At 64.0% G+C, this 115,343-nt stretch carries 97 protein-coding genes, 1 tRNA gene and 2 pseudogenes (2 of these 100 cut by a window edge); 46 read left to right on the plus strand and 54 right to left on the minus strand.

Annotation, left to right across the window (positions count from 1 at the left end; translation table 11 throughout):
- The 3 genes in view from XH88_RS34655 to XH88_RS34665 are tightly spaced (at most 16 nt apart) and all read left to right on the plus strand, a layout consistent with a single transcriptional unit that may run on beyond the window.
- On the plus strand, positions 1–897 hold the 3' portion of the coding sequence (locus XH88_RS34655) for a CpaF family protein (protein WP_271672682.1). Its footprint begins 567 nt before the window's first position; only the last 897 of its 1,464 coding nucleotides appear in the window; its start codon lies beyond the left edge, outside the window; the stop codon is at positions 895–897.
- Positions 898–913: 16 nt separating this feature from the next.
- Positions 914–1,891 (plus strand): type II secretion system F family protein, encoded by a 978-nt coding sequence (locus XH88_RS34660; protein WP_271672683.1) that lies wholly within the window; start codon positions 914–916, stop codon positions 1,889–1,891.
- A 9-nt stretch (positions 1,892–1,900) separates the two neighbouring features.
- Positions 1,901–2,875, plus strand: coding sequence for a type II secretion system F family protein (locus XH88_RS34665; protein WP_271672684.1), 975 nt, complete (start codon positions 1,901–1,903; stop codon positions 2,873–2,875).
- 129 nt (positions 2,876–3,004) lie between these two features.
- Here XH88_RS34665 and XH88_RS34670 read toward each other — a convergent pair whose 3' ends face one another.
- The 3 genes from XH88_RS34670 to XH88_RS34680 form a co-directional block, all read right to left on the minus strand.
- The gene (locus XH88_RS34670; RefSeq protein ID WP_271672685.1) at positions 3,005–3,817 is read right to left on the minus strand and encodes a tetratricopeptide repeat protein; all 813 of its coding nucleotides are present in this window, start codon (positions 3,815–3,817) and stop codon (positions 3,005–3,007) included.
- 71 nt (positions 3,818–3,888) lie between these two features.
- On the minus strand, positions 3,889–5,397 hold the full coding sequence (locus tag XH88_RS34675; protein ID WP_271672686.1) for a metallophosphoesterase family protein: 1,509 nt from the start codon (positions 5,395–5,397) through the stop codon (positions 3,889–3,891).
- Positions 5,398–5,671: 274 nt separating this feature from the next.
- The gene (locus XH88_RS34680) at positions 5,672–5,875 is read right to left on the minus strand and encodes a hypothetical protein (RefSeq protein ID WP_271672687.1); all 204 of its coding nucleotides are present in this window, start codon (positions 5,873–5,875) and stop codon (positions 5,672–5,674) included.
- Positions 5,876–6,065: 190 nt separating this feature from the next.
- On the opposite strand from XH88_RS34680, the gene XH88_RS34685 reads away from it, so the two are divergent.
- Both XH88_RS34685 and XH88_RS34690 read left to right on the plus strand, forming a co-directional pair.
- Entirely contained in the window at positions 6,066–7,439 is a 1,374-nt protein-coding gene (locus tag XH88_RS34685; RefSeq protein ID WP_271672688.1) for a leucyl aminopeptidase family protein, read from the plus strand.
- Positions 7,432–8,286, plus strand: a complete 855-nt coding sequence (locus tag XH88_RS34690) for a C40 family peptidase (RefSeq protein ID WP_271672689.1) — start codon at positions 7,432–7,434, stop codon at positions 8,284–8,286. Before XH88_RS34685 ends, XH88_RS34690 begins: the two co-directional genes overlap by 8 nt.
- A gap of 88 nt (positions 8,287–8,374) precedes the next feature.
- On the opposite strand, the gene XH88_RS34695 is transcribed toward XH88_RS34690, so the two are convergent.
- The 7 genes from XH88_RS34695 to XH88_RS34725 all read right to left on the minus strand — a co-directional run bounded on the left by XH88_RS34695 (position 8,375) and on the right by XH88_RS34725 (position 17,742).
- On the minus strand, positions 8,375–9,028 hold the full coding sequence (locus XH88_RS34695; protein WP_271672690.1) for a CPBP family intramembrane glutamic endopeptidase: 654 nt from the start codon (positions 9,026–9,028) through the stop codon (positions 8,375–8,377).
- A gap of 215 nt (positions 9,029–9,243) precedes the next feature.
- Positions 9,244–10,881, minus strand: a complete 1,638-nt coding sequence (locus XH88_RS34700) for an ABC transporter ATP-binding protein (RefSeq protein ID WP_271672691.1) — start codon at positions 10,879–10,881, stop codon at positions 9,244–9,246.
- A gap of 7 nt (positions 10,882–10,888) precedes the next feature.
- A complete protein-coding gene (locus XH88_RS34705) occupies positions 10,889–12,067 on the minus strand; it encodes an ABC transporter permease (RefSeq protein WP_271672692.1) in 1,179 nt (392 codons plus the stop codon).
- Positions 12,067–13,176, minus strand: a complete 1,110-nt coding sequence (locus XH88_RS34710) for a microcin C ABC transporter permease YejB (protein ID WP_271672693.1) — start codon at positions 13,174–13,176, stop codon at positions 12,067–12,069. Before XH88_RS34710 ends, XH88_RS34705 begins: the two co-directional genes overlap by 1 nt.
- A gap of 2 nt (positions 13,177–13,178) precedes the next feature.
- Positions 13,179–15,050, minus strand: coding sequence for an extracellular solute-binding protein (locus XH88_RS34715; RefSeq protein ID WP_271672694.1), 1,872 nt, complete (start codon positions 15,048–15,050; stop codon positions 13,179–13,181).
- Between the two features lie 14 nt (positions 15,051–15,064).
- Entirely contained in the window at positions 15,065–16,975 is a 1,911-nt protein-coding gene (locus XH88_RS34720) for an extracellular solute-binding protein (RefSeq protein ID WP_271672695.1), read from the minus strand.
- 212 nt (positions 16,976–17,187) lie between these two features.
- Positions 17,188–17,742, minus strand: a complete 555-nt coding sequence (locus XH88_RS34725) for a c-type cytochrome (RefSeq protein WP_271672696.1) — start codon at positions 17,740–17,742, stop codon at positions 17,188–17,190.
- Between the two features lie 218 nt (positions 17,743–17,960).
- On the opposite strand from XH88_RS34725, the gene XH88_RS34730 reads away from it, so the two are divergent.
- Together XH88_RS34730 and XH88_RS34735 are read left to right on the plus strand one after the other, a co-directional pair.
- Complete coding sequence (locus tag XH88_RS34730; RefSeq protein ID WP_271672697.1) at positions 17,961–18,701, plus strand: 3-deoxy-manno-octulosonate cytidylyltransferase; 741 nt, start codon at positions 17,961–17,963, stop codon at positions 18,699–18,701.
- 21 nt (positions 18,702–18,722) lie between these two features.
- A complete protein-coding gene (locus XH88_RS34735; RefSeq protein ID WP_271672698.1) occupies positions 18,723–19,580 on the plus strand; it encodes a prephenate dehydratase in 858 nt (285 codons plus the stop codon).
- A gap of 128 nt (positions 19,581–19,708) precedes the next feature.
- Here XH88_RS34735 and XH88_RS34740 read toward each other — a convergent pair whose 3' ends face one another.
- Positions 19,709–20,722 carry an LLM class flavin-dependent oxidoreductase gene (locus XH88_RS34740; RefSeq protein ID WP_271672699.1) on the minus strand — a complete coding sequence of 338 codons (1,014 nt, stop codon included), beginning with the start codon at positions 20,720–20,722 and terminating at the stop codon, positions 19,709–19,711.
- A gap of 402 nt (positions 20,723–21,124) precedes the next feature.
- Here XH88_RS34740 and metF point away from each other — a divergent pair, with 402 nt between their 5' ends.
- Together metF and metH are read left to right on the plus strand one after the other, a co-directional pair.
- The gene (metF, locus tag XH88_RS34745) at positions 21,125–22,045 is read left to right on the plus strand and encodes a methylenetetrahydrofolate reductase [NAD(P)H] (RefSeq protein ID WP_271672700.1); all 921 of its coding nucleotides are present in this window, start codon (positions 21,125–21,127) and stop codon (positions 22,043–22,045) included.
- A 6-nt stretch (positions 22,046–22,051) separates the two neighbouring features.
- On the plus strand, positions 22,052–25,903 hold the full coding sequence (metH, locus tag XH88_RS34750) for a methionine synthase (RefSeq protein WP_271672701.1): 3,852 nt from the start codon (positions 22,052–22,054) through the stop codon (positions 25,901–25,903).
- Positions 25,904–26,223: 320 nt separating this feature from the next.
- On the opposite strand, the gene XH88_RS34755 is transcribed toward metH, so the two are convergent.
- A complete protein-coding gene (locus XH88_RS34755) occupies positions 26,224–26,853 on the minus strand; it encodes a glutathione S-transferase family protein (RefSeq protein WP_271672702.1) in 630 nt (209 codons plus the stop codon).
- Between the two features lie 155 nt (positions 26,854–27,008).
- On the opposite strand from XH88_RS34755, the gene XH88_RS34760 reads away from it, so the two are divergent.
- On the plus strand, positions 27,009–27,956 hold the full coding sequence (locus XH88_RS34760; protein ID WP_271672703.1) for a threonine/serine dehydratase: 948 nt from the start codon (positions 27,009–27,011) through the stop codon (positions 27,954–27,956).
- A gap of 412 nt (positions 27,957–28,368) precedes the next feature.
- Positions 28,369–28,926 carry a YbhB/YbcL family Raf kinase inhibitor-like protein gene (locus XH88_RS34765; protein ID WP_442868509.1) on the plus strand — a complete coding sequence of 186 codons (558 nt, stop codon included), beginning with the start codon at positions 28,369–28,371 and terminating at the stop codon, positions 28,924–28,926.
- 148 nt (positions 28,927–29,074) lie between these two features.
- Here the strand turns inward: XH88_RS34765 and glpK are convergent, their stop codons facing one another.
- Positions 29,075–30,580, minus strand: coding sequence for a glycerol kinase GlpK (glpK, locus tag XH88_RS34770; protein WP_271672704.1), 1,506 nt, complete (start codon positions 30,578–30,580; stop codon positions 29,075–29,077).
- A gap of 225 nt (positions 30,581–30,805) precedes the next feature.
- On the opposite strand from glpK, the gene XH88_RS34775 reads away from it, so the two are divergent.
- Together XH88_RS34775 and XH88_RS34780 are read left to right on the plus strand one after the other, a co-directional pair.
- Positions 30,806–32,164 carry an MBOAT family O-acyltransferase gene (locus XH88_RS34775; protein ID WP_271672705.1) on the plus strand — a complete coding sequence of 453 codons (1,359 nt, stop codon included), beginning with the start codon at positions 30,806–30,808 and terminating at the stop codon, positions 32,162–32,164.
- A gap of 2 nt (positions 32,165–32,166) precedes the next feature.
- The gene (locus XH88_RS34780) at positions 32,167–33,048 is read left to right on the plus strand and encodes a hypothetical protein (RefSeq protein ID WP_271672706.1); all 882 of its coding nucleotides are present in this window, start codon (positions 32,167–32,169) and stop codon (positions 33,046–33,048) included.
- A 105-nt stretch (positions 33,049–33,153) separates the two neighbouring features.
- Here XH88_RS34780 and XH88_RS34785 read toward each other — a convergent pair whose 3' ends face one another.
- The 6 genes from XH88_RS34785 to XH88_RS34810 form a co-directional block, all read right to left on the minus strand.
- The gene (locus XH88_RS34785) at positions 33,154–33,927 is read right to left on the minus strand and encodes an SDR family NAD(P)-dependent oxidoreductase (RefSeq protein WP_271672707.1); all 774 of its coding nucleotides are present in this window, start codon (positions 33,925–33,927) and stop codon (positions 33,154–33,156) included.
- Between the two features lie 128 nt (positions 33,928–34,055).
- Positions 34,056–35,198: a pimeloyl-CoA dehydrogenase small subunit gene (gene pimD, locus XH88_RS34790; protein WP_271672708.1), complete on the minus strand. Its 1,143-nt coding sequence runs from the start codon at positions 35,196–35,198 to the stop codon at positions 34,056–34,058.
- 182 nt (positions 35,199–35,380) lie between these two features.
- Complete coding sequence (pimC, locus tag XH88_RS34795) at positions 35,381–36,571, minus strand: pimeloyl-CoA dehydrogenase large subunit (protein ID WP_271672709.1); 1,191 nt, start codon at positions 36,569–36,571, stop codon at positions 35,381–35,383.
- Between the two features lie 16 nt (positions 36,572–36,587).
- The gene (locus XH88_RS34800; RefSeq protein WP_271672710.1) at positions 36,588–37,775 is read right to left on the minus strand and encodes an acetyl-CoA C-acyltransferase; all 1,188 of its coding nucleotides are present in this window, start codon (positions 37,773–37,775) and stop codon (positions 36,588–36,590) included.
- On the minus strand, positions 37,772–39,448 hold the full coding sequence (gene pimA / locus XH88_RS34805; RefSeq protein ID WP_271672711.1) for a dicarboxylate--CoA ligase PimA: 1,677 nt from the start codon (positions 39,446–39,448) through the stop codon (positions 37,772–37,774). Before pimA ends, XH88_RS34800 begins: the two co-directional genes overlap by 4 nt.
- A 220-nt stretch (positions 39,449–39,668) precedes the next feature.
- A complete protein-coding gene (locus XH88_RS34810) occupies positions 39,669–41,765 on the minus strand; it encodes a 3-hydroxyacyl-CoA dehydrogenase NAD-binding domain-containing protein (protein ID WP_271672712.1) in 2,097 nt (698 codons plus the stop codon).
- Between the two features lie 131 nt (positions 41,766–41,896).
- Here XH88_RS34810 and XH88_RS34815 point away from each other — a divergent pair, with 131 nt between their 5' ends.
- The 10 genes from XH88_RS34815 to XH88_RS34860 all read left to right on the plus strand — a co-directional run bounded on the left by XH88_RS34815 (position 41,897) and on the right by XH88_RS34860 (position 53,381).
- Positions 41,897–42,763 carry an IclR family transcriptional regulator gene (locus XH88_RS34815; RefSeq protein WP_271672713.1) on the plus strand — a complete coding sequence of 289 codons (867 nt, stop codon included), beginning with the start codon at positions 41,897–41,899 and terminating at the stop codon, positions 42,761–42,763.
- 66 nt (positions 42,764–42,829) lie between these two features.
- Entirely contained in the window at positions 42,830–43,627 is a 798-nt protein-coding gene (locus XH88_RS34820; protein ID WP_271672714.1) for an ABC transporter ATP-binding protein, read from the plus strand.
- Positions 43,624–44,337 carry an ABC transporter ATP-binding protein gene (locus XH88_RS34825; RefSeq protein WP_271672715.1) on the plus strand — a complete coding sequence of 238 codons (714 nt, stop codon included), beginning with the start codon at positions 43,624–43,626 and terminating at the stop codon, positions 44,335–44,337. The genes XH88_RS34820 and XH88_RS34825 overlap by 4 nt, the downstream gene beginning before the upstream one ends.
- A 12-nt stretch (positions 44,338–44,349) precedes the next feature.
- Entirely contained in the window at positions 44,350–45,228 is an 879-nt protein-coding gene (locus tag XH88_RS34830) for a branched-chain amino acid ABC transporter permease (RefSeq protein ID WP_271672716.1), read from the plus strand.
- A 2-nt stretch (positions 45,229–45,230) separates the two neighbouring features.
- Positions 45,231–46,250: a branched-chain amino acid ABC transporter permease gene (locus XH88_RS34835; RefSeq protein ID WP_271672717.1), complete on the plus strand. Its 1,020-nt coding sequence runs from the start codon at positions 45,231–45,233 to the stop codon at positions 46,248–46,250.
- 40 nt (positions 46,251–46,290) lie between these two features.
- Positions 46,291–47,520, plus strand: a complete 1,230-nt coding sequence (locus XH88_RS34840; RefSeq protein ID WP_271672718.1) for an ABC transporter substrate-binding protein — start codon at positions 46,291–46,293, stop codon at positions 47,518–47,520.
- Positions 47,521–47,633: 113 nt separating this feature from the next.
- Entirely contained in the window at positions 47,634–48,860 is a 1,227-nt protein-coding gene (locus XH88_RS34845; protein WP_271672719.1) for an ABC transporter substrate-binding protein, read from the plus strand.
- 370 nt (positions 48,861–49,230) lie between these two features.
- Positions 49,231–50,460 carry an ABC transporter substrate-binding protein gene (locus XH88_RS34850; RefSeq protein WP_442868507.1) on the plus strand — a complete coding sequence of 410 codons (1,230 nt, stop codon included), beginning with the start codon at positions 49,231–49,233 and terminating at the stop codon, positions 50,458–50,460.
- Between the two features lie 207 nt (positions 50,461–50,667).
- Entirely contained in the window at positions 50,668–51,897 is a 1,230-nt protein-coding gene (locus XH88_RS34855; protein WP_271672720.1) for an ABC transporter substrate-binding protein, read from the plus strand.
- Positions 51,898–52,097: 200 nt separating this feature from the next.
- Positions 52,098–53,381: a glycerate kinase type-2 family protein gene (locus XH88_RS34860; RefSeq protein ID WP_271672721.1), complete on the plus strand. Its 1,284-nt coding sequence runs from the start codon at positions 52,098–52,100 to the stop codon at positions 53,379–53,381.
- 90 nt (positions 53,382–53,471) lie between these two features.
- On the opposite strand, the gene XH88_RS34865 is transcribed toward XH88_RS34860, so the two are convergent.
- The 8 genes from XH88_RS34865 to XH88_RS34900 all read right to left on the minus strand — a co-directional run bounded on the left by XH88_RS34865 (position 53,472) and on the right by XH88_RS34900 (position 61,604).
- Complete coding sequence (locus XH88_RS34865) at positions 53,472–53,996, minus strand: NADH-quinone oxidoreductase subunit B family protein (protein ID WP_271672722.1); 525 nt, start codon at positions 53,994–53,996, stop codon at positions 53,472–53,474.
- Between the two features lie 3 nt (positions 53,997–53,999).
- Positions 54,000–55,514: a hydrogenase large subunit gene (locus XH88_RS34870; protein WP_271672723.1), complete on the minus strand. Its 1,515-nt coding sequence runs from the start codon at positions 55,512–55,514 to the stop codon at positions 54,000–54,002.
- 3 nt (positions 55,515–55,517) lie between these two features.
- The gene (locus XH88_RS34875) at positions 55,518–56,957 is read right to left on the minus strand and encodes a hydrogenase 4 subunit F (RefSeq protein ID WP_271672724.1); all 1,440 of its coding nucleotides are present in this window, start codon (positions 56,955–56,957) and stop codon (positions 55,518–55,520) included.
- Positions 56,954–57,616 (minus strand): hydrogenase-4 component E, encoded by a 663-nt coding sequence (locus tag XH88_RS34880; protein WP_271672725.1) that lies wholly within the window; start codon positions 57,614–57,616, stop codon positions 56,954–56,956. The genes XH88_RS34875 and XH88_RS34880 overlap by 4 nt, the downstream gene beginning before the upstream one ends.
- A 3-nt stretch (positions 57,617–57,619) precedes the next feature.
- On the minus strand, positions 57,620–58,576 hold the full coding sequence (locus tag XH88_RS34885) for a respiratory chain complex I subunit 1 family protein (protein WP_271672726.1): 957 nt from the start codon (positions 58,574–58,576) through the stop codon (positions 57,620–57,622).
- On the minus strand, positions 58,573–60,573 hold the full coding sequence (hyfB, locus tag XH88_RS34890; RefSeq protein ID WP_271672727.1) for a hydrogenase 4 subunit B: 2,001 nt from the start codon (positions 60,571–60,573) through the stop codon (positions 58,573–58,575). Before hyfB ends, XH88_RS34885 begins: the two co-directional genes overlap by 4 nt.
- A gap of 40 nt (positions 60,574–60,613) precedes the next feature.
- The gene (locus tag XH88_RS34895; RefSeq protein WP_271672728.1) at positions 60,614–60,883 is read right to left on the minus strand and encodes a transcriptional regulator; all 270 of its coding nucleotides are present in this window, start codon (positions 60,881–60,883) and stop codon (positions 60,614–60,616) included.
- A 199-nt stretch (positions 60,884–61,082) separates the two neighbouring features.
- Positions 61,083–61,604 carry a MarR family winged helix-turn-helix transcriptional regulator gene (locus XH88_RS34900; RefSeq protein ID WP_271672729.1) on the minus strand — a complete coding sequence of 174 codons (522 nt, stop codon included), beginning with the start codon at positions 61,602–61,604 and terminating at the stop codon, positions 61,083–61,085.
- A 178-nt stretch (positions 61,605–61,782) separates the two neighbouring features.
- Between XH88_RS34900 and XH88_RS34905 the strand changes: the two genes are divergently transcribed.
- The 3 genes from XH88_RS34905 to XH88_RS34915 are packed head-to-tail and all read left to right on the plus strand — an operon-like array spanning position 61,783 to position 65,326.
- Positions 61,783–62,823, plus strand: coding sequence for a branched-chain amino acid ABC transporter permease (locus XH88_RS34905; RefSeq protein WP_271672730.1), 1,041 nt, complete (start codon positions 61,783–61,785; stop codon positions 62,821–62,823).
- Between the two features lie 5 nt (positions 62,824–62,828).
- Entirely contained in the window at positions 62,829–64,598 is a 1,770-nt protein-coding gene (locus XH88_RS34910; RefSeq protein WP_271672731.1) for a branched-chain amino acid ABC transporter ATP-binding protein/permease, read from the plus strand.
- Positions 64,595–65,326, plus strand: a complete 732-nt coding sequence (locus XH88_RS34915; RefSeq protein ID WP_271672732.1) for an ABC transporter ATP-binding protein — start codon at positions 64,595–64,597, stop codon at positions 65,324–65,326. The genes XH88_RS34910 and XH88_RS34915 overlap by 4 nt, the downstream gene beginning before the upstream one ends.
- On the opposite strand, the gene XH88_RS34920 is transcribed toward XH88_RS34915, so the two are convergent.
- Positions 65,327–65,869: a disulfide bond formation protein B gene (locus XH88_RS34920; protein WP_271672733.1), complete on the minus strand. Its 543-nt coding sequence runs from the start codon at positions 65,867–65,869 to the stop codon at positions 65,327–65,329.
- A 158-nt stretch (positions 65,870–66,027) separates the two neighbouring features.
- On the opposite strand from XH88_RS34920, the gene XH88_RS34925 reads away from it, so the two are divergent.
- Together XH88_RS34925 and XH88_RS34930 are read left to right on the plus strand one after the other, a co-directional pair.
- A tRNA-Leu gene (locus tag XH88_RS34925) sits at positions 66,028–66,112 on the plus strand.
- Between the two features lie 181 nt (positions 66,113–66,293).
- Positions 66,294–66,485, plus strand: a pseudogene (locus XH88_RS34930) (transposase); the annotation flags it as partial.
- A 248-nt stretch (positions 66,486–66,733) separates the two neighbouring features.
- Here XH88_RS34930 and XH88_RS34935 read toward each other — a convergent pair.
- Positions 66,734–70,705, minus strand: coding sequence for an AAA family ATPase (locus tag XH88_RS34935; protein ID WP_271672734.1), 3,972 nt, complete (start codon positions 70,703–70,705; stop codon positions 66,734–66,736).
- Positions 70,706–71,701: 996 nt separating this feature from the next.
- Here XH88_RS34935 and XH88_RS34940 point away from each other — a divergent pair.
- Entirely contained in the window at positions 71,702–72,994 is a 1,293-nt protein-coding gene (locus XH88_RS34940; protein WP_271672735.1) for a hypothetical protein, read from the plus strand.
- Positions 72,995–73,753: 759 nt separating this feature from the next.
- On the opposite strand, the pseudogene XH88_RS34945 reads toward XH88_RS34940, so the two are convergent.
- Positions 73,754–73,835: pseudogene (locus XH88_RS34945) on the minus strand (transposase domain-containing protein); the annotation flags it as partial.
- 515 nt (positions 73,836–74,350) lie between these two features.
- Positions 74,351–75,823: a hypothetical protein gene (locus XH88_RS34950; protein WP_271672736.1), complete on the minus strand. Its 1,473-nt coding sequence runs from the start codon at positions 75,821–75,823 to the stop codon at positions 74,351–74,353.
- A 119-nt stretch (positions 75,824–75,942) separates the two neighbouring features.
- Here XH88_RS34950 and XH88_RS34955 point away from each other — a divergent pair, with 119 nt between their 5' ends.
- Entirely contained in the window at positions 75,943–76,779 is an 837-nt protein-coding gene (locus tag XH88_RS34955) for an IclR family transcriptional regulator (RefSeq protein ID WP_271672844.1), read from the plus strand.
- Between the two features lie 132 nt (positions 76,780–76,911).
- On the opposite strand, the gene XH88_RS34960 is transcribed toward XH88_RS34955, so the two are convergent.
- Positions 76,912–77,370, minus strand: a complete 459-nt coding sequence (locus XH88_RS34960) for a DUF6314 family protein (protein WP_271672737.1) — start codon at positions 77,368–77,370, stop codon at positions 76,912–76,914.
- Between the two features lie 79 nt (positions 77,371–77,449).
- Here XH88_RS34960 and XH88_RS34965 point away from each other — a divergent pair, with 79 nt between their 5' ends.
- Positions 77,450–77,683, plus strand: coding sequence for a hypothetical protein (locus XH88_RS34965; RefSeq protein WP_271672738.1), 234 nt, complete (start codon positions 77,450–77,452; stop codon positions 77,681–77,683).
- A gap of 6 nt (positions 77,684–77,689) precedes the next feature.
- On the opposite strand, the gene XH88_RS34970 is transcribed toward XH88_RS34965, so the two are convergent.
- Positions 77,690–78,283, minus strand: coding sequence for a helix-turn-helix transcriptional regulator (locus XH88_RS34970; RefSeq protein ID WP_271672739.1), 594 nt, complete (start codon positions 78,281–78,283; stop codon positions 77,690–77,692).
- A gap of 197 nt (positions 78,284–78,480) precedes the next feature.
- Here XH88_RS34970 and XH88_RS34975 point away from each other — a divergent pair, with 197 nt between their 5' ends.
- The 5 genes from XH88_RS34975 (at position 78,481) to XH88_RS34995 (ending at position 84,684) form a co-directional block, all read left to right on the plus strand.
- Positions 78,481–78,723 (plus strand): hypothetical protein, encoded by a 243-nt coding sequence (locus XH88_RS34975; protein WP_271672740.1) that lies wholly within the window; start codon positions 78,481–78,483, stop codon positions 78,721–78,723.
- Between the two features lie 26 nt (positions 78,724–78,749).
- Positions 78,750–79,001 (plus strand): GCG_CRPN prefix-to-repeats domain-containing protein, encoded by a 252-nt coding sequence (locus XH88_RS34980; protein WP_271672741.1) that lies wholly within the window; start codon positions 78,750–78,752, stop codon positions 78,999–79,001.
- A gap of 258 nt (positions 79,002–79,259) precedes the next feature.
- Entirely contained in the window at positions 79,260–81,986 is a 2,727-nt protein-coding gene (locus tag XH88_RS34985) for a DUF2235 domain-containing protein (protein WP_271672742.1), read from the plus strand.
- 113 nt (positions 81,987–82,099) lie between these two features.
- On the plus strand, positions 82,100–82,771 hold the full coding sequence (locus XH88_RS34990; RefSeq protein ID WP_271672743.1) for a response regulator: 672 nt from the start codon (positions 82,100–82,102) through the stop codon (positions 82,769–82,771).
- Positions 82,768–84,684 (plus strand): sensor histidine kinase, encoded by a 1,917-nt coding sequence (locus XH88_RS34995; protein WP_271672744.1) that lies wholly within the window; start codon positions 82,768–82,770, stop codon positions 84,682–84,684. Before XH88_RS34990 ends, XH88_RS34995 begins: the two co-directional genes overlap by 4 nt.
- A 144-nt stretch (positions 84,685–84,828) precedes the next feature.
- On the opposite strand, the gene XH88_RS35000 is transcribed toward XH88_RS34995, so the two are convergent.
- Positions 84,829–85,119, minus strand: coding sequence for a hypothetical protein (locus XH88_RS35000; RefSeq protein WP_271672745.1), 291 nt, complete (start codon positions 85,117–85,119; stop codon positions 84,829–84,831).
- Positions 85,120–85,346: 227 nt separating this feature from the next.
- Here XH88_RS35000 and XH88_RS35005 point away from each other — a divergent pair, with 227 nt between their 5' ends.
- Positions 85,347–85,571 (plus strand): cysteine rich repeat-containing protein, encoded by a 225-nt coding sequence (locus XH88_RS35005; RefSeq protein ID WP_271672746.1) that lies wholly within the window; start codon positions 85,347–85,349, stop codon positions 85,569–85,571.
- Between the two features lie 126 nt (positions 85,572–85,697).
- Here XH88_RS35005 and XH88_RS35010 read toward each other — a convergent pair whose 3' ends face one another.
- The 4 genes from XH88_RS35010 to XH88_RS35025 form a co-directional block, all read right to left on the minus strand.
- The gene (locus XH88_RS35010; RefSeq protein ID WP_271672747.1) at positions 85,698–86,405 is read right to left on the minus strand and encodes a hypothetical protein; all 708 of its coding nucleotides are present in this window, start codon (positions 86,403–86,405) and stop codon (positions 85,698–85,700) included.
- An 86-nt stretch (positions 86,406–86,491) separates the two neighbouring features.
- Positions 86,492–87,199 carry a hypothetical protein gene (locus XH88_RS35015; RefSeq protein WP_271672748.1) on the minus strand — a complete coding sequence of 236 codons (708 nt, stop codon included), beginning with the start codon at positions 87,197–87,199 and terminating at the stop codon, positions 86,492–86,494.
- Between the two features lie 133 nt (positions 87,200–87,332).
- On the minus strand, positions 87,333–87,581 hold the full coding sequence (locus tag XH88_RS35020) for a hypothetical protein (protein ID WP_092292468.1): 249 nt from the start codon (positions 87,579–87,581) through the stop codon (positions 87,333–87,335).
- Positions 87,582–87,702: 121 nt separating this feature from the next.
- Positions 87,703–88,668 (minus strand): NAD(P)H-dependent flavin oxidoreductase, encoded by a 966-nt coding sequence (locus XH88_RS35025; protein ID WP_271672749.1) that lies wholly within the window; start codon positions 88,666–88,668, stop codon positions 87,703–87,705.
- Positions 88,669–88,775: 107 nt separating this feature from the next.
- Here XH88_RS35025 and XH88_RS35030 point away from each other — a divergent pair, with 107 nt between their 5' ends.
- Positions 88,776–90,338 (plus strand): AMP-binding protein, encoded by a 1,563-nt coding sequence (locus tag XH88_RS35030; protein ID WP_271672750.1) that lies wholly within the window; start codon positions 88,776–88,778, stop codon positions 90,336–90,338.
- Positions 90,339–90,732: 394 nt separating this feature from the next.
- Here XH88_RS35030 and XH88_RS35035 read toward each other — a convergent pair whose 3' ends face one another.
- From XH88_RS35035 to XH88_RS35065, 7 genes are all read right to left on the minus strand, one after another.
- Positions 90,733–91,506 carry a thioesterase family protein gene (locus XH88_RS35035; RefSeq protein ID WP_271672751.1) on the minus strand — a complete coding sequence of 258 codons (774 nt, stop codon included), beginning with the start codon at positions 91,504–91,506 and terminating at the stop codon, positions 90,733–90,735.
- A gap of 11 nt (positions 91,507–91,517) precedes the next feature.
- A complete protein-coding gene (locus tag XH88_RS35040) occupies positions 91,518–92,486 on the minus strand; it encodes an NAD(P)H-dependent flavin oxidoreductase (protein ID WP_271672752.1) in 969 nt (322 codons plus the stop codon).
- 273 nt (positions 92,487–92,759) lie between these two features.
- The gene (locus tag XH88_RS35045; RefSeq protein WP_271672753.1) at positions 92,760–94,160 is read right to left on the minus strand and encodes an aspartate ammonia-lyase; all 1,401 of its coding nucleotides are present in this window, start codon (positions 94,158–94,160) and stop codon (positions 92,760–92,762) included.
- A 28-nt stretch (positions 94,161–94,188) separates the two neighbouring features.
- On the minus strand, positions 94,189–94,728 hold the full coding sequence (locus XH88_RS35050; RefSeq protein ID WP_271672754.1) for a hypothetical protein: 540 nt from the start codon (positions 94,726–94,728) through the stop codon (positions 94,189–94,191).
- 46 nt (positions 94,729–94,774) lie between these two features.
- Positions 94,775–95,377: a YqaA family protein gene (locus XH88_RS35055; protein WP_271672755.1), complete on the minus strand. Its 603-nt coding sequence runs from the start codon at positions 95,375–95,377 to the stop codon at positions 94,775–94,777.
- 35 nt (positions 95,378–95,412) lie between these two features.
- Entirely contained in the window at positions 95,413–95,817 is a 405-nt protein-coding gene (hisE, locus tag XH88_RS35060; RefSeq protein WP_271672756.1) for a phosphoribosyl-ATP diphosphatase, read from the minus strand.
- Between the two features lie 116 nt (positions 95,818–95,933).
- The gene (locus XH88_RS35065) at positions 95,934–96,305 is read right to left on the minus strand and encodes a hypothetical protein (RefSeq protein ID WP_271672757.1); all 372 of its coding nucleotides are present in this window, start codon (positions 96,303–96,305) and stop codon (positions 95,934–95,936) included.
- Between the two features lie 305 nt (positions 96,306–96,610).
- On the opposite strand from XH88_RS35065, the gene XH88_RS35070 reads away from it, so the two are divergent.
- From XH88_RS35070 to XH88_RS35085, 4 genes are all read left to right on the plus strand, one after another.
- Positions 96,611–98,419 (plus strand): glucan ABC transporter ATP-binding protein/ permease, encoded by a 1,809-nt coding sequence (locus XH88_RS35070; protein WP_271672758.1) that lies wholly within the window; start codon positions 96,611–96,613, stop codon positions 98,417–98,419.
- A gap of 189 nt (positions 98,420–98,608) precedes the next feature.
- Positions 98,609–100,114: a serine hydrolase gene (locus XH88_RS35075; protein ID WP_271672759.1), complete on the plus strand. Its 1,506-nt coding sequence runs from the start codon at positions 98,609–98,611 to the stop codon at positions 100,112–100,114.
- Positions 100,115–100,309: 195 nt separating this feature from the next.
- Positions 100,310–101,995, plus strand: a complete 1,686-nt coding sequence (locus XH88_RS35080; RefSeq protein ID WP_271672760.1) for a long-chain fatty acid--CoA ligase — start codon at positions 100,310–100,312, stop codon at positions 101,993–101,995.
- A 192-nt stretch (positions 101,996–102,187) separates the two neighbouring features.
- Positions 102,188–102,673, plus strand: coding sequence for a peroxiredoxin (locus XH88_RS35085; RefSeq protein WP_271672761.1), 486 nt, complete (start codon positions 102,188–102,190; stop codon positions 102,671–102,673).
- A gap of 137 nt (positions 102,674–102,810) precedes the next feature.
- Here XH88_RS35085 and rnhA read toward each other — a convergent pair whose 3' ends face one another.
- From rnhA to ispH, 3 genes are read right to left on the minus strand one after another with little or no spacing between them, the layout of a single operon-like run.
- Positions 102,811–103,275 carry a ribonuclease HI gene (gene rnhA / locus XH88_RS35090; RefSeq protein ID WP_271672762.1) on the minus strand — a complete coding sequence of 155 codons (465 nt, stop codon included), beginning with the start codon at positions 103,273–103,275 and terminating at the stop codon, positions 102,811–102,813.
- Positions 103,272–104,255, minus strand: a complete 984-nt coding sequence (locus XH88_RS35095) for a homoserine kinase (protein ID WP_271672763.1) — start codon at positions 104,253–104,255, stop codon at positions 103,272–103,274. The genes rnhA and XH88_RS35095 overlap by 4 nt, the downstream gene beginning before the upstream one ends.
- A 6-nt stretch (positions 104,256–104,261) precedes the next feature.
- The gene (ispH, locus tag XH88_RS35100; protein ID WP_271672764.1) at positions 104,262–105,230 is read right to left on the minus strand and encodes a 4-hydroxy-3-methylbut-2-enyl diphosphate reductase; all 969 of its coding nucleotides are present in this window, start codon (positions 105,228–105,230) and stop codon (positions 104,262–104,264) included.
- A 265-nt stretch (positions 105,231–105,495) separates the two neighbouring features.
- On the opposite strand from ispH, the gene XH88_RS35105 reads away from it, so the two are divergent.
- Positions 105,496–106,191 (plus strand): DUF1013 domain-containing protein, encoded by a 696-nt coding sequence (locus tag XH88_RS35105; RefSeq protein WP_271672765.1) that lies wholly within the window; start codon positions 105,496–105,498, stop codon positions 106,189–106,191.
- Between the two features lie 141 nt (positions 106,192–106,332).
- On the plus strand, positions 106,333–106,518 hold the full coding sequence (locus XH88_RS35110) for a hypothetical protein (RefSeq protein ID WP_271672766.1): 186 nt from the start codon (positions 106,333–106,335) through the stop codon (positions 106,516–106,518).
- A 102-nt stretch (positions 106,519–106,620) separates the two neighbouring features.
- Here the strand turns inward: XH88_RS35110 and XH88_RS35115 are convergent, their stop codons facing one another.
- The 5 genes from XH88_RS35115 to XH88_RS35135 all read right to left on the minus strand — a co-directional run bounded on the left by XH88_RS35115 (position 106,621) and on the right by XH88_RS35135 (position 112,498).
- Complete coding sequence (locus tag XH88_RS35115; protein ID WP_271672767.1) at positions 106,621–107,367, minus strand: OmpW/AlkL family protein; 747 nt, start codon at positions 107,365–107,367, stop codon at positions 106,621–106,623.
- Positions 107,368–107,545: 178 nt separating this feature from the next.
- The gene (locus tag XH88_RS35120) at positions 107,546–107,815 is read right to left on the minus strand and encodes a hypothetical protein (protein ID WP_271672768.1); all 270 of its coding nucleotides are present in this window, start codon (positions 107,813–107,815) and stop codon (positions 107,546–107,548) included.
- Between the two features lie 155 nt (positions 107,816–107,970).
- On the minus strand, positions 107,971–109,881 hold the full coding sequence (locus XH88_RS35125; RefSeq protein WP_271672769.1) for a propionyl-CoA synthetase: 1,911 nt from the start codon (positions 109,879–109,881) through the stop codon (positions 107,971–107,973).
- 369 nt (positions 109,882–110,250) lie between these two features.
- Positions 110,251–111,636, minus strand: coding sequence for a tetratricopeptide repeat protein (locus XH88_RS35130; protein ID WP_271672770.1), 1,386 nt, complete (start codon positions 111,634–111,636; stop codon positions 110,251–110,253).
- Positions 111,637–111,733: 97 nt separating this feature from the next.
- Positions 111,734–112,498, minus strand: a complete 765-nt coding sequence (locus XH88_RS35135; RefSeq protein ID WP_271672771.1) for a tetratricopeptide repeat protein — start codon at positions 112,496–112,498, stop codon at positions 111,734–111,736.
- 103 nt (positions 112,499–112,601) lie between these two features.
- On the opposite strand from XH88_RS35135, the gene XH88_RS35140 reads away from it, so the two are divergent.
- Positions 112,602–114,146 (plus strand): cation:proton antiporter, encoded by a 1,545-nt coding sequence (locus XH88_RS35140; protein WP_271672772.1) that lies wholly within the window; start codon positions 112,602–112,604, stop codon positions 114,144–114,146.
- Between the two features lie 86 nt (positions 114,147–114,232).
- Positions 114,233–115,003 (plus strand): hypothetical protein, encoded by a 771-nt coding sequence (locus XH88_RS35145; protein WP_271672773.1) that lies wholly within the window; start codon positions 114,233–114,235, stop codon positions 115,001–115,003.
- A gap of 71 nt (positions 115,004–115,074) precedes the next feature.
- On the opposite strand, the gene XH88_RS35150 is transcribed toward XH88_RS35145, so the two are convergent.
- Positions 115,075–115,343: the 3' end of an SDR family NAD(P)-dependent oxidoreductase gene (locus XH88_RS35150; protein ID WP_271672774.1), read on the minus strand. The gene runs 538 nt beyond the window's last position; only the last 269 of its 807 coding nucleotides appear in the window; its start codon lies off the right edge, out of view — the gene reads right to left on this strand; its stop codon occupies positions 115,075–115,077.

Below are 115,343 nucleotides of genomic sequence, written 5' to 3' on the forward strand. Positions count from 1 at the left end.
GAATCCTCGCCGATCTGCGACGCGCGCCTCGCCGACGGCTCCCGTGTCAACGCCATCGTGCCGCCGCTCGCGATCGACGGCCCCGCGCTCACCATCCGCAAATTCAAGAAGGACAAGCTGACGCTGGATCAGCTGGTCAAATTTGGCGCGATCTCGCCGGAAGGCGCGGAGATCCTCCAGATCATCGGTCGCGTGCGCTGCAACGTGCTGATCTCCGGCGGTACCGGCTCCGGCAAGACCACGCTGCTCAACTGTCTGACCAATTATATCGAGCACGACGAGCGCGTCATCACCTGCGAGGACGCCGCCGAGCTCCAGCTACAGCAGCCCCATGTGGTGCGGCTCGAAACCCGCCCGCCCAATATCGAGGGCGAAGGCCAGGTCACCATGCGCGAACTGGTGCGCAACTGCCTGCGTATGCGCCCCGAACGCATCATCGTCGGCGAAGTCCGCGGCCCGGAGGCGTTCGATTTGCTCCAGGCCATGAACACCGGCCACGATGGTTCGATGGGGACGCTCCACGCCAACAATCCCCGCGAAGCGCTGTCACGCTGCGAATCCATGATCACGATGGGCGGCTTCTCGCTTCCTTCGCGAACAATCCGCGAGATGATCTGTGCCTCGATCGACGTCATCGTCCAGGCCGCGCGCCTGCGCGACGGCTCGCGCCGCATCACGCACATCACCGAGGTGATGGGCATGGAAGGCGACACCATCATCACCCAGGACATCTTCCTCTACGACCTGCTTGGCGAGGACGCCAACGGCAAGATCATCGGCCAGCATCGCTCGACCGGCATTGGTCGCCCGAAATTCTGGGAACGCGCACGCTATTACGGCGAAGAGAAACGCCTTGCCGCCGCGCTCGACGCTGCGGAAAAGAAACCGAATACGTGAGCAGGCCGGCGCAGCCATGAACATTCAGGTCCTTGCCCTCGCCTTCCTCGCCACCGCTGCCGTCGGCGGCATCGCCTGGGTCTTCCTCTATCCGATGCTCTCGGGCGAGCGGAAGGCCGAGAGCCGCCGCGCCTCGATCGCACGCGCCGAAGCGCCCGCGGCCCGCCAGGCCGAGAAGACCCAGCGTTCGCGCCGCGAGCAGGTCGAGAGCTCGCTCAAGGAGCTCGAGGCGAGACGCTCGCAGGAGAAGAGCGTTCCGCTCAACATTCGCCTGTCGCAGGCGGGGCTCGACTGGACGACGCAGAAATTCTGGATCGTGTCCGGCGTCGTAGCCGGCGTGTTCTTCTTTGGCGCGCTGTTTGGTGGCGGCGGCCTGCTTGGCGCGGCCGGTCTCGCCTTTGCCGGCGGCTTCGGGCTGCCACGCTGGGCGCTGGGCTTCTTGAAAAAGCGGCGCGAGAACAAATTCCTGGCGGCCCTGCCTGACGCCGTGGACGTCATCGTCCGCGGCATCAAGGCCGGCCTGCCGCTGTTCGAATCGATCAAAGTCGTCGCGGCTGACGCGCCGGAGCCGCTGCGCAGCGAATTCCTGGCCATCATCGAGACGCAGGCGATCGGCATGCCACTCGGCGAGGCCTGCTCGCGCCTCTATGACCGCATGCCGCTGCCCGAGGCCAATTTCTTCGGCATCGTGGTGTCGATCCAGCAGAAATCGGGCGGCAATCTCTCCGAAGCCCTCGGCAACCTCTCCAAGGTGCTACGTGACCGCAAGAAGATGAAGGAAAAGATCCAGGCGATGTCGATGGAGGCCAAGGCCTCGGCCGGCATCATCGGCTCGCTGCCGCCGATCGTGATGTTCCTCGTCTATCTCACGACGCCTGGCTACATCTCCCTGCTGTGGACCCATCCCACCGGTCAGCTCATGCTGGTCGGCTGCGTCGTCTGGATGTCGATCGGCATCATGGTGATGAAGAAGATGATCAACTTCGATTTCTGACGGTGCCGCATGGTCGAGTTCCTCGTTACGAAACTGCATGACGCCCACTTCATGACCATGCTGCTGGCGGCCATCGCCGCCAGCGCCACCGTCTATACGCTGGTCATGCCGCTGTTCGCCGGCGAAGGCCTCTCCAAACGGATGAAGGCGGTCGCAAGCGAGCGCGAACGGATCCGGCAGCGCGAGCGCGAACGCCTCAACAAGAGCGAGAAGGTCTCGCTGCGCCAGACGCCCAAGCAGATCGTCTCCAAGGTCGTCGAGGACTTCAACCTGACCAAATGGCTGGCGCAGGAGGCTGCGCGCGACAAGCTGATCATGGCGGGTTATCGCGGCCAGGCGCCTTACGTCACCTTCCTGTTCGCGCGGATGGTGGCTCCGATCGTCCTGCTCGTCGGCTCGGTGATCTACGTCTTCCTGATCGCCCATATGGATCGGCCAACGCCGATCAAGATCGGCATCTGCGTCGGCGCGGCCTATCTCGGCTTGCAGGCGCCGATGCTGTTCCTGAAGAACGCGATCTCCAAGCGTCAGCTCTCGATCAAGCGCGCCTTTCCCGACGCGCTCGACTTGCTGCTGATCTGTATCGAATCCGGCATGTCGGTCGAAATGGCGTTTCGCAAGGTCGCAACCGAAATCGCGGGCCAGTCGATCGCGCTGTCGGAGGAGTTCACGCTGACGACCGCCGAGCTGTCGTATCTGCAGGACCGCAAAGTTGCCTACGAAAACCTTGCGAAGCGCACCGGGCTTGAAGGCGTCAAGTCGGTGTGTCTGGCGCTTCAGCAGGCGGAACGCTACGGCACGCCGCTGGGCCAATCGCTGCGTGTCATGGCGCAGGAAAATCGCGACATGCGCATGAACGAGGCCGAGAAGAAGGCCGCCGCGCTGCCGCCGAAGCTCACGGTGCCGATGATCCTGTTCTTCCTGCCGGTGCTGTTCGTCGTCATTCTCGGACCGACCTACATCAAGATCTCCGAGCTGCACTGAGGCGGGACAAAAACCGCGAAAACAACCCCATGCACAGTAGCCGGCCCGGGCCGGCTCGCTGCGATGTGGATCATGCAAAGCCCCTGAAATGCCGGGGAAAATCCGCGCCGTGACGCAAACGGCGACGGATCAGTCGGATTGGCTGAGCGAGGCGACCGGCGTGCGCTTCGGCGCGCCGCGCGGACCATTGTTGCGGCTCAGCATATCCTTGAGATAGGCGACGTTGGCCTCGGCCTGGTCCGGCGGCAGGTCCGCCTTCACGATGGCCTCGGCCTCAGAGAAACGCCCCTGGAGCCCGACCACCAGGCCGAGATTCTGCCGCACCCGCGCGTTCGCACGCGGTGACGCGTAAGCTTGCCGGAGCGCTTCTTCCGCTTTGGGCAGATCCCGCGACAGCATGTAGGACAGGCCGAGATTGGACAGCACGCCGGGATCACCCGGCGCGATCTTCAGCGCGCTCGCATAATAGGCGCGGGCCTCGTCGTGACGGCCCATCTGGTCGAGGCAGGTCCCCTGCACCGAGAGCAGGCGCCAGTCCGGATTGTCGGGCGAATGCGCCTTCGACAGTACGTCGAAAGCCTGCTGGAAATTGCCGTTGTCGGCGAGCGCGCGGCCGTATTGGGCCAGCAGCGGCTTGTTGCCGGGATTGGCGATGGTTGCCTGTTCGAGCACGGCGGCGGCCTGGGCACGCTGGCCGTTGGCGCGCAAGGCCTGACCATAGGCCAGCGCGCCATCCGCGTCCTTGGGATTGGCGCGATAGCGCTCGCCATAGACCTCGACTGCGCGCGCCGGATCGACCGGTGCGGCTTCCGTCTTCGGCCCGATCGAGCCGGTGACGTCGGAAAGCTTTGACATGGCCGTGCAGCCGCCGAGGCTCGCGGCCACCAGAGCAATCAGCGAGGCGGAGGCAAGAAGCCGGGCAGGACGGAACCGTTGACGCATGACGCTTTGACTCTCGGGCCTGATGATCGAGCCGAACGTGCCAGCAATAGACTGTTAACCCTAATGGCCGGTTAACGCAGGGATCGGCCGCATTGCGGCGGCATCTCGCCGCCCAGGCCCAGATCGAGGCCGAGCAGCTCCACCTGCTCGTTCAGGTCGCGCAGCAATTGCAAGCGGTGTTGCCTCCTCGCCTGAAGATCGTCGGCTTCGCGGGGCGGCGTCGGCCATCGGCGCAAGAGGTCGTCGCGACTGACGAGACGATCGGAGCGGAGCTCGTCGAGCGTGGCATGGTCGATGCCGAGCATGTCGGCTGATTGTCCGATCAGCTGACGGAGCAGCGCGCTCGCTTCGGCCAGCGCCGCGACATCGGACCTCTGTGCCGACCTTGCGAACCTGCCCTCGAGATCGGCCCATGCATGAGATGTGACGATATAGGCATAGAGCATGTCCGCCCAATCCTGCCCGCCGCCATCGTAGAACGCACGGCGCGACAGCAGCCGCCGGACCAGCGCCAGAACCTGGTCCCGCTTCAGCGACACGGATGAGGCGATCTCGATCGCCGACTGGATGGCGGGATCGCGGGACAGGTCTCGCCCCGCCGGAAGGCTGATGAGTCCGTCCGGCAGATTCGAATCGAGCGGCCCGAAGCCGCCATCGTCGCGCTGCCGCGAATAGCGGGCGATTGCGAACCGATACCCCGGCTGCCCGGCCTCGGACGTCGGACCAAAATGGATGATGTTGAAGCCGGCGTCGTCGCCGCCATGCCCGGTGGAGGACGGACAGGACAGCACATAGATCGTGCGCCAGAAATCCTCGCGGCCGCTCCGCATCGCGCGTGGATCGGGAATCGAGTAGCGACTGAGTCCCTCGACATGGCGGTGCCCGTGCAGGACCATGGTGACGTTGAGCGAGGTGGCCGCCTCGAGAAAGGTCGCGGGCGCGGCGAGATACATCAGCGGCTCGTCCGGCACGCCGAGAAACCGCTTGCCCTCGCCGGTTGCCTGCGGCAGCGGATGGTGGTGCAGCGCCAGCACGCGCACCAGGTTTTCCGCACGCTCCGAATAATCGGCGCGTCCGGCCGAGCCGATGGTCCCTGCAAGCTCGACGCTCAGCCGCGCGGACAGCGCGACCATCGCGTGGTAGGGCCGTTCGTCGATGTTGCCGCTGGAAGGCGTGGTCAGGCTTGCGCTGTTGGAGTCGAGCAGCACCAGGTCGAGACCAGCCTGGCGGTAATAGACGCTCCTGGAGGTCCGCGGCAGACGCAGATAATCGTAGGCGTCGTGACGGCCGCCACGCTGGCTCGGGCGCTTGATGTCGTGATTGCCGGCGATTGCCTGGATGTCGGTGAATAGTCCCGTCTGCCTGAGAGAGGCGATGACCGCGAGCGCTTCGTCGAGCGCAGCCGGCGCCGGATCGTTCACGATGTCGCCCGTGATCAACAGGATGCGGTCAGGCACGTCCGCGAAGGCCGCCATCCGCTCGCGCAGAGCAGCGGTGAGCATCTCGATGGCCGCAAGCAGCCGGCCTGACCCATCCAGATGCAGGTCGGATATCTGCGCAATGACAAACGATCTATCCATCTTGCGCCGCTCGTTGCGAATGCTGCGTCGCCCAAACGATTGAGGGAAATGCCTTCGACAAAGGGTTCAGGCAGGTAACGTCTGGAATCAGTATCGTCGGAGATTCCGCGGCGCTCTTGCGCTCCATGCGTGCAGAGATGCGTCGCACAACCCAAGAATATTCGCTAATAATGCCACAACCGCAGCGCTAGTAAAGGCCCGCGCCTGCGCATGCATGAACGGCAGTTCGCAGACGAGATACGATCGCTGTCCGCGGATGGTTTCGAGAGCCCAATCAATATTCGATGGCAAGACGCTTGCGGATTTCGTCAATGCGCTTGTCGAGCGCATCGAACCGCGCGTGGATCGAACGGTCATGCAGATAAAACACGTAGCCGCCGGCGAGGAACGCAAAGACCCAGTGGTGATGCTCGACATAGACAAAGACGGCCTCGATGGCCTGGCCGATCAAAGTGACCACGCTCCACACAAATTCCATTTGCGTTTCCTCCCGGCACGCTTCGTCTCCGGTCACCGGCGTTCTTTGCACACCGGTCGACCACCACCGGAACCTAGCACGACTGCTCCTCTACGAGTAGCCGCTCGCTGAACGGTGACTGCAAAGTCGATTGCGGCCCCGGCAAAACTCTGCGAAGTCTCCTCCAACCAAATGACCTCCGAGCCCGCCCATGCCTTCCGTCTTCGAGACATCCTCGACTGCCACCCCGATCACCTTCGTCACCAAATCGAGCTGGGAGGCCGTGCACGAGATGCTGCCACCGGCGCAACGCCAGTTCGCCACTGCGAGCGCCTTCACCGCCAAGCCGGGCGGCTATCTTGCGCTGCCCGCGCCGGATGGGGCGATCGACCGGGTGCTGTTCGGCCTCGACGACGACGGCGCCCGATCGCGCGATCCGTTCCGGCCGGGGGCCCTGCCGGGCCTGCTGCCGCCGGGCACCTATCGCCTTGCCAATCCGCCGCACGATGCACGACTGGCGGCGCTCGCCTTCGTGCTCGGCACCTATCGCTTCGCCCGCTACCGCAAGGCCGACAGACCCGACGTCCGCCTGGTGCCACCTGACGGCGTCGACCCCGCCGAGATCAACCGCGTGGCAGATGCCGCGATGCTGGCGCGCGATCTCATCAACACGCCGTCCAACGACATGGGCCCGGAACAGCTCGCCGCGGCTGCGCAAGAGCTCGCGGCCGAATTCGGCGCCAGCTACGCCTGCACCATCGGCGCGGAATTGGAGAAGAACTTTCCGCTGATCCATGCCGTCGGCATGGCCTCCAGCCGCGCGCCGCGACTGATCGACATCGGCTGGGGCAACCCTGATCATCCCAAGGTGACGCTGGTCGGCAAGGGCGTCTGCTTCGACACCGGCGGGCTCGATCTGAAGCCGTCGAGCGGCATGCTGATCATGAAGAAGGACATGGGCGGCGCCGCCAACGTGCTGGCGCTGGCGCGCATGGTGATGGATGCGAAGCTGAAGGTGCGGTTGCGCGTGCTGATTCCGGCGGTGGAAAACGCTGTCGCCGGCAATGCCTTCCGTCCGCTGGATATCTTCACCTCCCGCAAGGGCATCACGGTCGAAATCGGCAACACGGATGCGGAAGGACGGCTGGTGCTCGCCGACGCGCTGGCGCTGGCTGACGAGGAGAAGCCCGAGCTGCTGATCGATCTTGGCACGTTGACGGGCGCTGCGCGCGTTGCGCTGGGGCCGGATTTACCGCCCTTTTACACCCATGATGAGACCTTGGCCGCCGACATCGCGCGTTGCGCGGTGCAGGAGAACGATCCCTTGTGGCGCATGCCGCTGTGGCCGCCTTACGATACGTGGCTGGACTCCAAGACGGCCACCATCACCAACGCGCCATCGGGCGGCTTTGCCGGCTCGATCACCTGCGCGCTGTTCCTGCAACGCTTCGTCGAGCAGGCCAGGAGCTGGCTGCATGTCGACATCTATGGCTGGACGCCGTCGGCGAAGCCGGCGCGGCCCGAGGGTGGCGAATGCCAGGCTGCCCGCGCCATCTACAAGGTACTGAGCGAGCGCTATGCGTGATCCAAGCTACGATCCGCGGCTGACACCGGCGCGCGGCGACCTCGCTGCAAAGTATCTCGAAGGCAAGGTGCAGGCCGACCGCTTCGTCGTGGGCGAGGAATTCGAGGTGGTCGCACCGATCGCCCCGGTCCGCGAGCAGCCGTCATCGAACGCGATGCTGATGACGGAAGCACTCCGCGGCGAGCGCGTGACGGTCTACGACCGCAACGGCGAGGGCTGGGCCTGGGGCCAGCTCGTCAGCGACGGCTATGTCGGCTGGCTGCCAGACGCCGCGCTGTTAAAGCCGGCGGCCGCGCCGACACACAAGGTGAGCGCGCTTCGGACGCTTGTCTTCCCCGGCCCCTCGATCAAGCTGCCGCCGGCCGACATACTCGTGCTGGGATCGAAGCTCACCATCGCGCGCGAGGACGGCGGTTTCGCCATCACGCGCGAGGGCGCATTCCTGCCGAAGTGTCATCTCGCACCACTCGATTATCGCGAGCCCGATATCGTCGCGGTTGCCGAGCGCTTCGTCGGCACGCCCTATCTCTGGGGCGGCAAAAGCAGCCTCGGCATCGATTGCTCCGGCCTGGTTCAGATTTCTCTGACGGCAACCGGCATTGGCTGCCCCCGCGACAGCGACATGCAGCAGGCGGGCCTCGGCCGCGCGCTGGAGCGGCATGAGTGGAGCAGCTTGCTGCGCGGCGATCTGATCTTCTGGAAGGGACACGTCGCCATCGTCCGCGATGGCAGCACCATGGTTCACGCCAACGCGCATCACATGGCAACCGTGATCGAGCCCATCGAGCCGGCCATTGCGCGGATCAAGGCGGCCGGCAGCGACGTGGTTGCGATCAAGCGGCTGTAGGACGCGCGCCGAAAATGCTTTGCGTCCGCTTTGCTTTCGGAAGGCGACATTGGAGCCGCTGGGGCCCATGTCTGTTTCTAAACGGCCTTCAGGTCGACCTCACAAAGCTGCTAAAGGCGATCAAGTCCACCAAGTAGTGCGCAAGCACTACCGGCCATAGCGCGGTCGATCGTCGAAGCATGAGCATCAACGAGCTGCCGACGATGACCGCCAGCAAAATGTTTCCAATGCCGGTCCACCAATGATAAGCACCAAAAAGAGCAGACGCTGTTAGAAGCGCGAGAGTGCCATCTCCGAGGTAGGGCCGCAATGCCTCGTGGAGGTACCGTCGGAATATGATCTCCTCGCTGGCGGCAACCAGCGCCAAACCGAAGGCGAGATCGAAGACGTTCAGCCAGCCAGTTGGTTGAGGATACCGACCCAACACGATCAGCGGAAACGCAGCGTTGATTAGGCGTCGTGGCCACTGGCTGAGACGCTCCAGGATCACAATTCCTATGATCCAAACTGTGATCTCGGCAAAAGAGATTTCCAGCTTGTCTCTCCGAAAAGCAACCGCCCGCGCAGACGGTATTGCGGCCAAGGTTGCAAGTGCAACTATTCGACCAGCATAGTCTAAGGCAAGCCAACTTGCGGCTTGATGCTGGTGTAACCGCAAAACTTGAGACGCAACGAGCGGCACCAGAGCCACGCCGAACCACCAAATCGCTCTAAAAGCATTTGAACGATCATCGTCATTCATATTGAACCCGCAGACTACCTGAGAACAAAGTGCATAGGATGGGTTGAGTTCTCGCGAGACCCATCAGGCTTTGTTCTCTCAATCGGACCGCGCCAACGATTACCGGCTCCGACCGTCTGGCGATGGGTTTCGCGAGAGATCAACCGATCCTGCCAACTGCGCCGGGTGCTCCCCCCTTACCCGATTTGCCTCTCCCGTCGGGAGAGGTGAGGAGATTACGTCGCCACCGCACCGTTGCCCGCCGTCTCCAGGCGGAACGCCGCTGCGAACAGCGCGCGGGTGTAATCCGTCTTCGGATTCTTGAACAGCTCCGCGGCCTGGCCTTCCTCGACCACCTTGCCGCTGCGCATCACGATGAGATGGCTGGCGAGCGAGGCGACGACACGCAGATCGTGCGAGATGAACATGTAGGTGAGATCGCGCTTACGCTGAAGTTCGCGCAGCAGCTCCACCATCTGCGCCTGGAACAGCATGTCGAGCGCGCTGGTCGGCTCGTCCAGCACGATGAAGTCGGGCTCCAGCACCACGGCGCGCGCGATCGAGATGCGCTGGCGCTGGCCGCCGGAGAATTCGTGCGGATAACGGAAGCGCGTATCCGGCTTCAGCCCGACATCCTCGAGCGCCTTGACGACGCGCGCCTCGCGGTCCTCGCGCGACAGGTTCGGCTGATGCACCGAGAGACCTTCGGCGACGATGTCGGCGACCGACATGCGCGGTGAGAGCGAACCGAACGGGTCCTGGAACACGATCTGCATATCGCGCCGGAAGGGGCGCATTTCCTTGAAGCGCAGGCCCTGGATATCTTTCCCCAAGAACACGATGCGCCCGTTCGAGGAGATCAGCCGCAGCAAGGCGAGCCCAAGCGTGGTCTTGCCCGAGCCGGACTCGCCGACGACACCGAGCGTTTCGCCCTTGCGCACGGCGATGCTGACGCCGTCGACCGCCTTGATGTGGCCGACCGTCTTGCGCATCAGACCACGCTTGATCGGAAACCAGACCTTCAGATCGTCGGCCGACATCACAACCGGCGCGTTCGGCTGCGGCGGCGCCGGATCGGGCTTCGGCTCGGCTGCGAGCAGATCGCGCGTATAGGGATGCCTGGGGGTCTTGAACACCTGCTCGACCGGCCCCTGCTCGACGATCTCGCCGCCCTTCATGACGCAGACCGTGTCGGCGATGCGGCGCACGATGCCGAGATCGTGGGTGATGAAGAGCAGGCTCATGCCGAGCCGCGAGCGGATCTCGGCGAGCAGCCCCAGGATCTGCGCCTGCACGGTGACGTCGAGCGCCGTGGTCGGCTCGTCCGCAATCAGGAGGTCCGGCTCGTTGGCGAGCGCCATCGCGATCATCACGCGCTGGCGCTGACCGCCGGAGAGCTGATGCGGATAGCTCTTCAGCCGCGTCTCCGGCTCGGGAATGCCGACCTGGGTCAGCAGCTCCAGCGTGCGCCTGCGCGCCTCCGCATTGCTGGTCGGATTGTGCAACTGGATGATCTCGCCGATCTGCGCCTCGATCGTGTGCAGCGGATTGAGCGAGGTCATCGGCTCCTGGAAGATGATGGAGATGTCGCTGCCGCGGATCTCCCGCATCTCCTGCTCGGACCGGTCGATCAGCTCCTGCCCCTTGAAACGGATGCTGCCCGAGGGGTGCGAGGCGGTCGGATAGGGCAAGAGCTTCAGGATCGACAGCGCGCTGACCGACTTGCCGGAGCCGGACTCGCCGACCAGCGCGACGCATTCGCCGCGCTTGATCTGGAACGAGACCTTGTCGACCGCCAGCGTCGTGTTACCGCCCTGGTGGAAGGCTACCGAAAGGTTGCGCACGGCCAGCAACGGCTGGTTGATCGCGTCCATCACGCCCTCACTTGAACGTCTTGCGCGGATCGAAGGCGTCGCGCACGGCTTCGCCGATGAAGATCAGCAGCGACAGCATGATCGCGACCGAGAAGAAACCGGTGAAACCAAGCCACGGCGCCTGCACGTTGGACTTGCCCTGCGACAAGAGCTCACCGAGCGAGGGCGAGCCGGGCGGCAGGCCGAAGCCGAGGAAGTCCAGCGCCGTCAGCGTCATCACCGAGCTCGAGACAATGAACGGCAGGAACGTCATGGTCGCCACCATCGCGTTCGGCAACAGATGCCGGAACATGATGACCCCATTCGAGACACCGAGCGCCCGCGCCGCCTGGATATATTCGAAATTGCGTCCTCGCAGGAACTCCGCGCGCACCAGGCCGACCAGCGACACCCATGAGAACAGCAGCAGAATGCCGAGCAGAACGAAGAAGCCCGGCACCAGCACCGAGGACAGGATCAGCAGCAGATAGAGCGAGGGAATCGCGGTCCAGATCTCGATGAAGCGCTGGAAGGTGAGATCGATCCAGCCGCCGAAATAGCCCTGGATGCCGCCGGCGGCGACACCGACGATCGAGGAGACGATGGTGAGACAGAGGCCGAACAGCACCGAGATGCGGAAGCCGTAGATCAGTCGCGCCACCACGTCGCGGCCCTGATCGTCGGTGCCGAGCCAGTTGTATTCGAGGTCGCGGCAGCTCTTCAGCCCCTTCTTCTCGACCACCGGCTTGCACTGGGCTTCCGTCAGCATCCAGGTCGGCGGCGACGGCGCCGGCGTCGGCAGGTCGAGATTGTGGGTGTCGTAGGAGTAGCGGATCAGCGGCCAGACGATGCTGCCGCCCTTGTCCTTGATCAGCTTCTGCAAGTACGGATCGCGGTAGTCGGCCGCAGTCTCGAAGTCGCCGCCGAACGTCGTCTCCGAATAGGTGACGAAGGCCGGCCAGTAGAGATGGCCGTCATATTTGATCAGGAACGGCCGGTCATTGGCGATCAGCTCGGCAAACAGCGACACCACGAACAGGACCATGAAGATCCAGAACGACCAGTAGCCGCGCCGGTTCGCCTTGAAATTCTCCCAGCGCCGCTTGTTCAGCGGCGACGGTGCGAACGGCTTGCGCGTGATCGGCACGGCCGCGCCGAGCGGCGTCTTGGCCGAGGTCTCGATCGGGGTTGGGGCGGTCAGGGTCATCAGACCTCCCTCGCCTCGAAGTCGATCCGCGGGTCGATCCACATATAGGTCAGATCGGAAATCAGATTGACCACGAGCCCGACGAGCGAAAAGATGTAGAGCGTGCCGAACACGACGGGATAATCGCGGTTGAGCACGCTCTCGAAGCTGAGCAGCCCGAGCCCGTCCAGCGAGAAGATCGTCTCGATCAGCAGCGAGCCGGAGAAGAAGGCGTGGATGAACGCGCCCGGAAAGCCCGCGATCACGATCAGCATCGCGTTGCGGAAGATGTGGCCGTAGAGCACCTGGTTCTCGCTGCAGCCCTTGGCGCGCGCGGTCATGACATATTGCTTGCGGATCTCGTCGAGGAACGAGTTCTTGGTCAGCAGCGTCATGGTCGCGAATGCGCTGAGCCCCATCGAGATCAGCGGCAAGGTGATGTGCCAGAAATAGTCGATGATCTTCCAGTACCACGGAAACTGCGACCAGCCGTCCGAGGTCAGGCCGCGCAGCGGGAACAGGTTGAAGAACGAGCCGCCAGCGAACAGGATAATCAGGAGGATCGCGAACAGGAAGCCGGGGATCGCGAAACCGATGATGATGATCGCCGAGGTCCAGGTGTCGAAACGCGTGCCGTCCTTCACCGCCTTGCGGATGCCGAGCGGGATTGAGATCAGATAGGTGATCAGCGTCAGCCAGATACCGAGCGAGATCGAAACCGGCAGCTTCTCCTTGATCAGCTGGATCACGCTGACATCACGGAAATAGCTCTTGCCGAAATCGAAGCGGGCGAAATTCCACACCATCAATGCAAAGCGCTCCGGTGCCGGCTTGTCGAAGCCGAACTGCACCTCGAGCTTCCTGATGAAGTCGGGGTCGAGCCCCTGGGCGCCGCGGTACTTCGAATTGATGGCATCGCCGCCGGCGCCCAGCTGCCCGGGCGCGCGTTGCGCAAAATCGCCCCCGCCCGAGATGCGGGAACTGCCGCCGGTGTCGGCACCCGAGAGCTGCGCGATGACGCGCTCGACCGGGCCGCCGGGCGCGAACTGCACGACAACGAAGGAGACGAACAGGATTCCGAGCAGCGTCGGAATCATCAGGAAAATACGGCGGGCGATATAGGCGCTCATGATTATTTCGCCTGCTCGAGCTTGGCCGCCTTGGCGCGGTCATACCACCAGTTTTCAGGCGCACCGACGCCATTGGCATATTTGGGCGGCTTGTCGGGATGGCTGAACTGATCCCAATAGGCGACGCGATGGAAATTGGCGTACCATTGCGGCACCCAGTAGCGCCCGGCCCGGAACACGCGGTCGAACGCCCGGCACGCCGTGGTCAGCTCCGCCCTCGTCTGCGCGGCGATGATCTTTTCGATCAGCGCGTCGATCACAGGATCGGAGATGCCGGCGAGATTATACGAGCCTTTGGTCTTGGCGGCCTGCGAGGAGAAGAACGCCCGCATGGAATCGCCTGGAGTCGCCGACATCGAGAAGCGCTCGATCGTCATGTCGAAATCGAAATCCTCGACTCGCGCGCGATACTGAACGGCATCCACCAGGCGGAACGTGGCGTCGATGCCGAGCGTAGCGAGGTTCTTCAAATACGGCCCGTGATGCGGCTGGATCGACTGCTCATCGTTCAGGAACTCGATCGTGAAGGGTTCGCCATTGGGCAGAACCCGCTTGCGGTCCTTAATGATGTAGCCCGCAGCGTTCAGCAACTCGCCCGCCTTGCGCAGCAGGGCTCGATCCTGCCCTGAGCCGTCCGACACCGGCGGCACGAAAGGCTGACCGAACACTTCGTCGGGCACCTTGCCACGGAAGGGCTCCAGTAATGCAAGCTCTTCCGGCGAAGGCGGGCCTGATACCATCATGTCGGAGTTCTGGAACGGCGAGCGCGTGCGCGCATAGGCGCCGTACATAATCGACTTGTTGGTCCACTCGAAGTCAAAGGCGCAGATCAGCGCCTCGCGCACGCGCGGATCCCTGAACTTGTCGCGGCGCATGTTGATGAACCAGCCCTGCGCGCCCGACGGAGTTTCGTCCGGCAGTTGCTCCTGCTTGACGCGACCGTCCTTCACTCCCGGGAAATCGTAACGCGTCGCCCAGATGCGCGCCGTGAACTCCTCGCGGAACAGATAATTCTTGCCGGTGAAGCCTTCAAAGGCGACGTCGCGGTCGCGATAGAATTCGTAGCGCACCGTGTCGAAATTATAGCTGCCACGGCAGACAGGCAGATCCGCGCCCCACCAGTCCTTGACGCGATCATATTCGATATAGCGGTTGACCTCGAACTTGCCGACCTTGTAGGGGCCGGAGCCCAGCGGCGTATCGAGCGTCGATTCATCGAACGCGCGCGTGGCGTAATACGCCTTCGAGAAGATCGGCAGGCCCGCAACATACAGCGGCACATCACGTGCGCGGTTCGGCGCGAAGGTGACGACCACGGTCGCGTCGTCTAACGCCTCGGCCCTTACGAAATCGCGGAGTTGCACCACGATCAGGGGATGGCCCTTTTCCTTCAGCGTATTGAACGACAAGGCGACATCATGCGCCGTGAGCCTAGAGCCGTCGTGGAAACGCGCTTCGGGTCGTATCGTAAAGGTATAGGCCAGCTTGTCCGACGAGATCCGGACCGACTTCGCTGCAAGCCCATACATCGCGTCGGGCTCGTCATTGGCGCGCGCCATCAACGCTGCGAAGGTCATGTCCATGCCCTGCGCGCCCTCTCCCTTCAGGATGTAGGCGTTGAGCGAAGAGAACGTAAAAAGCGATTGATTATAGGCACGCACGGAGGGGATCAGCGAGAACGTTCCACCCTTCGGTGCGTCGGCATTGACGTAGTCGAAATGGTGGAAGTCGGCGGGATATTTGAGGTCGCCGAACGCCGAGATGCCGTGCGCTTCGCCAGGCCCCTCGGACGCCGATGCATTGCGGAGTGCGGCGGTGCTGAGGGCGCCGCCGACACCGAGGACCAGCACATGCCGGCGTGAAAGCTGCGCCATGCGCAATTGCTCCCTCAAGAGCGTTTTCCGATCCGCGACGCCTTCTCGGCGTCGTACCACCACAGCGTCGGCAGGCCGGACCGACCGTACTTCGGCAGCGGATCGGCATGGCTGAAGCGGTCCCAGCGAGCGTAGCGCGAAAAGCCGTAGGTAAATTGCGGGACGAGGTAAAAATTCCACAACAGCACGCGATCGAGCGCGTGGGTCGCGGCGACCAGCTCGCTGCGGTCCTTGGCGTAGATCACCTTCTCGATCAGGGCGTCGACCGCGGGATTCTTGATGCCGATGGTGTTGCGTGCACCCGGCATGTCGGCGGCCTGCGAGCCCCAGAACTCGCGCTGCTCGTTGCCGGGCGAAAGCGATTCGCCCCACTGATCGATGATCATGTCGAAGTCGAAGCTGCGCAGACGGTTCTGGTATTGCGCATCGTCGACGACGCGGATCGAGGCGCTGACGCCGATGCGCTCCAGCGACGGCTTGTAGAACAGCGCGATGCGCTCGGACGACGGATCCTGCACCAGGATCTCGACCGTGAGCGGCTTGCCGGTGCTGTCTACCAGCTTGTGGTCTTTGACCTCGAAGCCGGCCTCCTTCAGGAGTTTTGCCGCCTCGCGCAGGTTGGCGCGCACGGCTTCCGGACTGCCGCCGACCGGATTCTGGTAGACCGTGCTGAAGACCTCCGGCGGCACCTTGTCCTTCACCGTTTGAAGAATCTCCAGCTCCTGCCCCTGCGGCAGGCCGGACGAAGCGAGCTCCGTCCCTTCGAAATAGCTGGCGATGCGCTTGTACTGGCCGTAGAAGAGCTGCTTGTTCATCTCTTCGAAGTCGAAGGCGTAGTTGAAGGCGCGGCGCAGCCGCGCGTCCTTGAACTGATCGCGGCGAATGTTGAACGCGAAGGCCTGCATCCGGCCGGAATCGTTGATCGGGAATTCCTCCTTGATCACGCGCTTGTCGGCCACCGCCGGGAAGTCGTAGGCCGTGGCCCACTGCTTGGCCGAGTTTTCCGCGATCCAATCGGCCTGGTCGGCCTTGAAGGCTTCCAGCGCGACGAGGTTGTCGCGGAAGAACTCGAAACGCAGCTCGTCGAAATTATTGGTACCGATCTGGCTCGGGACGTTGGCGCCCCAATAATCCTTCACCCGCTCGAGCTTGATCGAGCGTGCGGCCACGAATTCCTTGATCTTGTAGGGACCGGAGCCGAGCGGCGGCTCCAATGTTGTCGCACTGACATCGCGCTTGCGTCCCTGGGCATCGGTGCCTTCCCACCAATGCTTCGGCAACACCATCAGCTCGCCCACGATGGTCGGCAATTCGCGGTTGCCGGGCGCATCGAAGGTGAACTTGACCTCGCCCCCACCAACTTTCTCCGCCTTTACCACGTGACGGTAGTAGGACGCGTACATGGGTGACTGCTTCTTGAACGTCTCCAACGAGAAGATCACGTCCTCCGGCGTCACCGGCTTGCCATCGTGCCAGCGCGCCTCTTTGCGCAGGCGATAGGTCACCCACGAGAAATCGTCCGGATGCTGCGCGGATTCGGCAAGCTGGCCATACTCTGTAGCGACTTCGTCCTGAGCGCGGCTCATCAGCGTTTCGTAGATCAGCGCGGCTGCCGGCGCGAGCGACCCTTTGATGCCGGCAACGGCAATGTTGAAATTGTCGAAAGTGCCGAGCGAGATCAGCCGCGCGACGCCGCCCTTGGGCGCATCCGGATTGACGTAGTCGAAACGCTTGAAATCGGCGGGGTACTTGATGTCGCCGAACAGCGACAGCGCATGGCGCCAGGGCAGCCCATTTGAGGCCGCCTCACCGGCCGATTGCGCCTCTGCCGCGCCGACCACGGGAACACCCGCCGTGGAGCCGAGGACGGGAAGGGCGGCTGCTGCCGCGCCGGTGAGCAGGAGATCGCGTCGGGTAATGGCCAAATCAACATCCCTGTCTTGAAGGAGGCTACTCCTTTAAGTTCCCAATATAGGCGAGGTTTCGACCGAATATGTTGCTTTTTCCTCATCTTGGAAGGCCGAGCGGCCTCTTCGATGCGGCCAAACGCCTCGATCACGGCGTCGCGAGGCCCGGATATGGAAACGGCCAGGCTTTGAGGCCTGGCCGCATGTCCAAGATCGAAGACTGAAGCGCCTTATTTCGCCGCGGTCGGCAGCGGTTTCGGGTTGTCGGAGAGGCTGTTCAGGTAGGCGATGACGTCGGCACGCTCGCTGTCCTTCGGGATGCCGGCAAAGCCCATCGCGGTGCCAGGGATGTCGCCCTTCGGATTGGCGATGAACTTGTTCAGCTCGTCGATGGTCCAGGTACCGCCCTTGGCCTTCATCGCGGCCGAGAAGTTGAAACCGTTGCGGCCTTCGCCGCGGTGGTCGCCGACGATGCCGTAAAGGTTCGGACCGACGCGGTTCGGACCGCCCTTCTCGAAGGTGTGGCAGGCGGCGCACTTCTTGGCGGCGGCTGCGCCCTTCTCGACGGACGCCGTCTGGAGCAGCTTTTCAATCGGCTCTGAGGCGGCAGCGGCCGCGGGCGCGCCGCCCTTGTCGCCGGCCTCTTCCTTCACGGCGATCTCGAAACCCGGCTTTGCCGGCATCTTGGGCGAGAACAGCGCCTGGGCGGTGAAGCTCGTCACCAGCAAAACGAGACAAGTACCGAGCACGGCACCGATAATCTTGTTGAGTTCGAAAGAGTCCATTTCCGGCCAGGCCCCACACCGCAAGAAGGAATAAGCGGCCGGGCGGCCGCCAGGACGAGCCTCGGGAGAATCAGACGTTCCTTATTGTTTCCCCGAGTTTTGCCATTCAGATATCGGTTTGCCCGGGGTCTGGCAACCCGTATAAGCGGTCCCGCTTTCAGCCCGTCCCCACCCATTTCCCGGAGCGGAAAACGCTCCGTTTCCAGGTCCTTGAACTGATGACCGATTCCCGCATCCTGGTGCTGATCCCGGCCCGCATGGCCGCCACCCGCCTGCCCGGCAAGCCGCTCGCCGATATCGCGGGCCTGCCGATGATCGTGCATGTGATGCGGCGCGCCGTGGCCGCCGGGATCGGCCGGGTCGCAGTGGCGACCGATACGGCGGAAATCGCCGCGGTCGTGACCGCCCATGGCGGCGAGGCCGTGATGACGCGCCCGGAGCACCCTTCCGGCTCCGACCGCATCCATGAGGCCATGCAGAAGCTCGATCCGGCGGGGAAAGCCGACATCGTGGTCAATCTCCAGGGCGATTTCCCGACGATCACCGTCGACAACATCCGCGAGGTCCTGCCGCCGCTGGAAGACCCTGCCGTGGATATCGCCACGCTGGCGTCACAGATCCACACCGAGGAAGAGGACCTCGCCCCGAGCGTCGTGAAGGCGATCGGAACCTCGCTCGGCGGGCGGCGCATGCGGGCACTTTATTTCACCCGCGCGACCGCGCCGACCGGCGACGGACCGCGCTACCACCATATCGGCCTTTACGCCTATCGCCGCGCCGCGCTGGAACGCTACGTTTCGCTGCCACCCTCGCCGCTGGAATTGCAGGAGAAGCTCGAGCAGCTCCGCGCGCTGGAGGCCGGGATGCGCATCGACTTCACCATCGTCGACACCGTTCCCCGCGGGGTCGACACGCCGGCGGACCTCGAGACCGCCCGCAGCATCCTTTCCAAATCCTGAGCCGCTGCTACAAGGCCGACCATGAGCAAGCTGAAGATCGCATTCCAGGGCGAACCTGGCGCCAATTCCCACATCGCCATCGTCGAGGCCTATCCCGACGCCGAGCCGATGCCCTGCGCCACTTTCGAGGACGCGCTGTCGGCGATCTCCTCGGGCGAGGCCGATCTCGGCATGATCCCGATCGAGAATTCGGTCGCCGGCCGCGTTGCCGACATCCATCATCTGCTGCCGGCTTCCGGCCTCTTCATCATCGGCGAATGGTTCTTGCCGGTCCGGCATCAGCTGATGGCGGTGAAGGGGACCAAGCTTGAAGACATCAAGAGCGTCGAGAGCCATGTCCACGCGCTCGGCCAGTGCCGGCGCGTCATCCGCAAGCTCGGCATCAAGCCAATCGTCCACGCCGATACCGCCGGCAGCGCCCGCGACATCTCCGAGCGCAACGACAAGACCGTCGCTGCGATCGCCTCGCGCCTCGCCGCAAAGATCTACGGCCTCGACATCCTCGCCGAGGACATCGAGGACGAGTCCCACAACACCACGCGCTTCGTGGTGCTGGCGCGGGAGCCGAAATGGGCGCCGCAAGGGTCAGGCCCGCTGGTCACGACTTTTGTCTTCCGGGTGCGCAACCTCCCCGCCGCGCTCTACAAGGCGCTCGGCGGCTTTGCCACCAACGGCGTCAACATGACCAAGCTCGAAAGCTACATGGTCGACGGCAATTTCTTCGCCACGCAGTTTTACGCCGACGTCGATGGTCATCCCGAAGACAAGGGCCTGGCGTTCGCGATCGAGGAGCTGAAATTCTTCTCGCGCGAATTCCGTATCGTCGGCGTGTATCCGGGACATCCCTTCCGCGCGACGTTCAGCGAGAAGGCGGATTAGTCTCGTGTCCCGGACGCGCGAAGCGCGAGCAGGGACCCAGGGGCAGCGATCTCCAGACTACGATGGGCCTCGGCTCTGCAGCGCACCGCTGACGAAGCGCTGCGCTGCGTCCGGGGCACGAGCGTTGCCTAAGCCACGCTCTCGAGCCCGAACGCTTCCGCCAGCAGCGCATACGACTTCTTCCGCGCCTCGTGGTCGTACACGGCCGTGATTACCATCAGCTCGTCCGGTTTGCTCGCCTCGATCAGCGGCTGAAGCTTTCTCTGCACCGTCGCCGGATTGCCGACGAATAGGCGCGAACGGTTGCGTGCGATCGAGGTTCGCTCTGAATCCGCATAAGGATAGGCCAGCGCCTCCTCGACGCTCGGCAGCGGCAGATATTGGCCGCGATCGCGGCGCAGGCGGTTGAGGTCGAACGAAGTGGCAAGCCTTTCGGCCTCCTCGTCGGTGTCCGCGGTGATCACGGCAACGGCGAGGATCGCGTGCGGCGTCGCGCGCCAGGCCGAGGGCTGGAAGCGGTTGCGATAATGCACCATCGCGTCGACCGCATCGTGGGATGCGAAGTGATGCGCGAAGGCGAAGCCCATGCCGACTTGCGCAGCGAGCTCCGAGGAATAATCGCTGGAGCCGAGCAGCCAGATCGGCGGCAGCTTCGTGTCGTCAGGCATCGCGACGACGTTGTGGTAGGGATGGCCGGCGGGGAATTCGCGGGTCTCCCACAAAATCAGTTCATGCAACCGCTCCAGAAAATCGTCGCCCTCGCGGCGATCGAGCCGGCTTCGGAGGGCATAGGCAGTCGCACCATCGGTGCCGGGCGCGCGGCCGAGACCGAGGTCGATGCGGCCGGGAAACAATGCCTCCAGCATCTTGAAACGCTCAGCGACCACCAGTGGGGCGTGGTTGGGCAGCATCACGCCGCCGGAGCCGACGCGGATGTGCTTCGTCACCGCCGCGATCTGCCCGATCATCACGTCGGGCGCCGGGCTCGCGACCGAAGCAAGGTTATGGTGCTCGGCCAGCCAGTAGCGGACATAGCCGAGATCATCGACATGGCGGGCCAGGTCGATGCTATTGCGCAGCGCGGCGGCGGGCCGGGTCGCCGTGGTGACGACGGACAGGTCGAGGACCGAGAGCGGGATCATGGCGCGCTAACGTAGTGGAGGGACGCGGGGCGGCAATGGGCTGGCGACGCAGGGCTGGCGCGCGCGGGCCGTGAACCCGGGCGCCGGGGATCGAACTGACCAAGGTGGGACGAATGCGGGGCATTAAATCTACCTTTCACATTGCCCACACGACTCGATCGCCCCAAACGGAGAGCATAGAAAGAGTAACTAATTGTAATACCATCAATATTATTGAGATACCGAATTTCCCAACAACGCAGCGTAGCACACCAAATTTCGCGTTTCCGACGGTAAAGTGGGCCATTTCCCATCTACGATGGGCTGTCGAATGCGATGACTTTGGCTTATTTTAGCACCTTCCGATCGAGACCTGACCGTCGGCCGCCGAGGCTTGGCGATATCCCCGGAGTGAGTGGTGCCATGACCGATCTGACGACGCCCGCGACAGCCGACGGGCAAAACGGGCACCTGAAGCGGCCTGCGATCTCGTTCGAGTTCTTCCCGCCAAAGACGGAAGACATGGAGCGGAATCTCTGGGAGACGATCAACCGGTTGGCGCCCCTCGAGCCGAAATTTGTCTCGGTGACCTATGGCGCCGGCGGCTCGACCCGGGAGCGGACCCATTCGACCATCGCGCGCATCCTCAAGGAGACCGCGCTGCTGCCGGCGGCGCATCTGACCTGCGTCGGCGCCTCGCGCGGCGAGATCGACGAGATCGTCGACCGCTACCACGAGGTCGGCGTCCGCCACATCGTGGCGTTGCGCGGCGATCCCGCCGGCGGCATCGGCACACCCTACTCCAGCCATCCCGAGGGCTACCAGAGTTCGGCCGACCTCGTCGCGGGAATCAAGAAGCGCCACCCCGACATCGAGATCTCGGTCTCGGCCTATCCCGAGAAGCACCCCGAAGCGCGCGACTTCGACGCCGATATCGACACGTTGAAGGCCAAGGTCGACGCCGGCGCGACACGCGCGATCACGCAGGTCTTCTTCGATAACGACTTTTACTTCCGCTATCTCGACCGCGTCCGTGCGCGCGGCATCGACATCCCGATCGTGCCCGGCATCATGCCCATGCACAATTTCAAGCAGGCGCGCAATTTCGTCACCCGGAACGGCACCAGCGTGCCCGACTGGCTCGCCGCGAAATTCGAGGGTCTCGATGAGGACGCGGAGACCCGCAAGCTGGTCGCCGCAACCGTCGCCGCCGGCCAGGTCCAGAAGCTGGCAAAGCACGGCGTCGACACCTTCCATTTCTACACCATGAACCGTGCCGATCTCGTGTTCGCGATCAGCCATTTGCTCGGCATCCGCGCCAACAGCGCGCAGAAGGCGGCTTAAGACACCATGACCGCAAGCATCTCTCCCAAGCGAACTGCCCTTCTGAACGCCGCGCGCGAGCGCATCCTCGTGCTCGACGGCGCCATGGGCACAATGATCCAGAACCTGCAGCTCGACGAGGCCGCCTTCCGCGGCGAGCGCTTCAAGAGCTTCCATCGCGACCTGCGCGGCAACAACGATCTGTTGATCTTGACTCAGCCCCAGGCAATCGAGGACATCCACGCCGCGTACTTACGCGCCGGCGCCGACATCGTCGCGACCAACACCTTCTCGACGACATCGATCGCACAGGCCGATTACGACCTCACCGACATCGTCTACGAGATGGCGCGCGAAGGCGCCCGCCTCGCCGGCAATGCCGCCCGCCGCGTCGCCGCCGAAGACGGCAAGCCGCGCTTCGTTGCCGGCGCCATCGGCCCCACCAACCGAACCGCCTCGATCTCACCCGACGTTTCCAACCCGGGCTACCGCGCCGTCACCTTCGATGATTTGCGCAAATCCTATGGCGAACAGATCCGCGGCCTGATCGACGGTGGCGTCGATCTCTTGCTGGTCGAGACCATCTTCGACACGCTCAACGCCAAGGCGGCGCTCTATGCCATCGCCGAGATCACCGAAGAGCTCGGCATCGACATGCCCGTGATGGTGTCGGGCACCATCACCGACAAATCCGGCCGCCTGCTGTCGGGCCAGATGCCGGAGGCATTCTGGAATTCGGTGCGGCATGCCAGGCCCATTACGATCGGCTTCAACTGTGCGCTCGGCGCGGAAGATCTGCGCGCGCATATCGCCGATATCGGTCGCGTCGCCGATACGTTGGTCTGCGCCTATCCGAACGCCGGCCTACCCAATGAATTCGGCCAGTACGACGAGACGCCGGAATATATGGCGCGCCTGATCGGCGAATTCGCCCGCGACGGGCTCGTCAACATCGTCGGCGGCTGCTGCGGCACCACGCCGGACCATATCGCGGCGATCGCCGCGGCCGTCGCGCCGCACAAGCCGCGCCTCGTGCCGGAGATCGCGCCACGCCTCCGGCTCTCCGGCCTCGAGCCGTTCGTGCTGACCGACGCCATTCCGTTCGTCAACGTCGGCGAGCGCACCAACGTCACGGGCTCCGCCCGCTTCCGCAAGCTGATCACGGCCGGCGACTACACCGCGGCGCTCCAGGTCGCGCGTGACCAGGTCGAGAACGGCGCGCAGATCATCGACGTCAACATGGACGAAGGGCTTCTGGACTCGGAAGCGGCGATGGTGACCTTCCTCAACCTCGTCGCCGCCGAGCCCGACATCGCCCGCGTCCCCGTGATGGTGGATTCGTCAAAGTTCTCGGTGATCGAGGCCGGCCTGAAATGCGTGCAGGGCAAGCCGGTCGTCAATTCGATCTCGATGAAGGAAGGCGAGGAGAAATTCATCCACGAGGCCAAGATCGCGCGGCGCCATGGCGCCGCCGTCGTCGTGATGGCGTTCGACGAGGTCGGCCAGGCCGATACGTTCGCGCGCAAGACCGAGATCTGCAAGCGCGCCTACGACATCCTGGTGAACAGGGTCGGCTTCCCGCCGGAAGACATCATCTTCGATCCGAATATCTTCGCGATCGCGACCGGCATCGAGGAGCACAACAATTACGGCGTCGATTTCATCGAGGCGACGCGCTGGATCCGGCAGAACCTGCCGGGCGCGCACGTCTCGGGCGGCGTCTCCAATTTGTCGTTCTCGTTCCGCGGCAACGAGCCGGTGCGCGAAGCCATGCACTCGGTCTTCCTGTATCACGCCATCAAGGCCGGCATGGACATGGGCATCGTCAATGCCGGTCAGATGATCGTCTATGACGACATCGATCCCGAGCTGCGGCAAGTGTGCGAGGACGTCGTCCTCAATCGCGATCCCGGCGCCTCCGAGCGCCTGTTGGCGCTGGCGGAGAAGTTCCGCGGCAAAAAGACCGAAGCCAAGGAAGCCGATCTCGCCTGGCGCGAATGGCCGGTGGAGAAGCGGCTGTCGCATTCGCTGGTCCATGGCATCACCGAGTTCATCGAGCAGGATACGGAGGAAGCCCGCAAGAATTCGACGCGTCCGCTCGACGTGATCGAGGGACCGTTGATGGCCGGCATGAACGTGGTCGGCGACCTCTTCGGCGACGGCAAGATGTTCCTGCCGCAGGTGGTGAAGTCCGCCCGCGTCATGAAGCAGGCGGTCGCCTACCTCATGCCGTTCATGGAGGAGGAAAAGGCGCGCAACCTCGCCAGCGGCATCGGCACCGAGGGCTCCTCGTCCGCCGGCAAGATCGTGCTCGCAACCGTCAAGGGCGACGTCCACGACATCGGCAAGAACATCGTCGGCATCGTGCTCCAGTGCAACAATTTCGAGGTGATCGACCTCGGCGTGATGGTGCCGGCGGCCAAGATCGTCGAGACCGTGAAGGCGGAGAAGGCTGACATCGTCGGGCTGTCGGGCCTGATCACGCCCTCGCTCGACGAGATGGCATTCTTCGCCGGCGAACTGCAGCGCGAGGGCCTCAAGCTGCCGCTGCTGATCGGCGGCGCCACCACCAGCCGCGTGCATACGGCGGTGAAGATCGACCCGAGCTACCGCGCCGGCCCTGTCGTCCACGTCAACGACGCCAGCCGCGCCGTGGGCGTCGCCTCCTCGCTGCTCTCGCCGGAGAAGCGCGAGGCCTATGCCGCCGAGGTGCGCGCCGAATACGCCAAGATCTCGGAGGCGCATCTGCGCGCGCAGGCCGACAAGAAGCGGCTGAAGCTTACTGATGCCCGCGCCAACCGCGTGCCGGTCGACTTCGCCAGGAACAAGCCGGTGAAGCCGACCTTCCTGGGTACTCGCAGCTTCGACGACTACGATCTCGCCGAGCTCGTCGACTGCATCGACTGGACGCCGTTCTTCCAGACCTGGGAGCTCGCCGGACGCTTCCCCGCGATCCTCGACGACCCCAAGGTGGGCGAGGTCGCACGTTCGCTCTATGACGATGCGCGCAAGATGCTCGACACGATCGTCAAGGAGAAATGGTTCCGGGCGCGCGCGACGATCGGCTTCTGGCCGGCGAATGCCGAAGGCGATGACATCGCGGTCTACGCCGACGAGAACAGGACCAGGCGCATCGCCACGCTGCACACGTTGCGCCAGCAGCTCGAGAAGCGCGAGGGCCGCTTCAACGCGGCGCTGTCCGACTTCATCGCGCCGGCGGGCGTGCCGGACTATGTCGGCGGCTTCGTCGTCACCGCAGGGATCGGCGAGGACGCGGTTGCCGACCGCTTCAAGATGGCGAACGACGATTATTCTTCGATCCTGTGCAAGGCGCTGGCCGATCGCCTCGCCGAAGCGTTTGCCGAGCGCATGCATGCCCGCGTGCGCCGCGAGTTCTGGGCCTATGCTCCGGACGAAGCGCTCACCAACGACGAGTTGATCCTCGAGAAATATCAGGGCATCCGCCCCGCGCCCGGCTATCCCGCACAGCCCGATCACACCGAGAAGGCGACGCTGTTCGAGCTGCTCGATGCGGAAGCCACCGCCGGCGTGAAGCTGACCGAGAGCTTCGCGATGTGGCCGGGCAGTAGCGTATCCGGGCTCTATTTCGCCAGCCCCGAGAGCTATTATTTCGGCGTCGGCAAGATCGAGCGCGACCAGGTCGAGGACTACGCCGCGCGCAAGGGCATGAGCGTAGCCGAGACCGAGCGCTGGCTTGCGCCGGTGCTGAACTACATCCCGTCGCAGCAGGAGGCCGACAAGGCGTTCGCCGCAAGGCCCGCGAACGACGAGACGTCGAACGACCTCGCCTCGCACCCGCCCGGCTGCACCTGCCCGGTGCATCTCGTCTGGCAGAAGAAGCGCGCAGGCGCGGGATAGCGGCCACGAACGCGAAAGGCGAAAAGAACCCCATGCACAGTAGGGATGGGGTTGAAATGACTGGCGATATTTCGGCGTTGCCGAAAATCACTTGCTCCGTCGGGCAAAACACCTGTATGAAGACAGGATCGGCCGCAATGTCAGTTTCGCACCCTGACAGACGCGAGTGCCCTTCGCTCGGTCTCGTGCCCCGGACGCTGCGCAGCACGAAGTGATGCGCTGCAGAGCCGGGGCCCACACTTGCTACGTTGCTTGGGTCCATCTGGGTCCCGGCTCTGCGGCGTAGCATTACACGCTGCACCGCGTCCGGGACACGGGCCTCACCCCTTCGGCGGCGCCAGTGGCTGCAGGATTTCCCTGAACGGCGCGAGTGCCTCGCAGCGATCGGCGTGTGCTGACAGCGCCGGATAACGTGCCGTGTCGAACAGCTGCGAATGGGCCTCGCGGGTGAAGCGGACGACGCAGGCGACGGCGATGTCGGCATGGCCGATGCGCGTCCCCAGCCAGTACGGCGTCGTCACCTTGGCGCGCTCGGCCTCCAGCACGGCGAGCACATCGCCGATCTGCGCCTGGCAGCGCTCGACCCACAGCGCGAGCTGCTCCTTGCGCAGCACGCGTTCGTACAGCAGGCTGACGGCCTTGTCGCCGAGTCCGGTCGCGAGCGCGCAGATGCGCAGGTGCCTGCGGCGATCGGCGCCGGCGCGCGGCAGCATCGCTTTTTCAGACCCGACGAGCTCGTCGAGATAGTCCAGAATGATCGTACTTTCGATCAACGCTTCGCCGTCGTCGAGCACCAGCGTGGGCACGCGGCGCAACGGGTTGTACGGCGCGATCTTGTCGGCATCGCCGAAGGTCGACCATGGCCTATGCTCGAACGCGAGGCCATAGAGCCGCAGCGCAATCGCGACGCGGCGGACGAAGGGGGAATCATATTGGCCGATCAGGAACATCGTTCTCGCTCTTCTCAGTCGTTGGACCAGGCAGGGCCCATCAGTTTCCGCTTTCGGATCGGCGCGACGCAAGGACGATGTTGGAAATGGAGCATTGCGCCTGATGCAAGGGCCCCGCGACAACGTCGCTCCGATGCGCTATTAGGGATGACATCATGACAGCGACATCAGACATCACCCGTGAGCGGATCGCGGCGACCGAGGCCGTCATCCGCCCGCATATCAGGCGCACGCCGTTGATCGCGGCCGATCTCGCCGATTTCGCCCTGCCGGCAGCACCGGTCACGTTCAAGCTCGAAATGCTGCAGCATTCCGGATCGTTCAAGGCGCGCGGCGCCTTCGCCAATCTCTTGCTGCGGCAGGTGCCGCAAGCCGGTGTCGTGGCCGCATCAGGCGGCAATCACGGCGCGGCCGTGGCCTATGCGGCGCAGCGGCTCGGCATTCCCGCCACGATCTTCGTTCCCGACATCACCTCGCCCGCCAAGGCCGAGCGGATCAGAGGCTACGGCGCCGAGCTCGTGATCGCGGGCAACCGCTACGCCGATGCGCTCGCAGCCAGCGAAGCGCATGTCGCGCGGACCGGCGCCATGGCTGTTCACGCCTACGACCAGCCCGAAACCCTGATCGGCCAGGGCAGCGTCGGATTGGAGCTGGAGCAGGACGCACCTGATATCGACACGCTGCTGGTCGCCGTCGGCGGCGGCGGGCTGATCGGCGGCATCGCGGCCTGGAGCGCCGGACGGACCCGCATCATTGCCGTGGAGCCGGAGCAGTCGCCGACCCTGCATAGCGCCTTCGCGGCAGGCGCCCCGGTCGACGCACCGGCCGGCGGCCTCGCCGCCGACAGCCTCGCGCCGCGGCGCGTCGGCGAATTGATGTTTCCGATCGCGCGCGCCCATGTCGAGCGCGTCGTCCTGGTCAGCGACGATGCGATCCGTCAGGCCCAGGCCGCACTATGGTCGCGCCTGCGCCTGGTCACTGAGCCCGGCGGCGCGGCCGCGTTCGCGGCGCTGCTGTCGCGCGGCTATCAGCCCGCGCCCGGTGAGCGGATCGCGGTGCTGCTCTGCGGGGGGAATACGACGGCGGTGAATTTCGACAGCTAGCCGCGGACGACAAGATGTCCGGCTCGCGATTGTTCTTCGGCGTCAGACTCTCGCCAAATCCGATCGTGCTGAAGTCCGCGACGGGCGATATCAAACCATGTACGCGGAAATAGGACGGGTTGGCTAAAGCAGATCCGGAAAAAGTGCGAAGCGGTTTTCCCGCGCGACAAACGCGGAACGCGTTTGCGCGGAGATCATGCGCAAACAAGGACCTGCGCGATGACGATTCAATCTCATTGCGCTTCAGGTACATCAGGCATTCGCGCCCCATTGCGTCGCAACATCGAAAAGGCACGTTGCAGGCTGATTGAAATATGGTCCCTTGGGAGCTACGCTTTGCTTTCTCGGTTTCATTGGCGAGGAGGGGCTTCCCGTGACCAGACTTTTGTTCACAAGACTTTGGTTCACAAGAATTGGGTTCCCATTTGCAGCAGTTTGCTCGTTCCTGCTTTTTGTGGGCGAAGCTGGTGCGCAGAGCCTCACGCTGAGCAGCCCGGACATCAAGGAAGGTGCAACGATTGCCAACGAGCAGGTCTTCAAAGGCTTTGGCTGCACGGGCAATAACATCTCACCGAGCTTGAGCTGGAGCGGCGCTCCAGCGGGCACCAAAAGCTTCGCCGTGACAATGTATGATCCTGACGCGCCGACAGGCAGCGGCTGGTGGCATTGGGTCGTCTTCAATCTTCCACCAACCGCGACCTCGCTTCCCAAAGATGCGGGCGATCCCAAGAAACACCTCATGCCGAAAGGAGCGATTCAGAGCCGCACCGACTTCGGCAGCGATGGATATGGCGGCCCATGTCCGCCACAAGGCGACAAGCCGCATCGCTATCAGATCACCATCTTCGCCGTCGACGTCGACAAGCTTCCGGACGCCAAGGACCATTCAGCATCCGCAGCGCTGGTCGGCTTCGACCTGCGCTTCCACACGCTGGGCAAGGCGACTCTGACGGGTCTCTACGGCCGCTAAGGCGAGGCGGCGCAGGCTCACCCCTTTGGGAGCTAAGCGGCTGCACGATCTCCTTGAACGGGGCGAGCGCAGCGTTCCGAATCCGCCGATAGTGCCGCGGAGAGAATCCCGGATTTCGCTGCGCTCCATCCGGGCTGCAAGAATCCGCCTACCCCTCCCCTTCGTCGCTCGCCAGCACGCCCTTCACCGCCCTCGCCCAGCCCGCGAGCTTCCGTTCGCGCGTGGCCTCGCTCATGTTCGGCTTGAAGCGGTGCTCGAGGCGCCAATTGTCGGCGAATTTCGTTGGCTCCGGATAGACGCCGGCGTTGAGGCCGGCGAGATAGGCGGCGCCAAGCGCGGTGGTCTCCTGGATCACGGGGCGGTCGACCGGCGCATCGAGCAGATCGGCGAGGCGCTGCATGGTCCAGTCGGAGGCGGTCATGCCGCCGTCGACGCGGAGCACGACGCTGGCGGTTTCCGAGCTCGGCCAGTCCGCGCGCATCGCGGCCCAGAGATCGAAGGTCTGGTAGCAGACGCTTTCCAGCGCGGCATGCGCAAGCTCGGCCGGGCCGGTGTTGCGAGTGAGGCCGAACAGGGCGCCGCGCACGCGGGGATTCCAGTATGGCGCGCCCATGCCGACGAAGGCGGGCACGAGATAGACGCTCTGCATGGAATCGGACTGATCCGCCAGCGGTCCGGTTTCGGCGGCGTGCTTGATGATGCCGAGCCCGTCGCGCAGCCATTGCACCGCTGAGCCTGCCACGAAGATCGAGCCCTCGAGCGCGTAGGTACGCCTTCCCTCGAGCTGGTAGGCCACGGTGGTGAGCAGCTTGTTCTTTGACACCACCGGCGTGGTCCCGGTGTTGAGCAGCGCGAAACAGCCGGTGCCGTAGGTCGACTTCATCATACCCGGGCGGAAGCAGGCCTGGCCGATGGTGGCAGCCTGCTGGTCGCCGGCGATACCGGAGATGGCGATCGGGCCGCCGAACAAATCGGGCGTGCTCTCGCCGAAACGGGCGGAGGAATCCTTCACCTCTGGCAGCATCGAGCGCGGCACGCCGATGATCTCCAGGAGCTCGTCGTCCCACTGGCCGGTGTGGATGTTGAACAGCAGCGTGCGCGAGGCGTTGGTGGCGTCGGTGGCGTGCACCTTGCCGCCGGTGAGACGCCACAGCAGGTAGCAATCGACCGTGCCGAACATCAATTCACCGCGCGCCGCACGCGCCCGCGCGCCGGGGACGTGGTCGAGGATCCAGGCGACCTTGGTGCCGGAGAAATAGGGATCGATGATCAGGCCGGTCTTTTGCGAGATCAGGGGCTCGCGGCCTTCCGCCTTGAGCTTGGCGCAGATATCGGCGGTGCGCCGGTCCTGCCAGACGATGGCGCGGTGCACGGCCTGTCCCGTGGCACGATCCCACACCACGGTGGTCTCGCGCTGGTTGGTGATGCCGATCGCGGCAATGTCCTTTGCGGTAAGGCCGGCCTGCTCGATCGCCTCGCGACACACCATCACGGTCGAGGTCCAGATGTCCTCGGGCTCGTGCTCGACCCAGCCCGAGGCCGGGAAATGCTGCGGGAATTCCTGTTGCGCCTTGGCCGCGATGGAAATGTCGCCGCGAAACACGATCGCGCGCGAGGAGGTGGTGCCCTGGTCGATGGCGAGGACGAAAGACATGGAAGCTTACCTTGGCGTTTCCCGAGGGTCATTGTGTCGCGGCCAAAGAAACGGATTGTCGGCAAGAGGTCAAGGCGGCTCTTCTTTCACCCTCCCCTGGAGGGGGCGCCAAAAGAAGCCCCGCAGGACACCGTTTGCAATGGCAATGTTTTCGGCGGCTCCTCGCCGAGACTAGGACGGCAGGTGCTAAGATGCTACATGCCGGACCGGGCGATCCGGGGCGGCATGACCTTTACTTCTCTTCAGTTCGGCATCTTCGTTGCGGTCGTGTTCGGCGTCTATTATCTGGCGCCGTTGCGCCGCTTCCAGGTCCAGCTGCTGGTGCTCGCGAGCCTGGTGTTCTATGGCTCCGGCCAGCCGGCGCTGCTGCCGCTGCTGCTGCTCGCCGTGCTCGGAACCTATCTCTGCCTGGTGCTGGCGTTCGATAATCGCGCCGTGTGGATGCCTGTCGGCATCGTCTTCAATCTCGGCCTGCTGGCGTTCTTCAAGTACAAGCTGCTGTTCGTCGATCCGGCCGCGGTTCACCCGACCGGCGTCGCACCGCTGGATGTGCTGCTGCGACTGCCACTGCCGATCGGCATCTCATTTTTCGTGTTCCACAACATCAGCCTGCTGGTCGATCTGACGCGCGAGAAGCGGCCGCCTCACTTGCGCGACGTTTTCCTCTACATCATTTTCTTTCCGCAGTTGGTGTCCGGACCGATCACCCGTGCGGGTCAGTTCATGCCGCAGATCGCGCCCAAGCGGCTCGTCGACGTCGATGTCGTCGAGGCCGCCAAATGGATCCTGACCGGTTTTTTCTTCAAGCTCTACGTCGCGAACAATCTCAACGAGATGACGTCCTATATGGACTATCCACTTTACGAGACCGTGGCGACGCCGGACCGCTGGCTGCTCGTGTTCCTGTACAGCTACCAGATCTACGCCGACTTCTTCGGCTATTCCGCGATCGCGCTCGGCCTCGGCCTCTTGTTCGGCTATCGCCTGCCCGTCAACTTCAACCTGCCCTACATCTCGGTTTCCTTCTCCGAATTCTGGACGCGCTGGCACATCTCGCTGTCCACCTGGCTCAGGACCTATCTCTACATCCCGCTCGGCGGCAACAGGAAGGGGCCGGTGCGAACCTGCCTCAACCTGATGATCGTGATGACGCTCGGCGGGCTCTGGCACGGCGCGAGCCTGAGCTACGCATTGTGGGGCATGCTGCACGGGCTGCTGCTCGTTATCGAGCGCCCGTTCCTGACCTTGCTCGGCGAGGCCGGGCCCGTGCTGCGCGTCCTCCGCATGAGCGTGGTGTTCTTCTGCGTGACGATGCTCTGGATCTTCTTCAAGCTGCCGAACTTCGATCACGCGGTCGGATATCTTTCGGGCATGTTCTCGCCGACGGACAATCCAAATCCGACAAAATTGTATCGTAACATGGCGCTGCTCTACGCCCTGCCCGTCCTCATCCAGCATCTCGGCATTGGCGCGCTTCTCGATGGCAGATTGCGGCGATGGGAGCCGTATCTCTACGGTACGCTCGCGGCGATGGCCTGGCTCGAAGCTGGTCCCGACGCCGCCTTCATCTATTTCCAGTTCTGACCATGCGTACAGCATCCGGGATTCCATGGCTGATCAAATGCGCGGGCGCCACTGCTGCGCTGCTGCTGGCCTGCGCTCTTGCCACCGCGCGGTTCGGCTCGGCACTCCAGCAGCCGACCGTCAGCACCCGCGACGGCACCATCGTCACCCTCAACCGCTATCTCAGCGAGCCCGTGCCTGACCTCGTGCTGGTCGGCAGCTCGGTCGCCTGGCGCCTCAAGGAGGACTATTTCTCGCGGCCCCGTGTCCGCAATCTCGCTCTCGCCGGCGGCTCCCCGGTGACCAGCCTGGAGATCGTGGCGAAGCAGAAAAGCCTGCCGAAAACCGTTCTGATCGAGACCAATGTTCTCACCCGCCTGCCCGACGACGCACTGATCGAGAAATTCTCGGGCGGTACGCGCACGGAGGCGCTGCTCCTGCGCCCGGTGCGTACGGTCGTTGCCGCCTACGAGACCTGGAATCATACACCGCCAAATCCCGTAGAGGCGCGCGCCGGGCGGGATCGCCTGCTCAGCGAGCCGCCCAGCACATTCGACAACAAGGTCTATCTGGACCGTGCCGTGCAACAGATGAATGACGAGGACCCCACCGTTGCAGCGCAGGTGAACGTGGCGCGGATCAAGGAGCTGATCGACGACATTGAGCGGCGGGGATCACGCGCCTTCCTGCTCGAGATTCCATTTGCACCAGAGATCGAGGACTCCCGCATGGTCAGGACGAGCAAGGCGATCGTCCACGCGGCCTTCCCGGATCGGGGACGTTGGCTGCCGATCGATCCGCCGCGGGGCGAGCTGCGCTGGGCCGATGGCGTGCATCTCGACGAGCGCTCGGCCCTGCTCGTCGTGCGCGCCATCGAAAGCGCCCTGGCCGAGCGCGGCCGGTAGAGCATGATCCGGAAAAGTGCGAAGCGGTTTTCCGAAAGGATTATGCTTAAACAATAAACCTGAAGCGCGATGACGATTCATCCCAATCGTATCGCGCTTTAGCAGCTACACCGCGGCCGTCGTCACGCCGCCGTCGATGACGATGGTCTGGCCAGTCATGAAGCTCGAGGCATCGGAGGCAAGGTAGGCCACGGCCCCCGCGATCTCGTCGGGCTCGCCGATGCGGCGTAGCGGGGTGGTGGCGGTGCGGCGCTTCAGCAAGGCTTCGTCTTCCCACAGCGCGCGGGCGAAATCGGTCTTGACGAGGCCCGGCGCAATGCAGTTGACGCGGACGCCCTTCGGGCCCCATTCGCCGGCGAGCGAGCGGCACAGCGCGAAATCGGCGGCCTTGGAGATACCATAGGCGCCGATCACCGTGGAGCCGCGCAGGCCTCCGATCGAGGAAATGATGACGACGGAGCCGCCTCCGCGTTCGGCCATCTGCGGGATCGCGAGCGCGGAGAGCCAGATGTTGCTCTTCACGTTCGAGCCCATGATCTTGTCGAAGGCTTCGTCCGAAATGTCGAGCAGCGGGCCGTAATACGGATTGACCGCGGCGTTGCAGACCAGGATATCGATCTTGCCGTAGTGCTTCGTGGCGCCCGAGATCAGCGCCTCGACCTCGTTCTTGCGGGCGATATTGCAGGGAATGACGATAGCATCGCCGCCTGAGGCATTGATGCCGTCGGCGACCTCCTTGCAGGCATCGGTCTTGCGCGAGGAGACCACGACCTTGGCGCCGAGCCTGGCGAGCAATTCAGCCGAGGAGCGGCCGATGCCGCGGCTGGAGCCGGTGACCACGGCGACCTTGCCGGCGAGATCGAACGGGGTGTTTTTCATGGGTGTTGCCCTCGCTGCTTCAACGGCCTCCGTCATTGCGAGGAGCCCTTGCGACGAAGCAATCCAGAGATGTCGCCGTGGAGACAGACTGGATTGCTTCGCTTCGCTCGCAATGACGAAGGAGAGACCTAGACCAGCCCGCCCGAATCCGCGACGCGGCGCTGGTGGTAGTCGGTATCGCCAAAGGTGTTCTCGATCATGGTGAGGCGCTTGAAGTAGTGGCCGATTCTCGCCTCCATGGTCATGCCGATGCCGCCGTGGAGCTGGATCGACTGCTGGCCGACGAATTTGGCGGACTTGCCGATCTGCACCTTGGCCGCGGCGATCGCGTTGGCGCGCTCCTTGGCATCCTCGAAATCGTTCGCCATGGTCGCGAACATCGACATCGAGCGCGCCTGCTCGGCCGCGACGAACATGTCGGAGGCGCGGTGCTGCAGCGACTGGAACGAGCCGATCGCGACGCCGAACTGTTTTCGCGTCTTGATGTACTCGACCGTGGTCTTGAGCGACTCGTCCATCAGGCCGACGGCCTCGGCGCAGAGCGCGACGCGGGCTTCGTCCACCACGCGCTCGATCAGCGCGAGGCTATCCTCGGGATTGCCGATCGCAGCATCCGCGCCGACCTCGACACCGGTGAAGGTGATGTCGGCGGCGTGCAAGCCGTCCTGGGTTGGGTAGGACTTCCTGGTAACGCCCTTGGCGTTCGCAGGGACCAGGAACACGCCGATTCCGGTCGTGTCGCGACGGTTGCCCTTGGTGCGCGCGGTGACGATGAGCGTGTCGGCGTTCTCGCCATTGAGCACGACGAATTTTTCGCCGTCGATCACCCAACCGTCGTCCTTCTTCTTCGCCGTCGTGGTGACGTCGAACAGATCATAGCGCGAGTTCTTCTCGAGCTGGGCGAAGGCGAGCGTCTTGCTGCCGTCGATGATCCCGGGCACATGCGCGGCCTTCTGGGCGTCGGTGCCGGCATGGCGCAGGAAGCCGCCGCCGATCACCACGGTCGCCAGATAGGGCTCGAGCACCAGCGCCTTGCCGAGCGCTTCCATCACGATCATGGTCTCGACGCCGCCACCGCCGAAGCCGCCATCAGCCTCGCTGAAGGGCAGGCCGAGCAGGCCCTGCTCGGCGAGCTTGAGCCAGACCGTCTTGCTCCAGCCGCCCTTCTCCGCCATGTACTTCTTGCGGCTCTCGAAGTCGTAGGAATCGGTCAGCAGGCCGTCGATGCTTTCCTTGAGAAGCCGCTGCTCCTCGTTCAGATCAAAATCCATGTTTCTCTCCAAATCGGCGGGAATTGCCCTGCCGTCGCCTCATCCTCAGTCGTCATCCCCGCCTTGTGCGCAATTGCTCGCTGGGGCGGGGATCCAGTAAACGCAGCCACCTGCCGCACTCACGACCGCCGCGGCGTACCGGGTCCCCCGCTTTCGCGGAGGACGACAGCGTCATTGTTGACTCACAGCCCCAGCACCGCCTTGGCGATGATGTTGCGCTGGATCTCGTTGGAGCCGCCGTAGATCGAGACCTTGCGATTGTTGAAGTAGCTCGGCGCGATCTGGGCGGTCCAATCCATGGCTTCGTTCGAGCCGTCGTCGCCATGCACATCGTACGGCGCGGCGAACGGGCCGATCACTTCCATCAGGAGCTCGGTGGTGGTCTGCTGGATCTCGGAGCCCTTGATCTTCAGCACCGAGGAGGCCGGATTGGGCTTGCCCTTGCCGTGCTTGCCTTCGTCGGCGACGACGCGCAGCTGGGTCAGCTCGAGCGCCTTCAGCTCGATCTCGCAGGCCGCCAGCTTCTCGCGGAACGCCGAGTCCTGGATGATCGGCTTGCCTGATGATTCGACCTTGCCGGCGAGATCGCGGATGCGGCGCAGCCGCTCCTTGGAGACGCCGACCCGCGCGATGCCGGTGCGTTCGTTGCCGAGCAGGAATTTGGCGTAGTCCCAGCCCTTGTTCTCCTCGCCGATCAGGTTCTCGACAGGGACTTCGACGTCGTCGAAGAACACCTCGTTGACCTCATGGCCGCCGTCGATGGTCTGGATCGGCCGCACGGTGACACCCTTCGACTTCATCGAGAACACGATGAAGGAGATGCCCATCTGCTTCTTGGCGCTGGCATCGGTGCGGCAGAGGCAGAAGATCATGTCGGCGTGCTGGGCCAGCGTCGTCCAGGTCTTCTGGCCGTTGATGATCCACTTGTCGCCACGGCGCTCGGCCTTGGTCTTCAGCGAGGCGAGGTCGGAGCCGGAGCCCGGCTCGGAGAAGCCCTGGCACCACCAGTCGTCGACATTGGCAATGCGCGGCAGGTACTTCTTCTTCTGCTCCTCGTTGCCGAAGGTGTAGATGACCGGACCGACCATGCTGACGCCGAAGGCGAGCGGCTGCGGCGCCGGATAGGACTGCAACTCCTCATTGAAGATGTAGTGCTGCACGCTGGTCCAACCGGTGCCGCCATACTGCTTGGGCCAGTGGCTCACGCCCCAGCCCTTCTTGTTGAGGATGCGCCACCACGTCACCATCTCGTCCTTGGTGAGGTGACGTCCCTCGACCAGCTTGCGCCGCGTATCCGGCGGCACGTTGTCGCGGAAGAATGCCCGCACTTCCTCGCGAAACGCCTGCTCTTCCTTCGTGAATGCGAGATCCATCGGATCCTCCTGTGAATTACTGCAACACTTCGAACAAGCCGGCCGCGCCCATGCCGCCGCCGACGCACATGGTGACGACCGCGTACTTGGCCTTGCGGCGACGCCCCTCGATCAGGGCGTGACCCGTCAGGCGCGCGCCCGACATGCCGTAGGGATGGCCGACCGCAATCGCGCCGCCATCGACATTGATCTTCTCGGGGTCGATGCCGAGCTTGTCGCGGCAATACAGCACCTGCACCGCGAAGGCTTCGTTGAGCTCCCACAGGCCGATGTCGTCGACCGTGAGGCCATGGCGCTTCAAGAGGCGCGGTACGGCGAACACCGGCCCGATGCCCATCTCGTCCGGCTCGCAGCCGGCGGAAACGAAGCCGCGGAAGATGCCGAGCGGCTTGAGGCCGCGCTTCGCCGCCTCCTTGTCGCTCATGATGACGGTCGCGCTGGCGCCGTCGGAGAGCTGGCTGGCATTGCCGGCGGTGACGGTGAAGCCTTCGCCGCGCACGGGCTTGAGGCCGGCAAGGCCCTCCGCCGTGGTCTCGGGGCGCGGACCTTCGTCCTGCGATAGCGTGACTTCCTTCATCGAGACGGCGCCGGTTGCCTTGTCGGTGACCGCCATCTGCGTCGTGATCGGGGCAATCTCGTCCTTGAACTTGCCGCCCTGCTGCGCGGCGGCAGTGCGGCGCTGGCTTTCCAGCGAATATTCGTCCTGGCGTTCGCGCGAGATGCCGTAGCGTTTGGCGACGACTTCCGCGGTGTCGATCATGGGCATGTAGACCTCGCCCTTGATCTTGAGCAGCGCCGGGTCCTGGGCGTGGAAGCCGTTCATCTTGTCATTCTGCACGAGGCTGATCGACTCGCCGCCGCCGCCGACCGCGATCTCGACGCCATCGAAGATCACGGAGCGCGCGGCAAGTGCGATCGCCTGCAGGCCCGAGGCGCATTGGCGGTCGATGGTGGTGCCGGCGACGGTGACCGGCAGGCCGGCGCGGAGCAGAGCCTTGCGCGCGATGTTGCCGCCGGTGGCGCCCTGCTGGAGCGCGGCGCCCATCACGACGTCCTCGATCTCCTTCGGATCGACCTTGGCGCGCGCGACGGCTTCGCCGATGGCGTGGCCCAGCAGCGTAGCGCCCTCGGTGGCGTTGAGCATGCCGCGATAGGCTTTGCCGATCGGGGTACGGGCGGTGGAAACGATAACGGCGTCGGTCAAGAGCGACCTCCTGGTTGCGTGGATTGTGATGGTTTTTGCTGCTGCCGCAATTCGTGGCGCGACAATTTTCCGACCGGCGTGCGCGGCAGATCGTCGACGAAGGCGACCGCCGCCGGCAATTCGTGCTTGCCGAGCTTGCCGGTGAGCCGCGTGCGCAGTTCGTCGAGCGAGAACGGCCTTGCGTCGGGCTTCAGCTTGATGAAGGCCTTTGCGGCCTCGCCTCGATACTGGTCGGGAATGCCGAGCACGATCACCTCGTGCACGCCCGGAATGGTGTAGATCGCCTGCTCGATCATCTGCGGATAGACGTTGAAGCCGCCGGAGATGATCATGTCCTTCTTGCGGTCGACCAGGAAGAAATAGCCGTCCGCATCGACATAGCCGATGTCGCCGGTGAGGAAGCGGCCGTCGACGAAGGCTTCCGCAGATCCCGCCGGCCTGTTCCAGTAGCCCCTGGTGACGTTCGGTCCCTTGATGCGGATCTCACCGACGTCGCCCGGCGGAAGCACTTTGGTGGGATCTTCCAGCGAGACGACATCGAGCTCGATGCCGGGCAGCATCAGCCCGATCGAGCCGGGCTTGTCGGGACCTGTAGGTGGATGGCCGGTGCCGGGCGAGCAGGTCTCGGTCATGCCCCAGCCGCTCTTCAGCTTTTTGCCGACCTTGCGCTCGAAGAAACTTGCGACCTCGACCGGCAGCGGCGCACCGCCGGAGCCGATCGCGTTAAGCGAGGAGAAGTCGCGCTTGTCGAGGTCGGGCAGCGCGGCGATCGCGATCCACATCGTCGGCACACCCGGGAAATAAGTCGCGCGCTTGACCTCGATGTCGCGCATCACCGCTTCGACGTCGAAGCGCTGGTGCAGCGAGATCAGATTGCCGCGGCGGAGCGAGGACAGCAGCACCACCGTGAGCGCATAGATGTGGAACAGCGGCAGCACGCAAATGACGCGCTCGATCACATCGCCGCGCGCGGCCCGCGCCGGCTTGCCCCAGACGTCGTAGATCGACACCGCCGAGGTGAGATTGCCGTGCGTCAGCATGGCGCCCTTCGGCAGACCGGTGGTGCCGCCGGTATATTGCAGCAGCGCGACGTCGTCGACGGCAACAGCGGGCCACTGCGCCGGCGGCGGCGCGCCCTCGACGAAGGCACTAAAGGTGACGATGCGCGGATCATCAGGAATTGCGGCCTGCGGCGTGCCCACCTTGCCCCAATCATCGTCCTCGCAGACAACGAGGCGATCGATCAGCCCCTTCTCCAGGAATTTCAGCGCGGTCGGCAGCAAGGCTTGGAGGTTCGAGGTGACCAGCAGACGCGAGCCGGAGTCGGAGACCTTGTGGGTCAGCGCGATCTCGCCGTCGAGCGGCGACAGATGCGCGACGCGGGCGCCGGCCTTCAGCGCGCCGAAGAAATTGACGGGATGATCCGGCGTATTGCCGAGGAACAGCGCCACCGACGTTCCCTTGCCGCAGCCGGCGCGCAGGAATGCCGCCGCCGCGCGCTCGGCCCGAGCTGCGAGCTCGGTATAGGTGATCGGACGATCACGAAATTCCAGTGCGGTGCGCGGGCCGTAATCTGCAGCGGCCGTCGAGAGCAGGTCGGGCAGCGTGCCCTGGACGATGGTGTCGTCCCAATGCACGCCCTCGGGGTAAAACTGTTCGCCGGGATGGGTCATTAACGGTCGGTACTCTGCAAGGCGCTCGTGAGGGAGTCGGGTAAGGTGGGCACCGACGGACGGGCTCCCTCCCCCCTTGCGGGGGAGGGTTGGGGAGAGGGGCAGCCACAAACGCTGACCTCGCCCGGGGTCACCCCCCTCCCTGACCCTCCCCCACAAGGGGGGAGGGAACGGAGAGAGCGTGCAGCGGAGAAGGTCGCAGCCACCGAGCCCAACCTGATCAAGCCGCCTTCGACGCCGCGGCCAGCGACGCGAACGTCTTGCCTTCGGCCGCAAGCTTCTTCAGCAGCGGGGCGGGCTCGAGGCTCGGGTCGTTGGTCTCCTTGGCGTAGAAGGACAGGCGATCGGCAATATGCTTGAGGCCGACGCTGTCGGCCCAGAACATCGGGCCGCCGCGGTAGATCGGCCAGCCATAGCCGTAGAGCCAGACCACGTCGATATCGGACGGACGCGCCGCGATGCCTTCCTCGAGAATCTTCGCTCCCTCGTTGACCATCGGATACATCATGCGCTCGAGGATCTCCTCGTCGCTGACGACGCGCTTCTTGCGGCCGAGGCGGAGCAGCGTCTCGTCGATCAGCTTCTCGACCTCAGGATCGGGCAGCGGCGAACGGCTGCCGGATTCGTACTTGTAGTAGCCCTTACCGGTCTTCTGGCCGAAGCGGCCGGCTTCGCACAGCGCGTCCGCGATCTCCGACTTGATGCCGCGATCCTTGCGCGAGCGCCAGCCGATGTCGAGGCCGGCGAGGTCACCCATCGCGAACGGTCCCATCGGCATGCCGAACTTGGTGACGACGGCATCGACCTGCTGCGGCAGCGCGCCTTCGAACAACAGCTTCTCGGACTGCTTGCTGCGCTGGGCCAGCATGCGGTTGCCGACGAAGCCGTCGCAGACACCGACCACGGCCGGGACCTTGGCGATCTTGCGCGCGATGGTGACAGCGGTGACCAATGCGTCCGGCGCGGTCTTGGCGGCGCGCACGATTTCGCACAGCTTCATCACATTGGCCGGCGAGAAGAAGTGCATGCCGAGCACGTCCTGCGGACGCTTGGTCGATTTCGCGATCTCGTCGATGTTCAGATACGAGGTGTTGGAGGCGAGCACGGCGCCCGGCTTGGCGTATTGGTCGAGCTTGCCGAACACCTCCTTCTTCACCGCCATGGTCTCGAACACGGCTTCGATGACGAGGTCGGCATCGCCGACATTCTCGATCCCCACGACGCCGTTGATGAGCGCCATGCGCTTGGCGGGCGCATCAGCCGGGATACCGCCGCGCGCGGCGGTCGCTTCCCAGTTCTTCTGCATGATGCCCATGCCGCGCTTGAGCTGCTCCTCGCCGGTTTCGATCAGAGTGACGGGAATCCCGGCATTGGCAAAGGACATCGCGATGCCGCCGCCCATGGTGCCGGCGCCGAGGATGGCGACGCGGTTGACCGGCCGGCCCTTGGTGCCTTCAGGAACGCCCGCGATCTTGTTGGCTTCGCGCTCGGCGAAGAAGGCGTAGCGCTGCGCCTTGGACTGGTCGCTGGCGACGAGCTTGAGGAAACCTTCGCGTTCCTTCTTCAGACCTTCGTCGAAGGGTAGGTCAATGGCGTAGCCGACGGCATCGGCGGCCGCGAACGGCGCCTCCAGGCCGCGCGACTTCTTGGTCATTGCGGCGACCGCGTTGGTGAAGATCGAGCGATCGGCCTTGGCCGCCGCGATCTTGGAATCATCGTCGCGCAGGCGGCGCAGCGGGCGCTTCTCGGCCAGCAGCTTGCGCACGAACGCTTCGCCGCCCGCCGCCGGACTCTCGATGATCTCTTCGATCAGGCCGTTCTTCAGCGCTTCCGCCGCGCCGATGGGATCACCCCCGACGATCATCTTGACGGCGAGCTCGGGACCAACCGCGCGGGGCAGGCGCTGGGTGCCGCCGGCACCCGGCAGGAGGCCGAGCTTCACTTCAGGCAGACCGAGCCTGGCTTCCTTGACCGCGACGCGGAAATGACAGGCGAGCGCGACCTCGAGGCCGCCGCCGAGCGCGGTGCCGTGGATCGCGGCAACGACGGGTTTTGGCGAATTCTCGATCTCGGACAGCACGTCGTTGAGCGCGGGCGGCTTCGGCGGCTTGCCGAATTCGGTGATATCCGCGCCGGCGATGAAGGTGCGGCCGGCGCAGGTCAGCACGATGCCCTTGATGGCGGGATCGGCGATCGCGGCCTTGATGCATTCCAAGATACCGCCGCGGACTGCAGCACTCAGGGCATTGACCGGAGGGCTGTCGACCGTGACGATCCCGACTTCGTCATGACGCTCAAGCTTGACCACTTCGCTCACGGTGTCCCTCCTTGGTGGGGAATTTACTTTTGTTCGATTTCGCGGTGCGGAATTTAATTCCGCATCTTGACGGCAGGGTTATTTTGAAGCACGTGGCTTGTCAACGACTCCGCGCAAGAAGCAGATCAGGGATGAAGCGTACAGGAAAGAAGACAGCGGCCGACCGGAATTTCGTCGTCGCGCTTTCCCGCGGACTGGACGTATTGCGCGCTTTCCAACCCAATGACGGCCTGCTCGGCAATCAGGAGATTGCGGCCCGCACCAATTTGCCGAAGCCGACCGTGTCGCGGCTGACCTACACGCTGACCAAGCTCGGCTATCTCGCGCCGGTTCCGCGCTTCGAGAAGTACCAGCTCACGCCAGCCGCGATGTCGCTCGGCTATGCCGCGCTGGCCAATCTCGGCGTACGGCATTTGTCCGAACCTTTTCGCGAGGAACTGATGCGTGCGACCGGCGGCGCCGTCGCGGTCGGCGGCCGGGATCGTCACAGCATGATCTATTTCGGACAGAGCCGCGGCAGCGAGACGGTCGGCGTTCAACTTGACGTCGGCTCGCGCGTGCCGATTGCAACCAGCGCGATGGGTCGTGCGTACTTCTGGGCGCTCGCTGAGGATGATCGCGTCGAACTGTCGCGCGTCCTGCGCGAACATTACGGCAGCCGCTGGCCCAAGATGCGCGACGGACTGGAACGCTCAGGCGAGACCGTCGCGAAATACGGCTTCGCGATGTCGGTCGGCGACTGGCACGACGACATCGGCGCCGCCGGCGTCGCGCTCAAGCTGAATGACGGAACCGGACCTTACGCCTTCAATTGCGGCGCGCCCGCATTCCGCTTCACGGAAGAACGTCTCATCAACGACATTGGACCACGTCTGCTCGCGATGGTAAGGAACATCGAAGCGGTGCTTGGGGGTCTGGTGCCGCAATCCAAAAAAGAAATCAGCAAAAAGCTGAAACCAGGAGGAAAAGTTGCTCGTGTGGCCGAGGGGTTCAGATAGTCTTTGTGATCATCGGGAGCGGTCCGCATCGCCCCATCGCCCACTGAATGGTGTGGGCGAGACGAGATGACGCAGGCACAGCTCGCGCAGGGGACATCGCCTCTGCTCGCCGTTCGCGACGTGAGCGTCGTGTTCGGCGGCATCGTCGCGCTCAATGGCGTGTCCTTCGACATGCATAAGGGCCAGATCCTCGGATTGATCGGCCCCAACGGCGCCGGCAAGACCACGCTCTTCAATTGCCTCTCGCGCCTCTACCAGCCGTCATCCGGCGACATCCTGATGGAAGGCGTCAGCATTCTGTCGCGCCCGCCGCACCGCATCGCAGAGATCGGCATCGGCCGCACCTTCCAGAACGTGGCGCTGTTTCCGAACCTGTCGGTGATGGACAATGTCCGCGTCGGCACCCATGCGCGCACCTCTTCCGACATCATCAGCGACTCGCTGCGGCTCGCCTGGATTCGCCGCAGCGAGAGCAGCGTGAACAAGAAGGTGCACGAGATTCTCGCCTATCTCGACCTCGAGGACGTCGCCCACACCACCGTGTCCGGCCTGCCCTTCGGCACACAGAAGCGCGTCGAATTGGCGCGGGCGCTCGCGGCCGATCCGAAGATCCTGCTGCTCGACGAGCCCGCCGGCGGCCTCAATCACGAAGAGGTCTACGTCCTCGGCGATCTCATCCGCAAAATCCGTGACGAGCGCCACATGACGGTGCTGCTGGTCGAGCACCACATGGGCCTCGTGATGTCGATCGCCGATCACGTCGTCGCACTGAATTTCGGCAAGAAGCTCGCGGAAGGCACGCCCGCCCAGGTGCAGGCGGACCCCGACGTCATCAAGGCCTATCTCGGGAGCAAGGACCAATGACTCTTCTGCTCAACGTCAAGGACCTGCGCGCCTATTACGGCCAGGTCCAGGCCCTTCATGGCCTCTCCTTCTCGCTTAACGAGGGATCGCTGACGACGCTGCTGGGCGCCAACGGCGCCGGCAAGACCACGACGCTGCGTGCGATCTGCAACATGGTGCGCTCCACCGGCGGCATCGAATTCGACGGCAAGCCGCTGAACAACCGCTCGACCGAGAGCATCGTGCGATTCGGTATCGCCCATGTGCCGCAGGGCCGCGGCACCTTCACCACCATGACGGTGGAGGAGAACCTGCAGCTCGGGGCCATCACCCGCAAGGACAATGCCGGCATCGTCTCCGACATCGAGCGCATGTACGCGCATTTCCCGGTGCTGAAGCAGCGGCATACCCAACAGGCCGGCACGCTCTCCGGCGGCGAGCAGCAGATGCTCGCGGTAGCGCGCGCGCTGATGCTGCGGCCACGGCTGATGCTGCTGGACGAGCCGTCCTTCGGACTTGCCCCCCTCGTCGTGCGCGACCTGTTCGGCATCCTCGGCAAGATCAACCGCGAGGACAAGGTGTCGATCCTGGTGGTCGAGCAGAACGCACAGCTCGCGCTCGAGCTCGCCGACCAGGCCTATGTGATCGAGACCGGCCGCATCGTGATGTCAGGCAATGCCAAGGACATCGCCAACAACGAAGAAATCCGCAAATCCTATCTGGGTTACTGAGGAGCCGGCGCGATGGAGCTTTTTACCAACCAGGTGCTGGCCGGCATTGCCACTGGCGCCATCTACGCCTGCATGGCGCTCGCCGTCGTCATGATCTACCAGGCCATCGACCATCTCAACTTCGCGCAAGGCGAGATGGCGATGTTCTCAACGTTTATCTCCTGGCAGCTGATGCAGTGGGGCGTGCCCTATTGGGGTGCGTTCCTGATCACGCTGGTGCTTTCCTTCATCGGCGGCATCGCCATCGAGCGCATCCTGTTCAAGCCGCTGGCGAAGGCGCCGGTGCTCACCAACGTTGCCGGTTTCATCGCGCTGTTTTCCATCATCAACTCGTCCGCCGGCTTGATCTGGGACTTCACCATCAAGCAGTACCCGACCCCGTTCGGGTCTTCACCGTTCCTCGGCAGCCAGCTGGTGTCGACTCACCAGGCCGGCATGATCGGTGTCACCGTGCTGCTCCTGCTCGGCCTCTACTTCTTCTTCCAGTACACCAGAATCGGCCTTGCGATGCGCGCGGCGGCCTCGGTGCCTGAATCGGCTCGCCTCGTCGGCATCAACACCTCCTGGATGATCGCGCTGGGCTGGGGCATGGCCTCGGCGATCGGCTCGATCGCCGGCATGCTGATTGCTCCCGTGGTGTTCCTCGAGCCCAACATGATGGGCGGCGTCCTGATCTACGGCTTCGCCGCGGCCGTGCTCGGTGGCCTCACCAGCCCGTTCGGCGCCGTGGTCGGCGGCTTCCTGGTCGGCATCTTCGAGAACCTTGCCGGCACCTACATTCCCGGCGTCGGCAACGAGCTGAAACTCCCGATCGCGCTCGCGCTGATCATCTCCGTCCTGGTCGTCAAACCCGCTGGCCTGTTCGGCCGGCACATCGTCAAGCGAGTTTGATCATGAGCGCAGCCGAAGAAGTCGTCGCCGAAGGCAACGAGGCGGTCGAAGCCGTCCCGAAGCGGTCCATGACGATGGGCACGGGCACATCAGTTGTGGTGCTGCTGCTTCTCATCGCCGTCCCGCTGTTTGCGAAGAACTTCGTGATCTTCCAGCTCACCCAGCTCTTGTATCTGGGCCTCGCCGTGCTGGCCCTGAACATCCTGACCGGCGGAAGCGGCCAGTTCTCGCTCGGCCAGAGCGCGTTCTACGGTATCGGCGCCTACGTCACCGCGGTGATGATGGAGCAGTTCAACATCCCCTATTTCCTCTGCCTGCCCGTCGCTGGCGTGCTCTGCTTCGGCGTGGGCTTCCTGTTCGGCCAGCCGGCGCTGCGGCTCTCCGGCGTCTACCTTGCGCTCGCGACCTTTGCGCTCGCCACGGCGATGCCGCAGCTGCTGAAGCTGAACTTCCTCGAGCCCTGGACCGGCGGCGTGCAGGGCCTCGTCGTCACCAAGCCCGACGCGCCGTTCGGCCTGAAGATGTCGCAGGACATGTGGCTGTATTATTTCACGCTCTTCGTCGTGCTCGCGATCTACATCTTCTCGGTGAACCTGTTGCGCTCCCGCTCGGGCCGCGCCTTCATGGCGATCCGCGACAACGAGATCGCCGCCTCCGCGATGGGCGTCAACGTCGCACTCTATAAGACGCTCGCCTTCGGCGTCTCCGCCGGCATCACCGGCGTCGCCGGCGGCCTCAGCGCCATCGCGGTGCAGTTCGTCGCGCCCGACAGCTTCACCATTACGCTTGCGATCCAGCTATTCCTCGGCATGGTCGTCGGCGGCGTCGGCTGGCTGCCCGGCTCGATCGTCGGCGCGGCTTTCATTATCTTCGTGCCGAACATCGCGGAAGGCGTCTCCAAGGGCCTCTCCGGCGCCGTGTTCGGCGTGATTCTGTTCCTCGTCATCTACCTCGTGCCGCACGGCGCAAGGCAGGTCGCGATCCTGGGCCAGCAATTCGCCGGACGGCTCAGACGAAACTGAGCCCATCATCAAGACTGTTGTTTCAACCAAGGAGACCAAATTGCTTTTCGAAAGAACACTACGAACCGCCGCACTCGTAACGGCGGTCGCGACGCTCACCTCCGGCGCAGCACTCGCCCAAAAGAAATACGACACCGGCGCGTCCGATACCGAGATCAAGATCGGCAACATCATGCCGTACAGCGGTCCGGCGTCAGCCTATGGCATCATCGGCAAGACCGAGGAAGCCTATTTCAAGATGATCAACGACAAGGGCGGCATCAACGGCCGCAAGGTCAATTTCGTCACCTATGACGACAGCTACTCGCCGCCGAAAGCGGTCGAGCAGGTCCGCAAGCTGGTCGAGAGCGACGAGGTGCTGGCCGTGTTCAATCCGCTCGGCACGCCTTCGAACAGCGCGATCCAGAAATATCTCAACGCCAAGAAGATCCCGCAGCTGTTCGTCGCGACCGGCGCCACCAAGTGGAACGATCCGAAGAATTTCCCCTGGACCATCGGCTGGCAACCCTCCTACCAGAGCGAAGCCCATATCTACGCCAAATGGCTGATGAAGGAGAAGCCCGACGCCAAGGTCGCGATCCTCTATCAGAACGACGATTTCGGCAAAGACTACCTCAAGGGAACCAAGGACGGTTTCGGCCCGAAGGCTTCGTCCATGATCATGATGGAAGAGAGCTATGAGGTCTCCGAACCCTCGATCGACGGCCACATCGTCAAGATCAAGGCGGCCAATCCCGACGTGCTCTTGATCTTCACCACGCCGAAGTTCGGCGCCCAGACGATCAAGAAGACCGCCGAGCTCGGCTGGAAGCCGCTCCAGATCATCACCAACGTGTCGGCCTCGGTCGGCAGCGTGATGAAGCCTGCCGGGTTCGAAGCCTCCCAGGGCGTACTGTCGGCGGCCTACGCCAAGGACGGCGCCGATCCGCGCTGGAACGACGACGCCGGCATGAAGAAGTGGGCCGAGTTCCTCGACAAGTACATGCCCGGCGCGGACAAAACCGACGCCAGCATCGTTTACGGTTACGGTGCTGCGCAGACGCTCGCCAAGACGCTGGAGATGTGCGGCGACGACCTCACCCGGGCCAACGTCATGAAACAGGCGGCGAGCCTGAAGGACTTCGCGCCGGATACCCTGCTGCCCGGTATCACGATCAACACCGGCCCAAGCGATTTTGCCCCGATCAGCCAGCTGCAGATGCAGCGGTTCAAGGGCGAGAAATGGGAACAGTTCGGTGAGATCCTGAGCGGCGACGTCGCTCCGGAGTAGCACGCCCGAGGTCACGGTCCGAGCCCCCCGCGAGCGATCGCGGGGGGCTTTTTGTTGACGTCGTGCATCAATCTTGTTCAATGCTGCGCCGATCCAGCTGGGGTAGGAGAGCAATGACGGTCGTTCGATTTCAGGTTGCGGCGGTTGCGGCCGCATTCGCGTTGTGCACTGCAATGAGCAATCCCGCAGTGGCGCAGAAGACCTACGACAGCGGCGCCTCCGATACCGAGATCAAGGTCGGCAACATCATGCCCTATAGCGGGCCAGCCTCCGCCTACGCCGTGATCGGCAAGGCCGAGGAGGCCTATTTCAACAAGGTCAATGCCCAAGGCGGCGTCAACGGCCGCAAGATCAAGTTCATCTCGTATGACGATGGTTATTCACCGCCGAAGACGGTGGAACAGGCGCGCAAGCTGGTCGAGAGCGACAACGTGCTCTTGATCTTCGGCTCGCTCGGCACCTCCACCAACGGCGCCATCCGCAAATACATGAACGAGAAGAAAGTGCCGCAATTGTTCGTGGCGAGCGGCGCCTCGAAGTGGAATGATCCCAAGCAATATCCCTGGACCATGGGCTGGCAGCCAAGCTACGCCAGCGAGGCGAAGATCTACGCCAAGTACATCATGAAGGAGAAGCCGGACGCGAAGATCGGCGTGCTCTTCCAGAACGACGATTTCGGCAAGGACTATCTGAAAGGGCTGAAGGACGGGCTCGGGCCTAAGGCCTCGATGATCGTGCTGGAGGAGCCCTACGACACCTCGGAGCCCGCGGTCGATGAGCACGTCGTGAAGTTGAAAGCCGCGGGCGTCGATGTCTTCATCAGCATCACCACGCCGAAATTCGCGGCCCAGGCGATCAAGAAGGCGGCCGAGATCAACTGGCATCCGATCCACATCCTCTCCAACGTCTCGGCCTCGGTCGGCGGCGTGCTCGAGCCGGCTGGCTTCGAAATCTCGCAGGGCATCCTGTCGGCGACCTACATCAAGGACGGCTCCGACCCGCAATGGAACGCCGACGAGGGCATGAAGAAGTTCTACGACTTCATCGCGCGGTACGATGTGAAGGCCAACAAGCTCGATGCCGGCGTGGTGTTCGGCTACGCGGCCGCACAAACCATGGTGAAGGTGCTGCAAATGTGCGGCGACAATCTCACCCGCGACAATGTCATGAAGCAGGCGGCGTCCTTGAAGGATTTCGAACCTGACACGCTGCTGCCCGGCATCAAGATCAACACTGCGCCCGACGATTTCGCCCCGATCGAACAGCTCCAGATGATGCGGTTCAAGGGCAAATCGTGGGAGTTGTTCGGCGACGTCATCTCGAGCGATCCCGGCCACTAACATCCTCCGCCTCGCAATCAAAGATCAACGCGAGCAGTCGACGCAACTTTCACTAACCTCCTCCCGGGCCACACCAAAGTTTCGGTTCGGCAGGGAATTCGGCGTCGCCTGAAAGACTTGCTGCAAAGCAAGACGCGAGCATGCCGCGGCTTCGTTGCCGTCGCCTTGGCTCGACACGCCTGACAACAACATCCCGGCGCCTCGACACCGCTCGCGACCATTCGACTAAAGATAAATCCTCGGCGCTGCCTTCTCACGAGCCCGCTCCTTGCTGGCGATGTGGGAAGGGCATTGAATGTTGCCTGGAGCCGACAAAGAGCTCCCGATCAGCAAGCAGCGACACATTCAACGGATCCAAGGAGATCAGCACATGGATTCCATCCGCATGCGGAGGGGAGCCTTTTCGGCCACCCTGGCACTCGCCGTCACGCTGTCCACGGCGGCACTCGCCCAGAAGAAATACGACACCGGCGCGACCGATACCGAGATCAAGATCGGCAACATCATGCCCTACAGCGGGCCCGCGTCGTCTTACAGCGTGATCGGCAAGACGGAAGCCGCCTACTTCAACAAGGTCAACGCCGAAGGCGGCATCAACGGCCGCAAGATCAATTTCATCTCGTATGATGACGGCTACTCGCCGCCGAAGACGGTCGAGCAGGCCCGCAAGCTGGTCGAGAGCGACGAGGTCCTGTTCATCTTCAACTCGCTCGGCACGCCGCCGAACTCGGCGATCCACAAATACATGAACACGAAGAAGGTGCCACAGCTCTTCGTGGCTACCGGCGCTACCAAGTGGAACGACCCCAAGGAATTCCCGTGGACCATGGGCTGGCAGCCCAACTACCAGAGCGAAGCGCGCATCTACGCGAAGTACATCCTGCAGAAGATGCCCGACGCCAAGATCGCGGTGCTCTATCAGAACGACGATTACGGCAAGGACTACGTCAAGGGCCTGAAGGACGGGCTTGGCGCCAAGGCCGCCTCGATGATCGTCGCGGAGGAGAGCTACGAGACGACCGAGCCGACCATCGATTCGCACATCCTCAAGCTGAAGGCCTCCGGCGCCGACGTGTTCTTCGACGCGTCGATTCCGAAGTTCGCAGCCCAGGCCATCAAGAAGATCGCCGAGATCGAATGGAAACCGACCCACTTCCTCAACAACGTCTCTTCCTCGATCGGCGCCACGATCAAGCCGGCTGGGGTGGAGGCCTCGCAGGGCATCATCTCGTCGGCCTACATCAAGGATCCGACCGACCCGCAATGGAAGAACACCGACGACCTGAAGGCCTGGAACGCGTTCCTGGACAAGTACTACCCCGAGGCCAATCGCACCGACGCCAACGTCATGTACGGCTACGCAGTGTCCCAGAGCCTGGTCCAGGTGCTCAAGCAATGCGGCGACGACCTGACGCGCGCGAACATCATGAAGCAGGCGGCCAACATCAAGAATGCCACGGTCGGCGGCCTGTTGCCGGGCATCCAGATCAACACCAGCCCAACCGATTTTGCCCCCATTTCGCAGCTGCAACTCATGCGGTTCAAGGGAGGCACCTGGGAGCTGTTTGGTGACGTGATCAGCGGCGACGTCAGTGGTTAACGGGAGGCTACGCCTCCGCAATAGGAGGAGGCGCCGGCTACCGGCGTGTGACAGCCGAACCTGACTACTAAAGCAGCAGCCCCTGCGACTTGGTCGCAGGGGCTTTTTCTTGAAGGGAGCCGCCAAATCGTATTCAATCGCCGGCGCGTCGCCAAAAACTCTCAAAAAAAAGGGCGCACACACCAAGAAAAAATCAGGGAGATTGGAATGCCTGCTGTCACCAGCAAATTTGCGGCTGCGTCCCTTGCGCTCGCGCTGTTCGCGGCCTCGACCTCCATCGCCTCGGCCCAGAAGAAGTACGATACCGGCGCGAGCGATACCGAGATCAAGGTCGGCAACATCATGCCCTACAGCGGACCGGCCTCCGCCTACGGCATCATCGGGCGGACCGAAGCCGCCTATTTCAAGAAGATCAACGACGAAGGCGGCATCAACGGCCGCAAGATCAACTTCATCTCCTATGACGACGGCTACTCGCCGCCGAAGACGGTGGAGCAGGCGCGCAAGCTGGTCGAGAGCGACGAGGTGCTCTTCATCTTCAACTCGCTCGGGACGCCGCCGAATTCGGCGATCCACAAATACATGAACTCGAAAAAGGTGCCGCAGCTGTTCGTCGCCACCGGCGCCACCAAGTGGAACGATCCGAAGGACTTCCCCTGGACCATGGGATGGCAGCCCAACTACCAGAGCGAGACGCAGATCTACGCAAAGTGGCTGCTCAAGAACAAGCCTGACGCCAAGATCGCCGTGCTCTACCAGAACGACGATTACGGCAAGGATTATCTGAAGGGCCTCAAGGACGGCCTCGGCTCCAAGGCGTCCTCGATGATCGTCGCCGAGGAGAGCTACGAGACCTCCGAGCCGACGATCGACAACCACATCGTCAAGCTGAAGTCGACCGGTGCCGACGTGTTCATGAACATCACAACGCCGAAATTCGCGGCGCAGGCAATCAAGAAGAATGCCGAGATCGGCTGGAAGCCGCTGCACTTCCTCAACAACGTCTCGGCCTCCGTCGGCAGCGTGATGAAGCCCGCCGGTTTCGAGAACGGCCAGGACATCATTTCCGCCGATTATCTCAAGGACGTCTCCGATCCGGAGTGGAACAACGATCCCGGCATGAAGGACTTCCTGGCATTCATGACGAAGTACTTCCCCGATGGCGACAAACTCGACCACGGCACCATCGTCGGCTACGGCGTGGCGCAGACACTGGTTCAGGTGTTGAAGCAGTGCGGTGACAACCTCACGCGCGAGAACATCATGAAGCAGGCGGCCAGCCTGAAGGACTACCGGACCGAAGTGCTGCTGCCCGGCATCGTGATCAACACCTCCGCAACCGACTTTGCACCGATCAGCCAGCTCCGGCTCGAGAGGTTCAAGGGCGAGAAGTGGGACCTGTTCGGCGACGTGATCAGCGCCGACGCCGGCGGCTAGCTGCCCCAAGACACCGCAAATGGAAGCCCCCTGCGAGCAATCGCAGGGGGCTTTTCGCGTGCCGATTATGATCACGCGATTGCACAATCGAATGATGGCAAAGCCCGCTTACTCTTTCGCGCCCGATGCGCTAGGCAGGGGAATGGCGACGTTTCGCCCTCGCTTTAAGTCTGCCCAAGAGTTTGCTGAAGGCCATCGTCATGACCGACCGACGCCCCCTGCTCCGCGCGCTCTACGACGCCGCCGTCGCCGCCGCCCATCCGAGCACGATCCTGGCGCCTCACTTGCGCCCTCCGGCCAGGGGACGCGTGATCTGCCTTGCCGCCGGCAAGGGCGCCGCCGCAATGGCGGCAGCTGCGGAACGGCATTATCTCGACACGTTCAAGCTCGCGCCGGAGCGCCTCGTCGGCATCGCGACCACGCGCCATGGCTACGGCGTGCCGACGCGCCGGATCCGTGTCGTCGAGGCCGGCCATCCCGTACCTGACGAGGCCGGACTGAAGGGCGCGGCCGACACGCTTGCGCTCGCAAGCGAGGCCGGCCCTGACGATCTCTTGCTGGTGCTGCTCACCGGCGGCGGCTCGGCGAACTGGATCGCGCCGGTGGACGGCATCAGCTTCGCGCAGAAGCAGGCGGTCAACAAGGCACTGCTGCGCTCGGGCGCGCCGATCGGCGAGATGAATATCGTCAGAAAGCATCTGTCGCGCATCAAGGGTGGCCGCCTGGCGCGGGCCGGCAAGAACGCCGCCGAGATCGTGACGCTCGCGATCTCCGACGTGCCGCATGACGAGCCCTCCGCGATCGCCTCGGGCCCGACCGTGCCCGATCCGACCACGCTGGCCGATGCGCGCGCGATCGTCGTCAAATACAACCTCGCCGTCGACGATGCCGTAGCCCGTGCGCTCGATGATCCCGCCAACGAAAGCTGCAAGCCTGGTGACGCCGCGTTCGCGCACGCGCATTTCGAGCTGATCGCCCGTCCCAGGCAATCGCTCGACGCCGCAGTGAAACGCGCGAAGGAGGCCGGCTACGAGACCATCGATCTCGGCGCCGATCTCGAAGGCGAGGCCCGCGAGGTCGCTGCCGATCACGCCAGGCTCGCGCTCCAGGCCCGCGCGCAAGGCAGACGCGTCGCGATTCTTTCCGGCGGCGAGCTCACGGTAACCGTGCGCGGTCAGGGACGCGGCGGCCCCAACCAGGAATACGCGCTGGCGCTGGCCTCTCTGTTGAAGGACACACCCGATATCTCGGCGCTTGCCGGCGACACCGACGGCGCCGACGGCGGCGCCGGCCATCCCACCGATCCCGCCGGCGCACTGATTGACGCTGCGACCTTTGCCAAGATGAAGTCGCTGGAGCTTCAGCCGCAGGCCTATCTGGACAACAACGACGCGACGACGTTCTTCGAGGCGACGGGCGACTTGCTGCAGCCCGGCCCGACGCTGACCAATGTGAACGATATCAGGGTGATCCTGGTGGATTGAGCCTCGGCTCTCTTCCGTCCACGCCAGCCATCGGGACAGCGAAGGCCGGATCCATTGGCTGCTCGCAACGACCGAGGATGTGGGTGCGGCTCACCGCTTGGCGCCGACGTGCTCCAGCAGCGCGAGCAGGCCCTTCAACAAATCCATTGGCGACGGCGGACAACCTTTGATGTGCAAATCCACCGGAACCGTCTCGGATACGCCACCGACGCAGGCATAGCTGCCTCTGAAAATCCCGCCGTCGACCGCACATCCGCCGACCGCAACGACCCATTTCGGATCGGGCGTCGCGTTGTACGTCCGCTCCAGCGCCTGTCGCATGTTCTTCGTCACGGGCCCCGTGACCAGCAGCACGTCGGCATGGCGCGGTGAGGCGACGAAGCGCAGGCCGAAACGCTCGACGTCGTAGAAGGCGTTGGACAGTGCGTGAATCTCCAGCTCGCAGGCGTTGCAGGACCCGGCATCGACCTCGCGAATGGCAAGAGAACGACCAAGCCTGGCCTGGGCGGTGCGGCCGACTTTCGTTGCAAGCTCCGCCAGCGCCGATTCGTCCGGCGCCGGTGCCGGCTCCGTCAGCGAACCGTGGGTGAGGCTTTCGAGCAGAGTCTTGCGCATGGCTTAGAGGTCCGCGCCAGAATAGGAACAGTTGAACGACTTATTGCAGAGCGGGAAGTCGGCAATGATGTTGCCCTCGATCGCCGTCTCCAGCAGCGGCCACTGGAACCACGACGCGTCGCGCAGGTGGCAGCGTTCAACGCGCAACTCGCCATCGAGCCGTAGCCACACCAGAACGTCGCCCCGGAAGGCCTCGGCAAGCGCCATGCCCTCGCAGGCACCGCGACCGATCCCGGACGGCAGTGCGGTCAGGAGCTCTGCCGGCCCAAGTCGGCCTAGGATCTGCTCGATCAGTTCGACGCTCTGCTCGACCTCGCGGATTCGGATCCAGACCCGCGCATTCACATCGCCGGCGTCCAGCACCGGTACCTCGAACGACAATTGATCGTAGGGCGCGTAAGCAAGCGTGCGTCGTGCATCGAAATCCCGGCCCGAAGCGCGGCCGACATAGCCGCCGGCGCCAAACCGGCGCACATAGTCCGCCTTCACGATGCCTGTGGTGACGGTGCGGTCCTGCAACGAGGCCGTATTGTCATAGAGCTCGATCAGGCGCGGAAAGACCTTACGCAGTTCCGTGAGCAGCGCGCGTAGCGCGGAAACGCCGTCCGGCGCGATGTCACGCGTCACACCGCCGGGCACGATGACGTCCATCATCAGGCGATGGCCGAACGCGACATTCGCAGCGCGCAGGCAGCGCTCACGCAGAATACCGGTCTGGGCATGCATCAGCGCGAACGAGGCGTCGTTGCAGATGGCCCCAATGTCGCCCAGATGATTGGCGAGCCGCTCCAGTTCCGCCATCAGCGCCCGCAGCCAGGTCGCGCGCTGCGGCACCTCCACGTCCAGCGCCGCCTCGGCAGCGCGCGCAAAGGCGAAAGCGTAGGCGACGGCGCTGTCGCCGGAGGTGCGGTTGGCAAGTTTTGCTGCGGCCTCCAGGCTCGCGCCCTGCATCAGCGACTCGATGCCCTTGTGGGTATAGCCGAGCCACTGCTCCAGCCGCGCCACATGCTCGCCATTCGCGGTGAAGCGGAAATGGCCGGGCTCGATGATCCCGGCATGGACGGGGCCGACCGCCACCTGGTGCAACGCCTCACCCTCGGCGGGGAGGAACCGGTATGGCCGCGCGTCGCGCGACGTGTTGCGGCCGGAAAGCGGATAGGGTTTGCCCCAGGCATGGTGATCGAGCCATGGCCGCAGATCGTCAGCGGCAGTTGGGACAAGCCCGAACAGATCATGAATGGTCCGTTCCAGCCGAAGCGCTGGCCGATGGCGGCTGGCGACGCTTGGAAATGTGCCGGCCGTACATGCATAGGTGACAACCGCGATCTCGGCCGAGCCGTCGTCGAGCAACGCCATATGCACCGCAGCCGGCTCGCCCCAGAAGCCGAGCAGTGTGAGGCCTCCCTCGACCAGTCGATCGATCGCTGCCTTCCAGCCCGTCTCCGTAACAACCGCGCGCGGCCAGGGCCGGTGCGACAACACCGCGTTGACATAGGGGATGCTGTCGAGGATGCCCATCGCCTACCCCAGGAGCTTCGCGACGTTCTGGAAGCCGGTGACCAGCACCGGCGGCAGATAGATGCCGGCCATCAGCACCAATCCGAGGTGCGTGAACATCGGCACGTATGAGGCCGCCGCAGGCGCGGTCTTCCCCTTGGGCTCGCCGAACATCACCGGGCCGATCCGCAAGAACAGCCCGCCGAGTGCGATGATGATGCCGAGCACCAGGAACACCGTCAGCCAGGGCGCGCGGGCGAAAGTCGAGCTCACCACGAGAAACTCGCTCATGAAGATGCCGAGCGGCGGCAGCCCGACGATGGCGATGACGCCGAGCATCAGGCCCCAGCCGAGCGCGGGGTTGGTCGCCGTGAGCCCGCCAATCTCGGCGATCTTCTGAGTGCCCTTGACCTGAGCGACATGGCCCACCGCGAAGAAGATTGCCGACTTGGTCAGCGAATGCATGGTCATGTGCAACAGCCCTGCGAAATTCGCGAGCGGCCCCCCCATGCCGAAGGCGAAAACAATGATGCCCATATGCTCGATCGAGGAATAGGCAAACATCCGCTTGATGTCGCGGCGCCGGTACAGCATCAGCGCAGCGAAGATCACCGAGATCAGGCCCATGGTCACCATCAACGGGCCTGGTGTGATCGCGACAGAGTTGACCGCGAGCATCATCTTGAAGCGCAGGAGTGCATAGAGCGCGACATTGAGCAACAGGCCGGACAGCACCGCCGAGATCGGCGTCGGGCCCTCGGCATGCGCATCCGGCAGCCAGGCGTGCAGCGGCGCGAGGCCGACCTTGGTGCCGTAGCCGAGCAGGAGAAAGACGAAGGCGACGTTGAGCAACGCCGGGTCGAACTGTGCGGCGTGCTTCACCAGCACCGTCCACACCATGCCGTCCATCCCCTCGCCCACCACGGGGCGCGCCGCCATATAGACCAGGATCGTGCCGAACAGCGCGAGTGCGATGCCGACGCTACCGAGGATGAAATATTTCCAGGCGGCTTCCAGCGCCTCATGGGTGCGATAGATACCGACCATCAGCACGGTCGTCAGCGTCGCCATCTCGACCGCGACCCACATCAGGCCAATATTGTTGGCGATGAGCGCGAGGTTCATCGCGAACATCAGCATCTGGTACATCGCGTGGTAGAAGCGCAGGAAGGCCGGCGTCAGCCGTCCGGTCTCGATCTCGTGATGGATGTAGCTCGCGCTGAACACGGATGTCGTGAAACCGACGAACGTCGTCAGCACGATGAAGACCTTGTTGAGGTCGTCAAGCAGCAGATATTGGCCCGACGTCGGCTCGATCACGAACAGCGACAGCGAGGTGAGGAAGGTCGCGAGCGCCGCAACGACGTTGAGCTTCGCCGTCAGCTTGTAGCCGGGCAGGATCGCGAGCAGCGCGGCCGAGATGGCCGGGATCAGCAGGATCGCAGCGAGGGCATCGACCGTCATCGCCGCTCTCCCCTGAAGCGATCGAGCGCTTGCACATCCACGCTGTCAAACCGCTCGCGGATGCGGAACAGGAAGATGCCGATCACGATGAAGGCGATCAGCACCGAGAAGGCGACGCTGATCTCAACCACCAGCGGCATGCCCTTGGCGCCGGTCGCCGCCAGCACCAGCCCGTTCTCCAGCGACATGAAGCCGACGACCTGGCTCACCGCATTGCGCCGCGTCACCATGATCAGGAGCCCGAGCAGCACCACTGACAGCGCAAAAGCAAGGTCCTCGCGGGCAAGCGCATCCGCGCCCGGCGTCACCCGCAGCATCACCACCATCGAAAGCGCGACGAGGCCGATGCCGGCCATCATGGTCAGCCCGACGCCGATCACGTTCTCGATCTCGCGGTGGATGCCGAGCCGTTTGATGATCCGGTGCAGCGCGACCGGGATGATGATGGCCTTGAAGACCAGCGCGATCAGCGCCGTGACATAGAGATGCGGCGCCTGCTGAACATAGGCCTGCCACGCCACCGACAGCGCCAGCACGCCGGCATGCAGCGCATAGACATTAAGTAGCGCATAGAGCCGGTCCTGGTAGAGCATCATGAAGCTCGCCAGCACGAGGGAGCCGGCGAACAGATGGGCGATGTCGAATTGCAGGCTGCTCATTTCTCAGAGGCTCCCTGACACGAAGCGCAACAGGGTGGCAAGCAATGCCAGCATCAGCGCCGCGCCCAGAAACTCCGGGATCCGGAACACGCGCATCTTGGCGATCGACGTCTCGAACACGGCGAGCAGAAAGCCGAGGACCGTCAACTTGCCGAAATAGAGCAGCGCGCCGGAAAAGAGCCTCGCCACGCTTGCGTCCGCAGTTGCAGTGCCCCATGGCAGGAACACGCAGGCGATCAGCGAGACGTAGAGCAAGAGCTTGAGCTGCGACGACAGATCGATCAGCGCGAGATGACGGCCCGAATATTCCAGCACCATGGCCTCGTGCACCATGGTGAGCTCGAGATGGGTGGCGGGGTTATCAACGGGAATGCGGGCATTTTCCGCCAGCGCCACGATGGTCAGCGCGACGAAGGCCATACCGAGCGACACGCGCAGGCCGACTGCGTCCGAGCCCATGAATTCGGCGACGTAGGAGAGCTGGGTCGATCCCGCGATCATCGCCACTGAGAACACAGTGATCAGCATCGCAGGCTCGGCGAGCGAGGCGATCATCACCTCGCGGCTGGAGCCGATGCCGCCGAAGGCGGTACCGACGTCCATGCCGGCGAGGGCTTGAAAAAAACGGGCGCTGCCGAGCAGCGCGATGATGGCGATGAGATCGGCGGTCCAGGAGAACAACAGGCCGTTGCCGAAAGTCGGTACCAGCGAGGCCGCAACCCAGGTGCCAGCGAACATCAGATAGGGAATGACGCGGAACAGCCAGGATGCGTTGTCCGCGAGCACGACGTCCTTGCGCATCAGACGAATGAGGTCGCGATAGGGCTGGAGCAGCGGTGGCCCCCGCCTGCGTAGCAGCCGAGCCTTCACCTTGCGAACGAAGCCCGTCAGCAGTGGCGCGAGCCCCAACACCAGCGACATCTGGGCGCCCTGGGAGAGGATATCGCGTAGCGTATTCATAGTGCCACCACCAGCAGCAGCACGATGAGCGCCACGAAAACCAGCGTCAGGTAGCGGCGGATGCTGAGGAACTGCAAGATATTGATGCGCTCCGTCGCAAACCCGATGACGATCGCAATCGGCGCGTATAGCTCATCCCAGATCAGATCGCGCAGTTCGATCCGGAACCGCGCGGGAAGCGGCGAAGATGGCGGCGGCATCTCGCCAATCTCGCGCGCGGCAAAGATGACGCTGCCGAACACGCGGCGGATCGGCTGCGAGAAGCTGGAGGCCGAGTACTGGATCGTTGGGTTCGGATCGGGATAGCCACAATCCCAGGCCGGCGCACGGCGCAGGCGGTCGGAGGCGAAACGGTGAATGGCCGACGCCGCCGCCGTGCCGCAGAGTGCCACGAACACGAACACCAGAAGACCGTTATAGGAGCTGCGGCTTTTCGCGATCGGCACGATGGTGAGCCACTGCAACCCGACCTGATGCGGCATGACGTTGCCGACCATATTCTTGCTCACCGGCGCCAGCGCATCGATGAACAGCCCGGGCAGAATGCCGGCTACCAGGCAGAAAGCGGCAAGCATGAGCATTGCGCTCAGCGAGAAGCGGTCGGTCTCATGCGCTGACGCCGCGGCGTCCGAGCGCGGCCGGCCGAGGAAGCTGACGCCATAGAGCTTGACGAAGCAGGCCGCGGCAAAGGCGGCCGCAAGCGCCAGCAAACCGCCGACCGCTGGAATGACCAGCTTGAGCCCCCAGGAGGACAGTTGCGGTGAGAGGAGGATCGCCTGGAAGGTCAACCATTCCGAAACGAAGCCGTTGAATGGCGGCAATGCCGAGATCGCGACGCAGCCGACCAGCACCGCGACCGCCGTCTTCGGCATGCGATGGATCAGCCCCCCGAGCTTCTCCATGTCGCGCTCGCCGGTTGCTCCCAGCACCGCGCCGGCGCCGAAGAACAGCAGGCTCTTGAACAGGGCATGATTGAAGACGTGCAGCATCGCCGCGGTAAAAGCGAGCGCTGCCACCCAATCGAGCCCTTCCGCCTTGAAGGCCAGCGCCAGCCCAAGGCCGGTGAAGATAATCCCGATGTTCTCAATCGTTGAATAGGCGAGCACGCGCTTGATATCGCGCTGCATCAGCGCATAGAGCACCCCCAGCGTCGACGTCGGACCGCCAACCAGCAGGACCACCATGCTCCACCACCACATCGGTTCGGGCAGAAGATCAAAGACGATGCGCACAAAGCCGTAGACGGCGACCTTCGTCATGACGCCGCTCATGAGTCCGGAGACGTGGCTGGGTGCGGCGGGATGGGCAAGCGGCAGCCAGGCGTGCAGCGGCACCAGGCCAGCCTTGGAGCCGGCGCCCAGCAGCGCGAGAATCGCCGCCATGCCGGTCAGCGCCGCGGAAGGATGCGAGGCTCGGATCGCATCGAAATCGTAACCGGCACCGCTCGCGAGCAGGCCAAAGGCGAGCAGCAGCGTCAACGTGCCGAAACTTGCCATCAGAAGATAGACATAGCCGGCGCGGACATTCTCGGCTTCCCGGTGATGCGACACGACCATCGCCCAGGAGGTCAGCGACATGAATTCCCAGGCGACCAGGAAACTGAAGGCATCGTTGGCCAGCACGACGACGTTCATCGCTGCGAGATAGGCAGGATAGAACGGTAGCACGCGGCCGGGGGATTCCTCGTGCCGGCCGTAGCCGAGCGCGAACAGACTCGCAGCGACGCCGCCGAGATTGACGACGACAAGGAAGAAGGCGGACAGGGCATCAAGCCGAAAATGGGCGCCGAGCCAGGGCAGACCGATCGGCAGTATCGCGCTCTGCGTCAGATGAGGGACATAGAGCAGATCGGACAGCGCCGTGACACATAGCGCCGACGTGGCCATCAGGCATCCGCCGTAAAGGATGATTGGGCCGCGCGGGACCGTCGACAGCACGACTCCCGCAGGCGCCAGCGCCAGCAGGACCGCCACCGACCATAACGCCACGGCGATCATGGCCGCTCCTCGATCATGATCTGCGCGCGCAGCATCATCGCTATGACCCGCCCGCGCTCGGGGGTGGAGACTTCAGCCGCACACCGCGGCCCCCGGCGCTCGATGTCGCCCCCTCGGCGATCAGTTCGACGCCGGCAGCCGACAGCGCCTCGACCAGCTTCACCAGGGAATCGACATTGCCGCGGATCAGCCCTTCGGAGGCCTCCATGCGCTGGATCGTCGGCAGCGACAGCGAACAGCGCTGCGCGAGCTCGCGCTGGTCGATCCTGAGCAAGGCACGGGCGGCTCTAAGCTGCGCGGCAGTGATCACGGGGCAGTCCGTAGCAGTTACGGTGATCGATTTGCCAAGCTTAGGATGGGTAAAATGATGTTTCAATCATCATTTTCTATATGCAACGCATCATTCCGCTGGACTCGCACGGAGCTACGCACTCCGGGCATGACGACCGCACGAATGCGGCGCGAGATTCCGAGGCGCGCTTGCGCGCACTCATGAATGACTGTCCTGCTCAGAATTCGTTGGCGATCTTCGACAGCATGCCGAGGAGGGCTTCGCGGTTGGCCTGCCCGAGCAGTTCGTTGAGCCGCGCCTCGTGCTTGGTGGCGACCAGCTTCTTGGCGCGGGCCAGCACGGCCTTGCCCTTGTCGGTCAAAACCAGGATATGCGAGCGGCGATCGTTCGTGGAGCGGATCCGCGCACAAAGGTCACGGCTCTCGAGATTGTCGAGCATGGCGACGAAGTTCGGCCGGAGGATGCCGAGGGTCGAGGCGATCTCGGTCTGGTTCCGGCCCGGGTTCTTCTCGACCAGCAGCAGCACCGAGAATTGCGCCGGCGTCAGCTGGAGCGAGGCCATGCAGCGCAGAAAATTCTCGAACACCTTGAGCTGCGCCCGCTTCAGCACATAGCCGAGCTGTTCCGAGAGCTCGCCGAGCTGGAGGGCTTCGGGCAGTCCCTCGGCGGCGTCCTTGCGGCCCCTGGTCGCGTCACCGGACTTTTCGGACGACTTTTCAGCGGTTTTCGAAACGGTCATCGCCTCATGCTCGCAATCCCGCTAAATTCGGGACGGGTCGTTCCCCACCCTTGATGTTATATTTGATAATTGTTATGGACCATATCAAATATCGTCAGCGTATTTCAATGGCTGTGAACGGACCATCCACCGCAATCGCGCAGGACCGGTCCGGATCGTTAAGGGGGAGCGTCCGGTCTTGAACACCACTATCATGCTGTTCCTGCTGCAGGACGGCATCACCAATGGCGCGATCTACGCGCTGCTCGGCCTCGCGCTGGTGCTGGTGTTCGCCGTCACCCGCGTTATCCTCATCCCGCAGGGCGAATTCGTCACCTATGGCGCGCTGACCTATGCCTCGCTGGCATCGGGCCAGATGCCGGGCACCGCCAAGCTGGCGCTCGCCATGGGCATCGGCGCCTGCGCCTTCGACCTGTTCGTGGCGCGCAAGACGCTGCACAGCCGGCTGATCCTGCGCAGCATCCTCGCCAATATCGTGCTGCCCGCCATCGTACTGGCACTGACGATTTACTTCGCGGCCCAGAAGCCGCCGGTCGCGGTGTGCATCGCGCTGTCGCTGGTGATCGTCGCGATGATCGGCCTCTATCTCTATCGTATCGCGTTCCAGCCGCTGGCCCACACCTCGGTGCTGGTGCTGCTGATCGCCTCGGTCGGCGTGCATCTGGCGCTTCAGGGGCTGGGCCTGCTGTTCTTCGGCGCCGAGGGCCAGCGCGGACCGGCGGTGCTCTCCGGTGCCTTCACCGCGGGCTCGCTCCGCTTCACCGGCCAGAGCCTCACGGTCTATGGCATCACCATCGCCTTCATCGTCGGGCTCTGGCTGTTCTTCGGCCTGACCCTTTACGGCAAGGCACTGCGTGCCACCGCCGTCAACCGGCTCGGCGCCCGGCTCGCCGGCATCCGCACCACGCTGTCGGGCCAGATCGCCTTCCTGCTGGCGTCCGTCATCGGCGCGTTGTCGGGCATCATGATCGTGCCGATCACGACGCTCTACTATGACTCCGGCTTCCTGATCGGCCTCAAGGGCTTTGTCGCCGCGATCATCGGTGGTCTCGTCAGCTATCCTCTGACCGCCGGAGCGGCCGTCTTCGTCGGCATCGTCGAGGCGTTCTCGTCCTTCTATGCCTCCAACTACAAGGAGGTGATCGTTTTCATGCTCCTGATCCCCGTGCTGCTGTTGCGCTCGCTGGCCGCGCCCGCGGTCGAAGAAGAGAAGGACTGAGGCGCATGCAGAGCCGGCTTCCCATTCTCGTCTTCGCAGCTCTCATGGCGGCGATCCCGTTCGTTCCGGGCGTGCCGCCGTTCTGGATCGTGCTGCTCGACAATATCGGCCTCGCCGCGCTGGTTGCGATGGGCCTCGTGCTGCTCACCGGCGTCGGCGGCCTCACCTCGTTCGGCCAAGCCGCCTTCGTCGGCTTCGGCGCCTACACCACTGCGGTGCTGACGACGACCTATGGCTTGTCCCCGTGGCTGACGCTGCCGCTGTCGCTGGTGGTCAGCGGGGTGTTTGCGGTGCTGCTCGGCCTGATCACGGTCCGCCTGTCCGGCCATTATCTGCCGCTGGGGACGCTGGCCTGGGGGCTTGGCCTGTTCTATCTCTTCAGCAAGCTGGAATTCCTCGGGCGTAACGATGGCATCTCGGCAATTCCGCCGCTCTCGATCGGCGCGTTCAGGATGCTCTCGCCGGGCTCGATCTATTACGCGATCTGGGCTGCCGTCCTGATCTCGGCGCTGCTCACCATGAACCTCCTGGACTCCCGCACCGGCCGCGCGATCCGCGCGCTCAGGCGCGGCCATGTCGCGGCCGAGGCGTTCGGCGTGCACACGCCGCGCGCAAAACTCCTGGTGTTCATCCACGCTGCTGTGCTCGCCGGCCTCTCCGGCTGGCTCTACGCCCATCTCCAGCGTGCGGTGACGCCGACCCCGTTCGGCGCCCATGCCGGCATCGAATATCTGTTCATCGCGGTGGTCGGCGGCGCCGGCTATGTCTGGGGCGGCGTGCTGGGCGCGGCGATCGTGGTGATCCTGAAAGAAGTGCTGCAAAGCTATCTGCCGCTGATCCTGCCGGGCTCCGGCCAGGTCGAGACCATCGTGTTCGGCATCATGCTGGTGGCGCTGCTCCAGCTCGCCCCCGGCGGCGTCTGGCCCTGGCTGATGTCTTTCTTTCCCGAGCGCACCCGTGGCAGGAAGCCCGACACCTCGCTGAAGCTCGAGACTCGCTCCCACTCGCCCGGCCAGGGAAGCGTGCTACTTCAGGTCGAGAAGGCGCGAAAGCAGTTCGGCGGCGTGGTTGCGGTCAACAACGTCTCGTTCGACGTCCAGGCCCGCGAGATCGTCGCACTGATCGGCCCGAATGGCGCCGGCAAGAGTACGACCTTCAACCTGATCACCGGCGTGCTGTCGGCAACCTCGGGCTCGATTTCGGTGCTCGGCAAGAAGGTCGATCGCGCGCCGCCGCAGGAGATCGTCAAGCTCGGTATCAGCAGGACCTTTCAGCATGTCAAGCTCGTCCCCGACATGACCGTGCTGGAGAACGTCGCGATCGGTGCGCATCTGCGCGGCCAGTCCGGACCGCTCGCCTCGATGCTGCGGCTCGATCGTGTCGATGAGGCGAAGCTGCTGGCGGAAGCCGCCCGCCAGATCGAGCGCGTCGGTCTTGCCGAGCAGATGCATCAGCTCGCCGGCAGCCTCTCGCTCGGCCAGCAGCGTATCGTCGAGATCGCGCGCGCACTGTGCGTCGATCCGATGCTGCTGCTGCTCGACGAGCCGGCCGCGGGCCTCCGCCACATGGAAAAGCGGCAGCTCGCGAAACTGCTGCGCGATTTGCGCGACGGCGGCATGAGCGTGCTGCTGGTCGAGCACGACATGGGCTTCGTGATGAACCTGGCCGACCGCATCGTCGTTCTCGATTTCGGAACCAAGATCGCGGAAGGTACCCCTGCCACGATCAAGACCAATCCCGAAGTGATCAAGGCCTATCTCGGAGTGGCGGCATGAGCGCGCTGTTGTCCGTCACCGACGCGCATGTCGCCTATGGCAAGGTCGAGGCGGTACGCTCGGTCGGGCTCGAAGTCGGCGAGAACGAGATCGTCACCATCGTCGGTGCCAACGGTGCCGGCAAGACCACGTTGCTCTCGGCCATCATGGGCATCCTGCCGCTGAAGGGCCGCGTCGCCTTTGCCGGCCAGGACCTCGCCCGGCTCGACATCGAGGATCGCGTCGCGATGGGGCTCGGCCTCGTGCCGGAGCACCGCGAATTGTTCGTGACCATGAATGTCGAGGACAATCTCGAGCTGGGTGCTTTCCGCATCGAGCGGAGCAAGGCCAGGGCGTCGATCGAGCAGGTCTATGCGTTGTTTCCGCGCTTGAAGGAGCGGCGCAAGCAGCTCGCCGGCACGCTATCGGGCGGCGAGCAACAGATGCTCGCGATGGGCCGTGCGCTGATGGGCGCGCCGAAACTGCTGATGTTGGACGAGCCGAGCCTCGGTCTCGCGCCGATCATCGTCGCCGACATCTTCCGCATCATCACCGAGCTGCGTGCCAGCGGCGTCTCCGTGCTGCTCGTCGAGCAGAACGCGCAGGCCGCACTGAAGATCGCCGACCATGCCTACGTGATGGAGCTCGGCGAGTTCGTCCTGAGCGGCAAGGCCAGCGACATCGCCGCGAACGAGCGGGTGGCGGCGAGCTATCTCGGCTTCCAGCACGAAGCCGCAAGCGCGCTCTAATCAGGCTCGCTTCGCCGTCCGGGCGAAACCCCAGGCGGCGATCGCGGCCATGAGCAGCGAGATCAGCACGTTGTAGCCGGCGAGCGAGAGGCCGAGGAAGCGCCACTGCACCTCGTCGCAGCGCACGACCTTGACGGTGTCGAGCCGGGACAGCAGATCGCCGGCATTGCCGAGATTGACGACCGGACCGGTGCAATCGGTCGGGCCCTTCCAGAACCCCCATTCGACGCCGGAATGATAGGTGCCGAGCCCGGCATTGGCGAGCGTCGCAAGCGCGAGGACCGCCAGCCCCGCCAGCAGCAGCGGCCGCGGCGCGCCGCTCCGCGCCGCAAGCGCCGTGACCGCCCCGAGCGGGATCGCGAGATAATAGGCGTAGCGCTGCTCGAGGCAGAGCGGACAGGGCAGGATCTCCAGCACCAGCTGGAAAAACCAGGCCCCCGCGATCGTCGCCGCCGCAATCAGGGTGACGACCAGCGATGCGGTGAGCGCGGGGCCGCCGGCAGCGGCGCGAAACGTGGGTATTGCGGCACTCTGGGTCGACACGGCAGCCTCTTTCGATGGGGCATGGTTTTAAGCCTCTAACCCCGGCCCAAGCGCCTGTCGAGAACGTCGGGGATCACTTTGGCGCGGGTTGACCCCGCAATTACCATGGCTATAGTCCGCCGGCTTCGCGACGCCCTCCACGGAGGGGCCGACCGAGGGCCCCTGTGGCGGAACTGGTAGACGCGCTCGACTCAAAATCGAGTTCCGCAAGGAGTGCTGGTTCGATTCCGGCCAGGGGCACCATTTCGCAATTTTCGCTCCTGATCAGGTCGTGTCCCAGAGAGTGGTGTAGCTGATTAGCAAAGCCGCTCGCGACGCGCGCCCCTACATGGCGCCGTAGCGAGCGAGCGGCTTTGCGGGTGGTCACCGATGATTCGTCGGTAAGGTTTGGATTGCGACACCAACCTGATTCGAGGAACCACCGATGACCGACGACATGATGAACCTGCGCGCGCTCGTGGAGAAGACCCCTGACGCCGACCTTTTGCGCGAGATGATCGGCTTTGCCGCCCACCGGCTGATGGAGCTGGAGGTCGAAGGCCAGACCGGAGCGGGCTACGGCGAGAAGAGCCCCGAGCGGCTGGCTCAGCGCAACGGCTACCGCGACCGGAGCTGGGATCCCTAGCCCGATCTGCATTCTTCACGGACGACTATCTGATCTAGCGCGTCTGAGCGACGTCCCACGCTCAATGCTTCTTGACGGTGGATCACCAAGCCGGCCGGCTTTCCTTGTCTGAAAGCGTCCATGAATCGCAGGAACTCAAATCTGCGATGACAGCTTGCTCACCCCTCAAAGGTGCGCACTCACGCGATGTGAAATGGGTAGGGTGTTTCCCTGAGTGATCTATGGACGATCGGGACGATTTAGTCTTCTGGCATTTGGGCGAGGTGAGGTAGCCTGCTCAATTCCGCATCGGCCTGCTCCAGCCAAAACCGCATGTCCATGTCGAGATACATCGTCGTCGCGGCCGCGAGTTGCTCGCCGGCTTGATCCGGTCGGCCGGCGTGCAGATAAAGTTTTCCGAGACCGTGATGGCAACGCGCGGCGAGCGGACGCAGGTCGAGTTCCTTGGCCAGCGCGAGCGCCTCGCGGTAGTAGCCTTCGGCCTGCTCAGGAGAGCCGTCGCGGCCGGACGCTTCGCCCAAAACGTGGAGAGCGGCTGCCTCACCGCTGCGCTGGCCGTTTTCACGAGCCATCGCCAGCGCTTTGGCGGCAAAACGAAGAGCATCCGCATGGCGGCCGGCGAGCATACAAGCTTCGCCCAAAGGCGCCAGAAACAGCGTCTGGGCAAAGCGATGGTCCATCTTCTCGAAGACGGCCAGCGCCTGCTCCAGCATGGGTAGGCCTTTGGCCGTTCGCCCGAGCCGGCAATACACATGGCCCAGGCTGCCCGAACTGCCGGCTGCGAGAAATGGCAGCTTCCACTCGCGAGCCACTTTCAGCCCGCGCTCGTGCAGAACGACAGCGCGGTCCACTTCTCCTCTGGTTGCCAGCAGATCCGCAAGACACCAGCAAACAATGCTCAGGCTATAGGGGTGATCGACCGCCTCGGCGAGGCGGATGCCTTCCTCACCAAGGGCGATCCCGCGCTCGAACTTACCCTGATCGGCATAAATGCGCGTGAGATAGCTGCGAGCGCTCACTGCGGGAAATGCGGCCAGGGAAAAGCGCTGGAAGCTCAAATCGCCATCGAGCAGCCCCAGAACTTTGAGAAAGTGAGACTCGGCCTCGCCGTAATACTGCGTCGAGAAGCACACCGTTCCGAGGAACAGCGATGCCGCGACCTGAAGCGAAAGATCGCCCAGAGAATCGGCAAGAAGCGGGGCTTTCCGACCGAACTCGACCGCGTCCTTTGGATTGCCACTCATACCAAGGGTCTGGCATAGGTGAATGGAAACCTGACAAAGCCGTCGAGGATCGTCCAGACGTCTGGCCAAAACTTCCGCTTCGCGAAGATAGCTGAGGATGCGCCCGAATTGGCCGAGCGGGTCGAGCGAGGTCTTCAGATCAAACCGAAGGTCGATCGCCTGTTCCATCGTCGCGGTGGTTTCTGGCAGCGTCTCGAGGCCGCGCAACGCCCGCTCGAAGAAATTGGCGGCCTCGCGGTTGGCCCAGCGTGCGTGTGCAAGCCGCCCGGCCTTGATCCAATGGTCGACCGCTTCGCGGGCTAGTCCAGCCTCGGTGAAATGATGGGCGACGATCTCGGGATGGCTTTCGGTCTGCGCGGGCGAGCGTTTGATCAGCGCGCGCGCGATATCTGCGTGCAACTGCTGCCGTTGGCTTCTGAGCATCGTGACGTAAGCGGAATCCTGCACCAACGCGTGCTTGAATGAGTAGCTCGCCAGTGGCGGCATGCCGCGGCGGGTGACGAGACCGGAGGCCGTCAGCTGGCCAAGCGCGGCGTCAATATCCAAGGGGGCCAGCGCAGATATCGCGGCGATCAACTCGTAGGAGAATTCCCGGCCGATGGCAGCACCGATCGAAGCCACATCCTTCGCCGCGTCGCCGAGCAGATCGAGGCGAGCCGCCAGCGAGGCCTTCAAAGTCGTTGGTATGGCGGGCGACGGCAGCGCTCCGTCGATGACACTGCCGCCGGATGCCTCGCGCGACAGCCCATCCTCGAGCAGCGCATGGGTCAGCTCCTCGATGAACAGCGGTACGCCGTCGGTACGCGACAGGATCTGCTCGACGATGGCGTCGGGGAGGTCGTCGCGAGCGATGTCGCCAATGATGCCGGCGCTTTCGCTGCGGCCCAGGCGATTGAGGGGCAGCATCGCGACATGTGGCTGGCCGACCCAGGACGGCTGGAATCCCGGTCGGGCCGTGACGAGCAACAGCAGCGGCAGATTTGAAGCGCGGGCCACGATTGCGTCGAGCAGATCGAGGGACGTCGGATCGATCCAGTGCGCATCCTCGACGACGATCAGCACGGGCGTCTGTCCCGTCCCGCCTGAAAGCTGATTGAGAAGGGCGTTGAGAGTCATCTCCCGTCTCTGTTGCGGGCTGATCGCCAACGCCGGATAGCGTCCATCCATCGGCACACCAACGAGCTCAGCGATGAGCGCGACATCGAGCGGCAGATTTGTCGCCGTCGGCTCGAGCAGGGCTTCCAGCCTGTCGATCCGCGCGCCGGCGCCACTGCCCGATTCGAAGTTCGCAGCCTGTTCCAATTGGGCGATGACCGGGTAGAGGGCGCTGTGCGTATGGTGCGGAGAGCAAAAATAGCGCAAACGGCGATGCTGCCCGTCCTCCAGCCTTTCCAGCACGCTCTCGACGAGACGCGACTTGCCGATGCCGGGTTCGCCCGACAACACGACGACGCGGCCCGCGCCGGACCTTGCCTGATCCCAGCGGCGCAGAAGCAGCTCGATCTCTTCCTCGCGGCCGACGAGCACGGATAATGATCCGGCGCGTCGGGCATCGAAGCGGCTGACGCCGACAGCCTCGCCGAGCACGTCCCACGCGGTCAGCGCGTGTGGCAGTCCCTTGGCCTCTATGTCCGGCAGCCTGCGATACTCGAACAATTGCCCGAGTAGCCGCCGGGTGCCGGCTGCGATCACGACCTGACCCGGCGCGGCCGCGGTCCGCAACCGCATTGCCAGGTCCGGCGTCTCGCCGATCGCAAGTTGTTGCCGCATGTCGCCGGGTATCGGCTTTTCGCCGATCACAACGAGTCCCGTAGCGATCCCGACGCTTGCCCGAGGCGGGTTGCCGGCCGGCGCGCTCAGGATCCGGACGGCGTCGACGATGGCAAGGCCTGCGCGCACAGCATGCTCGGCGTCGTGCTCGTTGGCTGTGGGGTAACCGAAATAGATCAAGACGCCGTTGCCCTGGTGCTGGGCGACGAAGCCATGGAATTGCGCGGCAATATTGGCCGCCAACTGATGGAAGGCGATGATCTGATCGTGGACATCCTCTGGGTCGCGGTCTGCGGAAAGGGACATCGCTCCCATCAGGTCGCACGCCATGATCGTCAATTGACGCTGCTGGCGGCTGCCGCGATGGAGCAATTGCGGGGGTGCATCGCCGTCCCGCGCGGTGACAGCTACGGCTTCAGGACCCGGCTCATCAACGCCGCGCGTGGGCTCACTCACATGCGCTGCGGCGGATGGCCTGGCGTTGCGGAGCCCGGCAACGAGCGACTGGGTGACCGCGTCGGGCTCGGTATTCAGCTCGCGCTTGAGCAGCACGACCAGGTGTTGGTAGCGCTTGAGCGCTTCAGCCTTGCGTCCCGTGGCTGTGAGCGCCTGGATGATCAGCCGATGCGCGTCTTCGCGCAAGCCATTCACTGCAATGGCCCGGTTGGCGTTCTTGAGCGCGAATTCCGGGTTTCCCGACTGCAACGCGTGCTGGCCGTGCCGGACCATGGAATCGACCGCCAGGTCTTCCAGCCGCTCTCGCTCTCGATCGCGCCATTCCGACCAAGCATCTTCATCGATATTCAAATCCGCCAGCAGCGGATTGCGATACAGATCGGCGGCCGCAGCCAGCGATGCGCGGCTGCCTTCGAGGATCAACGCCTCGAAACGGACAGCGTCGCAATCGATCACGCCGGGTGCGAGCCAGACGTCATGGTCGTCGCTGAAAATGGCCTCCTGGCCGAGAATTCGGCGTAACCTCACCAGGCTCTGGCGCAGATTCTGCCGGGCCTGGGTTTCGAAATGCGAGCCCCAGAGCAGGTTCGCGAGCTTTTCGCGCGATTGGGGGCGAGGCGCCGTGCAGGCCAGATAAGCCAGCAGCCCGGCAAGCTTCCGGCCGGGTAACGGGATCGCGCCGTCGCTTGTGGTCAGCTCAAAGCGCCCGAACAGCGTAAGGCCAAATCTCGGAAGTTGCACGCTGTCTCTCATTCCAAACGTGGCCCTGGCGCTTGGAGATCGTGTCCCCGGAAGCCCATCTTACATGGTTTGGCACATTTTGAATGCCGCCCAAGCAAGAGTCACGCCGTTGTCACGCCTGACTGACGCAGGCGTTGACGGCGGTCAGCTTACAAAGACGTCATCGGCGGGGATTTCCGATGACCCTCCGGCGGATTCGAAAGGACATGAGGATCATGATGTATCGAATGATGATCGCGGCGGCGCTGCTCGTGACGACCGCGGTAGCTAGCCCAGTGATGGCGGTCGAACCGGGTGCAGCGGGGCACGGTACCACACCCCCTCTCGTTCACGGCCTCTCAGTCGCTCATCCGGAGGCTAATAACCCACGCCCGGTCGCCAATAACCCGCACCCGGTCGTCAATAACGCCGCACGCACGTATCGGCTGCACCGCACCGGGGGCGGGGGCTGATTGGCCGCGGCGGCTCCGCCGCCGCTCGGTCGCCAGATTCCAGGCCGCGCCGTCATCGGCGGGGATTTCCGATTGCTCTTCGACGGATTTGAAAAGGACATGAGGATCATGATGTATCGAATGATGATCGCGGCCGCACTGCTCGTGACGATCGCCATGGATAGCCCTGTGATGGCGTACAACCCTGGTACTCCGAGCCTACGCTATAAGGACAAAAGCGGCGCAACTGTCACGGTCCCCGGCCCCGGGGGAGGGAGCGTTTTTACGGGCACCACCATAGGTGGCCCGGGGGGGGGCGAGGTACGGGTCTGGGAGAACTTGTCCCTCCTTTCCCTGTAACGGGACCGGCTCCACCCCCGGAACAAGGCCAACGCCAAGGCGATAGGCCAACATGTGGCTGGAACATAGTTCGTTATGCGCCCAGCCCGCGCCCCGCGAGACGGCCGTAACCATCGCTGTCGGGAATCGAGTAAGGAGGTCGTCGCGGATTCGGCGACCTCGCTGTCATTGAGTCACGAGAAGCTCCAGTCCGTGTAAGTTCGTCATGTGCGCCCACGTCTTCCTTTATGTTCGAAACGCACGGCAATGCGCGCCATCCCGGCGATTGGATGGGGCATCGATCAATCGTTCGTTGCCATTGCGAGGAGCGCTGGCGATCATCTGCGTAGCGACGGCTGCCACGGCCGTGAATGCTGCCGAATCCGCCCAGCCCAACTGGTCGCTGAGTGCCGATCAGGAGTTGCGATATTCCAGCTGGAGCGGAACGAGGGGTTATCCCGGCAGTGGCTCGGAGGCCCCTGGCGCAGGTTCGCAATTTTATGCATTGTCGACGGTTCAGGCGACCGGGCAGCCGTTTGAAAATTTGAAAGTGGAGCTGGTCGGCAAGGGTGGCTATGTCTGGTCACAGCAGTCGACGCCGGGACTGACCGGTACGGTGGGGACCACCACCGATACGGTCGTGTCGGGCACGGTGACTTATCTCGGCATCCCCGGCATTCAGCCCTTCATTGCCATGAACCTGAACCTTCCCACCGGGACGACAGCGCTCTTTGGCAGCGCGGCAAATGCGCGGATGGACCCTGACATCGTCGACCTCGCGACCTTCGGCGAGGGATTGAACATTGGGCCGACCGTCGGCGTCAACATACCCATCAGTGACGCGTTGATGCTGACGTTAAGCTCCGGCTATACATGGCGCGGCGGCTATCGCACCGAGGCGCCGTTCGATCCCACAGCCGCGGAGCAGTCAACCACGTTGGTGGAGCCGGCACAGGTCGCGACGCAGAGTGTGTCGCTCGGTTACCAGCTGGACAAGCTGACCCTGCTGGCTTCGGCGTCGTACGCCCACGAAACCACGAGCTACCTGGATCATGTTGCGTCGTATCAGCTCGGCGACCGTTACACTGTGTCCGGTGCGGCAGGATACGCATGGACACCATCGTCAAGCACGACATTCACGGCGTCATGGACGAATGCCGAGAAGAACAGGGTTCTTGATCCGGACTTGTTGGTCCTTATCCCCGAATCGTTCCGTACCAACAGCGCCGTGTATCGATACCGCCTCGAGCAAACCTTCACGAACGGCAACTGGACGGTCGCGCCAATGGTGAATTACATGCTGCGCGATCAAAACTCCTACAATCCGATCACCCTTCAATTCATTCCGGCAAAGACGCGCATCGGCGCCGGAGGCTCTGCGCAGTACGCGATCGGCAAAGAGATGTCCCTGAGAGCAAGTGTGGAGCATTTCTGGATCCATGAAGACCCCACCGAGCGGACGCCTGACAGTCGCACTCTGGGGTGGGTTGCAATGCTTGGCGGGAGTGTGAAATTTTGAGACGCATCAGATTGAGCGGACTTGCTCTCGTTGCAGCGTTCGTCGGCGGCTTGTCGATGTCCACCCAGGCGCTGGCGCAAACGGCATGCCCCGAAGGCAGAACTGCCGGTGGCGCATGTGTCAACGGCAGGCTTGCGAAGGCGATGCGTAATCGCGCGATCATCTTCACCCAGCCCAAATTGTCCTACACCGGTGCGCCGGCTTCGCAGAGCCGTGGCGAGAGCCAGGACACGGGCACGCCAAGATTGATTGAGAGGTCTTACGACAAGTACGGACCTCCTCCGCCCCAGCCTGTGCCGGCTGTCATTGGGGGATTCCCTGTCCCGGGGGGATTCCCATGAATTTTCTGAAGAGGTCGGACCTCTATCTCAGCGATAGTCCTTGAGTGTGCCGAGGCCGGAACTGCTAGCGGCGCATGCGTCAATCGCGGACTGGCCGCCGCTCTGCGCGACCGGGCGATTGTCTTCACCCCAGCCCAAATTGTCTTACACTGGTGCGTCGGTTTCGCAGAGCCGCGGCGAGACCCAGGACACGGCCACCCCGAGATCGATCGAGACGTCCTACAACAAGTTTGGCCCTCCTCCGCCGGGTGCTGTCCTAATTGGGTCACTCGCAGGGGGAATTAGGACACTACTCTCGCGACCTGGGTGACGGTAGTGACGTGATGGACCTTGTTGACGTGGGTGATCATGCCACGGCTCGAGCGCTGATGCGGGCGTCCAATTTCAGGGCAGTATTCGTCCCGCCGACGCGCTGGGTGAGAGACGATGCGAGCAAGAACATCGGCCAGCCAGACTTGCGGATTGACGCCATTCATTTTGGCGGTGACGATCAGGCTGTGGAAGCGGATGTCTGTGGGGAAGCCGTAGCGCGGTTATGATTTTATAGCGTAATTTCAATAACGTACGAGTTCGCAGTTTTATCCTGAATGGCGCACCAATCGGGCTGTTCAGGCTCGTCCGAAAGCGTCGCACCCTTCCGCGGAGTGCTCGGAAGCCCTCGAAAATAGGCTCTTCCGCTTCCATCGGCGTTCGCCACCGTTTGTTCTCATCCGATCCCAGCCGGCCGATTTGTTGTTGGGTATCCGGAGCACAACCGTGCGCGGTGGAATTTCGTCAAATCGAACGGCGTAACCAGGCAGATCGCCAGCCCGTTTTGGCGGCGGCGATCATCGCGGACCAGGTCTCGGTCGGTCTGTGGTCGTCGGACGGGTGGTAACAACGCGCGCGTGAAACGCAAACTTCCGGGCTTCATGCAAGGCCGCGATTCCGCGATTGCTGAGACATGCTTCTACGGCCTCGGACGCCGCCATGCCACGACCACCTGATCCCATGCCGCCAAGATCGTATCAGCATCTCACCGTGGCACTACGGAGATGTCGACCGAGGGGCGCAGTTCGGCGCAGACCGCGAGCACTTCGTGAATGTCGCTGGCGAGGAACTTGTCGAAGGGCGTGTCGTCGCCCACCGAGGCGCGGCCTATTTCGGGGAAGGCCTGTTGTTTCAGAATGTAGTCAAAACGCGACGCCCATTTGCGGGCGCCGAGCCGCGCCGTAGTCGAGCAATTGTCGACCATGTACGACACGCCCTTGTAACTCATATACGGATTAAGCGAGTCGACTGCCTCGATGATCGATTCATTGGCGATCTCCGAGTACGGATGGCCGTGATCCTTCAACACATCGACCTGCGCCATCATGCAGGCGAGATAGACACCAGCGGTCTCCGGATTCACCGGCGCGTAATTGCGCGCGCTGTCGGCACGGACCTTATCGCCGACCGTCCACATCTCGGTGGAGTCGATCCTACCCATCGGATAGACGCCGTGGCGGCGGGTTGCCTGTATGACGCTGCGCACCTCGTTGCCCGAGGCGACGTCGTCGTAGATCTCTTCGAGAATCTCGCGGCATGGATGATACGAGGCATTGTAGGCGGCGCGGAACGCCGCCTTCTCCCTGTCGTCGAGTTGCTCATAGACCGCCTTCAGGCCGGAGCGTGAGATCGCCTTGCTGATCGGCCCGGTGATCGACTCCGCGGTGTTAAGGAAGGCGTTGTCCTTGGGCATACCCTGCCCGACAAACCGCTCGTAAAGACTCTCCGCGATGCCGTGCACGGCGCCCAGCAGGATACCGCGCTCGCCGAAGATGTCGGACTTGTATTCGGACTCCAGCGTCGTCTCGAAGGTGTAAGGCGAGCCCAGCGCGACGGACCAGCCGAGCGCGTAGTCGGTCGCCTTGCCATTGACGTCCTGATGCACGGCGAAGCTCGCATTGATGCCCGCACCGTTGATGGCACGCCCCTGCTCGTAGAGCCGCCGCACCGAGGGACCCATGCCCTTCGGGCAAACCGCGATGACGTTGATGTCTATCGGGAAGTCTTCGCCCTGCGCCTGCAGATGCGAGAGCAGAAAGCCGTGACTCAGACCCAGCGTCGTGCCCGGTCGAAAGGCGGCGAATATCTTGCGATAGTTTTCGGCAAATGCGGCGTCGGAGATCAGCAGCAACGTCATGTCGCTCTCGCGGATGACGTCATACATCTCGCCGAGCGTGCCGTTCTCCTCGGTGAAACCGAGCGCGGCAGCTTCCTCCATCGACGGCGAGCCCTTGCGCAATCCGACCTTGACGCGAATGGGCGAACCTTCCAGCGACTCGCGCAGGTTCTGCGCCTGCGCCGGGCCCTGCGACGACCAGCCGATGACACCGATCTGTTTGATGCCGTCGAATGCCTTCGGCAGCAGCGAAAACAGGTGACGTCCGCCGGCGAGAATCGTCTCCTCGCGGTCGGCCATGTTGACTATGCGGGTCTCGAAGGTTTTTGAGATGAAGGCCATGGCTTACCACTTGTATCCACTATATGGATGTTTATTTGTCCATAATACACACAAGAAACGGCTAGCTGAAACGAAATTTGATTGTCGCAACGAAAAACTTGATCCATAATATGAATATTATGAGGCCGCCGAGTGCAGAATCAAGAAATCAATCCGGCGCGCAAAGCATCGAGCGCGCGATCGACGTCATGCGGCGCGTCGCAGAGGCCGGCGCGCATGGCGTGCGCCTGACAGATTTAGTGAATGCCACCAGACTGAAGCAGCCGACAGTCTCGCGCCTTGTCGGCGCGCTCATGCGTGAAGGATTGATCGATCAGGACAGCGAGAGCCGGCGGTTTCATCTCGGCGTCGAAACGTTTGCGCTCGGCGCCATCGCAAGCGCGCGCTTCGGCATCCACAAGCTTGCACTCGATGCATTGATGCAACTTGCGGCGGCGACTGAGGACTCCGCATTTCTGTCCATTCCGCGCGACACGCTGTCGATCTGCCTGCACCGCGAGGAAGGCGCTTTCCCGATCCGCACCCAGGTCCTTAAGGCCGGCGACCGCTATCCGCTCGGCGTCGGCGCCGGCAGCCTCGCCATTCTTGCAGCGATGCCCGACGCGGATGTCGATCGGGTGATCGCGAAGAACGCTGCGCGGGTTGCCGAGGCCTTTCCCACTCATTCGCCGAACCGACTGCGTCAACTGGTGACTGAGACACGCCAGGCCGGCTTCGCTGTCAACAGCGGGCTGATCGTACCCGGCTCATGGGGCATCGGTGTTGCCGTCATCGGCACCGAGGGAAAGCCGGCCGGCGCGTTGAGCGTGGCCGCGATCGAGTCGCGTATGGGCGAGTTGCGTCGTCGCGAGGTTGCCGGACTGTTGCAGGCGGCAGCGACGGAGCTATCGGTACGGCTGCGCGAGCTCCACAGCGTCAGCAGAAAGAGCGACGCAACGCGCCGGCGGGCTGGTTGAACGCGCACAGAAAGCTCTTGACGGGTCTGCGGATCAACCGGGATCGGTCCCACGTCTGGGCATGATGAGAGCAGAAGCCGAGGACGCACACGATGGTTCTCGAGCGCGGCTCCCGTTCGTGCCTCCCTTGTTTCATTTCCGCGTATAGGCCGTCACCATGGTGTAGTCCTTGCGCGGGCCCGACACCGCGTGACGAACGATAAAGCGGCCATCGGCCAGGAAAGTGTAGGTCGACTGATAATGGTCGAGATTGCAGAGATGGCCCGCGCTTCCGCTGAGGGCGCCTTCAGCGGATGCGAATAGCGATATCTCATGGAAGAGCTGCGGCGGGGCCTTCTTGAAGAAGACCAAGAATCCGCGCTCGCCCTGGCGGAAGATATACTCGCGCTCTGCTTCGAGCGTGGTGCCATTCGCCAGCGTCAGATGCCCCTGCTCGCGATAGGCGAACATCCCATCTTCCGACGGCGTGACGACCGCGGCGCCCTGCATGGTCGCCTGGCCTGTGATGATCCGGCTTAACGACCAGGAGCCGGCCAGCCTGTTCACCACCTCGGCGGCGGTGCCCCAGCCCTCGATCACGGTTTCGTTCATATCCTCAGGACCCGAATTCGACATCGCCGAGCCAGTACCTATATCCTGGGGCAATGCGTGTCGATGCAGCGAATATGTGATGGCTAGGAGACCCACGACCGAAACGAACGCAGACGACCTGCCCCGCTATTTCGTCTGGGTCCGCGGCCTCGACGGGCCTGAGCCGCAGAAATGGGTGGACATGGATTTCGGCGTCGGCGACTGGAAGCGGCCACTTGTGCTGGCCTGGCGGGAATTGTCGGCGGACGAGCGACGCCTGTCGCTCTCGATGCTGGCGCGGCGATACCCGCCACCGGAGGTGGAGATGCTGTAGGCGCGCTCACTTGCCCCGCGCCGCGGTCGGGGTCAGGCCGAATCTGCGGCGAAAGCAGCGGTTGAAATAGGAGAGATCGTTGAAGCCGCAGGCAAAAGCTATGTCGCTGATGCGGTCTTTGCGAAGGCCGAGCAGATCCGCCGCCTTGCGCAGGCGCAGCTCGGTCAGGCGCGTGGTGAAGCCGGCGCCGGCCTCGAACAGAAGTTCGTTGACGTAGCGCTCGGAGAGGCCAGCGGCGCTGGCGAGCTTCTGCGCGGAGAAATCCGGCTCGTGGAAGCGCGCCTCGAGGATCAACAGCACGCACTTGAGTCGCACCGCGCGCAGGCCCCGGCGCCGTGCTGCGGCGGCGACATCGCTGCGAGCTCCCAAGCCGATCGCGGCGAGATCGAGCAGATGGGATGCGATCGCCATGCCGGCCTCGTCGGCAGCCGCGGGATGGCGAAGCAGCAGATCGCTGTAGTCCATCACCAGCGACAGCGCCCCGCCGGGCTCGAGCTCGCAGCCGACGAGGTTGACCACATCAGCGACCATCGCACGCAGCGAATCGACCGCGCCGAACCTCGCAGGCCGAAAATGAACCGCCGCTGAAATCAGGCGCACGCAAGCTATCAGCCCGCCGACATGAATCAAGATGCGCCGGTCAGTCCAAACCGTAACGCCTCCGGCGCCGGACAGTCCAAGACGGCCCGCATGCCGCCATCCTATTCAGGTTTCCGGATGCGACGTCACGCCACGGGCGAATCATGTCCGGGCAACCGGGCGGCCCCAGCCTGACGCCCGCCGGAGGAGACATCGACATGCGAACCTCTCTACCCCGCAGCCTTGTGCTCGGCGGCGCCATCGCAACCAGCCTCTGCGCCGGCTACGCGTTCGGCGCGCAACCGCACATGGACGAGGCGATCGCGATCCTGCAGTCGGCTCGCGCCGAACTCGCCAAGGCCGTGCCCAACAAGGGCGATCATCGCGAACGGGCGCTGGGGCTGATCGACCAGGCGATCACCGAAGTGCGCGCCGGCATCGCCTTCGCAGCGACCCATTGACCCGACAGCATCAGGGAGCAAGACGGATGATACGAACCGCTTTCGCCGCGGCGCTCGCGCTATGCGCTATTGTGAGCTCCGCCCACGCCGTGCCGCTAGCGCCGCCCGGCGCGCCTGCCAATGGCGACGTCGTCATGGTGGCCGGCGGCTGCGGTGCCGGCTGGCACCGCGGTCCCTATGGCGGATGCCTGAGAAACTACGCCAACCCTGCCGCGCATGCCTGTCCGCGCGGCTACCATATCGGCCCCCGCGGCGCCTGCCGCGGCAACGGCAAATAAGGGCCGGCCGCACGATCGCATCGCAATAGCGCAACCGCTCTGCAGAACAGGAGAAATGCCCCGCTTCGCCGAGCATTTCTTTTGCCGACTGTGGCGCAGATCATAGACAGGCGGAGCTGGATATCGCAATTCCTCTTGCTACCTCAGCGCGCTTATAGGCAGAATACACGCTTCGCCTATTTCATGACGCACTTATTGATGAATTCGACGGATGCCGCCGGGCGCTTGGAGCATCGTCACTGATATTCGGAGGTATCCATGACGCACCAGGACGGGGCGCTGCATGGCGGCCCTGCAAGGCCAGCCCATCCGCACGATAATCCAGATGCTGCGGCGACCGCGACCGACGCACGTCCGCCGCGCAAGCTGGTGCTGTTCGCCGATGGCACCGGCAACGCCTTCACGACCCAGGAATCCAGCGTCTGGCGGCTCTATGAGGCGCTCGATCACACCCAGCCCGACCAGATCGCCTACTACATCAAGGGCGTCGGCACGGCCGGCTGGGCGCCGCTCGCCGCTCTCGACGGCGCCACCGGCATCGGCGTTCCTTCCAACGTCCGCAAGCTCTACCGCTTCCTGTGCTGGAACTGGCGCGAAGGCGATGAGATCTACATCTTCGGCTTCAGCCGCGGCGCTTTCACCGCGCGCACGCTGGCAGCGCTGATCGCAAGCCAGGGGCTGGTGCCCGCGGTAATCGGGGGCGAGCCAGTCTCGCACGAGGAGATGGCACGCAACGCCATGGCGGCGTGGCGGGAGTACCGCCGCGAGACCGTGCCGTGGAAGAAGAGCTTGCCGACGATCTGGATTTCACGCCTGATCCGAGACATCGTGCTCTATTTTTACCATCTGATCTTTAGACACCGCCCCTACAAGGAAGTCCGCGCGGCTATGAACGGCCGCAACGACGTCAACATCGAGTTCCTCGGATTGTTCGACACGGTCGAAGCCTTCGGCGTTCCGATCGAGGAGCTGCGCGTCGCGATCGACTGGGCGATCTGGCCGATCTCGTTCCGCAATCACCGGCCCTCGCACAAGGCGAAGCACATCTGTCACGCGCTCGCGCTCGACGACGAGCGCACCACCTTCCATCCCCTGCGCATCGACCAGAGCCATCTGGTGACCGACCAGACGGTCAAGGAAGTGTGGTTTGCCGGCGTGCATTCCGACATCGGCGGCGGCTATCCGGAGTGTACATTGTCCTTCGTGCCGCTGGTCTGGATGGCCGATCAACTCGCCAGCCAGCTCCGTTTCCAGGAGGGCACGATCGAGCGTTTCCGGGAGTATCAGTCGGCGATTGGGCCGATGCACGATTCGCGCAGCGGCGCCGGCGTGCTGTACCGCTACGGTCCGCGGCCGGTCCTCGCGGGAGCGGTGAACGGCGGGCTGCCGGTGGTGCACTTCGCGGTCATCGAGCGCATGCTGTTCGGTTGCGACGACTACGCACCGATCATGCTGCCGGCCGATGCGCTGGTGCTGATGCCTGATGGCACCAAATTGAACCTCACCGCGAATACCACCCGCGAAGCGATGAAGGAGGCTTATCTGGCGGTATCCGATGGCTCGCGGCGCATCGCGGAGGCCGAAGCTTTTACGCTCATGAACACGCCCAATGCCGAGATGGCGAAGCTCACGCGCGACACAGTGTGGTGGCGACGCGTCGCCTATTTCTCACTGCTGCTCATGGTCGGCGTGATCGTCGTCTGGCCGTTGATCGCGCGCAGCCTGGTCGGGGTGTCGAAGAACCACGGCATGAACGGCGTCCCGCTACGCATCATCGCCACCATCGATTGGATCGTGGGCGGCGTCCTCGGTCCGCTCGCCAAGCTGGTCGGGAATATCCTGCCATCCTATGCAGCGCCGTGGCTCAACATTACCCTGTACTACCCGTTTCTCACCTCGATCGTGCTGATCATCACCTACCTCGTGTGGCGCTGGAACTCGGTGCTGCGCGATACCATCCAGGAACGCGCACGGCTCGCCTGGAGCCGGCCGCGCCGGATGGCAAGCCGGCAGCATTTCCACAAGCCCGGCATGCTGCTCGGTTTTGCCCGATGGATGCGGATGAATACCGAGCCAGCCCATTGGTTCTTCGCCAAACTGGTGCTTCCCGGCCTATTCCTAATCATCATCTTCTACTCTGCGCTGCTCATTGCATCGACCAGCGTCTACACGGCTCGCACGGCAACCGGAAACATTTGCAAGACCCCGGAGCAGGGTGCGGGAACGCCAGTACTCGACACGCCGATCGAGGCGCGTGGCCTGTTTGCAACGAAAGAGTTTTGCTGGTGGAGCGGCCTCGCGGTCGAGAAGGGCCGCAAATACCAGGTCTGGATTGAGATCGGGGACCCCTGGTTCGACCACACCATCATGAGCGGGACAAACGGGTTCAAGACATTCTCCTTGCTTCACTACCTCGCTTTGCCGACGCTCCGTCAATTCGGCGCCGACTGGTTTCAGCCCGTGGTGCGCATCGGCGCGAAGGGGACGAGTGACATTCCGCTGAAGGCCGTCAACGTCGTGCCTGCCGAGGAATTGCCGCGCCGGCTGAACCCGACGATTCCCGCCGAGGACGATCCGGAAGCGGACACTAAGGGCAGCAGCCGTAGATATCCGGTCCTGCTCGAGGACACGAAGGAATTCGCGGCACTTCCCAGCGACAATTCCTTGAAGGTTGCGGTCAACAATCTCGGGCATTTCAAGCCTATACCAAAGGACCCAACGGCGCGTGCGATCTGGGAGGGTCAGAAGCTGGAGGCACGGCTTGTCGCGGAATTCGTCGCACCCGACGCCGGTGACCTGTTCTTCTACGTCAATGATGCCGTCCAGATTTACCCAACCCTGCTCCCATCGTGGCTGCGCCCGGCGTGCCTGGATGCACTCCAAGGACCATACGAGCAGTTCTACAAGAACAATGGCGGCACTGCGCGCATCATCGTTCAGCGGCTGCCAAGTCCGCCCATGCCGCCGGACAGCAAGCCGCGCTGAAGCCGGAGCATTCTCCACGCACACCCGCCCCATGAATATGGGTGTCGCAATCGCTGCGCCACGGCTAGACTTGCCGTGCGCGCCGCGGGGGACACGCGGCCAGGACTATGATCATGACGGACCAGGGCGAGACCGGTGAAGCGATCACCATCCTCCTCGTCGAAGACGACGCGCCGACCTGCTGGCGTCTGCAGGACGCGCTGGTGAAGGCCGGCTACGAGGTGCGCACGGCCGGCACGCTCGGCGAGGCCCGCAGCACGCTCGCCGCCGGCGCGCCGCGTGTGCTGCTGACCGATCTGCGGCTGCCCGACGGCCACGGCATCGAGCTGATACGCGAAACCAGACGGCGCTTTCCAGACACCGAGATCATGGTGATCTCGGCGCTGGGCGACGAGGAAAGCGTGATCTCCGCCATCACCGTCGGCGCCACCGGCTATCTGCTCAAGGACGCCTTCCCCACCGACATTGCCACCACCGTGCGCGACCTCGTCGCCGGGCATTCGCCCATTTCGGCTTCGATCGCCCGCTTCATCGTAAGGCGAACGCAGAGCTCGTCCGAACCGCCGCCCGGCCCGGCGCTCAACACCGCCAGGCTCACGCCGCGCGAGATCGACATCCTCTGGGGCATCGCCAAGGGCTTCAGCTACGCCGAGATCGCAAGCCATCTCGGCCTGTCCCGGCAGACCGTGCCCGGCCACATCAAGAACATCTATCGCAAACTCGAAGTGCACACGCGCAGCGAGGCGGTTTTCGAGGCGGTGCAACAGGGCCTGATCAAGCTGTGAGCGAGATCGCGGCGAAGGCACCGGCTCGACCGAAGCGCCGGCTGATCTCCTCACGCCTCGTGCATTATCTGCTGCTTCAGGCGCTAGTCGTGATCGCGACCATTGTCGGGCTGCGGTTGCTCCAGCCGGGCGACCCCGACGATTTCGCGCTGAGTGGATTTTCGCTGCGAGAGGACGGCACAACACGTCCGGTGACGCTGCCGCATTTCACGTCATCGCGCTATTCGCTGGCGGATCCGCCGCTCTACTCCGGAGCCTTCACTTTCAAGAATGGTGATGCTGGATGGTCCGTATTCCTGCCGCGCTTCAGCAACGCGGTGGAGGTCGCGGTCAACGGCGTCGTCGTGCTCGATTCCCGCCGCGACGCCAACGCCAACCGGCCGGACCGCAACACGCCGGAGATCGCCGCCATCCCCTCGTCGCTGCTGCGTGACGGCAGCAACGAGATCACGGTGCGGTTGTTCGTGTGGGGGCCGCTGAAGGGCTTTCTCGACACCGTCTATGTCGGACCGGACGCCGCCTTGCGTCCGGCCTTCGAGACGCGCACGATGCTGTTCGTCACGCTGCCCGTGGTGTTCTCCGCGTGGCAATCGATCCTCGCCGTCATCCTTGCGATCATGTGGCTGATGCGGCGGCGCGAGCCGGTCTACGGCGTGCTGGCGGCGGCGATGGTACTGGGCGTGGTCCAGGCCTTCATGCCGCCACCGGTGCCGCCGGTCGCCGTATCGCGGTTCGCCTCGGTGCTGCTCGCGTCCGCGCCGATCGAGAGCGCGCTTATCGTCATGTTCGGCGTGCTGTTCTTCGGCTGGCGCTGGCCGCGCTATGGCATGCTGCTGTTCGTGCCGGGGGTGATCGTGTTCGCGGTCGGCCTGGTCGCAGGCCCGCCGCTGCCGCGCATCCTGTTCCTGCTGCTCGGCATCCCCACTGTCGGGATCAGCCTCATCCTGATGGCCTGCGTCACCGCGGCCGCGGTGGTGCGGCGGCGGGATGCGGCGAGCCTGACGATCGGCTGCGCCGTGACGATCGTGCTGACCTGCTGGATTCACGACATGCTATCGGTGTTCGAGTTCGTGACCAACGAACGTACCTTTGTCTCGCGCCTGTCCTATTCGGCGATGCTGGTCGCGATCGGCGCCGGACTGACCTGGCGCTTTGCTCGCGCGCTGAACCAGGTCGACAGCTTTGCCGGCCAGCTCGTCGCCCGCGTGCGCGAGGCCGAGGAGCGGCTGAAAGCGAGCTTCGCCCGCGAGGAGGCGCGCGCAAGGGCCGCAGCCCTCGCCAACGAGCGCACCCGGCTGATGCGCGACCTCCATGATGGCCTCGGCGGCCAATTGATCAGCATTGTCGCGCTCTCCGAGCGCGGACAGGAGGGCGCGACCATTGCCGATGCCGCGCGCGCCGCGCTGAAGGATCTGCGCCTCGTCATCGATTCCATGGACGACATCGGCGGCGACCTCATGCTCGCGCTCGGCGCCTGGCGCGAGCGCGCGGCGATGCAATTGCGGCCGCACGACATCACGCTTGATTGGCGCGTGGCGACGCCGCAGGGCCTGCCGCTGCACCCCGAATTGCGGCCCTGGCACGTCATCCAGATCGTGCGCATCCTCGACGAGGCCGTGACCAATGCGGTCAAGCACGCTGCCGCGCGCCACATCACGGTGACCATCGAAACGCGCGATGACTGTCAGGGACCGTGCGGCGTGATCAGCGTCGCCGACGACGGCGGCGGCTTTGACCCTGGTGACGGCGGCAAAGCCGCGACCGCGAACCCGACCGCGCGCGGCCTGCGCAACATGAGAAGCCGCGCCACGCGTTGCGGCGCAGTGCTGGATCTGAGCTCGGATGAATCGGGCACGTGCGTGCGGCTGCAACTGCCGCTGATTTTTCCCGACAGCGATGCGACCGCACGCTGAAAGCCTCTCCCCGAACGCATGGGACGTTCGGAGAGAGGGACCGGGCCGGGATCTGGGCCTGTGAAGGACGGGGGTTCGTTCGCGGCCAGCTTGCAGGGCTCCCTTGGCCCGAAAGAATGCAATCAACTCAATCCAACATCATCGTCAGCGCACGCCGACGCGATTGACCGGGCCGCCGCGATTCATCGGCGTGCCGGCGCGAACGCCGACACCGGGTGCGCCCACGCCGGGCGTTGCTACGGCCGCGGCCGCAACCGGTGCGCCTGGTGCAACCACCACCGCGGCGTCCGGCCGCACCACGCATCCCTTGGGCACACCGACCGTCTTGCAATAGACCACCGCGTGCGCCGGGCTCGTGCCCAGCGGCAGCGTCGCCGCCCCGGCCAGCATCATCACCGTCAGCCCGGCGCCCAGCACTCCCTTTGTTTTCGACATTTCGCTCTCCTGCTTCCCGTCCGGCGCCCGGTGCAATTACCGGGTCTCGCAGCCGACGTGCAGCTTCAATGACAAAAGACGGCGCGCCAAGACATGCCATGAAGATGGGGGTGCGGCGGAGAGGTCTCCGAACCGATGCCATGAACATGGCATGGACCGGCCGTGGATCTCCGCGAGATGGTCCGGCTCGCCCGATCCCGAGCGGGAGAAATCACAATTCCGAAGAGGTGAAGACTTCAGTTCTTGCCGCATTGCTGCTTGCTGCCGCTGCCCTGCCCGCCTCGGCGCAATCCGGTCCCTCTCCGCAGGAGCAGATGGCCTGCCGCAGCGACGCCAGCAAGTTCTGCGCCGAGCACATCGGCAAGCCGCCGCAGATGAATGCCTGCCTGCGCGAGAACAAGACCAAGCTCTCGGACGCCTGCCGCAAGGTGGTTGAATCGCACGGGGGGTGACGTTCCTTCCTCCTCCCTTTGTGGGAGAGGGCGACAATAGGTGGTCTGAGGCGGCCGTCTCAATGAACGCCGCAGCTCAGCTTCGGCTATGCCACTCGCGTTCGTGTGTGTGCGCGGCCTCAGGCACTAGTCATCGTCATCAGGGCCAAACAGCCGGATCTGCGGAAAGCTGCTGCGCGGACGGCTTGCATAGTCGCGTGTATCGGAATCCTCGCGGACGCTGCGCGCGACATCATCCCAATTGGTCTGATCGCGCCCCACGCGTGCATCGCGCTGGTCATAGCGGCGGCGCTCGGCCCAGCGCGCGTGTCGCTCGGCCCGCCGTCGCTCCGACGCCGCGCGCTTCACGTCGGAATCCCGGGCCTTGGCATAGGCATTGTCAACTGAGGAGGCCGGCTCTGTGGAGGCCTGCTGCTCGGCAGGCTTTGCCGCTTGCGGCGGCGAAGGTGTTGGCTTGGCCGACTCAATTGCCGCCGTCTGCGGTGCCGGCGGTTCAACATTGGCCTGGGTCGTGCCGGTTTCGGGCTTGGCGCCCGGCTTAGCTTCCGACTTGGCTTCCGACTTGGCATCCGACTTGGCTTCGGCCTGAGCCGGCGCGGCGATCATCGCGCCGAACGCCTGTGAGCCCGTGAGATATTGCACGCGCTCCGATGATGCGTTCGTCGTGGCCGCCGCGGCGGCCCCACTGCGTTGTGTAATCTTGCTGGCATCGGGCCCCTGCTTGGGCGCGATCGGATTCATGATATTGCCCGCGACGATGCCGCCGCCGAGACCAATCGCGATGGCGGCAACGATCGACCCGGCACCGACGAAATAGGCTGTCGAGGCCCGCATTGGTCCACTCCCTCTTTGGACCGTGCAACGCCTGTCGATTACCGGATGTTCCTGATTCCAGCGTAGTTCCTGCAGGAACTTGCGCGTCAGATCTGCTGCGCAACCTTCTCCAGCCCGATGAGGCGGGCGAGCTTGCGCACTTCTTCCTTCTGGTCGTCGCGCAGCTGGAACAGCAGCGGCATCGCGGCCGATTTCAGCTGCTGGACCTCATCGCAATTCGGATCGATCTGCACGTTCGGGCCGTGGGGATTTGAGAGCTTGTTCGCCGAGATCTTGCGGACGACGTTACGCAGCGCGGTCTCGACCGACGGCCAGTAATATTCCTGCGACGACGACAGTTTCAGGCGATCCCTGATGCCGGCGATCTGTGCATCGGAGAGCAGCGAATAGGTTTTCTGCGGCTGCGGCTTCGCCGCCACCTTCGGCTTCGGCGGAGCCTCGACGGCGGGGGTTTCGGCGGGCGCAGGCGCCTCGTTGACGCTCGCCTTGGGCATCGGGAAATCAGATGGCGTGGCAGCGGCAAAGGCCTGGCGCAGCGGCTCGGTCAGCACCGGAGCCTGGGACAGCTTGTCGGCCGGCACCTGCACCGGGTCGATCGCGGCCGAGGCCAGGGCCAAGGTCGGCATCAGCCGGTCGGCCTTGGCGGCGCGATTGGCGGCGAGCGGCTTCTGCGGCGCCTGGGTGATCATCTCGGCACTGACGCTGGGTACGCTGTCGCGGCCGAGAATGGCGGTGGTGGCGGCACCGAGGACGAGGAAGCAGGTCAGCACGGTGATGGTGATGGCTCTGGACAAACGTCTCTCCGGAAGGGCCGCTTCACGATGTTGTTAGAGATGCCCGGGAAAAGGGCACGAAATAAGGCTTGAGTGTGCCTTTGCGGCGACAATTACCCTGCCTGCACCGACAAAGGCAAAACATCCAGTGAAATCAGGCGGCTACGGCGAGGTCGTAGGCGTCCTGGATGTCAGCGACGATCTCCGAGGCCTCCCACACCGCGCGCGGTTCCACCGATTGCAGCGTCACCGTCCAATTGCCGCCCCGGCGGGTGCGGGGGACGCGAACGATGTCGAAGCGGACATTGCGGCAGAGCGGATGACGGGCCAGCGCATGGGCGACGCGGACGCGGATTTCGTCCAGCGTTGCGGCTGACTTGCTGTTGAGAAAATCGAAATCCATCGCCTGTCCCTCTCGTCCTGATTGGCGGCCGTGAGGAGGATTCTTGGCGGGCGATGGTTAATCTGCCGTTAAGCGCGGGCTTGCCGAGCCATGCGGGCTTAACCGTACGGGGTACAGAATGCTACTGCCCCGTTGCAGCGCGGTATTCGGCGGCCGTCCGGGCCACGAGGTCATCGACCGCCATCACGTCAGTCACACCCGAGGTCGAATGCCCGCCGCTCCAGATATCGCGCCAGCGCTTGGGCCTGACCTCGCGCGCGGCGACGTCGATGTCCTTGCCGATGTCGATGGCGCCCCGCGCAGGCAGGTCATCCGGATCAAGCCCGGCGGCGGCGATCGACGGCTTCAACATGCTGGTCTGCAAGCCGGTGAACGCCGTGGTGAGCAGGACGTCGTCGGCGCTGCTCTCGACCAGCATCTGCTTGTGGCGTTCGTCGGCCATGCTCTCGCGCGTCGCGATGAACTTGGTGCCCATATAGGCTAGATCGCAGCCGAGCACTTCGGCCGCGTGCAGCGCGTGGCCATCGCTGATCCCGCCGGCGAGCACGACGATACCGTCGTAGAATGCGCGCACTGCACGGACGAAGGCGAACGGATTGAGCCAGCCGGTTTGTCCGCCGGCGCCTGCGGTGAGCAGCACCAGTCCATCTGCGCCAGCAGCTGCCGCTCGCTCGGCGTGGCGGATCGAGGCAACGTCTGCCAGCACCAGCGCGCCGGCATCGTGCAACGGCTTTAATACTGACGCCGGTGAGCCGACCGAGGTGATGACGATCTCAGGCTTGTGCTTGAGCAGCACGGCGAGATCCTGCTCCAGCCGCGCATTGGAGCGATGCACGATCAGGTTCGGACAGAGCGGCGCGGGTTTTCGGCCGGTTTGGTCCTCGTGCTGCCGCAGCCGCATTGCGATCTCGACGAACCAAGCATCGAGCTGTTCCGTGTTGCGGCAATTCACGGTGGGAAAGCTGCCGATCACGCCGTTGCGGCAGGCGGCGACCATCAATTCAACGCCGGAGACGAGAAACATCGGCGCCGCGATCAGCGGCACAGCGAGGCGGTCGCCGAAGCATTGCAGTCGATTGGATGTCAACCATGCCTCCCTGCGCGGGCTTTGTCGTTCCATCGCGCTTTCCCTGTGCTAGCGTCGTCAGCAACATTGGCATGCAAGAAGCCAATGACAAAGCAGCGAGGAAACATATGGCCGATCCGCTCCACGCATCGTCCCCGACTTGTGCGCAGACGCTACGGGCGCTGACGCGCTATCCCGGCCGCATTGCGTTCGCATGGCCCGGGGGGTCACTGAGCTATCAGGGCACGCTCGATCTGATCGGACGCATCCAAGGCGTATTCATGCGGCTTGGCTTGCAGCCGGGCGCGCGCATCGCCTTTCTCACCGCCAACCGTGCTGACACCTGGTGCGCCGGCGTCGCCGCGCAGCTGTCGCGCTGCTGCATCACATGGCTGCATCCGCTGGGATCGGAAGCGGACCAGCTGTTTCAGCTCGAGGATTCCGAAGCCGACGTGCTGGTCGTCGACGTGGCCGCCTTCCGCGACCGCGGTGGTGAGCTTACCGCAAAGGCATCCCTGCTCAAGGCGGTCTTCACGATGGGACCGGCCGAGTACGGCGTCGATCTGCTCGCGGCGATCGAGAGCGCGGGACACACCGGCGCACAGTGCCTTGCAACTCTCGACGATCTCTCCACGCTCAATTACACCGGCGGCACAACGGGTAAGTCCAAGGGCGCGCTACGCTACCACCGCGAGAATGCGGGAGCCGCCGGCGCGATCCTCGCCGATTTCGAGATCCCCGACGCCGCGCGCTATCTCACCGTCGCGCCGATCAGCCACGTCGCGGGCACAAAGGTGCTGCCGACCTTGATGCGCGGCGGCACGGTGCACATGCTGAAGGGCTTCGATCCCGAAGCCGTGCTGGCGACGATCGCGCGCGAGCGCATCAATTTCACGCTGTTCGTACCGACCATGATCTATGTGCTGCTCGACCATCCCGCGCTCGACAAGACCGATCTCTCTTCGCTCGAACTCGTGCTCTACGGCGCCTCCGCGATGTCGCCGAGCCGATTGCTCGAAGGCATCGGGCGCATCGGCCCGGTTTTCTCGCAGCTTTACGGACAGACTGAATGCTATCCCGTTTCGGTGCTGCGCAAACAGGATCACGATCCCGGAACGCCGGAGCTGTTCTTGTCGTGCGGATTCCCGATCGCGGCCTGCGAGGTCAAAATCCTCGACGATAACGATCAGGAGGTGAAGACGGGCGAAGCCGGCGAGATCTGCGTACGCGCGCCGCATGTGATGGCGGAATACTGGAAGCGACCTGACATCACCGCGGAGACGCTGAAGAACGGCTGGGTCCATACCGGCGACATCGCGCGCCAGGATGAGCGCGGCTACATGTTCATCCTCGACCGCAAGAAGGACATGATCGTCACCGGCGGCTTCAACATTTTCCCGCGCGAGGTCGAGGACGTGCTGTCGCAACATGCCGATGTCGCAATGGTCGCGGTCGTCGGCATTCCCGACGAGAAATGGGGCGAGGCCGTCACCGCCATCGTCGTGCCGCGCGAGGGCACAAGGCCCGATCCGGACGAGCTGATCAACATGGTGCGGACGCGAAAGGGCTCGGCCCATGCGCCGAAGCAGATCCAGTTCGTCAAGCAGCTGCCGATGACAGGCGTCGGCAAGATCGACAAGAAGGTGCTGCGCGCGGGCTTCTGGAGCGGCCGGGACCGCATGGTGGGGTAACGCCCTGATTGCATGGACCGGTTCGGAATACACGTATCGCGCGAAACGCCGGGAATTTTCAGCGTTTCTATCCGCAATTCTACGGTGTCGTTGTGGCCCGGGCACCACAATCCGCGACGGAGTACGCGCCCGCGGGGCCTGCGCGATTGCCCGCGAATCAGGGAATCAACTAGACCGCTGACGGGGCTGGGAAGCGGAGTAAGCAATGAGAGTCGCTTCCCTGGAAAGTGCAGTCGCCGCGGTCACGTTGATCACGGCTATCATCGTGGTGCTGTGGGAGATCAAGATCTTCTACGGATTGTGAACTGGCAGGATGCTGGGGCATCCCTTCCGCGGCGGCGGAAGCCTGCCGTTCAATCGGCCCCAAGGATGATCGCGGCGCTTGCCGTCACGCTCATCGCTTCTCGATCACCAGGCTCTGCACCGCGCGTCCAAAGTAACCCTGCCTGTCTGCGAGCCGCGACATCGCGAGCCCGGCGCCATCCGGACCGATCCAGGATTCGCCGTCAAGCAGGATCCAGTCGCCGACCGGCGGGCGCGCAAGGCTCACCGAGAGGTCGGCATTGATGTAGGTCCAGGTGCGAAAATCGAGCGCCGAGGCGGTGCCGTTGGAGAAATCGGCGGCGACGACGGCGCGCATCGCCTGCGAGACCGCCTCGCCTTCGACCAGCGGGTGATCGAGACGAAACCAGATCGCACCGGCGCCGGCCTGGCCAAAGCGACCGCGCGCGGCGCGCATCGACACCATGCCGGCGAACGGACTGGTCGCGCCGTGGCCGTCCTCGACCAGCGAATCCTCCGGCGACGGCAACGTGACGGGCAACTCCTCGACGTCATCCGGCAATGGCTGTGATTGCTGCTTGATCTTGAGCACGGTGGCGCCGACGACCTGCACGCCATCGGCGAAGAGCTTGACCGCGCAAAGCTGGATCTTGCGGCCCTCGCGCAGCACCTCGGTCTCGATGCTGAGCGGCGCGACGGGCACCGGACGCATCAGGTCGATGGTCACGCGCGCAATGTTCATCGGCACCGGCGTCGAAATCCGCTCCGCCGCCCAGGTCACCAGCGCTGATGGTGCCGAACCGTGCTGCATCCGCCGGTCCCAGGGACCGGCAGCATCGGGACTGGTGACGACGCTGTTGCCGTCGACGCGGTAGATGGCACTCATTGCGAGAGCCATCACAACGGCGGATCGATCGCCTCGTCGTATTCCTTCTTGAAGCGCGCGATCAGCTCGGCGGCGGGGACGATGCCTTCGATGCTGCCGATCCCCTGGCCCGAACCCCAGATCTCCTTCCAGGCCTTCGGCTTGGCGCGCTCGCCGGAGGCGTCGGTACCGAAATTCATCTTGGTGGGATCGGAGGTCGGCAGGTTGTCCGGATCCATGCCGGCGGCCAGGATCGAGGGCTTCAGATAATTGCCGTGCACGCCGGTGAAGAGGTTGGAATAAACGATATCGTCGGCGCTCGAGCCCGCGATCATCTCCTTGTACTTCTCGACCGCGTTGGCTTCCCTGGTCGCGATGAAGGCCGAGCCGATATAGGCGAAATCGGCACCGAGGACGCGCGCGGCGCGGATCGCCTTGCCGTTGCCGATGGCGCCAGACAGCGCGATCGGGCCGTCAAACCATTTGCGCGTCTCTGCAACGAAGGCGAGCGGCGAGATGGTGCCGGCATGACCGCCGGCGCCGGCCGCGACAAGGATCAGGCCGTCGGCGCCCTTCTCGATCGCCTTGTGGGCGAATTTCTGATTGATCACGTCGTGGAAGACGATGCCGCCCCAGCCGTGCACCGCCTGGTTCAGCTCCTCGCGCGCGCCGAGCGAGGAGATGATCATCGGCACCTTGTACTTGGCGCAGAGCTGCATGTCGTGGTCGAGCCGGTTGTTCGACTTGTGCACGATCTGATTGACCGCGAACGGCGCCGACGGCTTGTCGGGATGCGCGCGGTCGTAAGCTGCGAGCTCTTCGGTGATCCGCGCCAGCCACTCGTCGAGCAGCTCCGGCGGCCGCGCGTTCAGCGCCGGGAACGAGCCGACCACGCCCGCCTTGCACTGCGCGATCACGAGGTCGGGCACCGAGATGATGAAGAGCGGCGAACCGATCACGGGGATCGATAGGCGTCCCTTGAACAGAGCAGGCATGGACATTGCGGAGCGATCCTTGTTGGCAGACCCATTGGAGGTTGGGGACATACCAACAAGGCAATCTTTCCACTGTCAAGTATTGCGTTGTGACGCCGCCGCGGATGCCGTTACCGCAATTCCAACGCGCGGAATTCCTGCCCCCGCCGCCTGCCCCCCCGTTGTCATTATTGCGGGGGAAGCGAAGCAATCCAGACTGTCACCGAGGAAAGATTTCTGGATTGCTTCGTCGCAAGAGCTCCTCGCACAGCAATGACGAGGCGAGAGCTGCAAACAGCCTCACCCGATCACATCCGGATTGATCAGCCGCTCGAACGAGAACATCTCGTCCCACTTCTCCTGCGTCAGCAGCTTGCGCTCCATCACCACGATCTGGTGCAGCGACTTGCCACTCTTGTAGCCCTCGCGCGCGATCTCGGCGCACTGCTTGTAGCCGAGCAGCGGCTTCAGCACCGTGACGATGCCGAGTGAATTCAGCACCATATTGCGGGTGTGGTCCTCGTTGGCGGTGATGCCGACGACGCAGTTCTCGCGCAGGCTGTTGACGGCGCGCTCCATGGTGCGGATCGAGAAGAACAGCGCAAACGAGATCACCGGCTCCATCACGTTGAGCTGGAGCTGGCCTGCGCTGGCGGCCAGCGTCACCGTGGTGTCGAGGCCGATGACGAGGAAGCTGGTCTGGTTGACGACTTCGGGGATCACCGGATTGACCTTGCCCGGCATGATCGAGGAGCCCGGCTGCAATTGCGGCAGGTTGATCTCGTTGAAGCCGGCGCGCGGGCCTGAAGCGAGCAGGCGGATGTCGTTGCAGATCTTCGTCAGCTTGCTTGCCGTGCGCTTGAGCACGCCGGACAATTGCACGTAGGCGCCGGTATCCGACGTCGCCTCGACCAGATCGCCTGCAAGAATGAAGTCGACACCGGTCAGCGCGCTCAGGTGCCGGACCGCGAGTTTTGGATAACCGACCGCGGCCGTGACGGAAGTGCCGATCGCTGTGGCGCCGAGATTGATCTCGCGCAGCAGCGCGCGCGCTTCCGAAATGCGGTCGACCTCCTCGCCGATCGTGGTGCCCCATCCCTTGAATTCGGCCCCGAGCGACATCGGTACCGCGTCTTGCAGATGCGTGCGGCCCATCTTCAGCACGCGGTCGAATTCCCGGCCCTTGGCGAAGAACGCCTCCTGGAGCTGGCGGAGCGCCGTCATGTAGCTCTCGAGGCGCAGGATCAGCGCGAGGCGAAACGCGGTCGGATAGGTGTCGTTGGTCGACTGGCCGTAATTGACGTGGTCGTTGGGGCTGACGTGCTGGTAATCGCCCTTGACGAAGCCGAGCGATTCCAGCGCGAGGTTGGCAATCACTTCATTGGCGTTCATGTTGGTCGAGGTGCCGGCGCCGCCCTGGATGAAGTCGGTGACGAACTGGTCCATCATGTCGCCGGCGATGATGCGGTCGCAGCCGACGATGATCGCGTCGGCCACCTTCGTATCAATCGCGCCGAGATCGCGATTAGCCATCGCCGCGGCCTTCTTGACGTAACCCAGCGCCTTCACGAAGTAAGGCTCCTGGCTCATCGGAATGCCGGTGATGTGGAAGTTCTCCTTACCCCGGATGGTCTGGACGCCGTAGTAGATGTCGTCGGCGATCTCACGCTGTCCGAGGAAGTCCTGCTCGTAGCGGCTCATGGGCGCTCCTTACTGCTCGCGCGCGGCGTCAGTTCTGGCACAACGCGCTGGTGACGACGGTGTCGGTGCGGCAATCATCCGGTTTGCGTTGCCTGCCCGGAATCAGAACCTTGGCCGAGCACTTCTCGGCAGAGTCGGTGTTGAGGCTCTTGCCTTCCTTGTAGCCCTTGCTCTGGCAGAGCTGATCAGCGGCGGGCTTGCAGTCGGGCGCACCGTTCGAGGAGACCGGGCAAGCCGCGCGTCCCGAGACCATGGCGGAAGGTTTGGCCAGCCGCGACAGATCGTCGAGGGTCTCGCTGGGGCTTTTGATCGGCGGCAGGAACGAGGGCACCTTGTCGAACAGGTCGCGCAATCCGCGGATCACCCCAGGATTGTCTTCGCCCGACGCCGGGCTCGACGGCGCGGGCGTCGAGGACGGCGGCGCGGGTTGCGGCCCCTGCTCCTGGAGACCAAGCGTCGGCGGCGCGGATTGCGGCCATCCGGTCCCGCCGGAGCCAAGCAGGAGCGAAAGCGCCGCAACTATCAGCGTCCCCAGTCGCAGGACCGGACTGCCGGATCGAACCATCATGACCACAACCGTAGCCGAACCGGACGCGACGGCAAAGCTTTGCGGGTTAGATCAGCTTGATCGCCACCACGAAGCCGAGCACCAGCACTGCGGCGCCGAGCGCCACCCATAGGCCGAGATGCCGCTCGATCCGCTCGCGAATCCAGTCGCCATAGCGGTTCAGCAGGATCGCCACGATGAAGAAGCGTCCGCCGCGCGCGACAACCGAGCACAGCACGAAAAGAGCGAGATTGTAGCCGGCAAAGCCCGAGGTGATGGTGACCAGCTTGTAGGGAATCGGCGTCAGGCCCTTGAGCAGGATGATCACCGCGCCCCATTGGGCATAAGATGCGCGAAAAGCATCGACCTTGTCGCCGAGGCCATAGACCTGGATCAGCCAGTGGCCGACCGAGTCGAACAGCAGCGCGCCAATGGCATAGCCCAGCAGACCGCCCAGCACCGAGGTCGCGGTGCAGATCGCCGCATAGACCCAGGCGCGCTGCGGGCGCGCCAGCGACATCGGGATCAGCATCACATCGGGGGGAACGGGAAAGAAGGAGCTTTCCGCAAAAGCCACGGCCCCCATGATCCAGAGCGCATAGGGCTTGTGGGCGGCGTCGATGCACCAGTCGTAGATACGTTTCAGCATGGCGCCGCGATGAAGCACCATGGGACGGATTTGTCCATCGCGAGTTTTGTGACGGTTTAGTGCCGTTTGCGCGCTGCGCGGCCCTCGAGCGCGGCAATTGGCCGCCTGGCGGCGATGCGGGGTGAGGCGACTTTAGGCAGTTTCATCGGCGACTTCGGCAGCTTTTCGGCAATGCCCAGCATGTCCTCACGCCGCGACATTTCACGCCAGACGTCTTCAGGGCGCACGCCGGCGGAAGCCCAGAGCACGATGAGATTGTAGAGCAAATCGGCGCTTTCCCGGACCACGGCCTCCGTGTCGCCGTTCACTGCATCGATGACGACCTCGATGGCCTCTTCGGCCAGCTTCTTCGCCATTTTGGAGGACCCGCGCTGAAACAGCCGGGCGGTGCGCGATGTTGCCGGATCAAGGTCCCTGGCCGCGAGCACAGCCAGATATAGCCGCTCAAGCGAATCACTCATGGTACTGAAAACTACTCTAAACCAATGGCGAGCGCGTTAACGCCTGACAATAAAGGCAAAACAGGCCGCAGCGGCAAGCGCGACGGCCTGTTGTGGTCAATCCTTCGTCACCGAAGCTAGTAGCAGTTCGTGTAGTAGCCCTGGCCGCAGAGCTCCGACGGAGCCGTACCGCCGTAACGCTGATACTGGTAGTCCGGGCCCGGGCCGTAATAGGGGCCGCCACCGTAATAGGCCGGCGCGCTGTAATAGGCGGGGCCGCCATAATACGCCGGCGCATCATAGGCGTAGGCGTCACGGGTCGCGGCGATCGCAAGTCCGGTGCCGATGGCGCCGGCAATGGCCGCGCCGGCGAAGGCCGCACCGCTGCCGCCATGCCAGTGACGGCCGCCGGCGAATGATGCGGTGGGAGCGACGGTGGTCAGTGCCAGCACCGCGGCGGCGGCGAGAACGGCCTTGCGGCCGGCAAATCTCGAAATTCGATCAAACATGACGTGGACCCTCCTTGGGACCTTCAATGGTGCCTCGAGACAGGCTCATGTCCTTCAAACACCCGCATCCCATGTTGGGTTCCCCCACCCCAACACAAGCTGAACGAGGTTGCGTGATCATGACGCAACCTCCGCTCATCGCCCGTTCAGGTTGGGCGAAGCACGCGACCCCGCCACAAGCGGGCTCAGCCTCGCGGGCGAGACACATCGACCAAACATGCAAAAAGCTTCGCTGTATCTCGCCGGCGATCCCTGCTTAAAATGCAACGTCATCGTCACACCGTTTGGGGGTCAGCGCCTGCCGCATGTCCATCCTCCGCCTTTACACCCGCGTCCTCGAACTGCTCGGCAAGGAGGCGCGCCTCGGCTGGCTGCTTGCGATCGCCAATCTCCTGCTGGCGGGCTCGCAGTTCGCGGAGCCCGTCCTGTTCGGCCGGATTGTCGACGTGCTCTCCGGCAAGACGGTAGCGGGCTCCGACTCGGCCTGGCCGTTCCTGGCCGCCTGGGTCGCGTTTGGACTGTTCACGATCGGCTGCAGCGCGCTCGTGGCGCTGCAGGCTGACCGGCTCTCGCACCGCCAGCGCCAGGCGGTGCTGACGAGCTATTTTGAGCACATTTTACAGCTGCCGCTGACGTTCCATTCCGGCACCCATTCGGGCCGGCTAATGAAGGTCATGCTCAACGGCACCGACGCGCTGTGGCGACTCTGGCTCGGCTTCTTCCGTGAGCACTTTGCTGCGATCCTGTCGGTCGTGGTGCTGCTGCCGCTGTCGCTCTATTTGAACTGGCGGCTGGCGATCCTGCTGTTCGTGCTCTGCATCGTCTTCACCGCGCTGACCACCTTCGTTGTGCGCAAGACTTTCGGCATGCAGATGGCGGTCGAGGAGCAGTATAGCGAGCTCTCCGCGCGTGCCTCCGACGCGCTCGGCAATGTCGCGCTGGTGCAGAGCTTCGTCCGCATCGAATCCGAGGTGCAGGGCCTGCGCTCCGTCGCGGACCAGTTGCTCGCGGCGCAAATGCCGGTGCTGTCCTGGTGGGCACTCGTCACCGTGATCACGCGCGCCTCCACCACCATCACCGTGCTCGCGATCTTCACGCTCGGCATCGCGCTGCACGACCAGGGCCTGACCTCGGTCGGCGAGATCGTGATGTTCGTGAGCTTCGCCACGCTCCTGATCCAGAAGCTCGAGCAGGTCGTCAGCTTCATCAACAACGTGTTCATGGAAGCCCCGCGCCTGCGCGAATTCTTCGGCGTGCTCGATGCCGTGCCCGCCGTTCACGACCGGCCCGATGCGATCGACGCAGGCCGGCTCTCCGGCCTCGTCGAGTTCAACGACGTCACCTTCTCCTATGACGGCAAGCGGCCAGCGATCGAGGACCTCTCCTTCACCGCACTGCCGGGCCAGACCATCGCACTGGTCGGCCCGACCGGCGCCGGCAAGTCCACCGCGATTGCGCTGCTGCACCGCGCCTTCGATCCGCAATCGGGCATGATCAAGATCGACGGCATGGACGTGCGCGGTGTCACGCTGACCTCGCTGCGGCGGAACATCGGCGTCGTGTTCCAGGAAGCGCTGCTGTTCAACCGCTCGATCGAGGAAAATTTGCGCGTCGGCAAGCCGGATGCGACCGAGGCCGAGATGCGCAAGGCGGCGGAGCGCGCGCAGGCGCTCGAATTCATCGAGCGCAGCGGCGGCTTTGCGACCAATGCCGGTGAGCGCGGCCGCATGCTCTCCGGCGGCGAGCGGCAGCGGCTATCGATCGCGCGTGCGCTGCTGAAGGACCCGCCGATCCTGATCCTGGATGAGGCGACCTCTGCGCTCGATGCCGTTACCGAGACCAAGGTGAATGCTGCTCTCGATGAAGTGATGAAGGGCCGCACCACCTTCGTAATCGCCCACCGCCTTTCCACCATCCGCAATGCCACGCGGATCCTGGTGTTCGAGAACGGGCGGGTGATCGAAAGCGGAACTTTCGATGAACTCGTAGCCAAAGGCGGCCATTTCGCAGAGCTCGCCAAGGCCCAGTTCATGGTGCAGGAACGGGCACAGCCAACGGCACGGGCCAGCGTGAGTGTCGCCGAGGCCGTTTCTTCTGCCGCCAAATCGCCCTAACAAGTCCCCGCAGCACCGTCGAAATTCAGCCTATTTCATTGCGGAATACGCAGCGGAAGCCCCTATTCTCGACGCACGAGCCGGTATAGGTTTGCGACGCCGCAAGCGGCGGCGCTGGATTTCAGAACCGAACATCAGATCACGAGAGCCGCCCGTATCGGGCGGATCTCCAAGGACCGGAATCGGATAGTGCACGCCTTACGCCCGCTGCTTCGCAAATCCCTGTTCAACCTGTTCGCTGCGACGCTCGCCGTCGGTGCGTTGCTCGCGCCGCGCGCGGCGAGCGCCGAAGCGCTGCTGCTGATCGAAGCCGATAGCGGCAAGGTGCTGCAGGCGGAGAACGCGACCATTCCCTGGTATCCGGCCTCGGTCACCAAGATCATGACCGCCTATGTGACGCTGAAGGCGGTGAAGGACGGCAAGATCACGCTCGACACGCTGTTCACGGTGTCGCCAACCGCAGCCTCGCAATCGCCGTCGAAGATGGGCTTTCGTCCGGGAACACAGCTCACCGTCGACAACGCGCTGAAGATGATGCTGGTCAAGTCGGCGAACGACATGGCCGTGGTGCTGGCCGAAGGCGTCGGCGGCTCGATCGACGGCTTCTCCGCGATGATGAACGATACCGCCAAGCGGCTCGGCATGACGCAGACGAGCTACGTCAATCCGAATGGCCTGCCCGCCGACGGCCAGATCACCTCGGCGCGCGACCTCGGCATTCTCGCGCGTGCGTTCCTGCGCGATTTGCCCGAATATGAATATTTCGTGCACATTCCCGCGATCCGCTTCGGCAAGCGGATCACGCCGAACTTCAACAAGCTGATCGGCCGCTATCCCGGCGCCGACGGTTTCAAGACCGGTTTCATCTGCGCCTCCGGCTACAACCTCGTGGCATCCGCCACGCGCAATGGCCGTCGGCTGATCGCGGTGGTGCTCGGCGCCAACTCCGGCACCGCCCGCGCCGTGAAGGCGGCGCAGCTGCTGGAGCGCGGCTTTAGCCAGGACAATCTGTCGTGGCTGCGTCCTTCGCTCGGCACCGTCGAGAACCTCGTGCCGGTCGATGCCTCGCCGCCGAACCTGCGCGAGGAGATGTGCGGCGGTCACCACAAGCGCCCCGCGAGCGACGAGGACGATGCGCTGATCGCGACCAACGGCACCAGCGGCTCGGCCTCCGCCACCGGCGGCGAAGCCCAGGTGACCTTCTTCACCGCAGGGCTCCAGCCGCCCCTGATGAAGGCCTCCGAGCTGATGGCTTCGGCACCTGCGGCCGCAGAGCCCGTGGTGGTCTATACCGGCCCCACCCGCACCGGTGCTGCCCTGGTCGCGGCCGTCGCGGCCGACGCCGACCAGCAGACCCCGCCGAAGGCACGTGGCAAGAAGTCGCGCATCGCCAAGAAGCCCGACGCCGGCAGCGAGGCCAGGACTGAAGCCAAGACTGAGGCCAAGACCGACGGCAAGACTGAAGCCAAGACCAACCGCAAGACCGCCGCGGCGAAACCGGCAGCCACCAAGCCCGACGCTTCGGCCAAGGCCGATGCAAAGGGCGATGCAAAGACCGCTGCAAAGCCGGCGGCGAGCAAGCATGCGGCGGCCAAGCCTGCAGAGAAGCCGGCGAGCGGCGATCAGGCCGCCAAGCTCGCCAAGCCCAAGGCGGTCACAAAACCTGCGCCGAAGCCCACGGCCAACAACAGCTAGGCTAACGGGCCAAGTCCGCCGGGCAGAACCCGCACTTCGCACCTGCGGCGGCCATTTGCGATGATTCCAGTAGCCACTCCCCAGCCTTTGCCCTAAGCCTCGACCGCTTGCCAGCCGTTCGGGCAGGCTCGATACTGCCAGCAATGAGGCAAGCCCGGGACACAGCGGGCTCTGGTGCAAGAGAGGGGAGTTTCCATGGAGCGCATCTGGCTCAAACAATATCCGCCCGGCGTGCCCGCTGATATCGAGCCGACGCAATACGCATCGCTGGTCGACCTCTTGGAGGAGAGCTTTACCAAATTCGCCGACCGCAAGGCGTTCATCTGCATGGACAAGGCGATCAGCTATCGCGACCTCGACCAGATGTCGCTGGCGCTCGCCGCCTATTTGCAGGGTCGCGGCCTGCAACGCGGCGCCCGCGTCGCGATCATGATGCCGAACGTGCTGCAATACCCGGTTGCTACCGCCGCGGTGCTGCGCGCCGGGTTTGCGGTCGTCAACGTCAACCCGCTCTACACCCCGCGCGAGCTCGAGCATCAGCTCAAGGATTCCGGCGCCGAAGCCATCGTCGTGCTTGAGAACTTTGCCCACACCGTCGAGCAGGTCATCGCGAAGACGCCGGTGAAGCACGTCATCGTCGCCAGCATGGGCGATCTGCTCGGCTTCAAGGGCGTGATCGTCAATCTCGTCGTCCGCCGCGTCAAGAAGATGGTACCGGCCTGGTCGCTGCCGGGCGCGGTCTCGTTCAACGACGCGCTCGCAGCCGGTCGCAGCCAGACCTTCAACAAGCCGAAGCTGTCGCCCGGCGACGTCGCCTTCCTGCAATATACCGGCGGCACCACCGGCGTCTCGAAGGGCGCCACGCTGCTCCATCGCAATATCGTCGCCAACGTGCTGCAGAACGATGCCTGGCTGCAGCCGGCGCTCAATGCGCCGCCGCATGTCGAGCAGCTCATGATCGTCTGCGCGCTGCCGCTCTATCACATCTTCGCGCTGACGGCCTGCTACCTGCTCGCGGTGCGCGCCGGCGGCTGCAATCTCCTGATCCCCAATCCGCGCGACATCGCCGGCTTCGTCAAGGAGCTGGCAAAATACCAGGTCAACAGCTTCCCGGCCGTCAACACGCTCTACAACGGCTTGATGCATCATCCCGACTTCAAGAAGCTCGACTTCTCGAAGCTGAAGATTTCCAACGGCGGCGGCATGGCGGTGCAGCGTCCCGTGGCCGATCAATGGAAAGCGATCACCGGCTGCTTCATCGCCGAAGGCTACGGCCTGTCCGAGACCTCACCGACACTCACCTGCAATCCGGCGACGGCAACGGAATTCACGGGGACGATCGGCATCCCCGTGCCTTCGACATGGATTTCGATCCGCGACGATGATGGCAACGAAGTCCCGCTCGGCCAGGCCGGCGAAATCTGCGCCAAGGGCCCGCAGGTGATGTCGGGATACTGGAACAGGCCCGAGGAGACCGCCAAGGTGATGACCGCGGACGGCTATTTCCGCACCGGCGATATCGGCGTGATGGACGAGAAGGGCTACACCAAGATCGTCGACCGCAAGAAGGACATGATCCTGGTCTCCGGCTTCAACGTCTATCCGAACGAGATCGAGGAAGTGATTGCAAGCCATCCGGGCGTGCTGGAATGCGCCGTGATCGGCATCCCCGATTCCAAGTCGGGCGAAGCGGTGAAGGCCTTTGTGGTCAGGAAGGATCCGAACCTCACGGCCGAAGCCGTGATCAAGTTCTGTCACGAGCAGCTCACCGGCTACAAGGTGCCCAAGCACATCGAATTCCGCACAGACCTGCCCAAGACCAATGTCGGCAAGATCCTGCGCCGGCAGCTTCGCGACGAGAAGAACGCCGAGGCGGCGTAATCCATGTCTTATGTCCGTCATTCCGGGATGGTCCGAAGGACCAGAGCCGGAATCTCGAGATTCCGGGTTCGATGCCTTCGCATCGCCCCGGAATGACGGAGCGCTTGCCCCCATCACACAGCGGTGAAGCCGTTTCCCTCCACCGGTAAAATGATCTAGAACAGCCCCGGCCCCTTCCATGGAGAAACGACCATGACCATCCAAGTTGGCGACAAGCTGCCCGAGACGAAATTCCGCGTGATGACGGCGGAAGGCCCGCAGGTCAAGACCACCGACGACATCTTCAAGGGCAAGAAGGTGGCGCTGTTCGCGGTGCCCGGCGCCTACACCGGCACCTGCCACAAGATGCATCTGCCGAGCATCTTCCTCAACGCCTATGCCATGAAGGACAAGGGCGTCGACACCATCGCGATCGTCTCGGTCAACGACGCCTTCGTCATGAATGCCTGGAAGCGCGACACCGACCAGCGCGACGAGGCGATCTTCCTCGCCGACGGCAACGCCGACTTCGCCAAGGCGATCGGCATGGAGCTCGATGCCTCCGCCAACGGCCTCGGCATCCGCTCCAAGCGCTACTCGATGCTGGTCGAGGACGGCGTGGTCAAGAAGTTGAACCTGGAAGCGATGCCCGGCAAGGTCGAGGTGTCCGGCGGCGATACGCTGCTCGGCCAGCTCTGAGCCTTAGCCCATTTCTTCCCAAGGACGACGTCATGCCCGGGCTTGTCCCGGGCATCCACGGTTCTTGGCTCCGCGCGGCAAGGCGCGGATGGCCGGGTCTGGCCCGGCCATGACGAGTGGAGAGAGCGAGCTCCGCGCTACTCCCCCACCCGCTGCTGCAACCGCGCCTTCACGATCCCGTCGCGCGCCAATTGATCCGCGCGCTCGTTCTCAGGATGGCCGGCATGGCCCTTGACCCAATGCCAGCGCACCTGGTGCGCCTTCAGCGCGGCGTCCAGGCGCTGCCATAGCTCGACATTCTTCACCGGCTTCTTGTCGGCGGTGCGCCAGCCATTGCGCTTCCAGCCGTGGATCCAGCCAGTGATGCCCTGCCGGACGTACTGGCTGTCGGTGTAGAGATCGACCGTGCACGGCTTCTTCAGCGCTTCGAGCGCGGAGATCGCCGCCATCAATTCCATCTGGTTGTTGGTGGTGTGGCGCTCGCCGCCGTTCAGCTCTTTTTCCTTGTCGCCGAACTTCAGGATCGCGCCCCAGCCGCCGGGTCCGGGATTTCCCGAGCAGGCGCCGTCGGTGAAGATCGTGACATTGGGAAGCTCGCTCACGCGACCAGTCCTGACGGCATCAGCCCGTAGTCGCGCACGCTGGAGACGCTCTGGTGGAAGCGCAGCTTGCGGACATATTCAAGCGGATCCTTCGGCTTCACCAGCGCGCCTGGTGGCACGTTGAGCCAGTCGACCAGCCGCGTCAGCAGGAAGCGGATCGCCGCGCCGCGCGCAAGCAGCGGCAGCGCGGCCTCCTCGGCCTCCGAGAGTTTTCGCACACGGCCATAGGCGTTGAGGAAGGCGCGCGCCTTGGTGACGTTGAAGGAATGATCCGGTTCGAAGCACCAGGCGTTGAGGCAGATGGCGACGTCATAGGCCAGCATGTCGTTGCAGGCGAAAGTGAAGTCGATGATGCCCGAGAGCTTGTCGCCGAGGAAGAAGACGTTGTCGTTGAAGAGATCGGCGTGGATCACGCCCTCGGGCAGATCGGTCGGCCAGACGCCACCCGAGAGATAGTCGAGCTCTGCCGCGAGAAATGCACGCAGGCCCGGCTGCACCTCGTCAGCGCGGTTCGCCGCGGCGTCGAATAGCGGCCGCCAGCCGGAAACCGACAGCGCGTTGGCACGCTTGATCGAAAAATTGGCACCGGCCAGATGCATCCTGGCGAGCCCCTCGCCGACACCGGCACAGTGCGTTGCGTTTGGCTTGCGCGGCCAGATCCCTTCGAGAAAGGTGATGATGGCCGCAGGCCGACCCGACAACTCGTGCAGAGCCTCGCCATCCCTCGCCTTCACCGGCAGCGGGCAGCTGACGCCGTGCTCGGCCAGATGCGTCATCAACGCGAGGAAAAACGGCAAATCGTTCTTCGCCACGCGCTTCTCATAGAGCGTGAGGATGAACGAGCCCTTGCTCGTATGCAGCAGGAAGTTGGTGTTTTCGACGCCCTCGGCGATGCCCTTGTAGGAGAGCAATTCGCCGAGATCGTATTGCTTCAAGAAGTCCGCAAGCTCGTCGGCGGCAACGTCGGTGTAGACCGCCATAAACGGCTACTCGGCGGCGGCTTCGGGGCGCACCGAGCGCGGCAGCGGGAAGAACTCGTTCTCTTCCGCCGCCGAAACCGTCTCCACATGCAGCGTGTAGCGCTCGGCGAACGCGTCCATGATCTCCTCGACGATCACTTCCGGCGCGGATGCGCCCGCGGTGATGCCGAGGCTCGTGATGTTGCCGAACTTGTCCCAGTCGATGTCGGCTGCGCGCTGTGCCAGTACCGCGATCTTGCAGCCCTCGCGCTCGGCGACCTCGCGCAAGCGCTGCGAGTTCGACGAATTGGGCGCACCGACGACAATGAGCGCATCGACCACGGGCGCCACCTTCTTCACCGCGAGCTGGCGGTTGGTGGTGGCGTAGCAGATGTCTTCCTTGTGCGGCCCGTTGATGTTCGGAAAGCGCTCCTTGAGCAGCGCCACGATCTCCGCGGTGTCGTCGATCGACAGCGTGGTCTGGGTCACGAAGGCCAGGTTGTCAGGGTCCTTCGGATTGATCGTCTTGGCGTCCTCGGCAGTCTCGATCAGGGTGACGGCGCCGACCGGCAGCTGGCCGAGCGTGCCCACCACTTCGGGGTGGTGGGAGTGGCCGATCAGGAAGATTTCGCGGCCGCGCTTGAAGTGGATCGCGGCTTCGCGGTGCACCTTGGTCACCAGGGGGCAGGTCGCATCCAGCGAGAACAGGTTGCGGGACTGGGCGTCGGCCGGAACCGACTTCGGCACGCCATGGGCGGAGAAGACCACCGGCGCGGTGGTGTTCTCCGGGATTTCTGCGAGTTCCTCGACGAAGATCGCGCCCTTCTTCTTCAACCCGTCGACGACGTACTTGTTGTGCACAATCTCATGGCGAACATAGACGGGGGCGCCGTATTTATCGAGCGCCCGTTCCACGGTGTCGATCGCCCGAACCACCCCGGCGCAGAAGCCGCGGGGAGAACAAAGCACGATCTTGAGGTCTGGTTTGGCTGACATAGAGCGATCTCGGGATCAAATCACCCGTTTCGCCTTCTGGCGGGGGCGTTCGATGGATGGAATGGGGCTAAAAACGGTCTGCTTGGACTTCACCGCCACTTCAAAGGGAATTGGGCCCCCTTTCGGGCGCTGTCAAGGCACTATCTATAGCAGAACCATTGCGTGGCCACCCCCTCCGGGCTTATATAGCGCCAATTCCCTGTCATCGCTGATGACCACCGGTTTCGCCTCCTGAGGGGTGGGCGAAGCACAAAGGAGATTTGCCATGAGCAACGCACCTCTGATGCCCAAGGCGACCGCCGTCTGGCTGCTCGACAACACCGCGCTGACCTTCGACCAGGTCGCCGATTTCACCAAGATGCATCCCCTCGAGGTGCGCGCGATCGCCGACGGCGATGCCGCCCAGGGCATCAAGGGCATGGATCCCCTCTCCAACGGCCAGCTGACCCGCGAGGAGATCGAGAAGGGCGAGAAGAACCCGGACTACCGGCTTCGCCTCCAGGAGAGCAAGGTGGTGCTGCCGCCCCAGCCCAAGCGCAAGGGCCCGCGCTACACGCCGGTCTCGCGCCGCCACGAGCGCCCCAGCGCTATCCTCTGGCTGCTGCGCAGCCATCCGGAACTCAAGGACGCGCAGATCATGCGCCTGGTCGGTACCACCAAGAGCACGATCGCCAGCGTCCGCGACCGCACGCACTGGAACACGTCCCAGCTGACGCCGATCGATCCTGTGACCCTTGGCCTCTGCTCGCAGATCGAGCTCGATTTCGAAGTGGCGCGCGCGGCGAAGGAAAAGCCGATCGACGCAGCCTATGGCGGCGCCACCCTGCTGCCGGCCTCGGAAACCACCAAGAAGGACGAGTACGAGCCGTCGGAGAAGTCGAGCGACGACCTCAACGTCGACGCCGTGTTCGCCAAGCTGAAGACCCTCGGCGGCAAGAAGCACGAGGAAGAGGAGAAGTAGGCTCCTTTTCCCTTACCGCATCCGGTTCGAGCGCGGCGGAGCGATCCGCCGCGTTTTTGTTTTCGAACGGAAACTTGTGCGGCGCAGCTTTCGGGAACGATGCAGCTTGCGTCGCATTGTGTCCAACGCGGAGGATCAACGATGCGGGTCGACGAGGACGATTTTGCAGTGATGCTGGGACGCGCCGTCCTGGCCGCCTGGGGAGACATGCCTCGGGACATCCAGGAAACGCTGTTCGAAATGTCCGTCAAAGACCGTCCGGGCGATCGCGACGGGCTGGCGAAGTTGCTGCACGAACGGCATCCGCGAACGGTGCACGCGGGATAGCGGCGTCTCCATGATTGTTACGGGGCCGGGACGGCCTCGTAACAATCGAATGGGAAAATTGATTTCGCGGCGCCGGGTCCTCAACCCGGCGCCGCGAAATCGTTAGAACTTGTAGGTCACGCCGCCGCCGACCAGCCACGGATCGATATGTGCGGTGCCGGTGACGGGCAGACCGCTCACAGTCGCGGTGTAGTCCGGCCGCAGCCAGAGCTTCTTCACGTCGACGTTGAGACCCCAGTGCCGGTCGAGCATGTAGTCGAAGCCGAACTGCACGGCGCCGCCCCAAGCGTTGCTGACGTGAAGCGCGGTGGTCGTGACGGGCCCCACCGGCGGTCCGACGATGACCGCCGGCACGTTGGCGGCAGAGTTGTTGAAGAACACGGTGTAGTTCACGCCGGCACCGATATAGGGCTTGAACGCGCCGAAATTGTCGAAGTGATATTGCAGCGTCAGCGTCGGCGGCAGCAGCGTGGTCTTGCCGATCGGCAGGCTCGCGAGCGAGCCGGTGCCGCTGATCGAATGCCGGGTCACGCCGAGGATCAGTTCGGCCGCGATGTTCTTCGTGAAGAAATAGCTGATATCGAGTTCGGGCACCGCCTGATTGCTGATCGAGAGGCCGGAATTCGGCGACGACAGCGTCGGCACGCCAGCGACATTGACGGTCGAGCCGCCGGCATCCGGCAATACACCGAGCACACGCAGACGTACCATCCAGGGATTGAAGCTCTCAACCGGCGGCGGGGCCTTCGTGTAGACGGGCAAATCGGCCGCCTGTGCAGCGCCAACAGCCGCCGCGAAGCCTGCACCAAGCGCCGCAAGCCGCGCCAGGTTTCTAATCATTCTCTGCATTTCAGTCCCCTTCAGCCAAAGCGCGCTTCGTTGCGCGACATCAGCGACAGAGCAGAAAGGGGTTGGAGAAGGATTTGACGCCGATCAAATCAGGACAAACGCGACACGATTTGGCCGCCGCGTTGCAGATGTGTCACGTGGCGGGCGAACGATGGTGCACGATAATTCCACAGCCGTCTCAGGGCCGCTCCGGATGATTCAGCATGTATTCGCCAAGATCGCGCTGACGGCGATCGGCGCGGGCAGTTGCCGCGCTGCGCTGGACGTCGCGGTCCTTGCGGCAGGCCACGTACTCCGGCGAGCCCACCGCATAGCCGCGGCTCTGGCACACCGCATCATCGTCGTCACCGCCCATCGCGATCGGCGTCTGATAACGCGCCGAGCAGGCGGAGAGAACGGCGGCGAGCAGGACAGCTGCAAGCAGGCGCGGCGCTGTGGCAAGTAGCATACTGAATCCCCGGTTAGCCGGCCCTGTTTAGCGCGGAATGCGGAGAATGTAAGTCGACAACACCGTCATTCCGGGATGGTGCGTAAGCACCAGACCCCCGGAATCTCGAGATCCCGGTTCGGTCCTAGTGGACCGCCCCGGGACGACGCAACGCGTCACACCCTCCCCTTCAGCGCGTCCCCGATCTCGTCCAGCACCTTCGGGTCCTCGATCGTGGCCGGCATCGACCAGGCCTCGCCATCAGCGATCTTCTTGATGGTGCCGCGCAGAATCTTGCCCGAGCGCGTCTTCGGCAGCCGGCCGACGGTGATGGCAAGCTTGAAGGCGGCCACGGGGCCGAGCTTGTCGCGCACCAGCGCGATGATCTCCTTCTCGATCTCGGCAGGCGGCCGCTTCACGCCGGCCTTCAACACCAGGAAGCCGCAGGGCACCTCGCCCTTGATCGCGTCCTTGACGCCGAGCACGGCGCACTCGGCGACGTCGGGATGCGAGGCCAGAATCTCCTCCATGCCGCCGGTGGACAGCCGATGGCCGGCGACGTTGATGATGTCGTCGGTGCGGCCCATGACGAAGACATATCCGTCCTCGTCCTTGTAACCGGCATCCGAGGTCTTGTAGTAGCCGGGAAATTCGCTCAAGTAGGCTTCCCTGAAGCGGTCGTCCTGATTCCACAGCGTCGGCAGGCAGCCCGGCGGCATCGGCAGCTTGATGACGATCGAGCCCATTGTATTCGGACCGACGGGCTTGGCGGCCTCGTCCACCACATCGACCTGATAGCCCGGCATCGGCACCGTCGGCGAGCCATGCTTGACCGGCAGCAAGCCCAAGCCCACCGGATTGCCGGCAATGCACCAACCGGTCTCGGTCTGCCACCAATGGTCGATGACAGGCACCTGCAACTGCTGCTCCGCCCATTCCACCGTCGGTGGATCGGCGCGCTCGCCGGCAAGGAAGAGCGTGCGGAATTTCGACAGGTCGTATTGCCGGATGAATTTTCCTTCCGGATCCTCTTTGCGAATGGCGCGGAACGCGGTCGGCGCGGTGAAGAAAGCGACCGCCTTGTGCTCTGAGATCACGCGCCAGAACGCACCCGCGTCGGGTGTGCCGACCGGCTTGCCTTCATACATGATCGTGGTCGCGCCATGCAGCAGCGGGCCATAGACGATATAGCTGTGACCAACCACCCAGCCGATGTCGCTGCCGCACCACCAAACCTCGCCCGGCTTGACGCCATAGAGGTTGAACATCGACCATTTCACCGCGACCAGATGCCCGCCATTGTCGCGCACGACGCCCTTGGGAACGCCTGTCGTGCCTGACGTGTAGAGGATGTAGAGCGGATCGGTCGCGGCAACCGGGACACAAGGCGCTTTCTTGCCCTCATTCACCGCCTTGCGGCGCAGGCTTGCCCAGTCATAGTCGCGCTTTGGCGTGAGATCGCAGACGAGTTGCGGACGCTGCAATATGATGCAGGCCCTGGGCTTGGCAGATGCAAGCTTGATCGCCTCGTCCAGCAGCGGCTTGTACTGCACGATACGACCGGGCTCGATACCGCAGCTTGCGGAGAGGATGAGCTTCGGCTGCGCGTCGTCGATGCGGGTCGCGAGCTCCTTGGCGGCAAAGCCGCCGAACACCACGGAATGCACTGCCCCGATGCGCGCGCAGGCGAGCATCGCGACCACGGCCTCCGGTACCATCGGCATATAGAGGATCACGCGGTCGCCCTTGGCGACGCCAAAATCCTGCATGATGGCAGCGAGCGCCTGCACCTCTGCCAGCAGCTCGGCATAGGTAAATTTGGTGAGCGAGCCCGCCAGCGGCGAGTCATGGATCAGCGCCACCTGGTCAGCGCGGCCGCGTTCGACATGGCGGTCGAGCGCATTATAGCAGGTATTGACGAGGCCGCCGGCGAACCAGCGGCCGTAGACGCCCTGCGCAGGATCGAAGATCTTCTTCGGCCGCTCGGTCCAGTCGATGTCTTTCGCGGCCTCGGCCCAGAAGCCTTCGGGATCGGCCAGCGAGCGCGCATGGACCTCGTGATACTTGCTCTGCACCTGGCTGTTCATTCCCGCGCTCCCGTTCCCTTATTGGCCTCATCCCGAACCTTGCGGCAGGACCGGCGTCCCGCCATGACTCGGATCAAGTTCGGCCTTGTTTGAGAGCTATTTTCCCGGGAACGCGCCGCGGTTCAAGCGCAAAAAGGATCGGTCTTTTGGAGTAGGCACAGCTCGCAGCAACATCGACGGTGCGCTCCCGCTTGCGGGGAAGGGTTGGGGGTGGGGGTGCTTCCGCGCTCGGATCGTCCGAGGCTCATGGCAGAAGTCCCCAAGAGGCGCGGGGCCCTCACCGGCCGCGCTCGATGAGCGCGTCGACCTCGCCCGCAAGCCGGAGAGATGATGGAGCGAGCTCCACGCTCCGCTTTCCGTCAAACGTCCTCAGCCCTGCATCGCGTTCAACCGCTGCAAGCGGTCCTGCATGACCTTTTTCAGGTCATAGCCGGGGCGGCGGAAGCTGGCGTCGCGGGTGGCGAGGAACTCGTGCTGGGATTTGCGCAGGCCCGCCGCCGCGCGACGGTTCATCGATTTCAGCACGCGCTCATAGGTCTCGGCGAGCTGACGATCGAGCATACCAAGCTGCGGATCGGCGCAGATTACCTTCTCGACTTCGCGCTTCGCAGAGGCACAATCGAATGACGGACCATTGCCCGAATTCGCGGCCAGCGGCTGTGGCGATTCGGCGCCGAACTTCGCGATCTCCGCAATCATGGTGCGACGGCCGTTCGCGGCGTTCTCGTTGCCGGGGTCGAGCCGCAGCGCCGCCTCGTAATCGGCCAGTGCCTTCTTGCGCTCGCCCATCTTGGAATAAAGCACGGCGCGGTTGTTGTAGGTTTTCGCGAAGTCAGGATCGAGCTTGAGCGCGGCCTCGTAGTCGCTGAGCGCGGCACCGAACTCGCCCTTGAACTGATAGGAATCGCCGCGGTTGGTGAAGAAGTTCGGGCGAGGTGCCAACCGAAGCGCCTGATCGTAATCGGCGATTGCCTTGTCGTAGTCCTTCATCGCGGCGTAGGAGAGCCCGCGATTGTCGTAATATTCCGGCACTTTCGGATCGAGCCTGATTGCCTCGCTGTCGTCGGCAACCGACTTGTCGAGCTGGCCGAGCTTCTTGTAGGCGGCGCCGCGATTGGTGTAGCTGCGCGCCCGGTTCGGATCGAGCCGCAAGGCCTCGCTGAGGTCGGCGACCGCCCTCTCGTTGTCGCCGCGGAGATAATAGGTCGCGCCGCGATCCGACCAGGCTTGCGCATCATCCGGCTTCAGCTTGATGGCCTGGTCGTAATCGGCAATCGCGCGGTCGAGCCGGCGCTGGTTGGTGTAGGCGACGCCGCGCAGTTCATAGGCTTCGGCGTCCTGCGGATCGAGCTCGATTGCCTTGCTGAGATCGGACGTGGCGCGATTGAGATCACCACCCGCCTGCCGCAACAGATCCCCGCGCAGGCGCCAGGCATGGGCGTTCTTGCCGTCGAGTGCGATGGCGCGGTCGATATCCCGCAGCGCCTGCGTGAGCCCGCCTGATGTCCGCGCATTGGCATCGGCCCGAACCAGCAGCGCCGCGACGCGGTCCGAATTCGGATTCGAGGTCTGGTCGATGATGGCGCTGCACGCCGTGATGATCTCCGCCGGGGCGGCCTTGCTGCCCGTCGAGCAATCGACGGCGGCCGATGCCGGAACGGCGAGGGCAAGACTGATCGCGGCTCCGAGAACGAAGGTGCGCAGTGGGACGCTTGCAAATGGGACGATTTGCGCGGAAAAACGCGTGCCGCACATGGGGAAGGCTCCGTGACATCGGGTTTTCCCGTTGTCGCGGCGAGCGAGGGATCGGTTCAAAATGCCGCGGCTCTCGGGAGCATGGGGCCCGAAGACCTCAATACCCATCCACCCCATTCAGGCGCCTCAGGCGCTCCTGCATCGTCTTCTTCAAATCATACCCCGGTCGGCCGAATCCGGCATTGCGGCGGGCGATGAAATCATCCTGCTCGCGCTGAAGTTTCCTGGCCTCACCTGCATCCCGCGCCTCGCGGATCACCCGCGCATTGGCGGCATAAACCTCTCGGTCGAGATCGGCGAGCTCGCGATTTGCGCAGATCGCTTTCTCGACCGGCCGCCGCGCGCCCGCGCAATTGAAGCTCGGCTTGCCGGCGACCGCCATCTGCGCGCCGATCCGTTCGAGCTCGCGCGCCATCGCCCTGTGATTGGCCTTGGCTTTTTCGTGGTTTGGATCGATCCGGAGCGCCGCCCCGAAATCCTGCACGGCTCTCGGCTTATCGCCCTTCTTCAGCCAGAGTTCGCCGCGCGCGTTGAAGGCGTCGGCAAGCGTGGGATCGAGCAGCAGCGCACGGCTGTCGTCGGCGATGGCACGGTCGAGCTGGTCATGCCGTGCCAGCAGCGCGCCGCGCGCGACCAGCGCCTTGACCAGGTCGGACTTTGCGGTCTTCTCGTTGTCGATGACCGCAGCGCAGGCCGGGCCCGCTTTGTCCATGTCATCGGCCGCGGCTGCAGCGAGGCACGCCGCGACGTCGACCTGGACAACGGCGGCCGGTTCGTCGCCGGTCGCACCTCGTGCCAGGCCGGGCCAGAGTGCAGCGAACATCAGAGCGGCTGACAATCGAGTGAGTCTCTGAAAACGCATGCTCTTTGCGATCGGAAGGCCTTGCTTTCTGGTGACACTATCCATCATACGGCCGGATTGGTGCTAGCTTGTAGCGCCGCTCACATCGGTTTCGGGGACCAATTTGTCGACATTCGAATGGATCATCGTGCTTCTGCTCGGCGCCGTTGCATTATCGGCGCTGGCGCGGCGGATCAAGGTCCCCTACCCGACCTTTCTCGCCATCGGCGGCGCACTGATCGCCTTCGTGCCCGATAGTCCGACCTGGACGCTGCAGCCGGACCTGGCGCTGGCGCTTTTCGTCGCGCCGGTCCTGCTCGATGCCGCCTTCGACACCTCGCTGCGGGATCTGCGCAGCAACTGGGTTCCGGTCTCCACCCTGGTTGTCGCCGCCGTTGGCCTGACCACGGCGGGCGTTGCCTATGTCACGCACCGGCTGATGCCCGAGATGCCATGGGCCGCCGCTGTGGCGCTGGGCGCGATCGTGGCGCCACCGGACGCAGCAGCCGCTGTCGCGATCCTGAGCCAGGTGAAGTTGCCCTACCGCATGGTGAAGGTGCTGGAAGGCGAGAGCCTGCTCAATGACGCGACCGCGCTCCTGATCTATCGGATCGCGGTCGGCGCTGTCGTCACCGAGCATCTGATATGGGGTCAGGTTGCGCCGATCATGGCGCTGGCCCTCGTCGGCAGCATCATCGCGGGTTTTCTCGCAGGGCGCATCATTCCGCTGTTCATTGAACGGGTGACGGAGGCGCCAAGCGCGATCATCGTGCAGTTCGCCACCACCTTCCTGGTCTGGATCGCCGCCGAGCATCTCGGCCTGTCCGGCATTCTCACCATCGTCGTTTATGCGATGACGATGGCGCGCGGAGCGGGGATGCGCATGCCGGCGCGGCTGCGGGTGCCGTCCTATGCCGTGTGGGAGACGACCGTGTTCGTGCTCAACGTGCTCGCCTTCATGCTGATCGGCATGCAGATGCGTCCGATCTGGACGCGGCTGGAAACGGATCTGCGGTGGGAATATTGCGTGGCCGCGGCCTGGATCCTGCTCACGGTGGTGCTGGTGCGGCTGCTCTGGGTGACGTTCTATCGCACAACGCTCCGTGTGCTGATTTCGCAAGGAATCTATCATCCGAAGGATCGCAACACCGTCGCCTCTCCCAAGGGCGGCCTCATCATCTCCTGGTGCGGCATGCGCGGCCTCGTCACGCTCGCCACCGCCTTCGCGCTGCCGGAGAATTTTCCCTCTCGCGACTTCATCGTCTTCATCGCCTTCGCGGTGGTGCTGGGATCGCTGATCATCCAGGGCTTGACGCTGCGGCCGCTGATCCTCGCCTTCGGACTCAAGGACGACGATCCTGTCGGCATCGAGGTCGCGCGCGCCCGCACGATCGCCTATCGCGCCGCGCTCGATGCGATCGAGGACGATCCATCCGAGGAGGCCGAAATCCTGCGGCTCGAATACCGCGCCATCCTGATGCAGGCCGACGACGATCCGCACGGCGGCATCGCCAACGGTGAACTGCCCGCCGATCCCCTGCGCCGCCGCGCCGTCGAGGCCGCGCGCAAGTCGATCTTCGAGCTCCGTGCAACCGAAGTGATCGGTGACGACGCATTCCACCGGCTCGAGGAGGAGCTCGATCGGGCGGAATTGAGCGCGGGGGGCTGACGTCGTCCCCGCCCCGCGCGCTTTTGCGCGTCAGGCCGGAAGGTCGGCGCGTTGAACCAAACGCGTCCTGCCCAGACTTATCACAGATGACAACCTTGATTGACGACCGTCGTGTACGCGCGCGTGATGCGTCGCCTGCACGGTATTTCTATTTCCACATGGCGTTGGCCTGCGCGGCCACCGCGTTTCTCGGCTTCGCACCGACTTATTTTCTGCCGCTCGCCCACCGGACGTTCTCCGGGAGTCCGGTCATTCATTTCCACGGACTGCTGTTCTTCACCTGGTCTCTCTATATCGTGGTCCAAACCTGGCTCGCGGCCTCGGGCCGCGTGATCAATCACCGGTCGTTCGGCGTCGTCGGCGTCTCGCTCGCGACCGCCATGACGATCTTCGGCTTCCTCGCCTCCGTGCATGTGATGAAGCATTCCGCGGAGCTCGGGCAGCGCGAGGCCGGCATCGGCTTCTCGATCGTGCCGATGAGCGGGATCGCGTTCTTTGCCGTGGTGTTCGTGCTTGCGATCATGAACACGCGCAAGCCCGAGATCCACAAGCGCCTGATGCTGCTGGCCGCGGTCTCGATCCTCGATGCCGCAATCGCGCGCTGGTTCATCACGTTCCTCGCGCCTCCGGGACCGCCCGGCCCCCCTCCGGTGCCGGTGACGATCGCGCCGGCCGTGGTTGCCTCGCTCCTGCTCGTGGTCGCTATGGTCCGCGACTGGCGCAACGAGGGGCGCGTCCATCCGGTCTACATCTGCGGCACACTCGCGCTGCTGACGCTGAAGGTGTTGAACTGGCCGATCAGCGAAAGCGCGCCGTGGCAGGCATTCGCCGGCGGAATACTGGCGCTGGCGCAGTAGGCGGCAACCTCCGGTGTCGTCCCGGACGAGCCAAGCGCGAACCGGGGCGACAGCAGAATATGAGGCGGCGCCTACGCCCCCGCCTTGCACGTGATCCCGCCGTCGACCACGAGCTCGATCCCCGTCACATATTTCGACTCGTCCGACGCAAGGAATAGCGCGGCGTTGGCGACGTCGAAGGCATCGCCCATGTGCCCCATCGGCACCTGGGCGTCACGGGCACGCCACATCGCCTCGACATCGCCCTTGGCGTAGCTGTTGGCGAGGCCTGCGGAATGCTCCACCATCGGCGTCTTCATCAGGCCGGGCAGGATCGCATTCACCCGCACATGATGGCGCG

This window comes from Bradyrhizobium sp. CCBAU 51627, from assembly GCF_028128765.1.
In the GTDB taxonomy this organism is placed as follows: domain Bacteria; phylum Pseudomonadota; class Alphaproteobacteria; order Rhizobiales; family Xanthobacteraceae; genus Bradyrhizobium.

What these genes read in the sequence shown, in the direction of transcription:
- XH88_RS34660 (WP_271672683.1), top strand. Translation starts at nt 914, where the DNA reads ATGAACATTCAGGTCCTTGCCCTCGCCTTCCTCGCCACCGCTGCCGTC.
- XH88_RS34665 (WP_271672684.1), top strand. Translation starts at nt 1,901, where the DNA reads ATGGTCGAGTTCCTCGTTACGAAACTGCATGACGCCCACTTCATGACC.
- XH88_RS34670 (WP_271672685.1), bottom strand. Translation starts at nt 3,817, where the DNA reads ATGCGTCAACGGTTCCGTCCTGCCCGGCTTCTTGCCTCCGCCTCGCTG.
- XH88_RS34675 (WP_271672686.1), bottom strand. Translation starts at nt 5,397, where the DNA reads ATGGATAGATCGTTTGTCATTGCGCAGATATCCGACCTGCATCTGGAT.
- XH88_RS34680 (WP_271672687.1), bottom strand. Translation starts at nt 5,875, where the DNA reads ATGGAATTTGTGTGGAGCGTGGTCACTTTGATCGGCCAGGCCATCGAG.
- XH88_RS34685 (WP_271672688.1), top strand. Translation starts at nt 6,066, where the DNA reads ATGCCTTCCGTCTTCGAGACATCCTCGACTGCCACCCCGATCACCTTC.
- XH88_RS34690 (WP_271672689.1), top strand. Translation starts at nt 7,432, where the DNA reads ATGCGTGATCCAAGCTACGATCCGCGGCTGACACCGGCGCGCGGCGAC.
- XH88_RS34695 (WP_271672690.1), bottom strand. Translation starts at nt 9,028, where the DNA reads ATGAATGACGATGATCGTTCAAATGCTTTTAGAGCGATTTGGTGGTTC.
- XH88_RS34700 (WP_271672691.1), bottom strand. Translation starts at nt 10,881, where the DNA reads ATGGACGCGATCAACCAGCCGTTGCTGGCCGTGCGCAACCTTTCGGTA.
- XH88_RS34705 (WP_271672692.1), bottom strand. Translation starts at nt 12,067, where the DNA reads ATGACCCTGACCGCCCCAACCCCGATCGAGACCTCGGCCAAGACGCCG.
- XH88_RS34710 (WP_271672693.1), bottom strand. Translation starts at nt 13,176, where the DNA reads ATGAGCGCCTATATCGCCCGCCGTATTTTCCTGATGATTCCGACGCTG.
- XH88_RS34715 (WP_271672694.1), bottom strand. Translation starts at nt 15,050, where the DNA reads ATGGCGCAGCTTTCACGCCGGCATGTGCTGGTCCTCGGTGTCGGCGGC.
- XH88_RS34725 (WP_271672696.1), bottom strand. Translation starts at nt 17,742, where the DNA reads ATGGACTCTTTCGAACTCAACAAGATTATCGGTGCCGTGCTCGGTACT.
- XH88_RS34730 (WP_271672697.1), top strand. Translation starts at nt 17,961, where the DNA reads ATGACCGATTCCCGCATCCTGGTGCTGATCCCGGCCCGCATGGCCGCC.
- XH88_RS34735 (WP_271672698.1), top strand. Translation starts at nt 18,723, where the DNA reads ATGAGCAAGCTGAAGATCGCATTCCAGGGCGAACCTGGCGCCAATTCC.
- XH88_RS34740 (WP_271672699.1), bottom strand. Translation starts at nt 20,722, where the DNA reads ATGATCCCGCTCTCGGTCCTCGACCTGTCCGTCGTCACCACGGCGACC.
- metF (WP_271672700.1), top strand. Translation starts at nt 21,125, where the DNA reads ATGACCGATCTGACGACGCCCGCGACAGCCGACGGGCAAAACGGGCAC.
- metH (WP_271672701.1), top strand. Translation starts at nt 22,052, where the DNA reads ATGACCGCAAGCATCTCTCCCAAGCGAACTGCCCTTCTGAACGCCGCG.
- XH88_RS34755 (WP_271672702.1), bottom strand. Translation starts at nt 26,853, where the DNA reads ATGTTCCTGATCGGCCAATATGATTCCCCCTTCGTCCGCCGCGTCGCG.
- XH88_RS34760 (WP_271672703.1), top strand. Translation starts at nt 27,009, where the DNA reads ATGACAGCGACATCAGACATCACCCGTGAGCGGATCGCGGCGACCGAG.
- glpK (WP_271672704.1), bottom strand. Translation starts at nt 30,580, where the DNA reads ATGTCTTTCGTCCTCGCCATCGACCAGGGCACCACCTCCTCGCGCGCG.
- XH88_RS34775 (WP_271672705.1), top strand. Translation starts at nt 30,806, where the DNA reads ATGACCTTTACTTCTCTTCAGTTCGGCATCTTCGTTGCGGTCGTGTTC.
- XH88_RS34780 (WP_271672706.1), top strand. Translation starts at nt 32,167, where the DNA reads ATGCGTACAGCATCCGGGATTCCATGGCTGATCAAATGCGCGGGCGCC.
- XH88_RS34785 (WP_271672707.1), bottom strand. Translation starts at nt 33,927, where the DNA reads ATGAAAAACACCCCGTTCGATCTCGCCGGCAAGGTCGCCGTGGTCACC.
- pimD (WP_271672708.1), bottom strand. Translation starts at nt 35,198, where the DNA reads ATGGATTTTGATCTGAACGAGGAGCAGCGGCTTCTCAAGGAAAGCATC.
- pimC (WP_271672709.1), bottom strand. Translation starts at nt 36,571, where the DNA reads ATGGATCTCGCATTCACGAAGGAAGAGCAGGCGTTTCGCGAGGAAGTG.
- pimA (WP_271672711.1), bottom strand. Translation starts at nt 39,448, where the DNA reads ATGACCCATCCCGGCGAACAGTTTTACCCCGAGGGCGTGCATTGGGAC.
- XH88_RS34815 (WP_271672713.1), top strand. Translation starts at nt 41,897, where the DNA reads ATGAAGCGTACAGGAAAGAAGACAGCGGCCGACCGGAATTTCGTCGTC.
- XH88_RS34820 (WP_271672714.1), top strand. Translation starts at nt 42,830, where the DNA reads ATGACGCAGGCACAGCTCGCGCAGGGGACATCGCCTCTGCTCGCCGTT.
- XH88_RS34825 (WP_271672715.1), top strand. Translation starts at nt 43,624, where the DNA reads ATGACTCTTCTGCTCAACGTCAAGGACCTGCGCGCCTATTACGGCCAG.
- XH88_RS34830 (WP_271672716.1), top strand. Translation starts at nt 44,350, where the DNA reads ATGGAGCTTTTTACCAACCAGGTGCTGGCCGGCATTGCCACTGGCGCC.
- XH88_RS34835 (WP_271672717.1), top strand. Translation starts at nt 45,231, where the DNA reads ATGAGCGCAGCCGAAGAAGTCGTCGCCGAAGGCAACGAGGCGGTCGAA.
- XH88_RS34845 (WP_271672719.1), top strand. Translation starts at nt 47,634, where the DNA reads ATGACGGTCGTTCGATTTCAGGTTGCGGCGGTTGCGGCCGCATTCGCG.
- XH88_RS34850 (WP_442868507.1), top strand. Translation starts at nt 49,231, where the DNA reads ATGGATTCCATCCGCATGCGGAGGGGAGCCTTTTCGGCCACCCTGGCA.
- XH88_RS34855 (WP_271672720.1), top strand. Translation starts at nt 50,668, where the DNA reads ATGCCTGCTGTCACCAGCAAATTTGCGGCTGCGTCCCTTGCGCTCGCG.
- XH88_RS34860 (WP_271672721.1), top strand. Translation starts at nt 52,098, where the DNA reads ATGACCGACCGACGCCCCCTGCTCCGCGCGCTCTACGACGCCGCCGTC.
- XH88_RS34865 (WP_271672722.1), bottom strand. Translation starts at nt 53,996, where the DNA reads ATGCGCAAGACTCTGCTCGAAAGCCTCACCCACGGTTCGCTGACGGAG.
- XH88_RS34870 (WP_271672723.1), bottom strand. Translation starts at nt 55,514, where the DNA reads ATGGGCATCCTCGACAGCATCCCCTATGTCAACGCGGTGTTGTCGCAC.
- XH88_RS34875 (WP_271672724.1), bottom strand. Translation starts at nt 56,957, where the DNA reads ATGACGGTCGATGCCCTCGCTGCGATCCTGCTGATCCCGGCCATCTCG.
- XH88_RS34880 (WP_271672725.1), bottom strand. Translation starts at nt 57,616, where the DNA reads ATGAGCAGCCTGCAATTCGACATCGCCCATCTGTTCGCCGGCTCCCTC.
- XH88_RS34885 (WP_271672726.1), bottom strand. Translation starts at nt 58,576, where the DNA reads ATGAATACGCTACGCGATATCCTCTCCCAGGGCGCCCAGATGTCGCTG.
- hyfB (WP_271672727.1), bottom strand. Translation starts at nt 60,573, where the DNA reads ATGATCGCCGTGGCGTTATGGTCGGTGGCGGTCCTGCTGGCGCTGGCG.
- XH88_RS34900 (WP_271672729.1), bottom strand. Translation starts at nt 61,604, where the DNA reads ATGACCGTTTCGAAAACCGCTGAAAAGTCGTCCGAAAAGTCCGGTGAC.
- XH88_RS34910 (WP_271672731.1), top strand. Translation starts at nt 62,829, where the DNA reads ATGCAGAGCCGGCTTCCCATTCTCGTCTTCGCAGCTCTCATGGCGGCG.
- XH88_RS34915 (WP_271672732.1), top strand. Translation starts at nt 64,595, where the DNA reads ATGAGCGCGCTGTTGTCCGTCACCGACGCGCATGTCGCCTATGGCAAG.
- XH88_RS34940 (WP_271672735.1), top strand. Translation starts at nt 71,702, where the DNA reads ATGTGCGCCCACGTCTTCCTTTATGTTCGAAACGCACGGCAATGCGCG.
- XH88_RS34950 (WP_271672736.1), bottom strand. Translation starts at nt 75,823, where the DNA reads ATGGCCTTCATCTCAAAAACCTTCGAGACCCGCATAGTCAACATGGCC.
- XH88_RS34955 (WP_271672844.1), top strand. Translation starts at nt 75,943, where the DNA reads ATGAGGCCGCCGAGTGCAGAATCAAGAAATCAATCCGGCGCGCAAAGC.
- XH88_RS34960 (WP_271672737.1), bottom strand. Translation starts at nt 77,370, where the DNA reads ATGAACGAAACCGTGATCGAGGGCTGGGGCACCGCCGCCGAGGTGGTG.
- XH88_RS34965 (WP_271672738.1), top strand. Translation starts at nt 77,450, where the DNA reads ATGGCTAGGAGACCCACGACCGAAACGAACGCAGACGACCTGCCCCGC.
- XH88_RS34975 (WP_271672740.1), top strand. Translation starts at nt 78,481, where the DNA reads ATGCGAACCTCTCTACCCCGCAGCCTTGTGCTCGGCGGCGCCATCGCA.
- XH88_RS34980 (WP_271672741.1), top strand. Translation starts at nt 78,750, where the DNA reads ATGATACGAACCGCTTTCGCCGCGGCGCTCGCGCTATGCGCTATTGTG.
- XH88_RS34985 (WP_271672742.1), top strand. Translation starts at nt 79,260, where the DNA reads ATGACGCACCAGGACGGGGCGCTGCATGGCGGCCCTGCAAGGCCAGCC.
- XH88_RS34990 (WP_271672743.1), top strand. Translation starts at nt 82,100, where the DNA reads ATGACGGACCAGGGCGAGACCGGTGAAGCGATCACCATCCTCCTCGTC.
- XH88_RS35000 (WP_271672745.1), bottom strand. Translation starts at nt 85,119, where the DNA reads ATGTCGAAAACAAAGGGAGTGCTGGGCGCCGGGCTGACGGTGATGATG.
- XH88_RS35010 (WP_271672747.1), bottom strand. Translation starts at nt 86,405, where the DNA reads ATGCGGGCCTCGACAGCCTATTTCGTCGGTGCCGGGTCGATCGTTGCC.
- XH88_RS35020 (WP_092292468.1), bottom strand. Translation starts at nt 87,581, where the DNA reads ATGGATTTCGATTTTCTCAACAGCAAGTCAGCCGCAACGCTGGACGAA.
- XH88_RS35030 (WP_271672750.1), top strand. Translation starts at nt 88,776, where the DNA reads ATGGCCGATCCGCTCCACGCATCGTCCCCGACTTGTGCGCAGACGCTA.
- XH88_RS35035 (WP_271672751.1), bottom strand. Translation starts at nt 91,506, where the DNA reads ATGAGTGCCATCTACCGCGTCGACGGCAACAGCGTCGTCACCAGTCCC.
- XH88_RS35040 (WP_271672752.1), bottom strand. Translation starts at nt 92,486, where the DNA reads ATGTCCATGCCTGCTCTGTTCAAGGGACGCCTATCGATCCCCGTGATC.
- XH88_RS35045 (WP_271672753.1), bottom strand. Translation starts at nt 94,160, where the DNA reads ATGAGCCGCTACGAGCAGGACTTCCTCGGACAGCGTGAGATCGCCGAC.
- XH88_RS35050 (WP_271672754.1), bottom strand. Translation starts at nt 94,728, where the DNA reads ATGATGGTTCGATCCGGCAGTCCGGTCCTGCGACTGGGGACGCTGATA.
- XH88_RS35055 (WP_271672755.1), bottom strand. Translation starts at nt 95,377, where the DNA reads ATGGTGCTTCATCGCGGCGCCATGCTGAAACGTATCTACGACTGGTGC.
- hisE (WP_271672756.1), bottom strand. Translation starts at nt 95,817, where the DNA reads ATGAGTGATTCGCTTGAGCGGCTATATCTGGCTGTGCTCGCGGCCAGG.
- XH88_RS35065 (WP_271672757.1), bottom strand. Translation starts at nt 96,305, where the DNA reads ATGTTTGATCGAATTTCGAGATTTGCCGGCCGCAAGGCCGTTCTCGCC.
- XH88_RS35070 (WP_271672758.1), top strand. Translation starts at nt 96,611, where the DNA reads ATGTCCATCCTCCGCCTTTACACCCGCGTCCTCGAACTGCTCGGCAAG.
- XH88_RS35080 (WP_271672760.1), top strand. Translation starts at nt 100,310, where the DNA reads ATGGAGCGCATCTGGCTCAAACAATATCCGCCCGGCGTGCCCGCTGAT.
- XH88_RS35085 (WP_271672761.1), top strand. Translation starts at nt 102,188, where the DNA reads ATGACCATCCAAGTTGGCGACAAGCTGCCCGAGACGAAATTCCGCGTG.
- XH88_RS35095 (WP_271672763.1), bottom strand. Translation starts at nt 104,255, where the DNA reads ATGGCGGTCTACACCGACGTTGCCGCCGACGAGCTTGCGGACTTCTTG.
- ispH (WP_271672764.1), bottom strand. Translation starts at nt 105,230, where the DNA reads ATGTCAGCCAAACCAGACCTCAAGATCGTGCTTTGTTCTCCCCGCGGC.
- XH88_RS35105 (WP_271672765.1), top strand. Translation starts at nt 105,496, where the DNA reads ATGAGCAACGCACCTCTGATGCCCAAGGCGACCGCCGTCTGGCTGCTC.
- XH88_RS35110 (WP_271672766.1), top strand. Translation starts at nt 106,333, where the DNA reads ATGCGGGTCGACGAGGACGATTTTGCAGTGATGCTGGGACGCGCCGTC.
- XH88_RS35115 (WP_271672767.1), bottom strand. Translation starts at nt 107,367, where the DNA reads ATGCAGAGAATGATTAGAAACCTGGCGCGGCTTGCGGCGCTTGGTGCA.
- XH88_RS35120 (WP_271672768.1), bottom strand. Translation starts at nt 107,815, where the DNA reads ATGCTACTTGCCACAGCGCCGCGCCTGCTTGCAGCTGTCCTGCTCGCC.
- XH88_RS35125 (WP_271672769.1), bottom strand. Translation starts at nt 109,881, where the DNA reads ATGAACAGCCAGGTGCAGAGCAAGTATCACGAGGTCCATGCGCGCTCG.
- XH88_RS35130 (WP_271672770.1), bottom strand. Translation starts at nt 111,636, where the DNA reads ATGTGCGGCACGCGTTTTTCCGCGCAAATCGTCCCATTTGCAAGCGTC.
- XH88_RS35135 (WP_271672771.1), bottom strand. Translation starts at nt 112,498, where the DNA reads ATGCGTTTTCAGAGACTCACTCGATTGTCAGCCGCTCTGATGTTCGCT.
- XH88_RS35145 (WP_271672773.1), top strand. Translation starts at nt 114,233, where the DNA reads ATGACAACCTTGATTGACGACCGTCGTGTACGCGCGCGTGATGCGTCG.